The 115,343-nt window shown below is 36.5% G+C and carries 98 protein-coding genes (1 of these 98 running past the window's edge); 56 read left to right on the top strand and 42 right to left on the bottom strand.

All coding sequences use genetic code 11. From position 1 onward, the window contains the following. The 3 genes from ACT9TX_RS04915 to ACT9TX_RS04905 form a co-directional block, all read left to right on the top strand. Positions 1-303, top strand: the 3' portion of a protein-coding gene (locus tag ACT9TX_RS04915) for a YkgJ family cysteine cluster protein (RefSeq protein ID WP_481337109.1). Its footprint begins 177 nt before the window's first position; the window shows 303 of its 480 coding nt (coding positions 178-480); the start codon falls outside the window, past its left edge; the stop codon is at positions 301-303. Between the two features lie 133 nt (positions 304-436). Beyond that, positions 437-1,222: a hypothetical protein gene (locus tag ACT9TX_RS04910; RefSeq protein WP_481337108.1), complete on the top strand. Its 786-nt coding sequence runs from the start codon at positions 437-439 to the stop codon at positions 1,220-1,222. Next, a complete protein-coding gene (locus tag ACT9TX_RS04905; protein ID WP_481337107.1) occupies positions 1,212-1,691 on the top strand; it encodes a PIN domain-containing protein in 480 nt (159 codons plus the stop codon). The genes ACT9TX_RS04910 and ACT9TX_RS04905 overlap by 11 nt, the downstream gene beginning before the upstream one ends. A gap of 134 nt (positions 1,692-1,825) precedes the next feature. Here the strand turns inward: ACT9TX_RS04905 and ACT9TX_RS04900 are convergent, their stop codons facing one another. From ACT9TX_RS04900 to surE, 3 genes are all read right to left on the bottom strand, one after another. Then, entirely contained in the window at positions 1,826-2,725 is a 900-nt protein-coding gene (locus tag ACT9TX_RS04900; protein WP_481337106.1) for an MBL fold metallo-hydrolase, read from the bottom strand. Positions 2,726-2,901: 176 nt separating this feature from the next. Beyond that, the gene (locus ACT9TX_RS04895; RefSeq protein WP_481337105.1) at positions 2,902-3,198 is read right to left on the bottom strand and encodes a hypothetical protein; all 297 of its coding nucleotides are present in this window, start codon (positions 3,196-3,198) and stop codon (positions 2,902-2,904) included. 34 nt (positions 3,199-3,232) lie between these two features. After that, a complete protein-coding gene (gene surE / locus ACT9TX_RS04890; RefSeq protein WP_481337104.1) occupies positions 3,233-4,021 on the bottom strand; it encodes a 5'/3'-nucleotidase SurE in 789 nt (262 codons plus the stop codon). Between the two features lie 276 nt (positions 4,022-4,297). Here surE and ACT9TX_RS04885 point away from each other — a divergent pair, with 276 nt between their 5' ends. Both ACT9TX_RS04885 and ACT9TX_RS04880 read left to right on the top strand, forming a co-directional pair. After that, positions 4,298-5,290 (top strand): sugar phosphate nucleotidyltransferase, encoded by a 993-nt coding sequence (locus ACT9TX_RS04885; protein WP_481337103.1) that lies wholly within the window; start codon positions 4,298-4,300, stop codon positions 5,288-5,290. A gap of 59 nt (positions 5,291-5,349) precedes the next feature. Continuing rightward, positions 5,350-5,922 carry an ORF6N domain-containing protein gene (locus tag ACT9TX_RS04880; protein ID WP_481337102.1) on the top strand — a complete coding sequence of 191 codons (573 nt, stop codon included), beginning with the start codon at positions 5,350-5,352 and terminating at the stop codon, positions 5,920-5,922. Here ACT9TX_RS04880 and lipB read toward each other — a convergent pair whose 3' ends face one another. Further along, positions 5,923-6,633 carry a lipoyl(octanoyl) transferase LipB gene (lipB, locus tag ACT9TX_RS04875; RefSeq protein WP_481337101.1) on the bottom strand — a complete coding sequence of 237 codons (711 nt, stop codon included), beginning with the start codon at positions 6,631-6,633 and terminating at the stop codon, positions 5,923-5,925. Positions 6,634-6,724: 91 nt separating this feature from the next. Between lipB and ACT9TX_RS04870 the strand changes: the two genes are divergently transcribed. Further along, complete coding sequence (locus tag ACT9TX_RS04870; RefSeq protein WP_481337100.1) at positions 6,725-7,774, top strand: RluA family pseudouridine synthase; 1,050 nt, start codon at positions 6,725-6,727, stop codon at positions 7,772-7,774. On the opposite strand, the gene ACT9TX_RS04865 is transcribed toward ACT9TX_RS04870, so the two are convergent. Continuing rightward, complete coding sequence (locus ACT9TX_RS04865) at positions 7,752-8,045, bottom strand: hypothetical protein (protein ID WP_481337099.1); 294 nt, start codon at positions 8,043-8,045, stop codon at positions 7,752-7,754. The two genes, ACT9TX_RS04870 and ACT9TX_RS04865, sit on opposite strands and share 23 nt — an antisense overlap. A 132-nt stretch (positions 8,046-8,177) precedes the next feature. On the opposite strand from ACT9TX_RS04865, the gene ACT9TX_RS04860 reads away from it, so the two are divergent. From ACT9TX_RS04860 to ACT9TX_RS04835, 6 genes are all read left to right on the top strand, one after another. Next, on the top strand, positions 8,178-9,143 hold the full coding sequence (locus ACT9TX_RS04860) for an L-threonylcarbamoyladenylate synthase (RefSeq protein WP_481337098.1): 966 nt from the start codon (positions 8,178-8,180) through the stop codon (positions 9,141-9,143). Between the two features lie 456 nt (positions 9,144-9,599). Then, a complete protein-coding gene (locus ACT9TX_RS04855) occupies positions 9,600-10,832 on the top strand; it encodes a PKD domain-containing protein (RefSeq protein ID WP_481337097.1) in 1,233 nt (410 codons plus the stop codon). A gap of 89 nt (positions 10,833-10,921) precedes the next feature. Continuing rightward, entirely contained in the window at positions 10,922-12,154 is a 1,233-nt protein-coding gene (locus ACT9TX_RS04850; protein WP_481337096.1) for a PKD domain-containing protein, read from the top strand. A gap of 83 nt (positions 12,155-12,237) precedes the next feature. Further along, the gene (locus ACT9TX_RS04845) at positions 12,238-12,876 is read left to right on the top strand and encodes a class I SAM-dependent methyltransferase (RefSeq protein WP_481337095.1); all 639 of its coding nucleotides are present in this window, start codon (positions 12,238-12,240) and stop codon (positions 12,874-12,876) included. A gap of 92 nt (positions 12,877-12,968) precedes the next feature. Continuing rightward, positions 12,969-13,820 carry a ParA family protein gene (locus ACT9TX_RS04840; protein WP_481337094.1) on the top strand — a complete coding sequence of 284 codons (852 nt, stop codon included), beginning with the start codon at positions 12,969-12,971 and terminating at the stop codon, positions 13,818-13,820. 86 nt (positions 13,821-13,906) lie between these two features. Next, positions 13,907-15,796, top strand: coding sequence for a T9SS type B sorting domain-containing protein (locus ACT9TX_RS04835; RefSeq protein WP_481337093.1), 1,890 nt, complete (start codon positions 13,907-13,909; stop codon positions 15,794-15,796). Positions 15,797-15,874: 78 nt separating this feature from the next. On the opposite strand, the gene ACT9TX_RS04830 is transcribed toward ACT9TX_RS04835, so the two are convergent. From ACT9TX_RS04830 to ACT9TX_RS04795, 8 genes are all read right to left on the bottom strand, one after another. Continuing rightward, positions 15,875-16,597: a hypothetical protein gene (locus tag ACT9TX_RS04830; RefSeq protein ID WP_481337092.1), complete on the bottom strand. Its 723-nt coding sequence runs from the start codon at positions 16,595-16,597 to the stop codon at positions 15,875-15,877. A 380-nt stretch (positions 16,598-16,977) separates the two neighbouring features. Further along, a complete protein-coding gene (locus ACT9TX_RS04825; RefSeq protein WP_481337091.1) occupies positions 16,978-18,525 on the bottom strand; it encodes a phosphatase PAP2 family protein in 1,548 nt (515 codons plus the stop codon). A 1-nt stretch (position 18,526) separates the two neighbouring features. Then, positions 18,527-19,474: a hypothetical protein gene (locus ACT9TX_RS04820; protein ID WP_481337090.1), complete on the bottom strand. Its 948-nt coding sequence runs from the start codon at positions 19,472-19,474 to the stop codon at positions 18,527-18,529. 151 nt (positions 19,475-19,625) lie between these two features. Continuing rightward, positions 19,626-20,951, bottom strand: a complete 1,326-nt coding sequence (locus ACT9TX_RS04815; RefSeq protein WP_481337089.1) for a vanadium-dependent haloperoxidase — start codon at positions 20,949-20,951, stop codon at positions 19,626-19,628. Positions 20,952-21,043: 92 nt separating this feature from the next. Continuing rightward, positions 21,044-21,592, bottom strand: coding sequence for a hypothetical protein (locus ACT9TX_RS04810; RefSeq protein ID WP_481337088.1), 549 nt, complete (start codon positions 21,590-21,592; stop codon positions 21,044-21,046). Between the two features lie 88 nt (positions 21,593-21,680). Further along, positions 21,681-22,133 carry a DUF2721 domain-containing protein gene (locus ACT9TX_RS04805; protein ID WP_481337087.1) on the bottom strand — a complete coding sequence of 151 codons (453 nt, stop codon included), beginning with the start codon at positions 22,131-22,133 and terminating at the stop codon, positions 21,681-21,683. Between the two features lie 103 nt (positions 22,134-22,236). After that, a complete protein-coding gene (locus ACT9TX_RS04800) occupies positions 22,237-24,666 on the bottom strand; it encodes a TonB-dependent receptor (RefSeq protein WP_481337086.1) in 2,430 nt (809 codons plus the stop codon). A gap of 154 nt (positions 24,667-24,820) precedes the next feature. After that, a complete protein-coding gene (locus ACT9TX_RS04795) occupies positions 24,821-26,668 on the bottom strand; it encodes a 2-oxoacid:acceptor oxidoreductase subunit alpha (RefSeq protein ID WP_481337085.1) in 1,848 nt (615 codons plus the stop codon). A gap of 210 nt (positions 26,669-26,878) precedes the next feature. Between ACT9TX_RS04795 and ACT9TX_RS04790 the strand changes: the two genes are divergently transcribed. The 10 genes from ACT9TX_RS04790 (at position 26,879) to bioB (ending at position 38,371) form a co-directional block, all read left to right on the top strand. Then, on the top strand, positions 26,879-27,700 hold the full coding sequence (locus ACT9TX_RS04790; protein ID WP_481337084.1) for a polysaccharide deacetylase family protein: 822 nt from the start codon (positions 26,879-26,881) through the stop codon (positions 27,698-27,700). A gap of 79 nt (positions 27,701-27,779) precedes the next feature. Continuing rightward, on the top strand, positions 27,780-28,547 hold the full coding sequence (locus ACT9TX_RS04785) for a Bax inhibitor-1/YccA family protein (RefSeq protein ID WP_481337083.1): 768 nt from the start codon (positions 27,780-27,782) through the stop codon (positions 28,545-28,547). A 147-nt stretch (positions 28,548-28,694) separates the two neighbouring features. Next, on the top strand, positions 28,695-30,722 hold the full coding sequence (locus tag ACT9TX_RS04780) for an alpha-ketoacid dehydrogenase subunit alpha/beta (protein WP_481337082.1): 2,028 nt from the start codon (positions 28,695-28,697) through the stop codon (positions 30,720-30,722). 28 nt (positions 30,723-30,750) lie between these two features. Further along, positions 30,751-32,853, top strand: coding sequence for a S41 family peptidase (locus ACT9TX_RS04775; RefSeq protein ID WP_481337081.1), 2,103 nt, complete (start codon positions 30,751-30,753; stop codon positions 32,851-32,853). 60 nt (positions 32,854-32,913) lie between these two features. Then, the gene (locus ACT9TX_RS04770) at positions 32,914-33,696 is read left to right on the top strand and encodes an EI24 domain-containing protein (protein ID WP_481337080.1); all 783 of its coding nucleotides are present in this window, start codon (positions 32,914-32,916) and stop codon (positions 33,694-33,696) included. Positions 33,697-34,307: 611 nt separating this feature from the next. After that, on the top strand, positions 34,308-34,994 hold the full coding sequence (locus tag ACT9TX_RS04765) for a hypothetical protein (protein WP_481337079.1): 687 nt from the start codon (positions 34,308-34,310) through the stop codon (positions 34,992-34,994). A 90-nt stretch (positions 34,995-35,084) separates the two neighbouring features. After that, positions 35,085-35,759 (top strand): DKNYY domain-containing protein, encoded by a 675-nt coding sequence (locus ACT9TX_RS04760; RefSeq protein WP_481337078.1) that lies wholly within the window; start codon positions 35,085-35,087, stop codon positions 35,757-35,759. Positions 35,760-35,888: 129 nt separating this feature from the next. Further along, positions 35,889-36,293, top strand: coding sequence for a hypothetical protein (locus ACT9TX_RS04755; protein ID WP_481337077.1), 405 nt, complete (start codon positions 35,889-35,891; stop codon positions 36,291-36,293). 305 nt (positions 36,294-36,598) lie between these two features. Continuing rightward, complete coding sequence (locus tag ACT9TX_RS04750; RefSeq protein ID WP_481337076.1) at positions 36,599-37,300, top strand: SAM-dependent methyltransferase; 702 nt, start codon at positions 36,599-36,601, stop codon at positions 37,298-37,300. 75 nt (positions 37,301-37,375) lie between these two features. After that, a complete protein-coding gene (gene bioB / locus ACT9TX_RS04745) occupies positions 37,376-38,371 on the top strand; it encodes a biotin synthase BioB (protein ID WP_481337075.1) in 996 nt (331 codons plus the stop codon). A gap of 36 nt (positions 38,372-38,407) precedes the next feature. Here the strand turns inward: bioB and ACT9TX_RS04740 are convergent, their stop codons facing one another. The 5 genes from ACT9TX_RS04740 to ACT9TX_RS04720 all read right to left on the bottom strand — a co-directional run bounded on the left by ACT9TX_RS04740 (position 38,408) and on the right by ACT9TX_RS04720 (position 45,892). Next, positions 38,408-38,788, bottom strand: a complete 381-nt coding sequence (locus ACT9TX_RS04740) for a hypothetical protein (protein ID WP_481337074.1) — start codon at positions 38,786-38,788, stop codon at positions 38,408-38,410. 110 nt (positions 38,789-38,898) lie between these two features. Next, entirely contained in the window at positions 38,899-41,901 is a 3,003-nt protein-coding gene (locus tag ACT9TX_RS04735) for a M43 family zinc metalloprotease (protein ID WP_481337073.1), read from the bottom strand. A 199-nt stretch (positions 41,902-42,100) separates the two neighbouring features. Then, positions 42,101-42,814 (bottom strand): hypothetical protein, encoded by a 714-nt coding sequence (locus ACT9TX_RS04730; protein ID WP_481337072.1) that lies wholly within the window; start codon positions 42,812-42,814, stop codon positions 42,101-42,103. A gap of 493 nt (positions 42,815-43,307) precedes the next feature. Further along, positions 43,308-44,696 carry an NYN domain-containing protein gene (locus tag ACT9TX_RS04725; protein ID WP_481337071.1) on the bottom strand — a complete coding sequence of 463 codons (1,389 nt, stop codon included), beginning with the start codon at positions 44,694-44,696 and terminating at the stop codon, positions 43,308-43,310. Between the two features lie 23 nt (positions 44,697-44,719). Further along, entirely contained in the window at positions 44,720-45,892 is a 1,173-nt protein-coding gene (locus ACT9TX_RS04720) for a hypothetical protein (protein WP_481337070.1), read from the bottom strand. A gap of 288 nt (positions 45,893-46,180) precedes the next feature. Here ACT9TX_RS04720 and fusA point away from each other — a divergent pair, with 288 nt between their 5' ends. After that, complete coding sequence (fusA, locus tag ACT9TX_RS04715; protein ID WP_481337069.1) at positions 46,181-48,331, top strand: elongation factor G; 2,151 nt, start codon at positions 46,181-46,183, stop codon at positions 48,329-48,331. 358 nt (positions 48,332-48,689) lie between these two features. Here the strand turns inward: fusA and dnaJ are convergent, their stop codons facing one another. From dnaJ to ACT9TX_RS04690, 5 genes are all read right to left on the bottom strand, one after another. Further along, positions 48,690-49,856 (bottom strand): molecular chaperone DnaJ, encoded by a 1,167-nt coding sequence (gene dnaJ, locus ACT9TX_RS04710; RefSeq protein ID WP_481337068.1) that lies wholly within the window; start codon positions 49,854-49,856, stop codon positions 48,690-48,692. Positions 49,857-49,882: 26 nt separating this feature from the next. Continuing rightward, positions 49,883-50,539 carry a nucleotide exchange factor GrpE gene (locus tag ACT9TX_RS04705; RefSeq protein WP_481337067.1) on the bottom strand — a complete coding sequence of 219 codons (657 nt, stop codon included), beginning with the start codon at positions 50,537-50,539 and terminating at the stop codon, positions 49,883-49,885. 121 nt (positions 50,540-50,660) lie between these two features. After that, on the bottom strand, positions 50,661-51,128 hold the full coding sequence (rpsG, locus tag ACT9TX_RS04700; RefSeq protein ID WP_481337066.1) for a 30S ribosomal protein S7: 468 nt from the start codon (positions 51,126-51,128) through the stop codon (positions 50,661-50,663). A 27-nt stretch (positions 51,129-51,155) separates the two neighbouring features. Further along, a complete protein-coding gene (rpsL, locus tag ACT9TX_RS04695; protein ID WP_481337065.1) occupies positions 51,156-51,563 on the bottom strand; it encodes a 30S ribosomal protein S12 in 408 nt (135 codons plus the stop codon). 215 nt (positions 51,564-51,778) lie between these two features. Continuing rightward, entirely contained in the window at positions 51,779-52,843 is a 1,065-nt protein-coding gene (locus tag ACT9TX_RS04690; protein WP_481337064.1) for a branched-chain amino acid aminotransferase, read from the bottom strand. A 64-nt stretch (positions 52,844-52,907) separates the two neighbouring features. Here ACT9TX_RS04690 and ACT9TX_RS04685 point away from each other — a divergent pair, with 64 nt between their 5' ends. The 4 genes from ACT9TX_RS04685 to ACT9TX_RS04670 all read left to right on the top strand — a co-directional run bounded on the left by ACT9TX_RS04685 (position 52,908) and on the right by ACT9TX_RS04670 (position 55,421). Continuing rightward, positions 52,908-53,492: a hypothetical protein gene (locus ACT9TX_RS04685; protein WP_481337063.1), complete on the top strand. Its 585-nt coding sequence runs from the start codon at positions 52,908-52,910 to the stop codon at positions 53,490-53,492. A gap of 97 nt (positions 53,493-53,589) precedes the next feature. After that, positions 53,590-54,228: an RdgB/HAM1 family non-canonical purine NTP pyrophosphatase gene (gene rdgB, locus ACT9TX_RS04680; protein WP_481337062.1), complete on the top strand. Its 639-nt coding sequence runs from the start codon at positions 53,590-53,592 to the stop codon at positions 54,226-54,228. A gap of 124 nt (positions 54,229-54,352) precedes the next feature. Then, entirely contained in the window at positions 54,353-54,787 is a 435-nt protein-coding gene (locus ACT9TX_RS04675) for an acyl-CoA thioesterase (RefSeq protein ID WP_481337061.1), read from the top strand. Between the two features lies 1 nt (position 54,788). Continuing rightward, the gene (locus tag ACT9TX_RS04670; protein ID WP_481337060.1) at positions 54,789-55,421 is read left to right on the top strand and encodes a phosphatase PAP2 family protein; all 633 of its coding nucleotides are present in this window, start codon (positions 54,789-54,791) and stop codon (positions 55,419-55,421) included. A gap of 109 nt (positions 55,422-55,530) precedes the next feature. Here ACT9TX_RS04670 and bshA read toward each other — a convergent pair whose 3' ends face one another. Next, entirely contained in the window at positions 55,531-56,667 is a 1,137-nt protein-coding gene (gene bshA, locus ACT9TX_RS04665) for an N-acetyl-alpha-D-glucosaminyl L-malate synthase BshA (protein ID WP_481337059.1), read from the bottom strand. A 302-nt stretch (positions 56,668-56,969) separates the two neighbouring features. On the opposite strand from bshA, the gene ACT9TX_RS04660 reads away from it, so the two are divergent. Both ACT9TX_RS04660 and ACT9TX_RS04655 read left to right on the top strand, forming a co-directional pair. Further along, complete coding sequence (locus ACT9TX_RS04660; RefSeq protein WP_481337058.1) at positions 56,970-58,340, top strand: M20/M25/M40 family metallo-hydrolase; 1,371 nt, start codon at positions 56,970-56,972, stop codon at positions 58,338-58,340. Positions 58,341-58,455: 115 nt separating this feature from the next. After that, positions 58,456-58,848 carry a hypothetical protein gene (locus tag ACT9TX_RS04655; RefSeq protein WP_481337057.1) on the top strand — a complete coding sequence of 131 codons (393 nt, stop codon included), beginning with the start codon at positions 58,456-58,458 and terminating at the stop codon, positions 58,846-58,848. Between the two features lie 239 nt (positions 58,849-59,087). Here ACT9TX_RS04655 and ACT9TX_RS04650 read toward each other — a convergent pair whose 3' ends face one another. Together ACT9TX_RS04650 and ACT9TX_RS04645 are read right to left on the bottom strand one after the other, a co-directional pair. Then, positions 59,088-59,846, bottom strand: a complete 759-nt coding sequence (locus ACT9TX_RS04650; RefSeq protein WP_481337056.1) for a DUF6261 family protein — start codon at positions 59,844-59,846, stop codon at positions 59,088-59,090. 698 nt (positions 59,847-60,544) lie between these two features. Continuing rightward, a complete protein-coding gene (locus ACT9TX_RS04645) occupies positions 60,545-61,180 on the bottom strand; it encodes a MarR family winged helix-turn-helix transcriptional regulator (protein WP_481337055.1) in 636 nt (211 codons plus the stop codon). 113 nt (positions 61,181-61,293) lie between these two features. Here ACT9TX_RS04645 and ACT9TX_RS04640 point away from each other — a divergent pair, with 113 nt between their 5' ends. The 9 genes from ACT9TX_RS04640 (at position 61,294) to zwf (ending at position 70,791) form a co-directional block, all read left to right on the top strand. Next, complete coding sequence (locus ACT9TX_RS04640; RefSeq protein WP_481337054.1) at positions 61,294-61,929, top strand: NAD(P)-dependent oxidoreductase; 636 nt, start codon at positions 61,294-61,296, stop codon at positions 61,927-61,929. Between the two features lie 14 nt (positions 61,930-61,943). Next, positions 61,944-64,307 (top strand): TonB-dependent receptor, encoded by a 2,364-nt coding sequence (locus ACT9TX_RS04635; RefSeq protein ID WP_481337053.1) that lies wholly within the window; start codon positions 61,944-61,946, stop codon positions 64,305-64,307. Positions 64,308-64,585: 278 nt separating this feature from the next. Next, positions 64,586-65,155 carry a Crp/Fnr family transcriptional regulator gene (locus ACT9TX_RS04630; RefSeq protein WP_481337052.1) on the top strand — a complete coding sequence of 190 codons (570 nt, stop codon included), beginning with the start codon at positions 64,586-64,588 and terminating at the stop codon, positions 65,153-65,155. A 1-nt stretch (position 65,156) separates the two neighbouring features. Continuing rightward, complete coding sequence (locus ACT9TX_RS04625; protein WP_481337051.1) at positions 65,157-65,555, top strand: DUF5655 domain-containing protein; 399 nt, start codon at positions 65,157-65,159, stop codon at positions 65,553-65,555. A gap of 9 nt (positions 65,556-65,564) precedes the next feature. Continuing rightward, on the top strand, positions 65,565-66,284 hold the full coding sequence (locus tag ACT9TX_RS04620) for a class I SAM-dependent methyltransferase (RefSeq protein WP_481337050.1): 720 nt from the start codon (positions 65,565-65,567) through the stop codon (positions 66,282-66,284). Positions 66,285-66,362: 78 nt separating this feature from the next. After that, the gene (locus ACT9TX_RS04615) at positions 66,363-67,085 is read left to right on the top strand and encodes an SDR family oxidoreductase (RefSeq protein ID WP_481337049.1); all 723 of its coding nucleotides are present in this window, start codon (positions 66,363-66,365) and stop codon (positions 67,083-67,085) included. A gap of 77 nt (positions 67,086-67,162) precedes the next feature. Next, the gene (locus tag ACT9TX_RS04610; protein ID WP_481337048.1) at positions 67,163-67,549 is read left to right on the top strand and encodes a VOC family protein; all 387 of its coding nucleotides are present in this window, start codon (positions 67,163-67,165) and stop codon (positions 67,547-67,549) included. 204 nt (positions 67,550-67,753) lie between these two features. Continuing rightward, the gene (gndA, locus tag ACT9TX_RS04605; RefSeq protein WP_481337047.1) at positions 67,754-69,178 is read left to right on the top strand and encodes an NADP-dependent phosphogluconate dehydrogenase; all 1,425 of its coding nucleotides are present in this window, start codon (positions 67,754-67,756) and stop codon (positions 69,176-69,178) included. A gap of 89 nt (positions 69,179-69,267) precedes the next feature. Continuing rightward, positions 69,268-70,791 carry a glucose-6-phosphate dehydrogenase gene (gene zwf / locus ACT9TX_RS04600; RefSeq protein ID WP_481337046.1) on the top strand — a complete coding sequence of 508 codons (1,524 nt, stop codon included), beginning with the start codon at positions 69,268-69,270 and terminating at the stop codon, positions 70,789-70,791. A gap of 63 nt (positions 70,792-70,854) precedes the next feature. On the opposite strand, the gene ACT9TX_RS04595 is transcribed toward zwf, so the two are convergent. Then, on the bottom strand, positions 70,855-71,508 hold the full coding sequence (locus ACT9TX_RS04595) for a DUF1361 domain-containing protein (protein WP_481337045.1): 654 nt from the start codon (positions 71,506-71,508) through the stop codon (positions 70,855-70,857). After that, positions 71,505-71,873 carry a diacylglycerol kinase family protein gene (locus tag ACT9TX_RS04590; RefSeq protein ID WP_481337044.1) on the bottom strand — a complete coding sequence of 123 codons (369 nt, stop codon included), beginning with the start codon at positions 71,871-71,873 and terminating at the stop codon, positions 71,505-71,507. The genes ACT9TX_RS04595 and ACT9TX_RS04590 overlap by 4 nt, the downstream gene beginning before the upstream one ends. Positions 71,874-72,042: 169 nt before the next feature. On the opposite strand from ACT9TX_RS04590, the gene ACT9TX_RS04585 reads away from it, so the two are divergent. Next, positions 72,043-74,529, top strand: coding sequence for a DUF5686 family protein (locus tag ACT9TX_RS04585; protein ID WP_481337043.1), 2,487 nt, complete (start codon positions 72,043-72,045; stop codon positions 74,527-74,529). Between the two features lie 428 nt (positions 74,530-74,957). Next, positions 74,958-75,893 (top strand): hydrogen peroxide-inducible genes activator, encoded by a 936-nt coding sequence (locus ACT9TX_RS04580; protein WP_481337042.1) that lies wholly within the window; start codon positions 74,958-74,960, stop codon positions 75,891-75,893. 160 nt (positions 75,894-76,053) lie between these two features. On the opposite strand, the gene ACT9TX_RS04575 is transcribed toward ACT9TX_RS04580, so the two are convergent. The 5 genes from ACT9TX_RS04575 to ACT9TX_RS04555 form a co-directional block, all read right to left on the bottom strand. Beyond that, on the bottom strand, positions 76,054-76,329 hold the full coding sequence (locus ACT9TX_RS04575) for a DUF3634 family protein (RefSeq protein ID WP_481337041.1): 276 nt from the start codon (positions 76,327-76,329) through the stop codon (positions 76,054-76,056). Positions 76,330-76,350: 21 nt separating this feature from the next. After that, complete coding sequence (locus ACT9TX_RS04570) at positions 76,351-77,166, bottom strand: ABC transporter permease (RefSeq protein ID WP_481337040.1); 816 nt, start codon at positions 77,164-77,166, stop codon at positions 76,351-76,353. A gap of 73 nt (positions 77,167-77,239) precedes the next feature. Continuing rightward, positions 77,240-78,136 (bottom strand): ABC transporter ATP-binding protein, encoded by an 897-nt coding sequence (locus ACT9TX_RS04565; RefSeq protein ID WP_481337039.1) that lies wholly within the window; start codon positions 78,134-78,136, stop codon positions 77,240-77,242. Positions 78,137-78,309: 173 nt separating this feature from the next. After that, the gene (locus ACT9TX_RS04560; protein WP_481337037.1) at positions 78,310-79,272 is read right to left on the bottom strand and encodes a YitT family protein; all 963 of its coding nucleotides are present in this window, start codon (positions 79,270-79,272) and stop codon (positions 78,310-78,312) included. A gap of 40 nt (positions 79,273-79,312) precedes the next feature. Next, positions 79,313-80,428, bottom strand: a complete 1,116-nt coding sequence (locus ACT9TX_RS04555) for a glycoside hydrolase family 5 protein (protein ID WP_481337036.1) — start codon at positions 80,426-80,428, stop codon at positions 79,313-79,315. Between the two features lie 34 nt (positions 80,429-80,462). Between ACT9TX_RS04555 and ACT9TX_RS04550 the strand changes: the two genes are divergently transcribed. Genes ACT9TX_RS04550 through ACT9TX_RS04535 form a run of 4 tightly spaced genes read left to right on the top strand, consistent with a single transcriptional unit; the run spans position 80,463 to position 87,415 of the window. Continuing rightward, entirely contained in the window at positions 80,463-81,833 is a 1,371-nt protein-coding gene (locus tag ACT9TX_RS04550) for a sensor histidine kinase (RefSeq protein WP_481337035.1), read from the top strand. A gap of 12 nt (positions 81,834-81,845) precedes the next feature. Further along, the gene (locus ACT9TX_RS04545; protein ID WP_481337034.1) at positions 81,846-83,888 is read left to right on the top strand and encodes a cellulose biosynthesis cyclic di-GMP-binding regulatory protein BcsB; all 2,043 of its coding nucleotides are present in this window, start codon (positions 81,846-81,848) and stop codon (positions 83,886-83,888) included. A gap of 28 nt (positions 83,889-83,916) precedes the next feature. Next, positions 83,917-85,770: a glycosyltransferase family 2 protein gene (locus tag ACT9TX_RS04540; RefSeq protein ID WP_481337033.1), complete on the top strand. Its 1,854-nt coding sequence runs from the start codon at positions 83,917-83,919 to the stop codon at positions 85,768-85,770. Between the two features lie 7 nt (positions 85,771-85,777). Then, positions 85,778-87,415 carry a hypothetical protein gene (locus tag ACT9TX_RS04535; RefSeq protein ID WP_481337032.1) on the top strand — a complete coding sequence of 546 codons (1,638 nt, stop codon included), beginning with the start codon at positions 85,778-85,780 and terminating at the stop codon, positions 87,413-87,415. Between the two features lie 43 nt (positions 87,416-87,458). Here the strand turns inward: ACT9TX_RS04535 and ACT9TX_RS04530 are convergent, their stop codons facing one another. The 5 genes from ACT9TX_RS04530 to ACT9TX_RS04510 all read right to left on the bottom strand — a co-directional run bounded on the left by ACT9TX_RS04530 (position 87,459) and on the right by ACT9TX_RS04510 (position 96,205). Then, positions 87,459-88,571, bottom strand: a complete 1,113-nt coding sequence (locus tag ACT9TX_RS04530) for a redoxin family protein (protein WP_481337031.1) — start codon at positions 88,569-88,571, stop codon at positions 87,459-87,461. 459 nt (positions 88,572-89,030) lie between these two features. After that, the gene (locus ACT9TX_RS04525) at positions 89,031-91,415 is read right to left on the bottom strand and encodes a 3-hydroxyacyl-CoA dehydrogenase/enoyl-CoA hydratase family protein (protein WP_481337030.1); all 2,385 of its coding nucleotides are present in this window, start codon (positions 91,413-91,415) and stop codon (positions 89,031-89,033) included. A 123-nt stretch (positions 91,416-91,538) separates the two neighbouring features. Further along, positions 91,539-93,044, bottom strand: a complete 1,506-nt coding sequence (locus ACT9TX_RS04520) for a hypothetical protein (protein ID WP_481337029.1) — start codon at positions 93,042-93,044, stop codon at positions 91,539-91,541. Then, on the bottom strand, positions 93,022-95,688 hold the full coding sequence (metG, locus tag ACT9TX_RS04515; RefSeq protein WP_481337028.1) for a methionine--tRNA ligase subunit beta: 2,667 nt from the start codon (positions 95,686-95,688) through the stop codon (positions 93,022-93,024). The genes ACT9TX_RS04520 and metG overlap by 23 nt, the downstream gene beginning before the upstream one ends. Positions 95,689-95,821: 133 nt before the next feature. Then, positions 95,822-96,205, bottom strand: a complete 384-nt coding sequence (locus tag ACT9TX_RS04510) for a helix-turn-helix domain-containing protein (RefSeq protein WP_481337027.1) — start codon at positions 96,203-96,205, stop codon at positions 95,822-95,824. 417 nt (positions 96,206-96,622) lie between these two features. On the opposite strand from ACT9TX_RS04510, the gene ACT9TX_RS04505 reads away from it, so the two are divergent. The 12 genes from ACT9TX_RS04505 (at position 96,623) to ACT9TX_RS04450 (ending at position 109,526) form a co-directional block, all read left to right on the top strand. Beyond that, complete coding sequence (locus ACT9TX_RS04505) at positions 96,623-97,669, top strand: S66 peptidase family protein (protein ID WP_481337026.1); 1,047 nt, start codon at positions 96,623-96,625, stop codon at positions 97,667-97,669. Between the two features lie 119 nt (positions 97,670-97,788). Further along, a complete protein-coding gene (locus ACT9TX_RS04500; protein WP_481337025.1) occupies positions 97,789-98,001 on the top strand; it encodes a hypothetical protein in 213 nt (70 codons plus the stop codon). Further along, on the top strand, positions 97,968-98,447 hold the full coding sequence (locus ACT9TX_RS04495) for a PIN domain-containing protein (protein WP_481337023.1): 480 nt from the start codon (positions 97,968-97,970) through the stop codon (positions 98,445-98,447). Before ACT9TX_RS04500 ends, ACT9TX_RS04495 begins: the two co-directional genes overlap by 34 nt. Continuing rightward, positions 98,444-99,355 (top strand): S66 peptidase family protein, encoded by a 912-nt coding sequence (locus tag ACT9TX_RS04490; RefSeq protein ID WP_481337022.1) that lies wholly within the window; start codon positions 98,444-98,446, stop codon positions 99,353-99,355. The genes ACT9TX_RS04495 and ACT9TX_RS04490 overlap by 4 nt, the downstream gene beginning before the upstream one ends. A gap of 140 nt (positions 99,356-99,495) precedes the next feature. Next, positions 99,496-101,022 (top strand): hypothetical protein, encoded by a 1,527-nt coding sequence (locus tag ACT9TX_RS04485; protein WP_481337021.1) that lies wholly within the window; start codon positions 99,496-99,498, stop codon positions 101,020-101,022. Positions 101,023-101,047: 25 nt separating this feature from the next. Next, positions 101,048-102,031 carry a DUF6427 family protein gene (locus ACT9TX_RS04480; protein ID WP_481337020.1) on the top strand — a complete coding sequence of 328 codons (984 nt, stop codon included), beginning with the start codon at positions 101,048-101,050 and terminating at the stop codon, positions 102,029-102,031. A gap of 66 nt (positions 102,032-102,097) precedes the next feature. Next, the gene (gene purQ, locus ACT9TX_RS04475; protein WP_481337019.1) at positions 102,098-102,754 is read left to right on the top strand and encodes a phosphoribosylformylglycinamidine synthase subunit PurQ; all 657 of its coding nucleotides are present in this window, start codon (positions 102,098-102,100) and stop codon (positions 102,752-102,754) included. 19 nt (positions 102,755-102,773) lie between these two features. Then, the gene (locus ACT9TX_RS04470) at positions 102,774-103,223 is read left to right on the top strand and encodes a protein-disulfide reductase DsbD domain-containing protein (protein ID WP_481337018.1); all 450 of its coding nucleotides are present in this window, start codon (positions 102,774-102,776) and stop codon (positions 103,221-103,223) included. A 45-nt stretch (positions 103,224-103,268) separates the two neighbouring features. Next, on the top strand, positions 103,269-105,224 hold the full coding sequence (locus ACT9TX_RS04465; protein ID WP_481337017.1) for a protein-disulfide reductase DsbD family protein: 1,956 nt from the start codon (positions 103,269-103,271) through the stop codon (positions 105,222-105,224). Between the two features lie 20 nt (positions 105,225-105,244). Next, positions 105,245-106,783: an ArnT family glycosyltransferase gene (locus ACT9TX_RS04460; protein ID WP_481337016.1), complete on the top strand. Its 1,539-nt coding sequence runs from the start codon at positions 105,245-105,247 to the stop codon at positions 106,781-106,783. Positions 106,784-106,859: 76 nt separating this feature from the next. Then, complete coding sequence (locus ACT9TX_RS04455; RefSeq protein WP_481337015.1) at positions 106,860-107,288, top strand: hypothetical protein; 429 nt, start codon at positions 106,860-106,862, stop codon at positions 107,286-107,288. A gap of 264 nt (positions 107,289-107,552) precedes the next feature. Continuing rightward, the gene (locus tag ACT9TX_RS04450) at positions 107,553-109,526 is read left to right on the top strand and encodes a KUP/HAK/KT family potassium transporter (RefSeq protein WP_481337014.1); all 1,974 of its coding nucleotides are present in this window, start codon (positions 107,553-107,555) and stop codon (positions 109,524-109,526) included. 77 nt (positions 109,527-109,603) lie between these two features. On the opposite strand, the gene ACT9TX_RS04445 is transcribed toward ACT9TX_RS04450, so the two are convergent. From ACT9TX_RS04445 to ACT9TX_RS04430, 4 genes are all read right to left on the bottom strand, one after another. Next, the gene (locus ACT9TX_RS04445; RefSeq protein ID WP_481337013.1) at positions 109,604-111,331 is read right to left on the bottom strand and encodes a sodium:solute symporter family protein; all 1,728 of its coding nucleotides are present in this window, start codon (positions 111,329-111,331) and stop codon (positions 109,604-109,606) included. Positions 111,332-111,465: 134 nt separating this feature from the next. Further along, the gene (locus ACT9TX_RS04440; RefSeq protein ID WP_481337012.1) at positions 111,466-111,615 is read right to left on the bottom strand and encodes a hypothetical protein; all 150 of its coding nucleotides are present in this window, start codon (positions 111,613-111,615) and stop codon (positions 111,466-111,468) included. Between the two features lie 6 nt (positions 111,616-111,621). Then, the gene (locus ACT9TX_RS04435) at positions 111,622-114,099 is read right to left on the bottom strand and encodes a PIG-L family deacetylase (RefSeq protein ID WP_481337011.1); all 2,478 of its coding nucleotides are present in this window, start codon (positions 114,097-114,099) and stop codon (positions 111,622-111,624) included. A gap of 274 nt (positions 114,100-114,373) precedes the next feature. Next, positions 114,374-115,264: a trehalase family glycosidase gene (locus tag ACT9TX_RS04430; protein ID WP_481337009.1), complete on the bottom strand. Its 891-nt coding sequence runs from the start codon at positions 115,262-115,264 to the stop codon at positions 114,374-114,376. Between the last annotated feature and the right edge of the window lie 79 nt (positions 115,265-115,343).

Below are 115,343 nucleotides of genomic sequence, written 5' to 3'. Positions count from 1 at the left end.
TACAGCCCACGCTTTAAAACCACCGATATTAAACGCATTAGCAAGCATTTAAAACTGCGTGAAAGTGTATTTATAGATACTTACCTAAACCTTGATACCGATGGTGACTACGTGGTTAAATCTTCCCCTTGCCCCTTTTTAGGTAGCGATAACTATTGCAGCATTTATGAGCAAAGACCAAGCGACTGCCACCGTTTTCCTTACACTGATGAAGATGTATTGCTAAAAAGACCAGCCATTACACTTAAAAACGCCACCTTCTGCCCAGCCGTATATTTTGTGTTGGAAAAATTGATGCCTTAGCACTCAGCTTTAATAAACCCATTGCCTAGAATTTTTGTGACAAAATAAAATGTCACAGCAATAGTGCTTATTGAAATATCTACATTTCTAAATAATTAGTTTACTTTTTTCCCTTTTTGACTAAATTTGACAAGTGGATAAAATAGGACAAATAGAAATTAGGATTACTGGCTCAAAAGGTAATATCGAACTATCCCCTGATAATTATGATATCAGAGAGATTATCTCTATCTTAGAAAATGCAGAAAACCTTCTTTATTCAGGCGATAAAAAAGACAGACCGAACATTGCTTATAAAATTGAAACTGGTTCAGTTAAACATATTTTCAAAACTTCAATTCAATTCGTCATTGGTTTCAATGCCATAATTGGTCAAGTTCAGCAATCTCAAAACATCGATTTCTTAGAGTTGTCAACAGCTAAAGCATTTGAAAATATTCAAGAAATAGCAGCTAAGAAAAATTTCACGTTCACTATTAAAACTTCGCTTGATCATTCTAATGAAATAAAGATTGACAAGACAACTCAACTTTACAGAACAGAAGCTATTTGGGTTGACGCTGAGTTTTATTTTTACGGTAAAATAACTAACGCAGGCGGAAAAGACAAAACCAATATTCATATAAACACTGATGAGTTTGGTAGTGTAACCATTAATACGCCTATTTCATTTTTTGAAAACCTTGAGGAAAATATCATACATAAAAAACCTTACGGTATTAGGGCTATTGGAAAACAACATAGCGAAACTGGTGAGCTAGATAAATCCTCCCTAAAATTTGTTGAATTAGTTGATTTCGAACCATCTTACGACGAAAAGTACCTAAAATCATTGCGTGAGAGAGCAAAAAAATCTTGGCTTGGAAATATAGACTCTGAAACTTGGCTTAGAGAATTAAGAGGAGGTTATGATGCATAAAGCCGTTTTACTTGATACAAGTTTTTTCTTGCGTTTTTTAAATGACAATTCAGCATTATTTAAAAATGCAGATGGATATTTTCGTTATTTCCTTCAAAACGAGATTAAAATGTATATTTCTACTATCTCGATTGCAGAATATTGTGTGGGTGGCGATATTCATGAATTGCCTCTAAAGAATTTACAAATTATTCCATTTAATCTTGACCACTCAAAAAAGACTGGCGAATTTGCAAGACTAGTATTTCAAAATAAACACAAATTACAACTACGAGAGCGTAATATAATACCAAACGACACTAAATTATTTGCAACTGCTGATGTAGAAAAGAGTGTTGATTTCTATCTTTCGTCAGATACGGAGAGCCAGAAAATTTACAACTTGTTGAAACAAAATTTAACTCTAAAGTTTCAGTTTATTGACCTTAACATTCCATTTGGTCAAACTTTTGGTGTGTTGGATTTGTAGGCAAAACAAAACCAAAATGCGCTCCTTTGCTATTATAATGTTTAGCGAAGCGCTACTCATCTCGAAAGTTTGATAAGCAAGAGTAAGTGCGAAACGTTTTCTAATTCAAAATAGTACCTAAAGAAGCCTACAAATTATTTAGCCGTCAACTCTTCATAAGCTGCTTGCAGGTTTCTATCAATACCGTTGCCTTGCATTTCTGTAACGCCAGGTATGGCTTTGGCTTTTACAATCTCGTCTTTGGTTTTGCCTGCTTTTATTTCGCCATCTACAAAGGCAAGTAGTTTTTCTATGTAGTCTTTAAATACTTTAATATCCTCTTTATTGCCAGTTACTTTTTCGGGGTTAAAGGCGTGGCCAAACACAAACAAAGTCTCATTATCAAAAGTGGTTAAGGTTTTATCAAGTACCTGCGTCCAGCTTTTAAGGCTTGCACCAGCACTTCTATCTATTACAGGGTAACGTCTGTTAAACAACAAATCACCCATGTGTGCAACGTTAGCATGTTCAAAATGTATAATCGCATCGCCATTGGTATGGCCTGCACCAAAGTAGTGGGCTTTTATGCGTTCGCTGCCTACTTTTTGCTTCCAAGTATCGGTAAAGGTGATGTCTTGAAACAATTGCTTGTCTTCATTTTTTTGCGTAGCGGCTACACGTTTATAATTGGCTAGGCAATTGTCGTGGCCTACCACATGACCCACGATATCTTTAAAGCTAATGTTGCCGCCTGTATGGTCACCATGATGATGGGTATTTATAAGGTAGGTAAACGGCTGTTCGTGTTGCTTTTTTAGCTCCTCAATTAAATGCTTCGATTGGTCAGGAAATTGTGAGTCAACCACTACAATACCTTTTTTAGACACGTGAAAAGCAATAGTACCGCCACGTTCGGTAAAAATACCTACATCGTTACGCAACATGGTTATTTTAAAAGCAGGCTGTTGTAGCAAATTGGCTAGCAAATGTTTAGGCGCAAGCGCTAATAAGCCAGCAGATAAACCTGTAGTGCGTAAAAATGAACGACGTTGCATAGTGTATGATTTGAATGATTGTAATGATTAAAATGATTCCTTGTAAGAAATGAAACTAAACATGAAAGTACTAATCTAATTTAGATAATGCAATTTCTTAATTACCATTCGTAAAATCATTAAAAAAAGTCACTCATTTATTTCATTAGCATCATTATAATCAGTGATTATCTTATTTACACCCAAAACTTCACCACAATACACACAATGGCATATATACACGTAGCTGCAAAAATGCCTCTAGCGGTTTTATCTTTTCTTGAATTGATGTAAAGGGTGAATATGCCTGCATTTACAATTAGCGATACACTAATTACCGATGTAAACAAAGTTTTGTAAATGGCTAAAAAGTGTAAGAAATCTGTAAAACTCAGCGCACTAAACTTACCAAAATAAAAACCTAGCAAGCCTAAAAATGGCGCTAAAATACCCAACACAACACCTAGAATTAAATTATCTTTTGTAAGAAACATAGCTTGTATTTATCAATGATTGTGATGTGCGTAGTTATAATTTCCAAGACTTTTCCATCTTAGCTTTTAGCTCATAATTAGTAAGGTCAAACTGAACAGGCACAACACTTACATAATTATTTGCCAAAGCCCACACATCGGTGTCTTTACCCTTATCAAAATTGATAAACTCACCAGTAAGCCAATAATAGTTTTTGCCGTGTGGGTCTTTGCGTTCATCAAAATCTTCTTCGTATTTGGCATAAGCCTGACGGCAAATTTTAATGCCCTTAATCATGTCAGGTGTGGCTATTGGTATGTTTACGTTTAGTAGTAAATGCTTGTCTTTCGTTTTGGTTAAAAGCAGTTCAGCAATTTTTCTTACATAAATTTTTGCTGCCGTAAAATCTGCCTCCATAGAATAATCTAACAATGAAAAACCCGCAGAAGGAATGCCTTCAATAGAAGCTTCCATAGCTGCACTCATAGTACCGCTGTAAATAACATTAATGCTATGATTTGCCCCATGATTAACACCACTTAAACAAATATTTGGCCTACGGTGCAAGATTTTATCTACGGCCAGTTTTACGCAGTCTACAGGTGTACCGCTACAAGTATAGGCTTCTACACCTTCTATAAAATTTACTTTTTGCATGCGCAAAGGATGGCCAATGGTAATGGCATGCCCCATACCACTTTGCGGTTTATCTGGCGCTACTACTACAATGCGCCCTAAACCTATTACTGCTTCTGCCAAAGCCCTAATGCCTGGCGCACCAATACTATCATCGTTTGTAATAAGAATAACTGGTTCTTCTGTTTGTTTCTTCGCTTTTGCCATGCCTGCAATATAAAACTATTGGTTTTAAGATGGTAAATAGGTGTGCTATATTAATAGTATTTTATCATTTGCGCAGCAGATAAAGTGTCAAAACAACAATAGAAAAAGGCGAGTAACTAGCCAAAAAGAAGCGTTTATAAAGATTTTCCTATTTTGCACCCCGATGAGAAGTAAAGAGTTCGTGTTTTTAAAAGTTTATAACACCTAACTAACTACTTATTTACGCTTACTAATAACGTGCATTAAAGTGTTACTCGTCAAAAAAATACCCCAAAAATGAAGGCAATTATTCCAGTGGCAGGTGCAGGTGCAAAGCTTAGACCACACACATATACACAGCCAAAGGCATTAATACCAATAGCTGGCAAAACGATTTTGAGTTTTATTGTAGACCAATTAAACGAGGCAGGCATTACAGAATTTATTTTCATCGTGGGCTATTTAGGTGAAAAAATTCAAGAGTATGTTATGCAAACTTACCCAGAATTGACTACGCATTTTGTGTATCAAAATGAGCGCCAAGGCACAGGCCATGCCATAGAACTTACCAAAAATATTGTTGGTGACGATGAAGTGTTTGTAGTGCTTGGCGATACCATTTGCGATTACGATATTAAAGAAGTGATGGATAGCCCTTTTAGTATGCTAGGCATAAAAAAAGTAGATGACCCACGCAACTTTGGTGTAGCTAGTGTAAATGAAGAAGGTTTTATAGAACAATTAGTAGAAAAGCCAGCCATACCAAAAAGCAATATGGCTCTAGTAGGCTTGTATAAAATTAAAGAGAGCCATTTTTTATACGAATGCTTGCACCAATTATTTAGTCAAAACATAAAATCCTACGGTGAATATAACCTTACAGATGCTTTAGACTGTATGATAAAGCGTGGTGCTAAGTTTAAATCGTTTAAGGTTAAAAACTGGTTTGATTGCGGTAAAAAAGAAACCCTGCTAGAAAGTAATGCTATTTTACTGAAAAAATTTGGTGCCAATATTATCAGCGATCATTCTTTTAAAAATACTATCATCGTTCCGCCTGTAAGTATTGCGCCAGGTTGTAATATTGAAAATGCTATTATTGGCCCTAACGTAGCTATTGGTGCAAACACCACCATCAACCACTCAATTGTTAGAGATAGCATTATAGGCTCTTACACCAATTTGTTTGAAGTGGTTTTAGATAATTCATTAATTGGTAGCGATGCCTCAGTAAAAGGCTTAAGCCGTAGCTTAAATATTGGCGACAATACAGAGATAGACTTTGGATAACAGACTACAATTTTGATATATCATTATGCAAGCTTATTTTTAGTTTGTAAATAATGACTATGCAAATCATTCAATCTATTCAAAATAGAATACACACTATACGTGGAGAAAGAGTAATGCTAGATAGAGATTTAGCATCGCTATATGAGGTAGAAACAAAACGCCTTACTGAAGCTGTAAAACGTAATATCAAGCGCTTTCCTGAAGACTTCATGTTTCAACTTACGAAACAAGAATACGACTCTTTAAGGTCGCAATTTGCGACCTTAAACGAAAATGATTTGCATCCAACATCACAAATTGTGATGATAAATGCTGGTAGAGGTCAACATTCCAAATACTTACCTTACGCTTTTACTGAACAAGGTATTGCTATGCTTAGCGGTATTTTAAACAGCGACAAAGCCATCAACATGAACATCAATATCATGCGTGCCTTTGTGGCTATAAGAAAAATAGTGCTGCAACAACAAGATATAAAAGAACAGTTGCAGGCAATAAAAGAAAGACTCAGCGAACACGATGTTCAACTAAGCCAAATTTACGATGCAATGGAAAACATACTCGACGAAAAAGCATCGCAACGCAAATGGGAAGAAAGAGACAGAATAGGCTTTAAACCCAATAAATAACTATACCAAGTAAGCTTCAAACACAAACTCAAAATTGCGTTTTACACGTTGTTTTACATCGCTCATTGGCACAGTAGTACCAAGTTCTTTTTGCAGTGATGTTACTTGCTTATTAGCAATACCGCAAGGCACAATATTATTAAAGTAACTCAAATCGGTGTTAACATTAAATGCAAAGCCATGCATGGTTATCCATCGGCTACATTTAATACCCATAGCACAAATTTTACGCTCACTACCAGGCACATTTGGCTCAATCCACACACCAGTTTCACCAGTGCTTCGCTCACCTTTAAGGCCATATTCTGCCATGGTCATTATAATCACTTCTTCAAGGCTGCGCAAATACCAGCTTAAATCGGTTTTAAATTTATCTAGGTCTAATATTGGGTAACCAACCAACTGTTCAGGACCATGAAACGTAATATCGCCACCTCTATTGATGTGAAAAAATTCAATACCCTGCTTAGCTCTTTCTGCTTCACCAATCAGTACATTTTCTTGATGACCACTTTTACCTAATGTATATACAGGCGGATGTTCTACAAACAATAAATGATTGAAAGTAGCTACCGTACCAACCGCACTTGGTGGCAAATGATTTAATTGCGCTTTAGCATCAACATTCTGTTTTAACAGCACTTCTTGCAAATCCCACACTTCTTTGTACGAACGTTTGCCCAAATCTTTAAAAAATACTTCCTGCTTCATACTACAAATTTAGCCAACCTTTAGTGTTTTTGTGGGTGAGTTATAAACATGAAAATCACATTAGCAAAGCATCTGTCTATATTTGCGCTGTATGAATGTTGATGTTGAAATAATACAAGAAGACAATAGCGAAGAACTTTATGAGCGTAAATCGTTTACGGTAGATAAAGGTCAAGAAGCGACACGCATAGATAAATGGGTGCAAAGCCATGTTGAAGGCGTTACACGTAACAAGGTGCAAAATGCTATTGATGCTGGTTTTTTAACCGTTAATGGCAAAACAGTTAAGTGCAATTACCGCATAAGACCAGGCGATGATATTGTATTAATGAGTTTAATAAACCCAGAGTACACTACTGTTAAATCAGAAAATATTCCTTTAAATATTGTTTATGAGGATGAGGATGTAATGGTAATTAACAAGCCGCCAAATATGGTAGTACATCCTGGTGTGGGCAACTTTAGTGGCACGTTGTTAAATGGTGTGGTGTATCATTTGCAACAGCAAAACCCCAATATTGACGAAGAAAAGCTGCCACGCTTTGGCATGGTGCATCGCATTGATAAAAATACCACAGGCTTAATTGTTATTGCAAAAAATGGGGCTGCCGCTGCACATTTATCGAAGCAATTTTTTAACCATACTGTAAAACGTAAGTACGTTGCAGTAGTTTGGGGCAATGTAGAAGAAGATAATGGTACCATAGTAGCGCATATTGCTCGTCACCATCAAAATAGAAAAATGTTTGCCGCCTACCCTGATGGAGAGACTGGTAAACACGCCATTACGCACTATAATGTACTAGAGCGCTTTAACTATGTAACGATGGTGCAATGCGTGCTAGAAACTGGTCGCACACACCAAATTCGTGTACATATGAAACACATTGGCCACACATTATTTAACGATTGGGAATACGGTGGCGACAGAATACTAAAAGGCACTATTTATACCAAGTACAAGCAATTTGTAGACAATTGTTTTGAAGCTTGCCCACGCTGCGCCTTACATGCACAAACGCTTGGCTTTGTTCACCCACGCACCAATGAAGAAGTATTTTTTACTGCAGAATTACCAAACGATATGCAGCAAATGATTACCAAATGGCGCACTTATATCACTCACAGAAATATTGTCTAGTCCTAGAATAACGATACACGATTAACAATAATAAAGCCCTGCTGAAAAGCGGGGCTTTTGTTTTGGTTTTGCTACCATTACGTTTATTGCTACTTGTAGCACTACCGTGCTTTTCATAGCCTAAATGCGCATCTAGCTCACCTGCTAGCATCTCTTCAACACCGCGTTTAAACAACGCATCCATAAAACCAGTAAAATCTTCCCCTCTCTTAAATTGTTTGAAAAAATCTACTGGTAAACCTTTCAATAAATCGTTTTGATCTTTTTTCATGTGATTGTGCAAGTTTAATACTTACACACTTAATTGGATACTCCCTATTTTCACGCATACGTAGCAACAAATAAGCAACACGCACAATAAACCACCACAACCTAGTATTTTTGCGGCTTTAGCAAGGTATTTATGCAAACAACTATTGGCACAGATGTGCAGGCAGCAGCTAGTATTTTACAACAAGGGCAATTGGTAGCAATACCAACTGAAACTGTGTATGGCTTGGCTGCCAATGCACTTGATGAAAAAGCGGTGGTGCAGATATTTGAAGCTAAAAATAGACCGCGTTTTAATCCGCTGATTATACATGTGGGCAGTATTGTAGCCATAGCACAATATGCCATTATGAGCGACTTAGCCCTAACACTTGCTAATGCTTTAATGCCTGGCGCTTTTACATTGCTATTGCCCAAGCTACCAATAGTGCCAGATTTGGTAACAGCAGGTAGCCCTAAAGTGGCGGTTCGTATGCCTGACCATGCCTTAACGTTGCAACTATTGCAACAATTACCATTTCCTTTGGCGGCACCAAGTGCCAATGTATTTGGCTATGTAAGCCCTACCACAGCGCAGCATGTGTATGATGGCTTAAGTGGTAGAATTCCTTACATTTTAGATGGTGGTGCTTGTACGGTGGGTGTAGAATCTACCATTGTAGAAGTGATAGAGGATGAAGTGATATTACACCGTGTGGGTGGTGTAAGTATAGAAGCCATAGAAGCAGTGATAGGTAAAGCGGTGCAATTACCTTCTTCTACTACACATCAGCCGCTTACACCGGGGCAACTGAAAAGCCACTATGCTACTACCACACCTTTACTACGTGGTGATGTCAATACATTATTACCTGAGTTTGCAGATAAAAAGGTGGCCATTATTGGGTTGAACATTTATTACGAAGGCATAGCAACAAAAGACCAATACTTACTTTCTACAAATGGTAGTTTGGTAGAAGCTGCACAACATTTATTCAATGTAATGCGACAGCTAGATGGCAAAGGTTATGATGTAATTATTGCAGAAACTTTTCCTGATGAAGGGCTAGGAAAAGCCATTAACGATAGGCTAGAAAGGGCACAAGTGCTGCATAAGTAGTTGCAATTTCAGCATCATATTCTCTCTTTTGAATAAGAATTGGAGCTAACATGCTAGCTGATAACTATTGGCTAGAGGTTGTATTTCTATGCTGTATCTCTACTCATCCTTCGTTCATCTTACGTTATAGATGTGCGATAGGGCTACTAGAGGTATTAAGTAAAATGCCTTTTAATGCGACTTGAATTTGGTTGCGCTGTTTCGCAATGCTGCGCAGCGAACAGAACGTACATACCGATAGCTATCGGTAGAGTGACACAACGGAAGCATCATAGTAGTACTACTGCCGGTTACATGATTATTCAACTTTGTTAGTCGGTTTTATCCAATAATGTTCATACTTGTAGTATTGTGTAGTAAATTATCTACAAATGCATCAAAATGGGGCTGAAATGTATCATATAATAGTAGCTTACATTAATAGTTTAGTTACTTTGCATGAGATAACCCAATAGTATGAAAAGTATGCCTAGAATATTGTTTTTTTTACTGACTTTTTGCGGGTTGATGTTGGCCTGTAGTAAAGGGGTGGATACACCTGCAAACGGTGAAACTGGAACGCCTGCTGTGGGCGGTACAACATCGGCTTATAAAGACACGGTGTCTGTAACACTTGGTACAGTTACTATTAAGTACAGTAAAACGTCGGCTTGCTACCCAAGCAATGAGATTTTTGCCTTTACTGCAACGGCAACAGGCTTGCCTAGCGGCGCAACTTATAACTGGGATTTTGGTGATGGACAAACATCTACAGGTAGTACAGTAAAAAACATTTACGAAACAACGGGTGCTTACACGGTGATATGTACCATTAAAAATAGTGCTGGTTCTGTATTAAGTACTACTACTGTAAATGTGAAAGCTTGGGGGCAGCAAGTAACGCCTCATGCGGTTTTTAGCAGTCAGATTTATGATGTGAACTATGTAAATAATATGGCTTTTACAAGCCAATCATCTGTACAGCGTGGTACACTTACCAACTATTTTTGGGATTGGGGTGATGGTACAACTACAAGTACGGCTAACGCTTTTACGCCACACAATTTTCCGCAAGTGGCTAGTGATATTGTATATCCTGTAAAGCTGGTGGCTACGGCAAATTCTGGTTGTAAAGACACGGCTGTTGTATCGGTACCAGTGGCTGCCGTATTTGCACCAAGTGGCAGTTTTGATGCGGTGAGTTATGATGTATGTAGCAACGAATACTTTGTATTTACACCAACTGTTACTGGTATACCAAGTGGCTGTGTATTTACTTGGGATTTTGCTGATGCAAGTGGTACTGCCACTGGTAATCCTGTAAAACATTATTTTACTTATCAGAATAATTATGATGTAAAGATGACGGTGACTTACAAGGGCAATATCATTTACAAAACCAATAAATCTATACGAGCACAGGGCCAAAATGTAAGACCTGTGGCTTTGTTTATAAAGAATGTAAAATCTGAAGATGCAACAAGTGTTAGTTGGGCTTTTTATAGCCAGTCTAACATACCGCATGGTTATTTTACAGGGTATAGATGGGAGTTTTCTAACGGTACTGTTGACGATAATTTTAACACTTATATAGAACAGACCTACAAAAAGACAACCACTAGCCAAACACAAACTGTACGATTTATAGTTACAGGCAATAGTGGCTGTAAGGATACAGCTACAGGTACGTTTGTGATACCGGCTTTATAAAATGGATTAGCCACTGATAATGTTTGCCACAGAGGCACTGAAATACTGAGAAATAAAAGTGCTTGAGTAAATAAATGACTGAGTAATTAATGAAGAAACTGGTTGCATATTGTAGTGTAGTGTTGCTGGTAGCGGTAATGGTAGCATCGTGCAAAAAAACAGATGTAACACCTGATACCGCTACCGATGGTGATGGTATTATTGGTACAATAAAAACCTCTAATGATACTACTTATGTTTCTGTAGGTTCAGTAACCATATACTATACTAAAACAGCGCCTTGCTACCCAAGTACAGAGATATTTAAACTAACAGCTAGTACTACTAATTTACCTACCAATGTTACATTTAACTGGTACTTTGGTGATGGTAATATTGCTACTGGTAAAACGGTGCAACATGGTTACGATGCACCATCGCCTTATGTGATACGACTAGATGTAAAAAATGCTTCGCAGGAAGTAATTGCTACGGCTACTTTTCCCGTAAAAGCTTGGGGGCAGCAGTTAAAGCCTGTTGCTATTTTCTCTTTTAAAAACGATTTTAACGATAACCTAAATTACTTCACATTCAACAGTGCTTCGAGTGTAAACCGTGGTGCTATTGTGCAATACCGTTGGAATTGGAATGATGGTAGCAAAATAGATACGGTTGCTAATGGTTTAATAAGACATCAATTTCCTAGTGCTACTACTGATAAAGTATACCCTGTAAAGCTAACCATACAAACAGATGCAGGCTGTACCGCAGATACAACTGTGAATGTAACAGTATTGGCCAATTACCCTATAACTGGTGACTTTAACGCAGTAGCTTACGATGCTTGCACGAATGAATATTTTTTATTTACACCTACTGCTACCAATGTGCCATCGGGTGCTTATTATGTGTGGAATTTTTCTGACGGCAGAGGCGATACCACGGCACCTTACCCCATTAAGTACGTGTATAAATACATGAACGATTACGATGTGATAATGACCATTGTTTTAAACAACAGAGTGATTTATAAAACGCATAAACTGGTTAATGCAAAGGGTGAAAATCCAAAACCTAAAGCAAGCTTTTATACCACATTGGTAAATAATACAAGCACTACAACTAAGTATAGTTTTAACAGCCAATCTACCATTGCGCATGGCGGTATCAGTGCATTTTTGTGGGATTTTGGTAATGGTGCTACTGATAATAATTACAGCAGTTTTATAGAAAATACTTACACCAAAACCACTGCTGCTACTAACTACACCGTACGCTTAATAGTACAAGGTAATGGCTGTGCTGATACCACTTACAGAACCGTATCGGTAGGGGCTAAGTAACCGCTTATTATAACCGCTGATTAGTGATGATAGAGATGATTTACTTTGATTGTATTATTGATTGAAAGATTTGAATGATTGACATGAACTTTACGAAACATCTACAAACCTTTCAATTAAGCGGTAGTTCATTTGAATTATTTATACCCCTACAATCAGAGGTTCAGCAAGCTTATTTACAGCAAAAAGCGCTAGATGAAAATGTAGATTTTCCTTATTGGGCAAAGGTTTGGCCGAGTGCTATTGGCTTGAGTATATTTTTACAGCAGCAGCCTCAATTGTTACAAGATAAACGTGTATTAGAATTAGCTGCAGGTTTAGGTTTGCCATCGTTAGTAGCTGCAAAATATGCGCAAACTGTGTGTTGTAGCGATTATGTGCAAGCACCATTAGACTTTGTAAAAGCCTCAGCCGACCATCATCAGTTTACCAATATCGACTACCAGATTATTAACTGGTTTGCTGTGCCAAATACTATTACTACAGATGTTTTATTGCTAAGCGATATTAACTACGAGCCAGCTGCTTTTGCGGTGCTTTTTCAGATGATACAGGCATTTCTTGCCAAACAAACAACCATTGTTTTAAGCACACCACAGCGCTTATTGGCCAAGCCTTTTATTGCGCAGTTGCTACCATTTTGCACATTACAAAAAGAGATTAAAGTGCTAGAAAATGGCGAGCCTGTATGGGTGCAGGTGCTAATATTACAGCAGCAGTAAGGCTTTTGAAGTGGTGTAAATTTGTTGATGTTAATAGTATCATAAAATTATTGTTACCTTTAACAAAAGCATTTTCTCCCCATAACACCAACATGAAAATAATTGCTGTATACAACATTAAGGGTGGTGTAGGTAAAACTACCACAACCATTAACTTGGCGTGTTTGCTTGCAAAAATGAATTTAAGTGTGTTGGTTTGGGATTTAGACGCACAAGGCGGTACTAGTTTTTTCTTCAACAGGTCGCACCAGAATAACCAAAATTTTGGAAAGCTTTTTAGTAGCTACATTTCTATTTACGAAGTGATACAACCTGCAGATACTTACCATATTGATATTATAGCTAATGATGCTAATTTCTCTGACCAATTTATTAACCATGCCTCACAGCTTACGAAGCTTGATTTTTTAAGTAATCAGTTGGTAAAAAATATATTGGCTAAAGTTGCTGATGATTATGATGTAGTAATTATTGATTGCCCACCTGGAAAGTTTACACTGCACGACAATGTTTTTTGTGCAACTGACTTGCTTTTAGTACCTAACATTCCTGCACCATTGTCTATGTATTGCAATGATATGTTGCTAGCAGCGATGCAAAAACTACAGACATCAAAAGCCACAATTTTCAGCTTTTTTAATATGGTGCAAATACAAAAGAAACTGCACAAAACGTACTTGGCTGGCGAAGCTTCATTAATTAATCAGCTAGAAAATTATATCCCTTTTTATTCAGAGATAGAAACCATCAGCCAAAGTAAAACCTCAATCTTTCACCAACTGAAAGACACTAAATCTATTGTTTACTACGAGAATCTTTGGGATGAAATTTGTGTAAAAATGAGTTGGGATATTTTTAGAGTTTATAGAGGTAAAGTGGTTGAATTAAAGCCTGATATTGCTGCTACTTTTTCTGAAAATGTACAACTTTCTCAATCTTTGTAGCTAGTACTACCTACGTTCATCAAAAACCTACTGTAGCTTTGTAAACAAAAGCCCACATTTGTAGTTTGGTTGTCGAAATTGTGCGTATGCCCCCTAAAAAGTTATTGTATTTTATTGTGTTTTTGTTATTGTCTGTTGTGGGCAGCAAAACTTTATTGGCACAATGTAGTAGCAGTATTAATACCTATCCGTATACGCAAGATTTTGAAGCCTCAAATGGTGGCTGGTTTGTAGGTGGTACATCACCAAGTTGGGTGTGGGGCGAAGTAAGAAAACGTGTCATTAGCCAAGCCAATAGTGGTGTAAATTGTTGGGTTACCGGTGGGTTGACGCAAAGCCAATACAATAATGGTGAAAACTCATACATCCAAAGCCCTTGCTTTGATTTATCGTCATTGACCAATCCTTATTTAACGGTTAAAGTGTTTTGGGAAACAGAAAATCGCTATGATGGCGCTAGCTTACAGTATTCAATAGATAGTGGCAGGACGTTTCAACCATTAGGTACTTATGCTGACGGGCAAGCTTGCCCCTATGATAATTGGTTTAATACGCAAACGATTAACACACTAGGCAGTGCTGGCTGGACAGGCAATATTCAGCCCACAGCAGCTTGTAATGGTGGTTTGGGTGGTGGTTTAGGTAAATGGGTTTCTGCAAAACATGCTCTGAATTTTTTAGCTGGCCAAACGCATGTTATTTTCAGATTTACTTTTGGCGCAGGTAATAGGTGTAATGATTATGATGGCTTTGCCATGGATGATTTTACCATTGGCGAAGTGCCTGCTAATAATGCCAATTTTACTTACACCTGTAGCGTAAATAGGTATGTACAGTTTAATGGTAACGATGTTGTTTGCCCATCTACTTACACATGGGATTTTGGTGAACCTTCTACTGGTGTAAACAATATTGGTACTGGTCAGGCACCATCACACAGTTATAGTGCGCCGGGTGTTTACACGGTTAAGCTTACAGTCACACATCCTACATTAGGTACAGTTACTTCATCGCAATCGTTGAATGTGATAGATGTAAGTACTACGGTAATTAAAAATGTAAATTGTTATGACTCTGCAACTGGTAGTGCACAGGTGCAAATCATTGGCGCAGCCAATAATTATCAATACATATGGAATACTGTGCCTACGCAAAACACAGCGCTAATAAGCAATGTAAAAGCAGGTACTTATACCGTCACTATTATTGCACCAAATACCTGTACGGTTCAAGCTACAGCAACCATTACACAACCTACGGCAGCAACTGTACAAGCACTTAATTTGGTGAACCCAAAATGTACCACTAAGGGTAGTGTAGAGCTTACTATTACTGGTGCTACACCACCTTATACTTACCAATGGTTGCCTAATGTAGCTAGTACTAATAAAGCAACTAATTTATCAGCAGGTGACTATGGAATAAAGGTGTATGATGCGAATAATTGCTTTGTAAATATTACCAATGCTACATTGGTAGATTTGCCCAACACTTTAAAGGTTAACATTGGTAGAGATACCACCATTTGCCCTGGCCAAACTTATGTGCTAAATGCAGGTACGGGTTATGCAAGTTATAAGTGGCAAGATGCTTCTACAAAAGCCACTTTTTCGGTAGTTAATACGGGTAATTATTATGTAACAGTTACTGATAAAGATGGTTGTACTGCTACTGATAGTGCTTATGTAACAGTTAATTGCGATGATATTTTCTTCCCCAATGCCTTTACACCAAATGGTGATTACAGAAATGATACGTTTGGTCCTTGGGGCAATATTACAGCTGTTACAGATTATACGTTTAAAGTGTTCAATCGCTTTGGTGAAGTGATATTTGCTACCAATAATCCTGCTAAAAAATGGGATGGCCGTGTAAATGGAAACTTGCAGGCAGGTGTATTTGTATGGTATGCTAATTATAGCATTCGCTCTCGTACCAATATTACTCAGAAGGGTACGGTGATGATAGTGCGATGATGTATTAAATGATTACTGTTATAAAAACAAATGCCTCTTGTATTATTCAAGAGGCATTTGTGTGTAAGGCATTAAATGTTATTTCTTCTTTTTCTTGCTTGTATTTAGCAATGTATTTTGTAAATTATTGTAGATAACAGTTTTGTAGTTAATGGTATCTATTAAGGCACTGTTTTTTACTTTCAGTAAATGTATTTCGTTTAAAAGAGAATCTTTTGTGTAGTTCCATTGCGATTTATAGTAGCCTATCGAATCGAACTTAGGTACTGTAATTACTGGTGTGGTAACTACAGGTGCAATTGTTTCTTTTACAGGTGCTATGGTAGGCGTAACATCTGGTTTTACAACACCACCAGATACTGTTATTACGCGTATGTCGCCCAGCGATACATTACTAATGCGATTAACATACTTAGGTATTTTAGTATATCTTACACCAGCACATTCTGCTGCGCTTACCCAGCCACTTTGTCCATTTGCTTTTGCTACATCACCATTGCTACCAGAAGCTATTTCGCCTGGTGCTAATGAAAGTTTAAAGCGAGTAGAAACAATATTGCCACAAGTAGTACGTGCAGTTAAAATACCAGTAACTGTTACTGCTACTTTATTATCATTTCTAAAATACACTAAAAAACCTTGGCCGCTTGTAAGGCTATATTCATGTGAGCCTGGTGCTAATAGCACACCTGATACTGTTTGGCTAACATAGTTTTTCCACGGGCTATTTTCTTGAGCGTTAGTAGAACAAGTAATAAAGAGCAACATAATGCTACTGATTATTTGAGACAGATGCTTCATACATATTTTTTGTTGAGTGAATAATTCTAAAAACGCTTTTCACAGTAGGATGGCTAAACGTTGCCCAGCTTTCTTTACAAAGATCAGGCAACTAATACTGTGAAACGTAATTAATACAGTAATTATTATATCAACAGCTTTATAATTTATTTAATAGCAGTTATTGAAAGCTAGAAAAGGTTTTGAAATAATAAAACTCTTTCAAGAAGTATAAGTGTTATTAATAAAATTTATATAATTTCAATTTTGAAATTGTACCCAAAATTTTAATGTTAAAATAATTCTGCTCACCATAAAAAAATATAGGCATTGTAAAGACTTACAACGCCTTTACGAACCCTAAACCAAAATCTGTTTAGTAATTGTTTAAATAATTTCGTTTAATCAGCACCATCAGTTTTACCTCTTTGTACTGCATAATTGCCAATGTTTTTACCAACCACTAAACCTATTGAACAATCGCTTCTATAGTGAATACCACCATACATTCTAGAGTTTGAAGCTTCTTGCGCCATATTGCTGTAAGCTGTTGCCCTTTCTGGAATGATATAGCCTAAAATAGTTGCAGCAGCACCACTAAACGTTGAGTGGCCAGAGATGTATGCAGGGAAATTTGGTACGCCTGTGGTTGTTTTTATCTCAGGATTTAGCTGACTTGGTCTTGGATTGAAATAAAAGTATTTTGTATCCCAACAAACGATGGCTGCATCCATTAAACTCATGTTAAGCAAAGCCATATTTCTAGCCCATCTTACTTCGCTAAAGTTTTTACCAATAAAATCTTCACTTGCAATGGCGTTCCAATGGCCTGGTGGTGTGTAAGTACCGACACCATCTGCCCAAAAATGTACAATGCTTGTTTGCTCTTGTGTAGGATTTTTTACAAATTGATATACCTCTTCTAACTCAGTTTTCATTTGTTGGCTACCAGTAGAAGGTGGTGGTCCTGGGCGTAATGAAATAGCCGTTAATGAATCGAATAAGAAAGCTTTTACCTTGCCAAATAATGGTAACATTGGTGGACGCTTTGGCGTTTCTAAACTGTACCAAGGTATTTCGCCTTTGGCAATGGCATCGGTTTCTAGTTGTGTCCATTGTGCTTGTGTGCCTACAGCAGCACCAGCTCTATCGCCTCTAGCCCTTACCACAAATTTTTGTGCCACAGCATTACCTAAAGCTTCGCCTGCATCTATATCGCTTCTCACATTTGCGCCAGCAATTAAACGTGCTCTTTTGTGTTCGTCTGCTTTTTGATTGATGTAATCTTGGTCGCCAGGAAATAATAATCTAAGCATAGTAACAGTAGCACCTTCTATTACTGCATCTTCTGATGGATAAGATGGTAAATCTGACTTAGGAATAAGCGATGTAACGGTTGCATCTACTTTATAAGGTGCAGCACGATTATATAATTTTTTGTAATAGTAAGCCGATACCAAAGCATCGTATTGCGCAGCACTTACATAAGCGTAAGCCCTAGACGCATAAGGCGGATTTGAAAATGGAAATAATGGATAAGCCAATGGATTATTAGCACTAGGAAAAGGATAAGTACCATCTTCATTTTGGTAAGGTGGTAAGTTATGCTTTGCTACCAATGTGCGCAAAATTTCATTCCAGCGTAACACAGCACCAGCGCACCAATATTTCACTATCCTTTCATCATCGCTCGTTCTATTGGCTTGTAAAGCCTTAATCTCATTTATTTGAATGATATAATCTGGTGTACCTGTTGCAATTGGTGCTGCCACTGCAACATCGGTAGGTGCACTTAATAAAATCGGTTTCCAAGTGCCAGCATTTAAGTCTATGTTAGTAGGGGCTAAAGCTGGTGCATCAGCTGTTCTGTCTTCAACTTTTTTGTTGCATGACAAGTAAAGCAGTGCACCAATGGCAAGTGTTGATATGGTGAAAAATGACTGCTTCATATTATTTGGTTTCAGAATCGTTAGAAGATTTTTGTTTACGAGTAAAGTCGATAATGTAGAAAAGTGAGGCATTGTAAGTAGTAGCCTGGCCTACATTTCTGCCAGCAATTACAGTGCTTGTATTACCCACAAGCGATAAACCGTGTGACGGTAAAAAAGTATATTTAAAACCTGCACCAATGCTTGTTGCGTTCATCCTGTTACTAGGAAAAGGCATGTTGTTTCTGGTAATATCAAAGCCACCTAAAGTGGTCCAGTTATTGGCAAATGCTTCTGCAATTAACCAGCCACTTCTAAAACCTGTTCTAAAGTTAAAGTTGGCCGCATCAGGCATTTCAATTTCATTACTTGCAATTAACTCTGTGGTGTAATAAGACGTTCTATCAATTTTTACATTGCTTCTAGCCACATAAGTAGCAGAGGCAGTTGTAAAGAAATGGCCTACTTGATAATCTAGTATTACTCTGGCACTAGCTGTTTTACTTTTTAAGCCAATAGATAGAGGCAAATAATCTGCTGTATAATTACTTAATGGTGTAGAAATACCGCCCAATAAATACAATGAAAATACACCTTTGCCCAAGTCTTTTTCAATAGGCATCCATTTTACAAACAGGCTTACATCTTGAAAGCCCTTCATGCCTTTTAATGTACCTGCAGAGGCCTTGGTGGAAATGTATGGTACGTTAAATAAAATATTCAATTTGCCATTAACGCCATAAGCACCCATAACGCCAGCGGTACTTGTAGATACTGTGCCAAGATTAAGATTCTCTCTTTTTAGTGAGCCTTCCCAATAGTTTTTCCAGCTGCTGTAGCCATACATTGGGCCTACACACAGTTGATTTTTTGACATCATGATAGCATCAAAATCGGTTTGTGCAGTTACTTGTTTTAAAGCAACAAAGCACACCAATAATGCGATGATTATTTTTGAGTAAAGTTTCATTTTGGTTTGTGTAAATGATAAGAGAAATCATACTGTAAAATCTTTAGAACATGGCAATCCAAAACCTAAAAGGTATACAGTGATAGTTACTCAAAAGGATTTGACACTTTTAAGTAATTACAACAATAAAGTAGTTGCTAATAGTAGCTAACTACTTCTTCATCTTTAATTTTTGTACTACAAATTGCCCTACTTTTTTGCCTTGTTCTGTGCTTTCTATGCAAGAAGGGTGAAAGTGAATACCACCGTAAAATCTAGCCCAATTGTTTTCTAAGGCTGCGTCTCTAAAAGATTTGAAACTTCTACTTTTAATACCAAACTCAAGCTCAGTGCTATCTGTGTAGGCAAAGTTGTCGCCAAAAACATCTGTCAAGGCTTCAGCAGCAGCAGAGGAAATGGTAGAGTGCCCACAAGTATATTCAGGAAACGCTGGTGTTTGTAAAAAAGGGCGCCATTCTGGGTCAATATATTTGTTAATCACCGTTTCTGGGCGTACTGTGTTGTAGGTATATTTAGCGTTCCAGCATTGTATAAATGCATCAAATAATGCAATAGATGTTTTTGCGTAAGCAAATACTGTATTGGCATAATCTACCTTAGCTGTTTTTGATGCAATACCTATCACGCTCATCCAGTGACCAGAAGGTGAGAATTTTTTTGTGGCAAACATTAAATGGCCAGATACATTGAGTTTAAAAGGATTGTCGTCCCAGAATTCTGCTATATGCTTTTGCTCGTCAGTAAGGCTATCAACTGCATGTTTTAACGCTATCACCTGCTGATAATAAGCACTGTTTTTGTCAGTGATATTAAAAGGAATAGGTGCAGGGGCAATAAACTGCGATGCACTATCAAGCGCTAAAGTTCTTATCTCTTTCCAATGTGGTTCTGCAGCTTGTGCATACATAGGTGGTGTAGGTACCCAACGGCCAGGAATATCTTTTACAGTATACTTCTCGGCACTACGTGTTTGTGCGTAATTGTCTTTTTTACTCCAGCGAATAATGCTCATGCTCATGCTGTCAGCAAAAGTTTGAGACGCTTTTTCTACAGCTTTTGGCAAGCCTTTATCTCTTGCCAAAAGCAAAATGCTATCTCTGTACAGTTGCATGCTACCTTCAGGAAAAGTAACTGCTTCACCTACTTTTACATAGGCCAAAAAAGCAGCCAATTCATAATCAATCGGTTCTGTAGTATTTGGCTTTGCCACTACTTTTAAATCGTGAATTTGATTTACTAGCGATTGATATTTATCAGGATAGCCAGCCGCTACAATTTCGTAAGCTGCAATAGCTGCGTATGTGTAGTTACGAGCCGCAATCATTGGCGGAAAATTATTGCCCATTACCACACTGTTTAGCTCATGTACGGTATTTGAAAATAATTGTGGATCGTGTAAAAAAGTTTTATACTCGTTGTTGGGTTTACATGCGAATAATGATACTGCTACGCAAAAGCATATAATAAGACGTCTCATCTGTTAGATTGAATTTAAAGCCATAGAAAACATACCGCTACCGCAAAAGGGTACACGGCATTTTATTAAGGGTAATTTTTACGAATAAAAACTTACGCTTGCGGTGGCCTTATTAATTGCTGTAAATAGCTAGTAGTAGTAATGTTGTGAATGGTGGCATTGTAGGTTTTGCCATTGGCTAAAGCCAAAATTTGCCATTCAGTAATGTGGTTTACAAAATCTTCAACAGCAAATTTTGCTGTGCTATTATTTGTTTTTTTTGATGTATTGTGATTAGCAACATCTGTGGTTTTACCAAGTAAGTCGTTGGCTTTTTGTGCTATGGTATTACGTTCTGTATGACGAATACATTGCAAATACATGGTGTCTTTGTCAACTTTGCGTTGTACATATTTGTACGTTTCGCCAGCTACAGTTACTTCACCATCTACACGTTCGTAGCTAGACCAATTGGTTTGGTAAGGTAAGTTGATAGGAATTTTTACAAGAAATAAATCAGCCTCGCTGTAAGTTTTATTGTCTAATGCAGTTTCTAAGCGTTCATCTGCTTGTTGCAAGCGCATATTTACAACCAATCTGTATCCAATAGTATTGAACAGAAAAAGGCATAGCAATGATATGGTGGCAAATTGGCGAAGCATTCGAGAAACAAAGTAAACTCGTAAATGCTTAACAATTCATTATCATTTGCCCAAAAACAGAAGAAAATGTACACCGCAAATGTTTGCGCTAGTCTTTATCGCGGTCAAATTTCTTTTTAAGGTATTGCAATACGGTCGGATCTTCTAAGCCTTCCATGTCACTCAGCTCAAGTTCTAGCGCTTTGGTGCTTAATTGAATCTCTAATAATGATAGTGCTAATGAGCCTGCAAACAACAATAAACTAATGGCAAAAATCCATCTTGCAATTTCAAAATGCTCGGTATAAATAAAGTACATACACAGCAGGCAACCCAAAAAAGTGCTTACACCAAGGGCTTGCATGTTTTTAATCAACTTTAAACGATAGCGTAAGTTTTTTATTTGCCCATGAATAATATGCTTCTGTTCGTTATCGCTTGTGTATTTATCGTGAAGTTGTCTTATGCGGCTAGACAATGCTAAAAAACGGTTAGTATAAGCCAACATAATTAAGCTGATGGCAGGAAACAATAGGGCAGGCGTGTTAATTGTAATATCCATGAAGGCAAGATACTAAAAAAGTGAAACGTGAGAGGTGAATAGTGAAAAGAACATAACTGAATATGGGTTTCACGTTTCACCTCTCACGTTTCTCAAAGTCTTCTTACATTCTAAAATTCAAAGGCACATTTACTTTTACGCTGAAGTTTCTGCCCATATTAAACACACCTGTTCTGCCAGTTACTAGGTTTTCACCAGCATATTTTAAGCGACTTAAATGGTTTTGGTAAGCCACATCGGTAATATTATTTAAGCTAAGATTTACGCTAAATAATGTTTTGCCCTTACTTGTAAATTCTGTACCTGTACCAATATTAAACAAGGTATAGCCATCGGTTGGTGTTTCGGTATTGTACGCTGTAAATACTCTGTTTTGTGTGGCTACATTATCCATTTCTAGTTTTACATAAAAATTCTTTAAGGCTTTGCCAATGGTTTTAAAATCACCTCTTAATTCGCTTTGTAATCTTGGTGAAGGCACAAATGGCAACTTGTTAGAGCCTTCGTAGCTTTGATTAAATTGGCCAGCAACCAACGAAAAACTATTTTCAAAATGTAGCCAATCTAATGGATGTGGATGGATATCTAATTTTGCTTCAAAGCCATATAAACTTGCTTGCGATTGTCTAAATTTAAAAGCAGTAATCACATTGCCTGCACCATCATCTACCAATGAATCACCACCACCTGCACTTTCTAACTTGCTGTAAAAAATATAGTTACTGATATTGTTGTAAAAGGCACTTAAACCAAAGCTTACATGTGGTGTATTTACATCAATACCACCATCTATTTGAAAAGAAGTTTCTGTTTTTAAATTATTGTCACCATACTCATAGCGGTTAGTGCCTTCATGTGCACCATTGCTTGCTAATTCACTTACGCTAGGGCTTCTATAACCTCTTGCCACATTTAGTTTTACTGTTACTGCTTCTGATGCATTGTAGCTTGCGCCAATGCTACCACTAACATTGCCAAAGTTTCTATCAAAAGCGGCAAATTTTAAAGTACCATTACTACTGTAAGCCTTGCCTGTTACTTGTCTTGTATCGCCTCGTAAACCACCGCTAACTGTAAGTTTATCAAACGTTTTTTTAGTAGTAATGTATGCACCAAAATCAAACTGATTGTATTCTGGAATCAATACCTCATTGGCTTTGTTTTCATTTTGTTGATACATGCCATTTACACCAATAGCGGTACGCCAACTGTTTTTCTCAGCAAATAAATATTGTAAGCTGTAGTTAATGGTTTGTAAGTTAAAATACAAATCAGGTGTAGTAGGTGCGGTGTAATCACCAAATTCTCTACGTTGGTTTCTTTGATAGCCAAGGTTTACAGCCAATCTGCCTTTACCTAAAGCTATGTTATTGTCGGTAGCAATTTTAAAATGTTGTACGTGTTGGTAAGGTGTAAATAAGTCTCTGCTGTTAAGTTCTTCGTTAGTAGCTATATGCTCATCAGGTGTGCCAGCATTTACTAAAAACTTACCAGTAGTAGCATCTCTTTCACCTTCAACCATACCTATTTTTTGGTTAAAATTACTTACCAATAAATGGCTGTAGCCCCATGATTTATTAATACCAATATAGCCACCAAAATTGCGCTCATTAAAGCGGCTATTAAATACTTTACCATCGTATTTGTTTTGATAGTCTGCCGCAGATTTGTAAGAACCATACACGGTAAAGTTGATGCCGTTTTTAAAATGCGCAGCCACATTAGCATTAGTACCGTACAGGTTATTGTTATCAGTGTAGCTACCAAGAATATTGGCTTTTAAAGTGCCTTTTTCAACAGGTACATTGGTTATTAAATGCACCACACCAGCCATCGCATCGCTGCCATACATTAGTGATGCTGGGCCTTTCAGCACTTCTACACGTTGTACGCTATATTCATCTATTTCTATACCATGTTCATCACCCCATTGTTGGCCTTCTTGTCTAATGCCATCGTGTACAGTAACTACACGGTTGTAACCTAAACCTCTAATAACTGGTTTTGAAATAGCTTGCCCAGTAGATAAACCATTTACACCTGGTACTAACTTACTTAAGGCATCAATAATATTGCTAGAAGATGTTTGTAAAAGGTCTGACTTTTTAACCACACTTACAGGTTGTGGTGATTGCTTGGTTTTTGTTGCAGAAGCGACACCTGTAACAGTTACAGCTTCTTGTTCAACAGCCGATTCTTTAAGGCTAAAGTTTTTAATAGCATTGTCAGTAATCTCAACGGCTTCTATAATGGTTGCATAGCCTATATAGCTTACTTCTACCAAGTATTTACCAGCAGGAATATTATTAATCGCATAGTTACCATTTGCATCGCTTGCTACACTTATTTTAATATCGTGTAAAAAAATATAAGCACCAGCTAATGTCTTGCCAGTTTTGGCATCATTGATGCTGCCGTGCAAACTACCTTTTGCTACCTGTGTAACTACAGTTGTATTGTTTGTAAATGATTGTGCAAAAGCGGATAAAGTTGCTAAGGCGCACATAAACAATAAACTAATAAGCTTCTTCATACTGATAAATATTTGATACAATGTTGCAAATATAGAACGATTGAATTAATTGCAACAGTATTGCAAATATTTTTTCGATAGATTTTCATAGAAGGCAAAAAGGCATCACCAAACGGTAATGCCTTTTATTTGTGAGTTTAAATTCTAATGATAACTATATCATTTTCAATACTTCTTCTATTAATTCACCTTTGGTAATAGGTATACCCATTATTTTGTTATAGGCTTTTGCATCTACCATATATTGGTCACGAATTATTTTTACTAACTGACCATTATTAATTTCCGGTATTAACACGTGGCCGAAGCTTTTAATAATATCGCCTAGGTTTTTAGGAAAAGGACGCATGTAACGAATATGCGCATGGCTTACTGCATGCCCCATCGCATTTAAATCTAAAACAGCACTTTTAATAGCACCAAATGTGCTGCCCCAACCTAAAATCAATACTTTACCTTTTTCAGGGCCAACCTCAATTTTTTGTTCAGGTATATAATTGGCTATAGTATCTACTTTAGCCTGACGAATCTTCACCATGTGTTGGTGATTGTCTGCATCGTAGCTAATATTACCAGTAACATCTTGTTTTTCTAAACCACCTATGCGGTGTTCAAAACCAGCTGTACCAGGCACCGCCCACGGACGTACAAATTTTTCATCTCTTTTGTATGGTAAAAACTTGTCTTCGCCTTCGCTTAGTGAAGTTTTAAAACTTACTGCAATGTTTGGTAAATCAGCTGATTGAGGAAAACGCCAAGGCTCTGCACCATTAGCAATATAACCATCGCTTAGCAAAATCACAGGTGTCATGTGTTGCAATGCAATACGTACTGCTTCAAATGCTACATCAAAGCAATCGCTTGGTGTGGCTGAAGCAATAATAGGCATAGGACATTCACCGTTTCTACCATAGTAAGCCTGCATTAAATCGCTTTGCTCAGTTTTAGTAGGCAAGCCTGTAGAAGGCCCACCACGCTGAATATTTACTATTACCAAAGGAATTTCAAGCATTACTGCAAGACCCATCGCTTCGGTTTTTAATGCCATACCAGGGCCACTTGTTGTGGTTACACCAATGCTACCGCCATAGCTTGCGCCAATAGCTGCCGTAATACCTGCAATTTCATCTTCTGCTTGAAATGTGCGAATGCCAAAGCTTTTGTACTTACTCAGTTCATGCAGAATATCAGATGCAGGTGTAATAGGATAGGTACCTAAAAACATTGGTAAGCCACTTTTTTCTGTAGCAGCAATTAAACCGTAAGATAAAGCTTGGTTACCCATAATACTACGGTATAAACCCGGCTTCATTTTGGCTTTTTCTACTGTATATCTAGTAGTAAAAGCTTCTGTGGTATCGCCATAGTTGTAGCCAGCTTGCAATACCTTAATATTACTTTGTAAAATGGTTTCTTTTTTGCCAAATTTCTCCTCTAGAAAATCGATGGTATTATCTAATTTTCTGTTATACATCCAATAAATGAAACCAAGAACGAACATGTTTTTAGCACGGTCACGTTCTTTTGTACCCAAATCGGTAAACTCTTTTAGCGCTTCACGGGTTAATTTGGTAACATCTATTTTTATTAATTCATAGCTATCTAAGCTACCATCTTCAAGTGGATTAACGCCTTCAGGGTAATTTGCTAAGCGTAAATTTTTGTTATCAAAACCCTCGATATTGGCAATAATTTTACCGCCAGGCTTAATGCTTTTTAGGTTTACTTTTAATGCAGCAGCATTCATTATTACCAATACATCACAAATGTCGCCAGGTGTAAATACTTGATTACTAGAAAAATGTACCTGAAAACCACTTACACCAGGTACTGTACCTATTGGGGCACGTATTTCGGCAGGAAAGTCAGGAAAAGTGGCCAAATCAATACCTAATAAAGCGGTATTATTGGTAAATTGCTGACCCGTAAGCTGCATACCATCACCACTATCGCCTGCAAATTTTATTACAACGTCTTGTAAAACTTCTTCGTGTGTGTTCATCCTAAAAATATAAGGTTCATGTAACTAGCATGACCGATTATGAGAAAGTCTACTTTTTAAATAGGCTGCAAAGTTAATAGTTGCAGCAATGTTATAAAAGCAAATTTCTAGTTGCGACAAATTAAATGCTTGTTAAGATGCACAATCATTAAACAATTGCCACAAGAGGTAGTATATATTTGCAGGCTAAGTTTTTAAAAAATGGGTACTTTGAAATTGCGTGTTGTAGGTATTTTATTATTAGCCAGTTGGGTAATGAGTTGCCAAAACCCATCGTTTTCTGCGGTGGCAACAGAAGATAAAAAGCCTAAAAAAAGTGTAGCGCTAATAGATAAATTTGAGCGTAAACCTTTTGTACACGATAGTACTAAAAATTACATCTACCTTACTTTTGATGATGGCCCACAAAATGGTACGCAAACCTGTTATGATTTATGTAAGCAGCTTGGTATAAAAGCCACTTTTTTTATGGTAGGGCAACATGCTAATAGCGCAAAAACAAAAGCCGTAGTGGCTGAAATTAGAGAAGCTTATCCGCAATTTTTGCTCACTAATCACAGTACCACACATGCTAATGGTCATTACAAATATTTTTACCAACATCCAGAAATGGCTAAAGAAGATTTCTTTTTAGCCCAAAAAACACTGAACGTACCGTATAAAATCATTCGCTTACCTGGTAATAGTGCTTGGGTTTTAAAAGACACATTGAAAGCGTCGCATTTGGTAGATAGCACATGTATTTTATTAGATAGTGCCGGTTACAACGTAATTGGTTGGGATGTTGAATGGAACTTTAATCACAAGAGTGCTAACCCTGTACAAAAGCCACAGCGCATGGCAGATATTGTAGACAGTGCATTGGCAAAGCCCAAGCGATTATTCACTAAAAATCATGTGGTTATTTTAACGCATGACAGAATGTTTAGAAACCCCGGCTACACTGATAGCTTAGCAAGATTTATTACATTACTAAAACAAAATCCTAGAAACGTTTTTGAAACTATTGATCATTATCCTAAACTGAAATAATATTTTAACAATGAAAAATTGACAGCTAGGGTAAGAATGGTTGTAAATTTGTAATATTGATTTTATAAAACAGAACACTATGGAACTTTTTAAATCAGGTAATCCTACATTAACACAAAAAATTTTTGATAAAAGCTACGCACACGAAGCCGCTATGCATGGTACGATGAGCGTTCGTGGTACAATTAACAAGTTTGGGTTTTTACTTCTAATGATTATTGGTGGTGCTTCATACACTTGGCATTTAAACGAATCGCTAAGACAAAATGAGATGTACACCTTTACTATGGTTGGTGCATTTGGTGGTATGATTTGCGCTTTTGCAATTATTTTCAAGAAAAATTGGGCACAATACATTGCGCCTTTGTATGCTTTGCTAGAGGGTTTATTTATTGGTGGTATTTCTGCCATTTTTAATGAAGTCTTTTCTAAAAATTATCCTGGCTTAGTATTACAAGCTGTGGGCTTAACATTTGGTGTTGCTATCTCAATGTTTTTGATGTACAATTTTAGAATCATTAAAGCCACTGAGAAATTCAAGAGTGTTATTATCTCTGCAACTGTTGGTATTGCTATATTTTATGGCCTAACTATGTTGCTACGTTTATTCAATATCACTATCCCTTTTATGTACGATAGTAGCTTATTGGGTATTGGTATCAGCTTATTTGTTGTAGCTATTGCTGCATTGAATTTAATTTTAGATTTTGATATGATAGAACAAGGTGCAGAACAAGGCGCGCCTAAATACATGGAATGGTATGGTGCATTTGGTTTGATGGTTACCATCGTATGGTTGTACATCGAAATTTTGAAATTATTAAGTCGCTTCGCAAAAAGAGACTAGTTAGTTTTTAATACATTTTCCTTAAGCCAGATTAAATCCTTAGTCTGGCTTTTTTATGAAAAATAATTAAGAAATTTTAGTAGGCTGGTAAGCGTAATACAAAATTCTATTATCTTACCCTCAATAATTAAAAAGCATCCAAACGCTATGTACATCAACCGCCTTGGCTTTTACAACGATGAGCTTGTAAACTTATACAAACAGCTTGTATTACCTCGTATGATAGAGGAAAAAATGCTGGTACTTTTAAGGCAAGGTAAAATAAGCAAATGGTTTAGTGGTATAGGGCAAGAAGCCATAAGTGTAGGTGCTACATTGGCTATGCAAGATGATGAATGGATCATGCCTTTGCATAGAAACCTTGGTGTGTTTACCACAAGGCAAATGCCTTTACACCAATTGTTTAAGCAATGGCAAGGCCACCAAGATGGCTACAGCAAAGGGCGTGAACGTAGCTTTCATTTTGGTAGCAAAGCACATCATATTTGTGGTATGATTTCGCACCTTGGCCCACAAATGGCAGTGGCAGATGGTGTGGCACTCGCTTATCAATTAAAACAACAACAAAAAGTAGCTTTAGCATTTACAGGCGATGGTGGCACAAGCGAAGGTGATTTTCACGAAGCACTCAACTTAGCAGCAGTTTGGGATTTGCCCATCATTTTTATTATTGAAAACAATGGCTACGGCTTAAGCACGCCTACTAACGAGCAATACCGTTGCGAAAGACTAGTGGATAAAGCCAAAGGCTATGGCATCATGGGCGCCAATATTAATGGCAACAATATCGTACAAGTGTACGACACGGTTAAAGCCGCAAGAGACTACTGCATTCGCAAGCAAAAGCCTTACATAATTGAATGTGAAACCTTTAGAATGCGAGGCCACGAAGAAGCAAGCGGTATAAAATATGTGCCACAAGAACTGCTACAAGAATGGAGCAAAAAAGACCCGATTAAAAATTTTGAACAGTTTTTAATTGCTGAAGAAGCCATTACAGAAATGGAAATTGCAGACATTAAACACGCTGCAAAAGCCTATATAGATAGTGAATTAAAATTAGCCGAAAACATGGTGCCTACAGTGGTAAATACCAATGTAGAATTGAATGATGTGTATGCAGATAGAATAGCGACTTATAGCTGGTTAAAAACTGTAAAAAACTACCACAACTTACAAGATTTTACAACCAAAAATACACAAGCCATTACAACAGAACTACGCTTTGTAGACGCTATCAAACAAGGCTTATTTCAATCGCTAAAAAAACATAAGAACCTTGTATTAATGGGGCAAGATATTGCTGAATACGGTGGTGTGTTTAAAGTAACCGAAGGCTTTGTAGAAACATTTGGCAAGCAACGTATACGCAACACACCATTGTGTGAAAGCGCTGTAATTGGTGCTGCATTGGGTTTATGTTTAGAAGGTATTAAAAGTGTGGTTGAAATGCAGTTTGCCGATTTTGTGTCTGTAGGGTTTAACCAAATAGTCAACAACCTTGCTAAAATACATTACCGCTGGGGGCAACATGCCGATGTGGTAATTCGTATGCCTACAGGTGCAGGTGTAGGTGCTGGGCCTTTTCATAGCCAAAGTAACGAGGCTTGGTTTACACATGTACCGGGCTTAAAAGTGGTGTATCCATCTAATGCGTTTGATGCAAAAGGCTTGTTAATTGCTGCCATTAATGATCCTAATCCTGTATTATTTTTTGAGCATAAAGCATTGTATAGAAGTGTTACAGATCTTGTGCCTGAAGCTTATTACGAAGTGCCAATTGGTAAAGCTAATCTAGTAAAAGAAGGCGATGACATAACCGTGATAACCTACGGTGCAGGTGTCATTTGGGCTACAGAATTTCAACAACAACATCCTGCAATAAGCTTACATATACTAGACCTAAGAAGCTTGCTGCCATTAGATTACGACGCTATCAAGGCCGCTGTGGCGCAAACGGGTAAAGTATTATTACTGCACGAAGACACCTTATTTGGTGGTATTGCTGGCGAGATAAGCGCATGGATAAGTGAACATTGTTTTACTATGCTTGATGCACCAATAGTACGCTGTGCAAGTCTCGATACACCGATACCTTTTAGCACACCATTAGAACAGAACTTTTTAGCCAAAGCAAGACTAAAAGAAAGCATTGATAAGCTGCTTGCTTTTTAAATTTGTACATTATTACTACCTAATTTTTATGAGAATATTTCTAAGCCTTTTTCTAGTATGTATCGGTATCTATACGGTATCTGCACAAGTACAAACGCCTATACAAAAAGCAGTAAATAATGCTTTTATGGTTACTAGAATGGCAGAGAAATTTCATGTGCAGCCAAAGCCTTTAGACGATGCATTTTCTGCTAGCATGTTTGGTGTGTTGTTAGATAAATTAGACGATGAAAAAATCTATTTTACCCAACAAGATATTGCTGCTTTAAGCAAGTATCAGTTTCAGTTAGATGATTTGGTAAAAGCCAAACAAGCTACTTTTTTACAAATGCTTACAACGCTTTACAAGCAACGCATTCAGCAGGTAGATACTATGGTTGATAATATTTGCAAGCAACCATTTAATGTAACTATTAAAAAGCAATTAACTGTTGTAGAAGATACCACTTATGCTAGCAACACTGCGGCGCAACGATTAAAAATTTACAAGCTCATGAAGCTTGCTGTGGTTCAAAATATCGCTGCTTATTTGACCAATGCAAAGCCTACGTTTAACCAGAAAAAGTTTACCGATAGTATAGAGCCAATACTAAGGCGTAAGGTACAAGCGGCCGTAAAGCGCCCTATTAAAAAGTTACTGCTACACCCAAATGATATTGATGTAGAAATAGGCAATAGTTATTGTGAAGCCATTGCTGAATGTTACGATCCGCACTCAGCATATTTCTCGTTAGATGCAAAGGCAGATTTTGAAAGTGAATTAGGCAAAAAGCCTTCTCGTTTTGGGTTTGCATTAAATGAAGATGAAGATGGCAAGGCCATTATTTCAGACCTAGCACCTGGTAGTTCTGCTTATAAAAGTGGCTTGCTAAACAAAGGCGATAAGATTACAGGCGTACAATGGGAAGGTCAAGAAAAAGTAGATGTGTCTGATAAAGATGCAGCTATGGTGAATGATTTGTTTGACAATCATTCGCAAGATAAAATGACCTTAACCGTAAAAAAAGCTGACGGTAGTACAAGGCAAGTAACCCTGCAAAGGCAAGTGATAGATAACGGTGAAGAAGACGACAAAGTGAAGAGTTTTATTTTAAAAGGTGAGAAGTCTATCGGTTATATTTCGCTGCCTGCTTTTTATGAAGATTGGGAAGAAAAAGGCAATGGTGCTAAAGGCTGCGCCAATGATGTGGCTAAAGAAATTTTAAAATTGAAGAAAGAAAATATTCAAGGGTTAATAATAGATGTGCGCTACAATGGTGGCGGCTCGCTGCAAGAAGCCATAGACCTTGCAGGCATTTTTATAGATGCTGGCCCTGTGGGGCAAATAAAAGACAAAGCTGGCAAAGTGTACACGCTTAAAGATATGAACCGTGGTACCATTTTCGATGGGCCTTTAGTTGTAATGGTAAATGGTTACAGCGCTTCTGCTTCTGAAATGCTAGCAGGTACTTTACAAGATTATAACCGAGCAGTCATTGTTGGTGCGCCTACATTTGGCAAAGCTACTGCGCAGTCTGTGTTGCCTATGGATACAACCATTAGCCTTGAAGAAAGCAACAGAAACAAACGTGCTGATAGCTACATAAAACTTACAATGGATAGGCTGTACCGAGTAAATGGTACAACTGCACAAGCAATAGGTGTTATACCAGATATTATATTGCCAGATGTACTAAGTGCAAGAGCCAGAAGAGAAGCTGATGAAAAGCAAGCATTAATAGTGCAACCAATAGATGCTAATAAATATTACAAGCCCAATGCGCCCTTAAATATTGCTGCATTAAAAGCTGCCGCAGCTACTGAAGTGGCAAGCTCAAAAGCCTTCGCAGATATCATTAGCCGCAGGCAAAAAATTATTGCCAACAAACAACCAAAAGACCAATCACTATTACTTGCAGATGTCATTCAGCAGCGCAAAAACAACACTAGCGTTGATGATGACGATGAAGAAGACGACATGCCTACTAAAGACAGTGTAAAAGCGCCTTTCACTATTATTAATCATGCTTTTGAAACCAAGCGTTTAGATGCAGATAGCAGCCAAAAAGCTATCAATGATGGCTTGAAAACTTACTTGCTAGCAGACCCATATTTGCAAACAGTATATAAGCTACTATTGTTGATGAAGTAATACACAAGCCACTGTTTGCCGCTAATACAGTAACTTGCACTTGCTAAATACCCCCATCAAGTGCTCAAAGAAATTATCATTGCCATACAGGCCTATTTTAAGGCGCATCAATTTATACAAAAGCATAAGCTTTGGAAATGGATTTTAATTCCAGGCATTATTTATACCATTTTGTTCATGGTAAGCATGTACTATTTTGGTAAAACTAGCAATAATTTCATCGAATTTTTAAGCCTAAAAACAGGCCTTAAAGTATGGCTCGATAAAATTAACAGCGGCTTTCTTGGCTTTCTGTTTACACTAGGCAGCCTCATTTTATGGGTAGCCATGATGCTGTTTTATTTCTCATTGTTCAAGTATCTATTTCTTATTGTAGGCTCGCCAGTATTTGCTTTTTTAAGCGAAAAAACCGAAGCCATTTTAGAAGGCAAATCTTATCCATTTAGCTTTTTAGAACTCACCAAAGACATCATTCGTGGCATACGCATTGCCGGCCGAAACGCCTTATGGCAAACTGTTTACAGCTTTTCTATTTTAATCATCAGCATTATTCCCATAGCAGGCTGGTTAATGCCAGTAATGGCACTATTGGTAGAGTGTTATTACTACGGTTTCTCAATGCTAGATTATAGCATGGAGCGAAACAAAAAATCTGCCGCCGAAAGCATCGCCTACGTAGGCACACACAAAGGCCTAGCCATAGGCAATGGCTTGGTATTTTACATCATGCACTTTGTGCCATTTATTGGTTGGGTGTTGGCACCAGCCTATTCGGTTATAGCCGCTACGTTAAGCATTATTGCTGTAAAAGAAAAGCAAGTAGTATTTGTTAACCAGCAGTAGTAGTAATATTTGGCAGTTGTGTAGCTTGTGCTGAGTTTACGAAGCATCTACACTTGTACGTTCTGTTCGCTGTGGGGCTTTTATCTATGCGTATAAAATCCTTGAAGATTTTACAAAACCTTCAAGGATTAGTATCACACAAAGCAACAAAGAAGGCAAAGCGCACAAAGGTTGTCATGCTGCCGATGGTTTTATTGTCATCCTGAGGAACGAAGGATCTAACGAGATTTAGAAACTAATGCTTACCACCGTCAACAGTACTACAGTACTTTGTCACCGCACCTTAGTAGTTTGAAAGTATACTTTTATAGTTTAACACCTCACTTCAGTATTTTGACATCATACTAAAGTACTTTTTCTCTATACTTTAATACTTTGACGGTACACTTTTATAGTTTGTCACCCTACTTTAGTAGTTTGACACCTCACTTTAATACTTTGACACAACACTTTTATGCTTAATACCAATAGTCACCTTATTATCCATTCAACTACTGCTCTATCATGGCAAATAAAAGGTGCAGAAAAGAATAAATTGTAAAAAAACTACGCCTAAAATTTGACATTATAAAAAAACCGTTTTACCTTCATATGGTTAAAATAATACCAACATGAACAGAAAGCAAACCAACCACCAAAACATGCACTTGGCAGTGGTAAAATTATTAGATGATAATAAAACCATTATTGACACCGAACCACTTGTAGCAGATGAGTACAGCGTATTTAAAGCCATTGTTGCAAAAATTACCACCACTAACGAGCAAAAGCAAAGCACCGATACAGGTGGCTATACCAAAAATAAAAACAAGGCGCTTGATAATGCCTTTACTATTGCCGCTGCTATTAGCGTAAAAGCAAAGCCTTATGCAAGGAAAATAAAAGACGATGTATTGCTAAAAGCCATTGACCACAGCTTTACCGACTTACACGAGCTAGCAGATGACAAAGGCATCACCATTTGCAAAGCCATGATTACCGCCTTAGAACCACACCTTACAGCGCTACAGCCCTATAAAGTAACCCAAGCCACCCTTACCGAACTTAGCAATGCCATTACTACTGCCACACCAAAAGCCGCAGAAAGAGACATTATAGATGCCACCCACATAAACAGCAATACGCAATTGGTAGACTTATTTAAGCAAGCCAAAGCCAGCCTTGTAGAGCTTGACGACTTGATGGAAGGCCAACTAAGCGACACCCATAAAGACCTTGTAGACACCTACTTTATTGCTAGAAGAATTATAGATTTAAGAGGCGGTGGTACTAGTAAGGTTGAGGAAGTGAAGAAATAAACCAAACACTTGCGCCAATACATTTATATTTGGTGTATTGGCGTGAGGTTTTTTGAAAGTGGCGGCAATTCAAGAGTTCAAAATCATTTCATGAGAACAATTACTTTTATAATAATCATCTTGATATTTACTTCTTGTGCAGCAAATAATGACGAGAAGAATGAGCAATTATCTAAAAAGGAAAGTGAAACTTCAAACCATTTGACAAATGCTAATGAATTAGTTTATAGAGATACAAATTCCTTTATGCAGTTAAAATGTGGACTTTTTATTAATAATGTTGGCGACATAGCATTTAAAGCTACTGACAATTCTTACAAAATGGACACAACAGTAAACAGCAAACCATTTGATGTCTTCTTGACAACAGTTTGGAACGCCCGCCCCTATGACACACTAAATGAAAGCAGAGATGAACTCAAAAATGTAGTTGACACTGTGACGTTACAAATACTTAGTTGGGAACATTTTAAGGACAAAAAGCATGTTTATCATTTCACGCCAATGGTCGACGGGGGTTCTTTGAGTATAATGGATTATGCTGACCCAAAAACTTTCAAAATATTAGAAAGCTATTTATATGCTGTTGATAAAAAATATTGCTATTACCGAGGTGAGAGAATAGAAGGTGCAGACAGGAATACTTTCAAGGTCGTGGACACCTCTGTTGCTTTTCATCTTGCTAAGGACAGATTTCATTTTTATGATGGCGATTCAAGAATGTCAAAGGAAGATATTAAACAAAATGGGCTAGACAACCACTAGCTCACTAGCGCTGGCCTGTGGCCAGTGCTAAAGCGTTACTTAGATCTAAAATAAATAGTCAAGTAATTGAAACAAACAAGTTAGTGACCATTTGATTAATTTTTAATTTTTTAACTCTAATAATATTTTATGAAAAAAGTACTTTCACTAGCATTTTTTGCAATCTTAATGTTCATTTCATGTAGCAAAAACTCACCTTCAAATTCAGAAAAGCAAACCGCTTCAGTTGATACTTCAAAAATCTATGGCATTTGGCATCCTGATTCTGCATATAAACCAATTGGGTATTATAAAAATTTAACTTTTGGGACAGACAAAACAATAACTATAAATCCGTTTGATCATGGTGGTAATTGGCGTTGGATAAATGATTCTTTAATATCTGTATCATTTACTTGGGGAATGGTTAGCGAAAATTGGCTGTTGATAACAAAACTTTCTGCTGATTCTTTACAATTCAAGAGTGGGTATGGGAAGGCTGACACTACTAAAATATATCCAGGTCCAAAATATTACTATCGCCGAAAACTTTAAAAAATACCACTAGCGCTGGTCTCTGACCAGTGCTAAAAAGTTACTTAGTTCTTCTCTTCTGAAATTGAATAGTCAAGTAACTAAACGACCACTAGCGCTGGTCTCTGACCAGTGCTAAAACGTTACTTAGTTCTTATCTTCTGAAATTAAATAGTCAAGTAACTGCAACGAACAGGTCAAAGACCTGCTCGAGTTTGAGATTTCAAATCCGCTACCATAAAATTCTTCGTAATCATTGCCAAACATTCGTGTAATTCGTGCAATCATTTTATCCCGATAGCTATCGGGACGTGTAATCAAAATATATGTCAAAAGGAACTGTTTATTTAATACCTACTTTTTTGCACGAAGATGCTTTAGAAGTATTGCCTGCTTATTTGCTAGATGCTGTTAAAAACTGCTCTGTATTTTTTGTAGAAAACGAAAAATCTGCCCGTAGGTATTTAAAAAAGCTGTGGCGAGAAATGGTGATAGACGACCAACAATGGTTTGCCATACACAAGGCAGAAACAGAAGTGCAGCAAGCGTTTAAGCAATTATTGCTACAAGGTAAAAACATTGCTATCATTAGCGATGCAGGCTGCCCAGGTGTAGCCGATCCGGGACAAATATTGGTAAACGTAGCGCAGCAAAATGGTGCCGTGGTAAAGCCTTTGGTAGGCCCAAATTCTATTTTACTAGCCTTAATGGCTAGCGGTATGAATGGGCAACAATTTCAGTTTAACGGCTATTTACCCATAGATAATTTGGAGAGAAAAAATGCCATTAAAAACCTAGAAAACTATTCAGCTAAAAACAATTGCACGCAAATTTTTATAGAAACGCCATACCGTAACAATCAGTTAATTAAAGAATTATTGGCCGCTTGTAAAGACACCACACAGCTATGCATTGCTGTAGATATTACAGCGCCTTCAGAATTTATAAAAACTAAAACCATTGCCCAATGGAAAAAGGAAAGCGTTGATATTCATAAGCGTTTGGCCATTTTCTTGTTGATGGCGTAATCTAAATAATCATGTAAATCATTCCTATCATTTTAATCAGTGGTCTATATTTGCGGTTCAACATTTACATTGATAATGCAAGACTTACGCAATAATTGGACACTTCAGGAAATTCATGATATCTACAACACACCATTGCTTGAATTGGTGTTTAAAGCTGCTACTTTACATAGACAATACAACGATACAGCAGAGGTACAAGTGTGTACGTTGTTAAGTATTAAAACCGGTGGTTGTAGCGAAGATTGTTCATATTGCCCTCAGGCAGCCCGCTATAGCACAGGTGTAGATGTACAAGCGTTGATGAAAAAAGAGGATGTACTTGGCTATGCACAAAAAGCCAAAGATGCTGGTAGCACACGCTTTTGCATGGGTGCAGCTTGGCGTGAAGTACGTGACAATCGTGACTTTGACCGTGTGCTAGACATGGTAAAAGGTGTAAACGAATTAGGCATGGAAGTTTGTTGCACATTGGGTATGCTTACCGAAAGTCAGGCAGAAAGACTGGCAGAAGCTGGTTTGTATGCCTACAATCATAATTTAGATACAAGTAAAGAACATTATAGCGAAATTATTACCACACGTACGTACGATGACCGCTTACAAACATTAGACAATGTGCGTAAAGCTGGCGTTACCGTGTGTTGTGGTGGTATTATAGGCTTAGGCGAAACGCATGAAGACAGAATTAAAATGTTGCACACGCTTAGCAATATGCCTGAACATCCTGAAAGTGTGCCTATTAATGCATTGGTAGCTATAAAAGGTACGCCATTAGAAAACAACGAGAAAGTGGTGGTTTGGGATATGATTCGTATGATAGCTACTGCACGTATTTTAATGCCTAAAACAATGGTGCGTTTAAGTGCTGGTAGAACTGATATGAGTGTGAGCGAACAAGCTATGTGTTTTATGGCTGGCGCTAATTCAATTTTTGCAGGCGATAAACTATTAACTACACCAAATCCAAGCTTTGACGAAGACAATGCCATGTTTGAATTATTGGGTTTAAAGCCAAGAAAGGCATTTAAAGAAGAAAAGCAATATTTAAGTGAAATGGTAGAGGCATAAGGTCTCTATCATAAAGGAATAGCAATAAAATTTCAATTACCATTTTAGGTAACAAAGCAGCTTAGTGCCAATTCTTGCTCTTTTTGCAAGTAGGCTAGAAGGTTGTTGAATTACATTTAGTGAAATTAACCGCTCTGTGCTAGCTTCAATTAATATTGGAAGAGGTATTTTTACTACATCATCTTTTAGGTCATATCTGCCAATTTCTTGCCTTGTGGCAGTCATTAGAATAATTGTTTTTTTGCCAGCCAAATCTGAGCTGGTATTTTCATTTTTATAAGTAATACAAAAGGCTTCTTTCTGTTGCTTTTTGGTAATAGCAATGGTATCTACAACCGCATTAGCCCCAAGTTTATAGCACTGTTTTTTAAATGCAATTTGCCAGTAAGGTATGGCAGTTGTGTCTTGTGCTACCATTATTTTAGGCAAAATAAAAAGGCCTGTCAATAACATCGTGGCTATAAAAAATTGCTTCTTCAGCGCATCGATATTATTGCAGGCCCTTTTTCTCATGTTGCTTATTCTACTTAATCTTTAATCACTTTATAGCTTTGAACGCTGTTACCATCGTTCACTTGTACAAAGTAACCGCCTTTTGTCCAAGCCTCGGTATTTACTTGTATCGTACCAGAAGCTCTTGTGGTAAAGATTTTTCTTCCAAGAACGTCTGTAATAACAATGTCTACAACTGTTGTAGGTACATTGTATCTTATGGTTAATAGATTTTTAACTGGGTTTGGCGTAATTCTTACATTGCTGCTTTCGCCATTAAATACTACTGAAACAACATTGCTTAAACCAGTTTTGCCATCAGCATCTTTTTGTAACAAACGGTAGTAGTATTTAGTGTTGCTTACTACTGCACCATCGTTAAAGCTGTAAGTATTAGCACCTGTGCCTTTACTTGCTACAAAGCCAATAGTGGTAAATGCTGTACCATTAGTGCTACGTTGTACATCAAAGCCTACATTGTTTATTTCGTTTGATGTAGACCATGTTAATAGCACACTATTTTTCTCAGCAGTAGCATCAAAACTTAATAATGATACTGGTAAAACAGTTGTACCATCTACTAGAATATAGCTACCAAAACCAGTAGTGGTAATGGTGTAAGCGATAAAGCCATTTGCAGTTCTTTGGTCATCTACTGTAGGCTTAATTAATACACTATTGTTTGAGTTTAAGTTATCGCTAGGTGAAGTGCCATCTTTAATTTTAATTATTTTCAAAGTGGTAGCACTTGGCCATGCAGCAACTTCTGCAGTGGTAAAGTAAATAGTTGTTGTGTTTGCTGTAGTATTATCGGCACTTGTAGGTGCTAGCTTAATTACTTTTCTACTTCTTAAGAAGGTACTTGTACCACTTGTAATGTTCAATCTATCGATACCAGCCTCAGTAATAAATGCAACCAGATTACTTACGCTTGCAGAAAGGTTTTTTACTGTGGCAATAATATTATCGTTACTAGTGCTTTTAAAGTAGTTATTGATGCTTGTAGTATTATCTACGGCAAATGCATAGCTACTACTAGCAGTAGTTTCTACTTTTGTGTTATCGCCAGTAAGTACTACATCATCAATGTTTAATCCAGGATCGTTACCTGCTGAGTTGTCATTTTCCCATTTGAAGCCTAAGTAAAAACTTGAGTTTGATAAATTTGTAAGTGAGCTAGAAAGTATAGCAGTACCAGATGTAATACCTGCAAGACCTACGTATGGGCCACCAATTGCTGTAGGAGAACCAAATGTTGAAGTGGTAGAATGTAATACAGATCCAAAGTCATACACACCAGTGTTATCTGCCTCGCCATATACTAAATATTTAAAGCTTAAGCTTAAGTTTTTATACCCAGATGCGTTAATAAGTGGTGTTCGATAGATAGAAGAACCATCTACAGTGGCTGTGTAGGTGTTTGGTTTGCTTGAAGTATTATTAGTAATATGCAAACAGCTACCAGTACCGCCAGCACTACCGTTGCTGCTTATTGTAAATTTATTTGTAGCGCCAGTACTATTAATACTTCCCCAACCTGATGGTGTAGTTGCAAAATCTTGTGTTAATAAAGTAGTTGTATTTTGCCCTACTACTACATAATCATCATCTTTTATGGTAATTGTTAAGCTTTGCCCATTAGTACCAGCCGTAACGCCACTACCAGAAATGGTATAGCCCAATACAATGGTTCTATCGCCATCGTAGGCGGCATTATCAAATATTCTTACATAAAAGCCTTGAGTGGCATCATTATTTGCAAATGTTACGCCGTTAGCTGATAATTGATAGTCTTTACCACTTACAGCCGTACCGCTTTTTGTAAAAGTTATTGTGGCGCTTCCTGTGGCAATATTTTCTACATTTATTGATAGTGGGATGTCTCTATATCTTACAGTACTACCTGTAGTGCCTGCTTCACTAACAGCTAAACTACCACTACAAAGCGAGAAACTTATTTTATTACTACCTACTGGCATATAAGCGCCAACAGTAGATGTTGGTAAAGTGTTTCTTCTAGGGCTGTTTAATAATACGGTTTGCATTCTATCTACTTGGTCTGCTGTAAATGTATTTAGTATATTGTCGTCGCAATAATCCATGTAGTTTTCAAACATTTCATCGGCAGTGCCGCAAGTATTAGGTTTTGGATGGGTAGGCTTACCATAATTGGCTTCAAAATGTAATGGTGTATCGCCACAATAATCATCAGAACATGGTGCAGGGTCTTGGTCGCCCCAAATATGACGCAAGCCTAAAAAATGCCCCATTTCATGTGTCATGGTTTTGCCTAAAGTATAAGGGCTACTGATGCCACAATCACTTGCAGAAAAAATACTGCCTACTGTTGTTGGGTCAATGGCTAAACCTGCTTTAGTAGCGGTTTCAGTATTATCTAAGCCGTTTAATGTAGAAGAACCAGGAAATGTTGCAAAACCCAAAATACCTACACCAGACATATCTACTAGCCAAATGTTGATGTATTTTGTAGGATCCCAAATAGAGTTAGGTTTTATAGTAGCATCTATATAGGTATCTGTATAGGGTGGGGCGGTCCAGCTTTTGGTACTACGGCTAATACGCTCAATACCTGGTTCTGCTAATGTATTGCCATTTTTATCTTTTGTTGCAAGGGCAAATTGTATACCTGAATTGGCCGAAACAGCATAAGGACTACTTGACAGGTTGGCGTAATCTTTATTCAATTGTAAAATCTGCGCTTGAATACGAGCAGCTGAAATATTATTACCACTACCTACTGCTTCTCCATTGTATACTATGTGAAATATAACTGGCAATGTGTAGTTTAATACCGGCACTTTGTACTGGATACCAGTTTTTTTAACTTTGTGCTGTTTTACAAGTGGTTGTAACCATTGCTCAAATTGCTTATCAGTTTCTAAATTGGGCTGCAGGGCTCGTATGGCTTTAATATGCTCAACAGTGTAGCAGCGCTTTACCTTGGTATCAGTTTTTTGGTTTTGCGCAGCGCCTACTATTACATGCCCAATAAGCAGGAGGGTTAAAATTTGTTTCATGTCAGTTATTTGGTAGCTTTAAAAGTAGGGTTAATACCTAAAAAGTTAGTGAATAGTATATTAACATCGGTAAAAATGAAAAAAATACAATTATATAACTCCATTTGTGATAATTTGTTAATACTGCTAGGCTTATGGTAAGTAAAAAGCCCTTAAAAGGGCTTTTTTTAAATATTGTAATCATATAATAGTGTAGCACTTATCTCTTCCAGCCCCATTCTCTTTTTACACCTTTATATGTATCAGGATAATTGGCTTTTATTAAAAGCAATAGGGCTTTTAATGCTTTAGTTAAGTGTTTTTTAAGTTCGTTTTTAGTAGCTACTTTACCACTTACTGTACTATCTATGGCATTAGCAGCATCTAGTGAGGTTTTATAACTAGCAGCTATACTTGCCCAAAAGGTTTTGCCATATTCTTCATTATCAAAACCATCTTTTGTAATAGCTGCTTGCATAAGTGGTAGGGCTTGTAACCTACTATTAGCATCTTTTGGTAACCTATAAGTGTTGCTTTCTTTTACAATACCATACCTACTAAATTCTGGTATAGCATTGGCTTTTTTAAACTTCTTTTCTATATATACTTTTACTTCGGTTACGGCTGCATCTATTTCCTTATTTGCTTTTCTAATATTATTGGTTAATGAGGAGCGACCTTTACCAGTATCTTGCCGTTGGGTAAGTACGGTACGATAGGTTTGTACAGTGGTAGTAAATTCAGGTTGGGTTATCCATAGCAACGTAAAGTTGGGATTGCTAGCCCAAGAAGCTACCACAGCTTCTACTGTGTGTAAAAAATCAACATCTTTTTTAGGAATATTGGAGCTATTGCTAGATGAAGCGCCACTGGTACTTGCTCCGCCTGTGCCAGGTGTAGCATCTGGCTGTAAGTGTTTTTTAATAATAATCACGCGTTTATTTTTTAAATGTATACAAATGTACTAGTGTACAGGTTTCTATATTTTGGCAAAAAAATTTTATTAAATACTTGTGCAATAAACTCTTTTGCTTAAAAACACCTTAAATGCAATAATTGTTTTAAAAGAAGTAGCTAAAAATATCCACTTAAAGAGTATTTACTAGTTACATATGTCGGGTGGCTTCCACCTAAGGTATATTTGCTTGTTACATGTATCGGGTGGCTTTTATTAAAAGCATATTTGCTAGTTAGATATGTTTAGTGGCTTCCACCTAAGGCATGTTTACTGGTTACATATGTGGGGTGGCGTCCGTCTAAGGCATGTTTGCTAGTTACATACGTCGGGTGGGTTTCACCTAGGGCATGTTAGTTTTAGATATTTATAAGTTAATATTTATGTAAGGCATACGTGTATCACACAAGCTTATACAATGTAGTTTTAAAGCTATTTAGTATTAAATAATGCTTCAAGTAGCTTATTACGGCTATTTTAAATCGGGCATTAATACTTCGTTGTCTTTAATCATAAATGCGAGCCTGTAATAATCTATATTTTCTGCTACCCATGCGTCTTTTAATTTCCATTCTCTAAAGGTGTCGTTACTTATTAATAGGCAATGTTTAGATTTTACGTATTGTATTATAAACATATCGGCAGAGTTTTCTGGTGGGGCTACTAAGTATTCTGCCATTTCGGTCAGTATCTTTATTTTTTCTATGTCGTGTATTTTCTTTTTTAGCGAAGCGTCTACTATAATAGCAATTTCGGTAAAGCCCTGCTGTTTTAAAAACTGTACCATGGTAATTAAATTACTTATAGATGGAATGGCATTGGGCTGTCCATTACTATTGTGTGCCACATTGCTACCATCTAGCACTACCATACGGTCTTGCATTTTGTTTATTTGAAAAAACTCACCATCGTGGTCGTAGTCACCATATTTTTTTAGTTGCTTATTGGTACTTACAAATTGGTTAAATACTTCTTTATCGTTAAACTGTTGTGTAAACCATGCTGGTAGTTGGTTGGTATCGGTGTATTTGTATTCGCTAAGGCTACGTTGAAAAACATCGTACAATTTATTAAGCGATAAGCGCTTGCCTTGCTCTATTTTAGATAGAATAACCATCAGTAAGCGTTCATCAAAAGTATTGGTATCCTCGCCTACATGACGTAGCTCTATGTAGTTTGTAAGGTCAGCACTGTCTCTTATTTTGCATTGTAGCGCCAGTTCTAGTTCATCGTAAGTTCTAAAGCCGCATTGCAATGCTTGGTTGTAGGTAGCAAAATCTGGAAACATTAATTCTGTGGCCACATTAAGCATATGCAGGTTGGTAAATCCTTTTTCTAGTGCGGTTTTAAAAGCGTCGTATTTATCAAAGCCATTAGCAATGGCAAATTGGTACAGCTTGTAGGCATCTGTAAGTGCTTCAAATTCGGGCTTTACTATTTGGGGGTTTGCTTGTAGGTATTGTGTAAAATCGTCAAAACCCTTCATAAAGCCTGTTAGCTTTATTTTTTCTAAGGTTTCTTTTTCGGCAATACCAGCTTGCTGCACCAGTTGGTAATCCTCGTATTTTTTGTAACCTGCTTGTAGTGCTTGGTAGTAAGTATCAGCATCTGGAAAATGGTTGGTAGTGGCTATATGGTAATCTTCTAGTTTACTAAACCCTAGGCTTGGGTGATCTAGCAGTATTGTATTGTGCATTACAGCAAAACTGGTAGTAGCATCGTTTGTATTGGTAATGCAAAATATGCTACTTAGATTGTTGTGGGTAATGTAATTGGTAAATTCGGTTAAGGATGCAAAGCGCATTCTATTAGCCGCTTGCAACAGCTCAACTTGTGTGTAGTGTAGCGATAGATGTTTCATGGTTACTGCTTGTTTTTGTTGTATTAATCTATGTTAAAAGATTTTTTTACTGCTAAAGGTGCATCTACTGGTAATGTTTCTATCTTATTACTTATAAGCTGCTCTACATCTTTGGGTATAAATGTACCAGTACATATAATAGGTATGCGTTGCTGTGCCAATGATGGATTATTGGTTATGGTGTCGGTTATTTTTTGCCAGCTTTCATCGTTTATTATTTGCATGTAGCGGTAATAATCTAAAAAATGCTGCCTAGAGGTTTCTCCCATTAGTACATGAATTGGCAATTGGTTTACCTCTTTTCGTTTTGCTATAAACTGTAAAATATCATTTTTTTCTATTTCTGATTGCAAGGCTGCAGCTGCTGGTTGTACTTTTTCAGTAAAAAATGCAATACGCTTAGCATAATCTTGACTTTGTTGGCAAAAGGCAGTCCATTCATCTACCAATTGTCTAAAACTACTACCAACTTGCTTAAAAAAAGCTTGCAATAGTTTCAGCTCATTTAGGGTACAAACCCCAATAGCAGGTATTTCTAGTAGTAATGTTAAATACCCATGATCTGCAGTTATTGCCTCTGGTTCGTGTGGGTCATAATAATTTAAGTTGGCACCAAACTCTCTGCCAGAATAATGTAAGCTCACAACAGGAATTGTATAGGGTGTATTTGTATTTTCAAAGGGAAAAAGCATTGCCTCTGTCATAGTAATGCGCCTAACATCTTTACTAGGTTTTAAATCAACACTTGAAGTAATGGACATAGTGCTTACTTGCGGTTCTGCCGCCAAATCTTTAAATACATCCATTCCATTTACTTTGGTTGCTTCAACTATGTCATTAATGTATATTTTAAATATGTCATTAACATTGGCTTCTATTTTTCTAAAAGCGCCTATTTGATGTGCGGTTTTATTTTTGGTAGCATTATAATTTTTGTACAGGATGCTTATTTTTTGCAATGCGTCTACCATTTCCTTGTTTTTTTCGTCACTATCATTTTTTGTAAAATAGTCTACAAGCATTCCTATTTTTACTTTAAACCCAGCGCTTTTAAAAATTTGGTCCGAAAAAATATAAAATTCGGTATCACCTACAATAGCTATTTCATCGCTTAATAAATAAGCGGTACGTAACAAGGTTGATAAATCATTCAGGTTTAATAAACCTGTTATCATATTAATGTTAGAAACCTTCATACTTCACTAGTTTTTGATTGCGTAAATTAATGACAACACATTATTAAACAAGCACGACATGCTAATTTTATTATTTTTAAATAGGGCTTATACATCTAGGTAAATATTCATTAAGTGGCTAGTCTTTTCAATTAGTCATTCCCCTACCTTTGCGGCTCAAAAAAAGGGATGTTCTTTGCTGCATTAAATTGTTGTTGTACAAGTGTACGACGCAATAGGCTTACAACAAAGGGCTAAAAGCTGGTTTCAAGAAAACAAAAAATCACACAAACAAAATAACAAAGCGTTATGGCTGACTTAAAATTTCAGAGAAACTTTGGTATTGCCGCTCACATTGATGCGGGTAAAACCACAACTACCGAGCGTATTTTACGCTATACCGGTATGATTCACAAAATTGGTGAGGTACACGATGGTGCTGCTACCACTGACTGGATGGAGCAAGAAAAAGAGCGTGGTATTACTATTACATCTGCAGCTGTTAGCTGTCAGTGGAAGTTTCCTACCAATAAAGGTGTTGCTGATGCAAACACAAAGAGCTACTATTTTAATATTATTGATACTCCAGGTCACGTGGATTTTACTATTGAAGTAGAACGTAGTATGCGTGTTTTGGATGGTTTGATTGCTTTATTTAGTGCGGTTGATGGTGTTGAACCACAATCTGAAACTGTATGGCGCCAAGCTAACCGTTATAAAGTACCACGTATTGGTTTTGTAAACAAAATGGATAGAAGTGGTGCTGACTTCTTAATGGTAGTAAACCAAGTTAAAGAAATGTTGGGCGCTAATGCTGTGCCTTTACAATTACCAATTGGTGCTGAGGATGATTTTACAGGTGTGGTGGATTTGATTAAAATGAAAGGTATTATCTGGCATATGGAAACAGAAGGTATGACCTTTGACGAAATTCCTGTACCTGCTGATATGGTGGATGAAGCGAACGAATGGAGAGCTAAATTGGTTGAAAGCGTTGCTGAATACGATGACAATTTAATGGAGAAATTCTTCGACGATCCTAATAGCATTACAGAAGATGAAATGCACGAAGCAATCCGTAAGGCTTGTATCGACTTAAGCATTGTTCCAATGATGTGTGGTTCTTCTTTCAAAAATAAGGGTGTACAAACTGCACTAGATGCTGTTTGTCGTTACCTACCTAGCCCAGTAGATGTTGATGATATCTCTGGTACTAACCCTGATAATGGTGAAATTGTAACTAGAAAACCAGATGCAAAAGAACCTTTTGCAGCTTTGGCTTTTAAAATTATGACCGATCCTTTCGTTGGTCGTTTGGCTTTCTTCCGTTGCTATTCTGGTCATTTAGATGCTGGTAGTTATGTTTTAAACGTAAGAAGCGGTAAAAAAGAACGCATTAGCCGTATTATGAAGATGTTTGCTAATAAGCAAAATCCTGTAGACTTTATTGAAGCTGGTGATATTGCCGCTGCTGTAGGGTTTAAAGAAATTAAAACTGGTGATACGTTGTGCGATGAGAAATTTCCTATCGCTTTAGAAAATATGTTCATTCCTGAACCGGTAATTGCAATTGCTGTTGAGCCTAAAACTCAGGCAGACGTTGATAAAATGGGTATGGCTATTGCTAAATTGGTTGAGGAAGATCCTACATTACGTGTAAACACTGATGAAGATTCTGGTCAAACTATTTTACGTGGTATGGGCGAATTGCACCTTGAAATTATCATTGACCGTTTACGTCGTGAGTTTAAAGTAGAAGTAAACCAAGGTGCGCCTCAGGTTGCTTACAAAGAAGCATTTGGTATTACCGTTACACACCGTGAAATTTTGAAAAAACAATCTGGTGGTCGTGGTAAATTTGCTGATATTCAATTTGAGTTTGGTCCTGCTGATGAAGATTGGATGAAAGAAAATGAAGGAAAATCATTCCAATTTGTAAATGATATTCATGGCGGTTCTGTTCCTAAAGAGTTTCATGCAGCTATTCAAAAAGGCTTCGAAATGTCAATGGGTACAGGTATTTTAGCTGGTTACCCAGTTAATAATATGAAAGTAAGAATATTTGATGGTAGCTACCATGATGTGGATAGTGATGCGATGAGCTTTGAACTATGTGCAAGAAGTGCATTTAGAGAGGCTGGTCGTAAAGCAAAACCAACCTTACTTGAACCTATTATGAGGGTAGAAGTATTAACGCCAGATTTATACATGGGTGATGTTACAGGTGATTTAAATCGTCGTCGTGGCATGTTAGAAGGTATGGATAGCAGAGCTAACCTACAAGTTATTAAAGCTAAAGTACCATTGAGCGAAATGTTTGGTTATGTAACACAATTACGTTCGTTATCCTCTGGCCGTGCATCTTCTACAATGGAATTTTCTCATTATAATAACGCACCTAACAATATTGCTGAAGAAATAATGGCAAAAAATAAAGGCAAACTAAAAACTGAAGATTAATTCAATTTCAATGAAGTTAAAAGCCCTGTTCGTTACTGAACAGGGCTTTTTTGTATATCAAATTTACCCAAAATATTTCTGCAAACAAAAATTAGGGAAATCCCTGTACTTTTTTAGGAAAATCCCCGTGAATTTTTAGGGAAATCTCTGTTGATTTTAGGGAAATCCCTAAAATTTGATATTTAAAATCAGTTTATGTTTGCACCATCAAGAACTCGTAGAGCCAATCTCTCTGTTCTGTAAATAATACTGGGGGGTATTTTTTAGGGGAGTGAGTTCATCACTCCCCATCTTTTAAAGCGGTTTTGGTTTATATAGTTACAAAAAAAATCCCCGATTATTTCGGGGATTTTCTATTTTAATTAAAAGCTTCTTTTACTCTTTCAAAAAAGCTTTTATTATTTTTATCAGGCTTCGGTTTAAAGTTGTTACTATTATTTAGCTTCTCTAAGATTGCTTTTTCCTCGCTAGATAAGTCTTGAGGCGTCCAAACATTTACATATACCAATTGGTCGCCTTTGGCATAGCCTTGGACTTCTGGAAATCCTTTGCCTTTTAAACGGAAAATTTTACCACTTTGCGTACCAGCTGGAATTTTAATTTTAGCTCTACCATCAATGGTTGGTACTTCTGAGGTTGTACCAAAAGCTGCATCTGGGAATGATATATGTAGGTCGTAAGCAACATTTAATCCGTCACGTACTAATTCTGTATGTGCTTCTTCTTCAATTTGAATAATCAAATCACCAGGTGCACCACCTCTTTCACCAGCATTACCTTTACCACTCATGCTTAATTGCATACCTTCTTGCACACCAGCAGGTATGTCTATGCTAATTGTTTCCTCCCCAAATACTCTGCCTTCTCCTTTACAGCTACCACATTTGGCCGTAACAGTTTGTCCCTCACCGTTACAAGTAGGGCAGGTAGTTACTGTCTGCATTTGGCCTAAAAAGGTGTTAGTTACACGTTTCACCTGACCATTACCACCACATGTTTGACATGTTTGTACACTATTCTTATCCTTTGCACCACTACCAGCGCAAGTATTACAAACAACATTCTTTTTAACCTTCACATTTTTAGTAACGCCTTTCGCAATTTCCTCAAAAGTTAGCTTCATTTTTATACGAAGATTGCTGCCACGTTGGCCTCTTTGTCTACTGCCACCGCCTCTGCTACGTCCGCCGCCACCACCAAAAAAGCTACCAAATCCTTCATCACCAAAAATATCGCCAAACTGACTAAAAATATCCTCCATATTAGAGGCACCGCCTCTGCCTCCTCCGCCAGTGCCTGGACCAAATGCTTGGTGCCCAAAGCGATCATACTTAGCTTTTTTATCAGCATCACTCAGTACCTCGTAGGCTTCTGCTGCTTCTTTAAATTTATCCTCAGCTGCTTTATCACCAGGGTTTCTATCTGGATGGTATTGCATGGCTGTTTTGCGGTATGCTTTTTTAATTTCATCCGCAGAAGCGCCTTTGCTTACGCCTAATATTTCATAAAAATCTCTTTTCGACATAGTGTGATAATCTGCTAATTAATAATTTACTTCCCTACAACTACTTTGGCAAAACGAACAATCTTATCATTCAAATAATAGCCTTTCATTACTTCATCTAAAACTTTTCCCTTTAGTTTTTCTGTTGGTGCAGGAATTTCAGTGATGGCTTCGTGTTTCTCTACATCAAAATCTGTATTAATACTTTCCATTACTTTAACACCTTTTGATTGTAGCGTGCTGCGTATTTTGTTAAATACTAATTGTATACCTTCTTTTTGCAACTCAATATTATCGCTAGTTTGTAATTGTTTTTCAGCACGGTCACAATCGTCTAATACATCTAGTAAGCTTACCACCACATCTTTACCTGCAGTTTGTATTAGGTCTAGTCTTTCCTTGGCAGTTCTGCGGCGAAAGTTGTCAAATTCGGCCATTAAACGCAAATACTTATCCTTTTGCTCACTAATCTCGTCCTGTAGTTTTTGCAATTGGTTTTCTTCTTCTACTGGTTCGTTCAAATGTGTAGAGCCTGCTGCATTTTCGTCAGCATTTATATTCAAAGTGTCGTTAATTGTGTCGTTTTGCGTGTTTAAATCTTTTTCTTCCATAATTTTCGATTGTTGCTTGTATTGTTCAATTTTTTTGCCACGTGTAAAAAGGGGAAAATTTGGCAGTCCTTTTTTGAATAATTTTAATTTCATAATAGTATACCAATTATTTACAACTGTAAATTAAACAGTATTTACACGGTAATTCTGCTTAAGCTAATAACAAAAAAACCTCGAAATATTTCGAGGTTTTTGTATAGTAGAGTTAAAGTAATTAAACTTTAAAGTGAGAGAAAGCTTTGTTAGCTTCTGCCATACGGTGAATATCTTCTTTCTTTTTGAAAGCTGCACCTTCACCTTTGCTAGCTGCGATAATTTCGTTTGCTAATTTATCGGCCATTGTACGACCATTTCTTTCACGGCTGTAACGAATTAACCATTTTATGCTTAAAGAAGTTTTTCTATCAGCACGTACTTCTGAAGGAATTTGGAAGGTTGAACCACCAATTCTACGGCTTCTAACTTCTACGGCAGGAGTAACATTTGATAATGCTTTTTTCCAAACTTCGTATCCATCTTCGTTGGTAATTTTAGAAACTTTATCTACAGCATCGTAAAAAATAGTGATAGCTGTACTTTTTTTACCTTGCCACATTAAGTTATTAATGAAACGGGTAACCAATTTATCGTTAAAACGACCATCTGGTGCTAAAGGTAATTTCTTGGCTTGTGCTTTACGCATGGCTTAAATTATTGTAAACTTTTTAAATTATTTCTTTTTTCCTGTTGGTGCTGGTGCAGCGCCTTTTTTAGCACGCTTAGTACCATATTTACTACGGCTCTGCTTACGATCTTTAACACCTGCAGTATCTAAACTACCACGTACAATGTGGTAACGTACACCCGGTAAATCCTTTACACGACCACCACGTATCAAAACGATTGAGTGCTCTTGTAAGTTATGACCTTCACCTGGTATGTAGGCAATCACCTCAATTTTGTTTGTCAAACGCACTTTGGCTACTTTACGTAACGCAGAGTTTGGTTTTTTAGGTGTTGTTGTATAAACCCTGGTGCAAACACCACGGCGCTGTGGGCACGCGTCTAAAGCTCTTGATTTACTCTTTGCTCTGATAATTTCGCGACCTTTTCTTACTAATTGTTGTATTGTAGGCATTCTAACCTTTATTTTTTTTCGGACGGCAAAAGTAACAGAGTCTACATTATCTTCCAAATAATTTAAAGCTCTATTTTTAAAATTTAATTTTTGCAGCCCATTTTATGACTAAAAGTAATTAAAAATCAATAGTTTGTATTTGTTATCTTAAAATAAAAACACCCTGTTTTGATGTAAATATCATCAAAAATAACAGTACTTAACCTTTGTGAAACTTATATTTTGAACAACCAACCATGTCTGTCAGCCACCTCGCTGTAGCGAATTGCATCTAATTGGCGCTTAATTTCTTTAGCCACAACTGCATTTTCTACATTTAGCGCCATTTTAATATTACTACTGCCAAATTCTTTAATAGGTGCTACTGTTGCAGCAGTGCCTACACCAAATGCTTCTTTTAGCGCACCAGATTGATAAGCCAAAATCAATTCATCTATATTAATTCTTCTTTCTTCTACTTTCAAGCCCATCTCTTTTAAAATGGTTAATGCACTGCTACGTGTAACACCTTCTAAGATAGTACCTTCCTCTAGTGATGGCGTAACAGCTGTATTGTTAATTACAAAAATTACGTTCATCATACCTACCTCTTGCAGCCACTTGTGTTCAAACGCATCGGTCCACAATACTTGATCGTAACCAAGTGCTTTCGCTTCTAAAGCTGCTTTCATACTACCACCATAATTACCTGCATTTTTAGAAAAACCAACACCGCCAGGTGCAGCACGTGTGTAAGTATCCTCAATATAAATTTTCATTGGCTCAGCATAATAAGGGCCTGTAGGACTTAATATAATCATGAACTTATACATCTCACATGGTTTTACACCCAAAACGGCATCAATACCAATCATAAATGGACGGATATACAATGAATGCTCTTTTTTAGCAGGTATCCAATTGCTATCTATCTCTATCAATTTGCGCATGCCTTCTATAAAAATATCTTCAGGCACCGAAGGCATACACATTCTTGCAGCAGATTTGTTGAAGCGTTTGTAATTATCGTAAGGGCGAAAAATTGAGGCTTCACCAGCCGCATTTTTGTACGCTTTAATACCTTCAAAAATAGCTTGACCATAGTGGAAAACCGCTGTTGAAGGATCGCAAACCAAAGGTTGATAAGGCTTAATTTCTACACTTGACCATTCGCCATTTTCAAAAGTGGCTTCTAACATGTGGTCGGTAAAATATTTACCAAAAGGAATATTCTCTAAATTCAAGTCGTTCAACTTACTGCTTTCAGCTTTTGTAATTAGTATGTCCAATGCTGCCGTCATAACGTTATATATTTGGTGCAAATAAACAGAAAAATAAAAAACTAACAATCGTTAATATTCGTTGATGGACAATCAGTTTGGAAATATTCAATTGCCCGACTTTATGTTGGTTGACTTTTTTAGAGATAATTTGGTAATTGTAAATGATGTAGCCGAATTGCCCAAAATACAAGCGACAAAAGAACCTCAGCCATTGCCTGCTGAACCAATCATTGAACCAACTATAAAAAAAGCGCCTTTGCCATTACCTAAAAAATGGTTTTTAGGTGATAACCAAAAGCATATTGTGATATTGGTAAATGATATAGAAGCGGTGTATTTACGAGACGAGTGGCTACAATTTTTGAGTAATATTTTGGGAGCTTGCAAATTAAATTTAGGTGATGTCGCCATTGTTAATCATGCTAATAATCCAATGTTGTTTGCAGATTATCAACAGCAGCTAGTGCCACAACATTTTATATTGTTTGATGTGCCAACACAAAATATTCAACTGCCATTTACAGTGCCACATTATCAATTGCAGCAGTTTGGTAGTACGCAGTTTTTACTTGCGCCTTCACTAGCTTTAATGCTCGGTAATACAGATGCAGTGAAAATGGAAAAAAGCAAGCTGTGGTTGAGTTTGAAGAAGATGTTTAATATTTAGTAACCGCTGATTAATGATGATTCTAATGATGTAGCTATGATGCTATCGCAGCGAATAATCATTACTATCATTAAAATCATTCATCATAATTATAATCATGGAAAATCTTAACAATCAATTCAATCAGCGGTTAATATTAATATTCGCCACTAACAACCAACATAAAGTGGATGAAATAAAAGTGGTGATAGGTGAGCAGTTTAACGTGGTAACCTTGAAGGATGCAGGTATTGATATTGATATACACGAGCCACACGATACATTAGAAGCCAATGCAACCGAAAAATCTACCACTATTCATCGCTTAACAGGTGACAATGTATTTAGTGAAGATACAGGCTTAGAGGCTGCTGCATTAAATGGTGAGCCTGGTGTAAAAAGCGCTAGATATGCAGGCGAAGGCAGAGATTTTCAAGCAAATATTGATAAGTTACTGGTAAATCTTGAAGGCATTAGCAATAGGAAAGCCCAGTTTAGAACAGTCATTTCGTTGATATTGAACAACCAAGAATATTTGTTTGAAGGCATTTGCGAAGGCGAAATTATTGCACAGCAAAAAGGCTTAAAAGGCTTTGGCTACGATCCTGTTTTTGTGCCTAATGGTAGCAATAAAACTTTTGCCGAAATGACCATTGAAGAGAAGAATCAATTTAGTCACCGTAAAAAAGCTACAGATAAGTTGATAGCGTTTTTAGCTCTCGCTGATGTCGCAGATACCGCAGATAAAGCAATTTAATTTCTGCTATTAAGGCACATCAAAGTCGGCAAAATAAGAACAATTTCTTTCAGCGAAATCTGCGCTATCTGCGAGAAAAACAATCATAATCAATCATTCAAATCACCCATAATTAGCCGTAAAAATGGAACGAATAAAAATAAACTTACCAGAGAGTTTTTCTTTTTCTACCAAGATTCAAATTCGTATTACAGATGTAAACTATGGTGGCCATGTTGGTAACGATTCTTTCTTATCACTTATACATGAAGCAAGGCTACGGTTCTTGGCTAGCAAGGGTTTTAGCGAAATGGATGTAATGGGTGTAGGTTTAATTATGGCCGATGCTGCAATAGAATTTAAGAAAGAAATGGCTTATGGCGATACGGTAAAAATATCTGTTGCAGCTACTGGTTTTGATAGAATTGGCTTCGATTTATTTTACTTATTAGAAGTAGAAAAAGATGGTGTTACTGCTGTTGCTGGTAAAGCAAAAACAGGCATGATGTGCTTTGATTATACCAATAAAAAGAAAGCAGCGATACCTACTGCTGCTATAGAAATATTACAGTCTATTTAGTATGATAAAATACAAACTGAGTTATCAAAACTTTGTGGTGGCAAGTATCATCAGCATTGTAAGTGCTATTGTATTATTTGCAAGCAACAGTGTACTTGGTACTATACCTTTTTTCTTATTAGTCAATCATGACTTTGGTGCAACAGCCGATACAGTGCTTACTTTTATTACGCACATTGCAGAAGAAGCACAGTGGATTATTGCTGCTATCATTGTACTACTTTTTCGTAGACATTTTTTTCCTTTGTTACTGGCTGCTTTTGCTATTTCTACACTATTAGCTCAGGGCATTAAAAATGTGTTGCCAGAGCAAGCAAGGCCCTCAAAAGCCATTACAGATGCTAGCTTGTATCATTCAGTAAAAGGTATGGTATTGCACACGGTTAATAGTTTTCCATCAGGCCATACAACAGCAGCTTTTACATTGTTTCTAATAGCCTGTTTATTCATTCATAAAAAATGGATTATCCCTGTTGGCTTTGCCTATTCTTTAGCTGTTGGCTATTCAAGGGTTTACTTGGCGCAGCATTTTCCTAAAGATATTGCCGGCGGTATGTTGGTAGCAGTAATATCTGTTTGTTTTGCTGTGGTAATTCAGCAGTTAATCGTTAATAAATTTTATAAAACTAAATAAGCTATGCGAAGTCTCTGACTTCGCATTCTATATGTTCTTGCGAGTTTATAAACTCGGTTTAACATAGTAAGTAAGAGGTAAAAGACTTCGTACAGCAACAAGCAAATAATTAACAAAGCCCAGTTCTACAATAGCGCTTATATAATGCTTCGTACACTGGTACTATGTTGCTGATGTCAAACGAGCAAGCATGCTTGTAAGCAGCTTCTTTCATGGCTTGCAATGCTTCATCGTTTTGTAAAATGCTTACTGCAAATTCACTCATGGCTGCTACATCACCTACATTGGCCATAAAGCCTGTAACACCGTGAATATTAATTTCTGGCAAACCGCCCGCATTAGTGCTTATCACCACAGCTCTTGCTGCCATAGCTTCTAGTGCCGATAAACCAAAACTTTCATAATCACTAGGTAGTAAAAACAAATCGCTTACAGCCATAATTTCTTCCATTTGCTCTTGCTTGCCCACAAAGCGTACATCTTCTGCCACGCCTAGTTCACGGCTCAGTTCTTCTGCCGAGTGACGCTCAGGACCATCACCTACCATCAATAGTTTGGCAGGCATTTGTGCACGTACAGCTGCAAACACTTTTATCACATCATCTATGCGTTTTACCTTTCTAAAATTACTTGCGTGCAGTAAAATCTTCTCGCCATTTGGGGCTATTACTTTCTTAAAAGCATCAAATGGTTTTTTATCAAAACGGCTCACATCTACAAAGTTGTAAATCACTTCTATGTCCTTGGTAATGGGGAAGTTTTTGTAAGTCTCATCTTTCAAATTCTGCGATACAGCCGTAATCGCATCACTCTCATTTAACGAAAACGTAACCACAGGTTCGTAGGTTTTATCTCTACCAACTAGCGTAATATCTGTACCATGCAACGTAGTAATTACAGGTACATTTCTATCAATTTTTTGCTTGATGATTTGCTTAGCCATATACGCTGCCGATGCATGTGGTATGGCATAATGCACATGCAGCAAATCCAAATCGTAGTTCATAATTACATCTACCATGGTACTTGCAAGTGCAATCTCATAAGGTGGATAATCGAACAAAGGATAGGTGGGTACACGTACCTCGTGGTAAAAAATATTGGTATTATAAACATTCAGTCTTACAGGCTGCTGATACGTAATAAAATGTACTTGATGCCCTTTATCTGCCAACGCTTTTCCTAATTCTGTAGCCAATACACCACTACCACCAAACGTAGGGTAGCAAACAATTCCTATGCGCATATAATATTTTTTGTGGTACTAACTTTTGTTTTTCAATTAAGCTGCCGTTGCGTCGCACACTTGTACGTTCTTATCGCTATGCAGCTTTCATCGAAGCGACGTTGTAGCACATCTACAATAAACCCGCCATTTTCATTTCCACTAATTATCTGACGTACTGACACAAATCTCTACGAAGTAACAACTATTTATCCGAGCAGTTTATCCGACCATCATTTTATAAACATTTCATAACCCACCAAACCATTATCTTAGTGGCTATCATACTAACTGTATCAGTGCGATACACAATTATTTATTACATGAGAAAATACTTTCTACTGCTACTAGCCATACCTTTTATGGCGGCAGCACAAAACAACCAAGACTCGGTATTTATTAAAAAACTCAGCGACGAAATAATGCGCAACGGTAAGGCTTACGATTGGTTAAGAGAATTAACCAATCGTATTGGCGGTCGTTTGGCTGGCTCGCCACAATTTGCCAAAGCTGTACAGTGGGGCAAAAAAACAATGGAAACAACCAAGGGTGACAATGTGTTTTTACAAGAATGCATGGTACCACATTGGGTGCGTGGCGGTAAAGACAAAGTAGTTGTCACTTCAGTAAATAACAAAGCGGTAAGCAAAGCATTAGATGCTTTAGCGCTTGGTAATTCTATTGGTACAGGCTTAAAAGGCTTAACCGCAGAAGTAATTGCTTTGAATAACTTCGACGAACTAGAAAAACGTAAAGACGAGATTAAGGGCAAGATTGTGTTGTTCAACTATCCATTTAATCCTACTTATATTATCCCTAGTAAGTCTTATGGTGAGGCAGGGGCTTACAGACGTGGTGGCCCAAGTAAAGCAGCTAAATATGGTGCTGCTGCGGTTTTAACCCGCTCTTTAACAGAAGCTACTGATAACAATCCGCACACAGGTTCTACTAGTTATGATACTACTTTGCCTAAAATACCTTGCGCTGCTTTAGGTACGCAAGACGCTGACTATTTGTACAAACTAGCCACTGCCTCTAAAGTAAAAGTATCTATTACTACCAACGGTCATTTTTTACCAGATACTATTGGTCACAATGTTATTGGCGAAATAAAAGGCTCTGAGTTTCCTAATCAGTACATCACTTTTGGTGGTCACTTAGATAGTTGGGATGTAAACGAAGGTGCACATGATGATGGTACAGGTGTGGTGCAAGCGATAGAAGTAATGCGTGCCTTAGTATCTGTTGGCTACAAGCCAAAACATACCTTACGCTTTGTACTATTTGCCAATGAAGAAAATGGCTTACGTGGTGGTAACAAATATGCTGAAGCGGCTAAAGCCAATAAAGAAGAACACATATTTGCTATAGAAAGTGATGAAGGCGGTTTTACACCAAGAGGCTTTAGTGTTACAGGCACTACAGCACAATGGCAAAAAGTAAATAGCTGGTTACCATTGCTTAAACCTTATGGTACTGAAACTATAGATACAGGTGGTGGCGGTGCTGATATTGGGCCACTATACAAAACATTTAAAACTGTATTGGCAGGTTTTGTACCAGATAATCAGCGTTATTTCGATTTACACCATGCACGTACCGATGTGTTTGAAAATGTAAACAAACGTGAGTTGCTATTGGGTGCAGTAAATATTGCAGGGTTAATTTACTTAGCAGATAAATACGGTTTGTAGTTTTAAACACATAGCCACATAGATATTTAAGCGCACATAGAAATGACTATGTGCGTTTTTTGTTTGCTATTGTACCTATGTGTTTAATAGCTTACTTTGCGTGAAACGCTACACCATGAACACGAAAAAAATCATTTACACGATTGCTGGTATTTTGGTGTTAAGCTTATCTGTATTTATTTACTATCGCTTCTATTTTGTATTTGCCGAAGGCACAAAAGCAGGTCAACTTAATACCTTTCAGCGCAAGGGCTACTTGTTTAAAACTTACGAAGGTATACTGATACAAAGTGGCTTTAAAGCCAATGTACAAAGCAACGAGTTTGAGTTTAGTGTAAAAAATGAAGCCATTGCTAAAACCTTACTTGAAAATGCAGGCAAGGATATGGAATTACATTACCAACGCTACTTTGGCATACTTCCTTGGCGTGGCAATAATGTGTACGTGGTAGATAGCATTTACAATATACAAGGCGCTAGCGGCCAAAGTGTAATTAAGCCGAAATAGAGGAAAGGCAAGGAGGCAGAAAGGTAAAAAGGCAAAGAGGCAAAGAGGGTAGTGAGGCAGTGCACAGGTAAAAATAGCCAATCAATTGCAGTCACATTTATGTGACTAATACTTATAAAAAAATAATGGCTTTAGCCACAAGCATATGTTTTAAAACAAAAAATGCCAACCTATTGCGGGTTGGCATTTTTGTTTTCGCAAACCTATAAGATTTTTAAAAATCTTATAGGTTTGGATGTTTATGCACCAGGTGGTGTTTGTGTTGTAGCCGCAGCCGCTTTAGCAGAAGTGCCTTCTCTTTTTGCCAGAATATCGGCAAAATATTGTCTGCCATTATTAAGTACCGCTAAAATATTGGTGTAATAATCGGTGTTCTTTTTGGTTTTAGCCATTACCAATACATACTCTGCCAGGTTTTTATACGCCTCTAGTAATTTGGCACGTAACGCTTTGGTATCGTACACCACTGTGCTTACCGTATCGGTAGAGCGCTTATTAAACGTAGTGGTAAAATTGTTGTTAGCGGTTTCTAGGTTAATAATGTGCTTATCTAAGCCAAACAATTGTACAAAAGGCGCATTTGTAGTGCTGCGCAATTCTTTCAGTAAGTTCACTATGCCTAGGGTTTCTGCCTCAAAGTTTAGTTTCTCAAGGCCATCAAAATTGTTCAGTACAATCTTCAAGTTTTTGTAAGCTATTTGTTCTGCTTCAATGTCAGAATATTCGAACACCGATACCACCCTACGAATAGTGGTAATTTTTTTATCACGGTTGTCATCTTGGTTTAGCAGCATGGACGATTCTGCCTTTGCCTTTATTTGTACCAACGCATCGTTGTACACAGGCGATTGCGTAGTTATAGCTTGGCAGAGGGCATCAAATTCTGCATCGGTAGTGGTAATAATGCCTGCATTTTTTAAATCAGTTAAATAGCGAACAATAAACTGACCAGTTTCTACATAATGTAGTTGAGAAAGAGAGATGGGATACAATTTCATGATTTACTTTTTTTGAGTGTTTAAATTTGTTTACATAATCTAAAATAAATCTATTTCTCTAAAAACAAACCATACGAATACCGTATTTGTAAATTTTAAACACATTTTAAGGTTTTTGCTTTTGACAAATAGGTTTTCCGCCCTCATCGTACAAATCGTCACCTCGTTAAACCCCTTCAACAGGCTGTCGCAAGTTGCAGGAAGCAATTCAACCCCTTGAACAGGCTGTCGCAAGTTGCAGGAAGCAATTCAACCCCTTGAACAGGCTGCCGAGAGTTGCAGGAAACAATTCAACCCCTTGAACGGGCTGCCGCAAGTTGCAGGAAACAATTCAACCCCTTGAACGGGCTGCCGCAAGTTGCAGGAAGCCATTCAACCCTTTGAACAGGCTGCCGCAAGTTGCAGGAAGCAATTCAACTCCTTGAACAGGCTGCCGAGAGTTGCAGGAAGCTATTCAACCACTTGAACAGGCTGCTGAAATTTAAGAATAGGGGATTTTTGAAGGAATAGGGTGTGTTGTACATAACCAACAATACAAAATGTACAATTAGGGCATTGACGCTATAACAATACAAAAAGTATAACGCTAAAACCATGGTAATCAATGGTGAAATTTTAGTTGATATTGTGTGGAGTAGTGTCTATTTTCAAGTTAGCCGTCATTGTACAGCGACACCCTGCAAAACATTGAAAAGCACTTAGTTTGTTTGAATAATTTCATTGTAGATTTCCTCAAAATCCTTGCCCTTATGCTTTTGCCATAGTGTAGAAAATTTTATTTCTATGTTTTTTAAAAGTTGAATACATAAGGCTTTATCATCTTCGGACAAATCACTCATAAGCAATTTTGCATTTTTAAATATTTTTAAGTTGGTGGCTTCAATAGCTTTTTCACCTTTAGTGGTTAGTTCAATTCGTTTACTTCGTTTGTCTTCTTTATCGTCGCTTTCTTTTATCAAGCCTCTGTTTTTAAGCCGTGTGAGCATATCTGTACCACTACTCAATTCTAATAGGTTGGCATATATCAAGTCTGTTTTTCGTGGATTGGTTTCTAATTTTATGGTTTGTAAAATACCGTATTCTTCAATTTGATTTAGTTCAGAGCCTTTTAAGGCAAGGTTTGCATAATTTGTATTGAGTTTTTGTATTCTGCCAATAATTTTTAGCAACAAGCCATCATTGAAAGAGGGCACAACGCCACCTACCATTTTACCTTTTATTTTTTGTTGCTCTTGCTTGGCTAAATAGTGTCTGCAAAAATCTTCAATACTTCCTTTTGGGTGCTTTTCTTCAAACGCACCCCAGCTATTTACGAGTTCTATTGTCTTGTTCATTAATACTTTATTACGTTTTCGTTGCAAATATAAAAATAATAGAACGAAAACTTGTTTATTGTTTCGTAAACGTTTTATATTTGCATTTTAAATAACGATAACGAAATAAAAAAATGAAAAAAATAATTGTGTTTGGTGCCACAGGTGGCACAGGAAAATTGGTAACAAAGCAAGCCTTACAATTGGGGCATAAGGTTACAGTGATAGTTAGAAATCCTATTGCTTTTGATGTGAAACATCAAAATTTAAACATCATCAAAGGCGATGTATTTGAATTGGCAACTTTTGAAAATGCTCTAAAAGATAAAGATGTAGTAGTGTCTTGCTTGGGTATTCAAAAAAGAGAGCCTACTACTGTTTATTCAGATGGTGTTTCTAATATCATTACAGCGATGGAAAGCCACAATGTAAATCGTATTATCTGCCTTTCGGCAGGTGCAGTAATTGTGCCACCAAAGGGCAGTTTTATAACAAAGTTTTTCATTAAAAATATTTTGCAAAAAATATTCAAATACTTGTATGCTGATATGTTGGTGATGGAAAAAATATTGAAAACAACAACTTTGAATTATACCATAGTAAGACCACCTTGGTTGAGAGATACCAAACATACGGGTATTTATAGAGTGGCTATAAATGAGCATTTGAAGAGCCCTACAAAAATTTCAAGGGCAGACCTTGCCGATTATATTGTGGGACATTTAGCCGATGAAAACACTTTTCAATCAACCGTTGAACTTTCTTACTAAAATTAAAAACTCAAATGAAAAATATATTTATTGCGATTTTATTTATCGCTATTCATACAAAATCTTTTAGCCAAAATGTTGGGTCTATAAAAGGCAAAATAATTGAACAAATCACTAAACAGCCAATCGTTGGTGCAAATGTAGTTATTCAAAGTATTAACAAAGGAACTGTTACTGATACTTTGGGCAACTTTTCTATCAATAATATTGCCGAAGGTAATTATACTTTAATGATTACTAATGTTGGCTTTCAGCAAAAAATGATTAATGATGTAATTGTAGTAAGAGAAAAGGTTTACTATGCTGAAATTGAATTAGCTGATGCCGTTTCAGCTTTGGGTGCAGTTACTGTAAAGGCTTTTAAAAATGAAAATTTAAAATCAATGCCTGTCTCTACTTACTCATTTTCGAGAGAAGAAATAAGCAGAAATCCAGGTGCCCAAGGCGATATTTTTAGAGCCATTGGCATATTGCCAGGTGTGAGCAGTAGTGGTGGACAGTTTAGTGCCATTGCTGTTAGAGGGCAAGGCATACGAGACAATGTGTACATGGTTGATGATATTCCAATGTTTGAAGTATCTCATTTAGAAGGTTCGTCAAGTGGCTTTAATGACCCAAACGGTGGACGTTTCAGCATTTTTGCCCCAAGAGTGGTGGACAATGCGGTGTTTCAAGGTGGTGGATTTTCATCTCAATTTGGTAGAAAAAGTTCATCATATTTGGGCTTAGGCATTAAAGAAGGGAATAAAAAAGCTTCAACAATTAGTGGGCAGTTTGACTTATTGGGTGCTACACTTATTTACGATGGACCAATGACAAAAACAACCAGTGTATTTGCCACAGCAAGGTATCAAAATTTTACTTTGCTTAAAAAAGTAGTAGGCTTAAAAAATATTGGCTTGCCCATTTATGGTGATTATATGATAAAAACAAGCACTCAAATAAATGCAAAAAATAAAATTACTTTTATTGCAATCTATAACCCTGAAACCTATGATAAAACAATAAGTGATGTTATAGAAAGCGACAAAGTAGAAGACATCAGTATAGTAAAAACCATTAACAATAAGGCTTTGATAGGTTTTAATTTGAGAACATTGCTATCTAAAAATAGTGTTGTAAAACACATATTGTATTACCGAAACCTTACCAGCAATAATGCAATTGGTTCATCATCGCCAAATGCAAATGCCGATGGAACATTTGTCAATAAAAATAATATTGGTTTTGAAAGCGAGTTAAAAACGATAAAAAATAACCAAACTGAAATTGGCTATCGTTCAATTTTTACCCAACGTTTTAAAAATTCTACCTTAATTGCAGGTATTGATTTTGCCAATGTAAGTATAGATTATGCAAGAGATTTAAAACATACCGATACGCTGTATAACTTTACTGCACAAGATTTTAGACCCACCTCAACACAGTATTATGTGGTGTTGCAACCTCAATATTTCAATGCAACTTTTAAAGACAATGCCTACAATGCTTCTGCTTATTTGGATTATTCTTTTACCGCATTTAAAAAACTTACATTCAATGCAGGGCTACGTTATGACTATACAGGCTTTGCCAAACAACATACCATTTCGCCGAGATTAAGTGGCAGTTTGCCGATAACAAACCAAAGCACTATCAATTTTGCAACAGGCATATTTTACCAAGACCCATTATTAACAGACATTGCAGATCAAAGTAACAAAAACACCTTAAAAAATGAACGAACAACCCAATACATTTTAGGCTACAAAAATTACTTTGCCAGCGATTTAAAAATAGTTGTTGAAACCTATTACAAACAGTTTGATAATCTTGTTACAAGACCATTCAGTGGACAAAGCATTTTAAATAATGAAGGAACAGGTAAAGCATATGGTATTGACATAAATCTCACAAAAAGATTATCAGAAAAATATTATGGGCAAGTTGGGTATTCTTATTCTCAATCAAAAAGAAATGATAATAACAGACAAGGTGAATACAATTACACATACAGCCAGCCACAAATTTTTAGTTTATTAGCCAGTTATAAGCCAAATGATAAATGGGTTTTTTCTACAAAATTTCGTTATGCCACAGGCAGACCCACAGACAGCTATATCATACATAACAACGTTTTCAACGACATTAATTATAACCGATTTTCACAAGAATATATTGGCAAAAATGCAGACAGATTAAATGATTTTATCAGTTTTGATGTACGAGCAGATTATAGAATACAAATTAAGAAAAATTCTATAACAGCCTTTATAGACATTGTAGATTTATTTAACCGTTTCAATCAAAGTTCAGAAGCGTTTCAACCCATTACAGGTAAAACTTACTTTGACGGCTTGGCAATTTTTCCAAGTTTTGGGGTTAGGTTAGAAAGATAGCGATGATAGTTAATGAGAAAAATAACGAAGGGCTAACAGCGGTTTTGTAAAAAAGCGAGACTTTTATTCGCTTTTGTAAGCATATCTAGCAAGCACTTTTACTCTGCCAATGTTAGTATGTAGAGTTGGTAATGTGCTGCAAGCATACCACCAACATTCTTTCCGCCTTTGTTGGTATGTCGGGTAGGCTACTTTAGTAAAACATCCTATAAATAATCCTACAAAACATTAAACAACTACCTACTACTGCGTGTTAAGCGACTAAAAGTTGCCTGCACATGTACGACAAATTAGGACAGTATTTTAAGCGCCGAACTATAATTGACGAGCCGACATTGGAACTCATTTTTTCGCACTTTAGTGTTTTAAAAACAAAGCGTAACCAAATTTTACTACGAGAAGGGGATATTTGCAGAGACTATTATTTTGTAAATAAGGGCTGCCTTAGGCTGTTTACCTACAACAACGAAGGCATAGAAGCCACTAGATATTTTGCATTTGAAGGTGCTTTCGGTACGGCTTTACCAAGCCTGATAGAACAAACACCTGCCTTTGAATTTGTACAGACGATTGAGCCATCAGAATTACTCAAAATTTCAAGAGACAGTTTTTTTTATTTGGTAGATACAGTACCACCATTTGCAAAAGTTTACAGATTAATTTTAGAAATGGGATTCATTACCGCACAAAAACGGATTTATGGCTTTCAGGGTTTTGATGCTATGGAAAAAGTAAAATGGGTAATGAACTACCAGCCTGACTTCTTGGTTAGGGTTTCTAACAAAATGGCTGCCTCGTACTTAGGTATTACACCCGCCACTTTAAGCAGATTAAAATCGAAATTATAGTATGTACACCTGCCCAAAATGTGAACGAGAACTGCGCAATCCTAACCAATGGCATAACTGCGTAAAGGTTAGTATTGACAGCCTGTTTGAAGGTAAAGCCGAAGAATTGGTGTTTGTATTTGACAAGCTACTTGCAGAAATTGTGGATTGGGAAAAAGTTGCCGTGAGCGCTACTAAAAACTGTATTGTATTTGTACACAACCAAACGTTTCTCATTATCAGACCAATGAAAAAAGCATTGGACTTAAAGTTTTATTCAGCCATACAGCAAGAAGAAGAACCCATTGTAAAGAGTATTTTGTATTCGGGTAAATACGAAAATCATATACGCGTTGCTACTTTGGAAGACGTAACACCAGTAGTTTATAATTACATCAAGCAATCATATTTACTACTATAAAATTAAAACATGAACAACATAAATTACGGTTTTGACGCGCCAGGTATTATGCGTAATCTGATAGGTTTTGGTGCATTGGTATTGGTTATTGGGCTGGCATTGCCATTATATTCTACCAATACCATTCTGCAATACTTCTGCTATTTTGTAAGTGTATTTGGGTCAGTTTTTTTTCTGCTTGGTATAGCCATGTTTGCCTATGGTCTTAAAGGCAAATACAGAACGAGAGATTTGATGCTCTCAAAAATTAAGTGGCAGGGCAACGAAATGGTGTTAGATATTGGTACAGGACAAGGGCTTTTAATGAATGGCGCAGCAAAGTATTTAACCACAGGAAAAGCAATAGGTATAGATATTTGGAGCAGCAAAGACCTATCAGATAATAGCATCAATAAAACATTAGCAAATGCTGAACTTGAAGGCGTAAAAGATAAAATAGATATTAGAAATGAAGATGCAAGAAGCTTAACATTTGCTGACAACTCATTTGATGTAGTGCTTTCGTTGCTATGTATTCATAATATTGAACCAAAGGCAGATCAAGAAAAAGCCTGTTTCGAAATTGCAAGAGTTTTAAAACCGAATGGCACTGCTTTAATAGGCGATTATGTGCCAACAACAGATTATGTCAAAGCATTTACCAAAGCAGGCTTAATAGTAAAAAGTTCAAAGCCCTATTTTACCACCGCCTACGCTTTAATGTGGATTGTGGAAGTAACAAAATCCTGATTGAGAGAAAACATTGACTTATAACAACGTTTAACAAATCTTCGCCCAGCAACTTTGCTGAAATTTAAAAAAATAAAAATGAAATTAGCACACAACAAAATTCTTATTACAGGCGGTGCAAGTGGCATTGGCTTAGGCCTTACAGAAGGGTTTTTACAGGAAAACAATACAGTTATTATTTGTGGAAGAAGAGAAGATGTACTAAAAGAAGTTACGGACAAATTTCCTTCGGTAATTGCCAAACAATGTGATTTATCTGTGGAAGAAGATCGTATAGCGTTGTATCAATGGATTGCTGAACATCATAGCGACTTGAATGTTTTGGTAAACAATGCGGGTATTCAAAATTGGATGAATATTGCTGATGATGAATTTTACAATAAAGCAGTGAATGAAATTACCACAAACGTTATTGCACCTATTCATTTGGTTAATCTTTTTATTAATCTACCATCGCTAAACACTATTATCAACGTAACCTCAGGTTTGTCGTTTCTACCACTTGCAAAAGTGCCAGTTTATTCTGCAACAAAAGCATTTTTCCATTCCTTTACGCTTTCACTACGATACCTTTTGCAATCGAAGAACATTGAGGTAATAGAGATGATACCGCCAGCATTAAATACAGATTTAGGAGGCAAAGGTTTACATGATGGGCAGCCACCAGTAATCGCATTTGTAGATGCAGTGTTTAACCAAATAAAAGAAGGTAAAACAGAAGTAACTTTTGGTTTTAGTGAAATAGTAGCAAATGCAAATCCAGAAGCTATTCGTGAAGTGTTTAATAAAATGAATCCATAGTTTGGTTTTGAAAAACGTTGATTTAGAACAACGTTTAGATTTTTCGGCTCTTGCAATTTTGCTGAAAATAAAAAATTATGCCATCACTACACACCATTAGTATTACAGTAAAAGACTTAGCTAAGTCGCTTGCTTTCTATCGCACTTTAGGGCTTGCTATTCCTGAAGGGCAAGAGAACGAACACCACGTTGAGTACACTTCTGAAAATGGTTATAGCATTGGTTTTATTCCAGAAACTACCATGCTATACACAAACCCAAACTGGAAAGCGCCAACAGGCGACAATAGAATTGGGCTACAATTTGCTTGTAGTTCACCAGCGGAAGTAAATGATACTTACGCCAAATTGATGGCCGCAGGTTACACGTCTTTTAAAGAACCTTGGGATGCATTTTGGGGTCAGCGCTTTGCACAAGTAATAGACCCAGATGGTAACAACGTTGGGTTGTTTGCAGAACTTTAAAACGAAAGCCACGAATTAAACTCGTGGCTTTTAGTTTTTCGACATTGTTGTTATGTAGTGAAGGCCACTTAGGTAAAAGACACTATGAAGGCGGCAAAATTGCCATAGTTTGCATTAAATAATTGGTTTTTAACAGCCGATGTAATGGTTTAATACCGTTACAATGCCTAATTTGCAGCCTCAACGTTCAAAAAAATTCAGATTATGTCTCAAAAATTTGATTTCGCAATGATTGGCCTTGGCGTGATGGGCCGTAATTTATTATACAACATGGCCGACAACGGATTTGCCGTTGTGGGTTTTAATAAAAGTGCCGAAAAGTTAAAAGCTTTAGAAGACGGCGCAACACCCGGTACAAAAGTTAAAGGTGTTACGTCTATGCAAGAAATGGTTGACTTGCTAGCAGTGCCTCGTAAAATAGTGTTGCTAGTGCCAGCAGGTGCACCAGTAGATGAAGTTTTGGCTTTGCTACAACCATTGTTGCAAAAAGACGATGTAATTATAGATGCAGGTAACTCGCATTACACAGATACAATGCGTAGAATGAAAGAACAAGCAGAATTAGGCTTTCACTTTATGGGCATGGGTGTTTCTGGTGGTGAAGAAGGTGCAAGACGTGGCCCAAGCATTATGCCAGGTGGCGATAGAAGTGCTTACGATAATGTTGCCCCAGTACTAAAAGCCATTGCTGCAAAAGCTGATGGCGAACCATGTGTAGATTATATGGGTAAAGGTGCTGCTGGTCACTATGTAAAAATGGTACACAACGGTATTGAGTATGCCATTATGCAAATATTAGCTGAGGTTTACGATGTATTAAAACGTGGTAAACAATTTACAAATGCTGAATTGCACGAGATATTTAACAAATGGAATCAAGGCGATTTGCAGTCTTTCTTAATGGAAATTACTGCAGATGTTTTCTTGCAAAAAGATGATAAAGGCGAAGGCGATTTAGTAGATAAAATACTAGATGTAGCTGGTAGCAAGGGTACTGGTAAATGGACGTCTCAAAGCGCTATGGATATGGGGGTTGCAATACCTGTAATTGATGCGGCAGTAAGTATGCGTAATATTTCTAGCTTAAAAGAAGAACGTGTTGCTGCTTCTAAATTATACGAAGCTTTAGATCATACTATTCCTACAGATAAAGAAGTATTAATACAACAAGTACATGACGCTTTATACAGTTCAATCATCATTTGCTATGCACAAGGTTTAGCGATGTTGCAAAAAGCATCTGTAGAATTAGATATGGAGATTCCATTACAAGATGCAGTGAAAGTATGGCGTGCTGGTTGCATTATTCGTTCATCTATGTTAGGTGTGTTTTACAATGTATGTAACAACAACCCTGGCATTAGCAATATTTTATTAGCACCAGAAATTGTAGAATTAGTTAAAACTAAAATAACAGGCTTAAGAAGCACTGTATTATCTGCAACTATTGCTGGTATACCTTCAATGGGCTTAGGCAATGCATTAGGTTATTTTGATGCATTTATTACCGAAAGATTACCATTGAACTTAACACAATCTCAAAGAGACTTTTTTGGTGCACATACTTACAAACGTATTGACGTAGATGGTGTTTTCCATACGCAATGGTTTTCATCAACAGCACAATAAATTCAGTTGTCATGCTGAGGAACGAAGCATCTGCTTAATTAGGTTAGCTTCTTCGTACCTCAGAATGACATTACACAAAACAAACGATTATGGCTTCATTAATTAAAAGACCATCAGCGTCCATCATTTTTATTTTTGGTGGTAGTGGTGATTTGAACTTACGTAAACTTACACCTGCTTTATACAATTTATTTATAGACCAATACATGCCTGAAAAGTTCACTGTGGTAGGTATTGGGCGTAGTGAATATTCTGACGAGAAATATAGAGAACGATTATTAGAAGGTATAAAAAGCTTCTCAAGACGTAACAATATTGATACCAATTGGGATACTTTTTCGGCTAACTTACACTACCTACAAATGGATGGTGAGGATGAAGTGGGTTATCAAAAAATTGCACAAATTGTAGAAGCTAAAGAACAAGAGTGGGGTGAACATCCAAACGTAGTTTTTTACATGAGTGTGGCACCGCAATTGGTACCTGATATTGCTACCAATTTGCATAAGTTAAACCTTTGTAGCGAAACAGCTTCGGTGCGTATTGTGGTTGAAAAGCCATTTGGCCATGATTTAGCTAGTGCTAAAGAATTGAATGCTTTGTTAACTAGCATGTTTGCTGAAGAGCAGATTTATCGTATAGATCATTACCTTGGTAAAGAAACTGTACAAAACATACTAGCCTTACGTTTTGCCAATGTATTATTTGAACCAATTTGGAACAGAAATTACATTGAGCATGTACAAATTACAATGGCTGAAACCGTTGGTGTAGAAGGGCGTGGTGGTTATTACGATCAGTCAGGTGCTTTAAGAGATATGTTGCAAAACCACGTATTGCAGTTGCTATGTATGGTGGCAATGGAAGTACCTGTAAGCTTTGAAGCGAATGAAATTCGTAACAAGAAAGTAGATGTATTAAACGCTATTAGACGCATTACACCAGAAGAAGTACATGCTGTTGCGGTGCGTGGTCAGTATAGTGAAGGTTGGATGAAGGGTAAAGAAGTTGTAGGGTATAGACAAGAGAAGAATGTAAACCCAAAATCGAATACCGAAACCTTTGCTGCTGCTAAGTTTTACATAGATAATTGGCGCTGGCAAAATGTACCGTTTTATGTACGTACTGGTAAGTATTTGCATCAAAAAAGTACAGTTATTACCATTCAGTTTAAAGATGCACCCAACTATGCATTTCCACCAGAATCTACTGAAACATGGCGTAACAATCGCTTAACTATTAGCATACAGCCTGAGATGGATATTCGTTTGCGTTTTCAAGCTAAAAAGCCAGGTCAGGCAATGGAGTTAAATCCTGTTGACATGATTTTTAGCTACAACGATGCTTACGATAATGACCACGAACCAGAAGCATACGAAACCTTGTTGCTAGATGTAATGGAAGGAAACCCTGCATTGTTTATGCGTAACGACCAAGTAGAACGAGCATGGGAAATAATAACACCAATTTTAGAAACATGGGCAACACGGCCTGCAGTAGATTTTCCAAACTATGGGCCAGATAGTTGGGGGCCAGAAGATGCAGAAGCATTGATAGCAAGAGATGGTTTTAATTGGGTAAACTTGCCAAGTAAAAAACGTAAAGAGGCTTAATCAATCATCTTAAAAATACATGAAGCGATAGGAAGAATCCTATCGCTTTTTTTGTAACCAACCCTAAACCAACTTGCTATTATTGCTCGTTTTTAATTGCTGTAATGTGAAGTAAACAACGGCAAGCATAATGCCGAACAAACCAGTAAAAGCCCACACATGATAGTTTTGAAATGGATGCCTTATTTGATGCAGAGAATCTAGTAAAATATGCTGTGGTTTGGTTACAATATCCCAACTGTTGTAACGTGAATATCTACCAATATACACACCATAGCCACATAACATTAAACTGGTAAACACAAAGCCTTGTACCCATATTTTGCCCAAAAAATTTTGTAAAAATTTTTCCACTTGCATCAGCGATACAATACCTAGTAGCAGGCCGTTCCATGCGCCCGTGGTTACAATCAATAAATCGTACCACATAGGTATTGGTTCTCTTAGTTCGTAGTGAAAAATATCAGTAATTACATAAGGTGCATTTGGTAAAAACAAAAGCCATAAAGCGAGTAATAAAATGGTTGAAAAGCCAATGCTTGCATGCTTTTGAAGGCGACTGCTACAAAGCCAAGGAATAATTGCTAGAAATAAATTCCAGCCGTAAAAAATGTACGACAAGTCATTGGTATAAACGATTCTAATAACTACCAATAGCATTGTAAATGCGATAGAAAGTATCAGCATTTTACTAATGCCAGATAATGATTGTTTCATAGTAATAACATAATTTTAGGTAAGAAAATAATAACACCAATAACAACGCTAATAATTGCTGCAAACACTACTGCTGCTGCGCTTATATCTTTAATCACTTTAATGGTTAGATGATAATTTGGCTCAACCAAATCGCACAGTTTTTCTAATGCACTATTTAGCATTTCTAAGCCTATAACTAAAGCAATGCATAGCAAAACAATCATCCATTCTATTGTAGAAACCTGCAAGGCAGTGCTTGCTGCAAGTACTGCAATGGTAATCGCTAAATGTATTTTACCGTTTCTATCATTTGCAAAAAAATAAGCCATACCTGCAAAAGCGTTTGCAAAAGATTTAAGTAAGCTTTGCGGTGAAGGTTTCATGGTGAATTTTTACTTTTTTAAAAATGTTATATTCTACTTGTGTATTTGAGATAAGTGCATTCTACAAGATTTTAGTTACTCATTCATTACACACAAAATAATTTTAAAAAACCTTAAAACTTCTACTTGCGTAACTTTCGTACAAGGTAATCGTTACTTTTGAAAAGATATGAACAAGTGGCTTTTTTTCAGGCTTTTATGGGCTTTTATTTTCATTTTTTCTATAGCAAATTTGTATGGGCAAAAATTGCTATTTACTGGTGTGGTAAAAGATAAGCAGAGCGATGAACCTATCCCTTTTGCTTCGGCGGTTTTTAAATTATCTGGCAAAGGCTCACTTACCGATTCTTCAGGTAAATTTACCATTGCGGTAGACCAAATTGTTTCCAATGATACCTTACGCATTAGTGGTGTTGGTTACAATACAGTTACAATTCCTTACAGCGCATTAAAACCCAATATTCTTTTTGAAGTAAAGCTTGAAGTAGCTCATGCTGCTACTGAGGCCGTTGTTAAATCTAAGTACAACCGTGCTTTATGGTTTTGGCGCCAAATAATTAAGCGTAAGCCTTACCATGATAGAACGGTTTATAACAACTATGGCTACGAAATTTACAACAAGCTAGAAGTAGATATTCAAAATTTTAAGAAGGAAAGCTTCGAGAAAAACAAGCTATTAAAGCCACTTAATTTTATTCTCGACTTTGTAGATTCTACCTCAGAAGATAAGCCTTTTTTACCAGCTTACATTACCGAAACCTTATCTGATTACTACTACCAAAGAAATCCGCATAAGGCTCGTGAAGTAATAAAAGCTACTCGTACCAACGGCATAGAAAACGAAAGCTTGGTGAAAGAATTGGGTGGTATGTACCAAAATGTAAACGTTTACAGCAATACTATTCCTATTTTTAACAGACAGTTTATTAGCCCTTTCAACGATAATGGCGATAACTATTACAACTTTAAATTGCTAGATACACAGTACCTCAGCAGCAAGCGTTTAATCCACTTGCGCTTTACACCAAAACACAAAGGCGAAGACACGTTTGAAGGCGATTGTTGGATACACGATGCCACTTATTCTATACAAAAAGTAACCCTGCGCCCTCAAGAAGATGCGAGCCTTAATTTTGTAACAGGCATGTCTTTAATACAAGAGTTTAAGTTGATAAACGATACCGCTTGGTTTTTGTACAAGGATAAATTTGTGGCCGATATTGCACCTATTGGTAAAAACAAATTGGGCTTAAAAGGCCGTAAAACCACTACTTACAAAAATGTATTGGTAAACGATACTTCTGTGGTTACAGAACTCAATAAAACCAAAGCCATTGAAAAAGTAGAATTGGTAAAAAACCACCAACAACCTTCTGATAGTTTTTGGGTAAATAACCGTCACGAAGAGCTCTCTAAGTCAGAGCAAAGCGTATATAAACTGCTAGATACCTTAACCCATAATCCAACTTATGTTGGCTATAGAAATACCATAGGTTTTATAGCCAAAGGCACTAAAGATTATGGTAATATTCGCATTGGGCCTTGGTTTTATTGGTTTAGTGGCAATCAGTACGAAGGGCAACGTGTTCGGTTCGATTTGGCTACTAATAAGAAATTTAGTCCGCATTGGAACTTGCACGGTTACTTAGCTTATGGCTTTAGAGACGAAAAGTTTAAAGGCAAAGCCGAAGTAAAATACCAGTTCAAAAGCCAGCCATGGGGCTACATCAATGTCTCGTACCGCAACGATATGGATAATGGCCAAACACGTTACGACCAACTTGCCAATGATAATTTATTTGCTGCCGCTTTAAGGCGCAACCACATTGTACAAAAGTTTCAGCGTGCCGAGGAAAAGAAGATAGAATACTACCAAGAAACCAATAAAGGTTTAGGCTTTGGCTTGTCTGTAACACAAAAACAATTAGAGCCTTTGGCCAATTTGCCTGACGATAAATTTTTCACACAGCCCAATGCTTTCAATACGTTTGAAACCAGTGTACGCCTACGTTATGCTTATGCTGAACGTACACTTGAAAACAATTTTAACCGCATTAGTTTGGGTAGCGATTTTCCTATTGTTGACTTTACCTACACCCATGCTTTTGATGGCGTGCTTGGTAGCGGTAACCAATACGATAAGGTAAATCTATCGGTGCGAGATTTTTTAAAAGTAGCGCCTTACGGCAAAATTTATTACAACCTCTTTGCCGGCAAAACCTTTGGTACAGCCGCTTACAGCTTTTTAGATATTTTGCCAGGCAACGAGGCACACTACTTTAACAGGCAAGCCTTTAACTTGATGAACCGCTTTGAATACATAGCCGATAGCTATGCAGGCTTTAATCTTGAGCACAATGTAGGTACAGGTTTGTTTAGGTTTACGCCGCTTACACGCAAGTTAAAATGGCGCCAATTGTGGACGGCTCGTGGCGTTATTGGCAATCTGTCTCAAGCCAACCAACAACTGAATTTTGTGGGCAGTTTTCCATTTAAAAACTTAGATAATAAAACGTATCTAGAGCTTGGAACAGGCATCGATAATATCCTGCAATTTTTTAGAGTAGATTTTGTGTGGCGTGTTTTGTCACCATCACCAACCAAAGAAACTGTAGACCGTTTTGGTGTTTTCGGCAGCTTTCATTTCTCTTTTTAAAATAGTTGTGTTACTTGCGTTAGTGCTACTATTAAGCGTCTGTTGCGTCGCACACTTGTACGTTCTGTTCGCTATGCGGCTTTATAGTAGCGTAGTCTTGCCTGCATTTGGCTTGGTGTGATTTGCAGGATTTGAAATCCTATTTATCTAGCGTTCGAGATGCGTGTCGCTAACATTTTATACAGCTAGAAATAACCTTATGATTTTCAATCACTAAAAACGAGATTATTGCTCTATTACCTTATAGCTGTTCTAAGGTTTATAAAAAGGTTGGCTCTTATTGAGGGAAACTCAAGCAGCGATTACTGAACATACCGAAGTTTTAGTGGATAGTCATTATTATCTATCTAAGGCGATTAAATAATCAAACACTTCTCTAGCTATTCATTTTTATCTTTGATAGCTTTAAGCTATTATCGTAGTAAATTATGACACTTGTACAGCTAGAATATATTATTGCCGTAGATACCTACAGGCATTTTGCCACAGCAGCATCGCATTGTTTTGTTACGCAACCATCGCTTAGTATGCAAATACAAAAGCTAGAAGAAGAGCTTGGCGTAAAAATATTTGACCGAAGCAAACAACCTGTAATACCTACAGAAGCTGGTTATGAAATATTAGAACAAGCTAGAAAAATAATGAGTGCTTGCAAGCAAATGACCGAAATTGTAGACACGCAAAAGAACATTGTGCATGGCGAATTGCGCATTGGCATTATTCCTACGCTAGCGCCTTATTTGCTGCCATTGTTTATACCTGCATTTACCCAAAAATACAGTCATGTAAAGTTGTTGGTAAATGAACTAACTACCGATTTATTAATCCATCGTTTACGTGAGGGTAGAATAGATGTCGGTTTATTGGTAACACCGCTTAACGAGAAAGGCATTAAAGAAGAGCCTTTATTTTACGAAGAAATGATAGCTTACGTGAGCCATAAAAATTCGGCCTACAAAAAAACATACATGCTACCTACTGATATAGACCCTAATAAATTATGGTTGCTTGAAGAAGGACATTGCTTTAGAAGTCAGATTGTGAACCTGTGCGAGCTACGCAAAAGTGGTACTGATTTTGGGCAGTTTGAATACGAAGCAGGCAGCTTAGAAACCTTGCGTAAAATGGTAGAACTAAATGATGGTATCACCATTTTACCAGAATTGGCTACCATGGATTTATCTGTGAAGCAACAAAAAAGTATTCGCCATTTTAAGCACCCAGCACCAGTACGTGAGGTAAGCATTATTACACATCGAGATTTTGTAAAACGTAGATTGGTAGAGGCTTTGAAGGAAAGCATCTTAGCGTCAATACCAGAAAAAATAATGCAGAATAACAAACGAATGGTGGTACCAATATGAGGTGAGAAGTGAGAAGTGAGAAGTGAGAAGTGAGAAGTGAGAAGTGAGAAGTGAGAAGTGAGAAGTGAGAAGTGAGAAGTGAGGAATTTGCTCCATGAAGATAAATAAAATGGCTGCTAAATTTTAGCAGCCATTTTATTGGTAAATGTTTTATAGAGTTCTAAAAACCGTAGGCGTTTCGTAGTTGCTGCAATACATCTTTAGGTACATTAAGTGATGCTTTTACAACTGGCTTGTTAAAAGCACCTGTTGTAGCAAATACAAAGCCTTGGTGTATCTCATTGCGGTTAGCGATTTCTAAACAGTCTGCTAGAAAACCCGGCTTTACTTGGCCACATATTTTGGTAGCAACACCATTGTCTATTTTTATTAAAAACAGTGGGTTTACAGCATATTGACACAGTAATAATCTGATACTAAATAGTAGCTTTTGCATAGCTAATAAATAGGTTAAAAATTATAAATCTCTTTTCTTGTAAATGTAGTAGCACAAAGCCCAAATAGCTACTGTGAGTACAATGGTGTACACAATGTGCTCATTAATTTGCGATAAGGCAAGTTTGTAACCTTCTTCATCAAAACGGCCAAAGAACTTAGGTCCAGGAATTAGTTTGTCTGAAATTTCGAGTGGGAAAAATCTACTTCCAGGTATTTTTTTGAACTTAAAAAGACCGATAATGATGTTTTCTACAATAGCAAAGTAGAAAACAAAAATGCCCAAGGCGATAAACGCTTTTTTTATTAAAAAGCCAAGTAGAAAAGCAATGGTTAGCTGTGCAAAAGTTTGCAACACAAACAATGGTATGTATTTAATTTCTTCACTCCAAGGTGCGGTATTATTTTCTTTAACAGTAAGGCCATAACCTGTAGCTGTAGCCGCATACATAATAGAAGCAACAATAGTAATAATGGCAACATCTAATATTTTGCTAGTAATAAATTGGTTGCGGCTCCAGCCATCAATTACATTTTGGCGGTGTGTTTTGTATTGATATTCGTTAGTAATCATCATAATTACTAAAATAGCTGGTACAATTACAAAGCAAGAAGAGAAGAATGCTACCGAATGCCAAGTTTCTGGAAAGGCAAATGGATTGCCAAATAATTGCTTAGCAATAGTACTTGTAAAGTCTTTTTTAGTAGTTAGTTGTTGGTAACCATTGTAAAATAACAAGTTTACACCTGGATAAGTAAGCGCTACAATACCAAGCATCCACCAAAAGGCAGGATATTTTTTTATTTTAAGCCATTCTATTTTTATAAGAGATAACATGAGATGTATGATTTGAGATTTATGATTTGAGATTCAAGAGACAGGGCTCAAGCTGCAAGATTTTAATTCGTGCTTAGTCGTTAGTTAACTCAAAGAATTTGGTTTCTAAGCTTTTCTTTTTAAGCAGCAAATGATTTAATACAATGCCATTGTTAAAGCAGTGTTGGTTAATGGCTTCTAAATTGGCCGTGCCAAATGTGAAGAACAATTGTAAGTGACTACCATTGCTTTTTGTTTGCGTAACACCAGGATAATTGGTAAACAAACGTTGTAAACCCTCATCGTTATTGCCATTTATTTCTACAATGTCTTCATTTGCCAAAACTTCATCTACAGCACCTGCGGTAAGCAACTTACCACGTTTCATAATAGCAACATGCGTACACACTTTTTCCACTTCATCTAACAAGTGGCTAGCCATAATGATGGTTTTACCTTGGCTAGCAAGTTCTTTTATCAGCTCTCTTATTTCTAAAATACCTACAGGATCTAAACCGTTGGTTGGCTCGTCAAACACAATTACTTCAGGGTCGCCTAAAAGTGCCGCACCTATTGCCAAGCGCTGTTTCATACCAAGGCTGTAAGCGCTGAATTTGCTGTCTTTACGTTCGGTTAGTTTTACAGTTTCGAGGGCTTTGTGAATATCGGCTTCATTGCCACGATGGCTAATGGCTTGTGTAATTTTTAAATTATCAACCGCAGATAAGTAGTGGTAGAAATTGGGTGTTTCTAATAATGAACCAATACGCTGCCTTGTAGCAGGGCTACCTGGTTGGCCAAACCATGTGAAACTACCGCTATCGCTTTGCAATGCATTTAATACAATACCAAGCATGGTGGTTTTGCCACTACCATTTGGGCCAAGAATACCAAAAACACTACCTTTTGGTACTTGGTATGATACGTTTTGTAAGGCTTGTATTTTACCGTAGCTTTTGGTAATGCCTGAAAGTTCTAATATTGATTCCATCTGCGAGTTTTAGTTATTTAAGATAAATATAGGGTAAAGTTGATACTGATGAATAATTATTCAAATTCAAAATTTGATAAGTGAAGTAAATAGTATTTGGATGCAGAAAACTGACAGCATTGGCGCTGTAAACACTTGTAACACTTGAGTAGAAAAGTGTTACAAGCTAATTTCTAATGGCTATAAGAACGCTTTTTAATCATGCCGCCTTTGGTATCTTTTACGCTTTGCATTACCACAAAAGCATAAGGATCTATTTTTTCAATCTCACCATTTAGTTTACTTATTTCTAAACGTGTAATTACAGTATAAATGATATCTACATCACCAGTACTTCCTTTTTTACCAAAACCTCGTTTGCCTTTGTATATGGTAAAACCACGACCGAGCTTGTTTTCAATCATGTTGCTTATCTCACCGCTATGTGATGAAACGATAGTAATGCCTGTGTATTCTTCAATACCCTCTATAAAAAAGTCAAGTGTTTTTGAGGCAGATAAATAGGTAATCATTGAATACAAGGCTGTTTCTATTGATAATAGTTTAGCAGCCGAAGCGAAAATTATGATATTGATGCACATGATAATGTCACCAATGGTAAGGCTCGATTTTTTGGTAATTGCTATAGCCAATACTTCTGTACCGTCAAGTACGCCACCACCTCGTACAGTAAGCCCAATACCTGCACCTAAAAAGAAGCCACCAAAAACTGCTACTAAAAGTTTATCGTGTGTAACATCAGGAAAATGAACTGTAGCAGTAACAATGGCCAAGCCTGTAATGGCAAAAATGGCTTTTACAGCAAACTCTTTACCCAATATTTTATAACCTAGAAATACAAACGGAAGATTTACCAAAATTAATGCAAGCGATAAAGAGGAAGCATTGAGTTCTGAAATAAGCAAGGCAATACCTGTAGCACCGCCATCAATAAATTTGCTTGGTAGTAAAAAACTTTCTAACCCAAAAGCTGCCAAAAAAATACCAGCTATTATTAGTATACCTTCTTTTACCCAGCGCCTAAGTGTTAAGCGTAGTTCTCTAAAATTTTTGGCTACCTGAAACCTACTTAATGGTTGTTGATCATTAGCACTGGCTTCTATATTTTTCTTAATTATATTTTGAATTGGCTTCATACACTTTCAGTAAAAAAAGACCAGGTGTACAATTATTATGCTAATTATTTGTTTTGAGCCAGCTTTTAATGCCTTTAATTGCTTTACCATTTTTACTAATGGCAAAATTTCTATCGTAATCCCAAAGCATTACAGGAATATTGAGTGATTGCATAATATCTGTAACGTCAGCCAAATATTGGTTACGAGATTTCTCATCTGCTAAATCAATTACACCTAGTTCGGTGCAAATGAGTTGCATGTCTCTTTTCTTACACTCATCTACAATGCGGCGCAAGCGCAGTGCAATAAATTCTTTCGTGCCTTCGGCTGGGTATTTAAAATAATCTTGTTCTACAGTTGTGCCCTTTGCTTGGTCTGCAATGGCAGGCATCTTTTTTTTGTTGTAAGGGTATGGTACTTTGGTAATATAGGTTTTATCTTTTGCCCATTCAGCGCCTTGGTGGGTAAATAGAAATGGTTCGTAAAAATGAATATTGTATAATATTTTATCATCATTCAATTTGCCCAAATCGAGCAATTCATCTGCATTATTATAATTAGTGCCACCAATAATATAGATGCGCTCTTTGTCTTCCCAGCGTAAACCATTTACTAAAAAAGTTACATCATCTTTCCATGCACTACGGTCTTCGGTTGGCTCGTTGTACAACTCAAAAAACAAATCGTTGTAGCCCATGCCTCTAAATTTATTTTGAATCTGTTTCCACATCCACAAAATTCTATCACGTTCAGAAAAACGATTAGTGCTACCATAATATACTTTTCCGTAATGATATGTAATAACTAAATTTAAACCAAGTGCTTTACATTTATTGTAAGTGTCACCCAGTTTATCAATTAATTGTATTTGAAAATTGGATGAGTTAGGCTGTAAAAACATATCAAAAGCAACTGGCAAGCGTACTGTTTTAAAGCCAATATTTTTAATTTGTTTTAATTTGATTTCTATATTAGTATTTAGTAAATCGGCTGCATTTTCCCAGGTATGCTCAAGTAATGAGAGGTTTACGCCACCCCCTAGGTTTAGGGGTATTTGTTGATATTGATTATTCGTTGTTTTGCACTTATCCACAGTGTTAGCAAAAAGTGAAGATGAAAAAATTAAAATGGCAAATAGTAATGTAAGTTTGATGTATTTAAAATCTATTTTCACGCAAATTTGAATTTAGTACTGTAGAGTATATTATATGGTAAACGACTATAAACTTTCTAATGTAAATATAGACCAATCTGAGTTAAACTCAGAACTGATGGTTAAAGGAAAATACTTTGCCAATGTAGTACATTGGTCATTAATATTTTCATTGCCTATTTTTTGGCTATTAGATTACATTTTTTTGCCCCACGACTGGGTAAATCTATTATTTATTAGATTAATTGTAGCCATATTTACATATGTGGTCTATCTGTTTGGTAGTAAAAGTAAGTGGCCATATTATAAAACTGCTACAGTGTTTGGCGGTATCAATATGATATTAAACGGCGGTATTTGTGCTATTGTATCACCTACACACATGTTGCCTTATTTTTTGCTATTTGGTATTGTGGTTTTATTATTCAATATTACTATTTTTTGGAAGCCAGTCTATTCTATTCTACAGCTAGCTTTAGGTATTGTTGCCTTGATTATTTGTTTTGAAATATTTAATAAAACTGATGGATACGATACAATGGTAATTAATGGTGGTGGCGCTTTTTTTGTACTCGCTTTTTTCTCTTGCTTAATTACTTATAACCGTTATTTGTTAATTACTAGAGAAGTTGAGAAAAGTATAGTAATTGAAAATGCTAATAATCAGTTGATTGAACAATCTGAAAAAATTGTAGATCAAAAAAGAGAAATTGAAGGCATTAATAAAAAGCTACAGAAGTTAAGTGATTATCGCTATAATACTTTAAATATGATGATGCACGACTTTGGAAACTTTACAGGTTCTATCCAAATGTCCCTTGATATGCTTAAAAACTCTGGTAGCAACCTTACAGGTGAGCAAAAAGAAATTTTAAGCTATATCGGTGTGGGAAATGATAAGTTAAAATACTTATCTGATAAGTTGGCAAATTCAGCTGAAACAGATAGCACTAAAGTAGCTTACGAAACTGAAGAGGTAAACTTAGGTGCAACTGTCGAAGGTGCAGTATCCAGTCTTAATAATGCTGCACAAATGAAGCAGATAAAATTATTACTGAATATTGATGCCTCACCATTGTTGTTAAAAGTAGATAAAGCATTCTTAGAACAAATAATTGATAAACTTTTTGCTAACGTAATACGATATGCACAAAGTAATTCGTTAATAGCTATTTATACGCACAAGCGTGATAACAAAGCCGTACTTGAAATTACCAATAAGGGTAAATTAATAGGTATGGAAAAGCTTAATCAACTATTTAATAACTTAGAAAACATTAATCAGTCTCAACAAACTGCTACACAATCTGCCTTAGGCTTTTCTGTAGTAAAAAAATTAACCGAGCAAATGGGTGGTAAAATCACCTATAACAGTGAAGAAAGCATCGGAAACTTTTACCGTTTGGAATTTAATCTTATCCCGTAAACAGAACACAATATGAAAGCGAAATTTTTGCTATCGGCTTTATTCTTCTTATTTATTAGTGCAATTAATGCACAGTCAGTCCGAACATTCGAATCCATGGGGTACGATGATGTATCTATTCAAGGTATTACGGGCTCTGTAAGTTACTTTATTAAAATAAAGCCAGATGACAACGTTAACCAAAGTAAATTAGTACTACACATATCTGCATCTCAGGTATTAAACCCAAACAACTCGTTTATAATTGTAAGTTTAAAAGATGCGCCTGTAGAAACAAGACGTATTCAGGCGTCACCTGTTGATAGCATCATTACAATTGTAGTGCCTTTAGATTCTCAATATTTACAACCTGATGGTCGTTTTATCAAGCTTAAAGTAGCTGCTAAAATGAGTATTGGTGACGAATATTGTAAAGATATTGACAATGCTGCCGTTTGGTTAAACATCAAAAACTCATCGTACGTAAGTGCTGTTGGTCAAAGCGGTTCTGCTTATCAAAGAAGCTTGAAAGAGTGGATTCAGGAGTTTTCTTCTGTGTATTCACCTGCTACTGCTGATTTGGATGACTTATCTGCTGGTGGTATCATTTATACTATTTTAAAACAAACTACTAGTAATAAAAAAGTCTACACAGGTGTTTATAGCCCACAAGATTCATTACCACAAGGTATTTTAACTGGTCTTGTAGACAAATTGCCATACACTGTAAGACAAGCAATACCATCTATTGGTGCTAAACAAGGTTTAATTGCTTTAGCTAGAGTAAATACAGGTCTTGGCACAAGAACCGTATTAGTAGTAACTGGTGCTGATGCAGAAGGTTATAGAAAAGCGATTAATACATTAGCCAGTAATAGACGTTTAAGTAGTTCTTTCTCTGAAAAAGTACTTATTGACGAGGCTGTACCAAGCTATGCTGCTGTAGATAACCAATCACCTTTAATTACTTCACTAGAAAGTCTTGGTGGTACACCAGGTTTGTTAGAAGGTATTGGTTCTCTAAAATCAAAATATGTATTCTCTTTAACTGAGTTTAATGCTATACCTAGTAAATTAACCTTCCACTTAGAAAGTTACTTCTCTGTATTAAAACCAGACGATAGAGGCTTCTTAAACATCTATTTAAATCAAAACTTAGTGTACAATGCTAACTTGATGAATAGAAGCAATTTTATTGAAGATATTGACCTTAAGCCTTACATGCTTAGCAAATTCAATACTTTAGAAGTTGAATACCGTTTTCACCCTGGTACTAACATTTGTAAAGATGGTTTCAGCAATTTCTTTGCTTTTGTAAATACTAAAACATCTATTTTAACATTCTCTGGCGAAAAAGAAAATAGATTCTATAGTTTCTTCAATTTCCCTGCTGAATTTAGAAAAGTACCTACAAAAATTGTTGTATCACCAGCCTTATATAATTCAAACTTATCATCATCAATTGGTGAATTGTTCTATCAATTAAATGCACCTTTTAATCCTAATTACAACAGATTAATTGTACCACCATTAGTATCTTCTGATAAAACAAACTTGGATGATTTAAAAGGCTACAACGTAATTGCCTTGGTAAATAGAGAAGATAATTTTGTAAAGAAGTTTACACAACTACCATTACAATTTAATAAAGACTTCCAGTTGTATAAAGATAAAGATGGTAAATCAAACGAATATTCTATTAATGATTACTCTAATAGCGGTATAGCACAAATATTTAGAGAAAAAGGAAGCACCATTTTATTAATTACTGCTACAGGTGGTGATAGTGCCAATAAAGTTGCTTTTGAGAGTGTGATTAAAAACTTTAGCACACAGCTTACAGAAATTGAAAGTAATGTATGTATTGCACAAGGTAGTGGTAAAAGCAATTATTTCTTTAAATTACCCGAAGGCAATGATGTAGTAAGCTATAAAGGCGATAAAAATACATTCGCTATCTTCTGGGAGAAATTCAGATGGTTTATTCTTATAGGCTTATTAGTATTAGTATTATTAGCATTTTTCTTTGTAAGAAATAAGGTAAAAGAATCTCAAGAAACATTTAGAGAATTATAGTTTCAACCCATACTAAGCTGCCGATATAATGAATCGTTGTGTATTACATAAAATGAATGAGGCTGCAGTATTTGCTGAAGACAAGCTGATAGCGGTAGGTGACATAGCTGATACATACAGCTATGCACCTATTAAAGCTGCCTTGAATTTTGGTTTTTTGCAACGTAAAGAATATGTAGCCTTTCTTGCACAAGAAGGATACGAAATTATAGATGTACGTAATGAAGAAATGGATAAATCTTACATTGAAGAATGTGAGGTGTCACACATGAACTCTTTTCTGTATCTGCCCTTAAGAAAATTACCTACTGGCGAACTTTTGATTGCCGTAGCAGACCCTTTTGACGAAAAACTAGCCGTAAGTTTAACTGTAAAGTTTAGATGTCCATTAAAGTTTGTAGCAACATCAGATCTTGATATCACCTGGATGGCCCACACAATACGTGGTGGGTTTTTTGTAAAAGAAGCTGTATTTAGTTTAATGAAAAAAGATCCAGACAGTTCTGGGTTAATTACATTTACTGATAGCCAATTGTATTTCATTTTTGGGTTGATTGGTATTACTCTAGCGCTACTTATCGCTTTTTTTAAGCCTACTTTCATAGCTATCAACCTTTTTTCAAGCGTTTTCTTCTTGTTTTCTATCTTGTTTAAATTGTATTTGGCGCTTACAGGTTCTAAGTCAGAGTTACATGAGGTAGTTTCTAAAGAAGAAATTAAAAATGTAAACGAAGCTACATTACCTGTTTACACTATTTTACTGCCAGTATTTAAAGAAGATAAACTTATACGTAAATTAATTTGGAATTTGCGTAGTTTAGATTACCCACAAGCGAAGCTTGACGTAAAATTATTGATTGAAGAGGTAGATGATAAAACGTTGAATGCGGTGCGAAATCTGGATTTCCCTGCCAACTTTGAAGTAATTGTATGTCCTGCGCACCAACCACAAACTAAGCCTAAAGCTTGTAACTATGGCTTGCACTTTTCTCGTGGTGAGTACTTGGCTATCTATGATGCTGAGGATGTTCCTGATTCTGACCAATTGAAAAAAGTGGTGTGCCAGTTTAGGAAATTACCAGAAGAGTTTGTGGTATTGCAAGGTGCTTTAAACTATTTCAATAAGAATGAGAACTTACTAACGAGAATGTTCACACTTGAATATTCTTATTGGTTTGATTATATGTTGACAGGTTTGGAAACAATGGATATTCCAATTCCTTTAGGTGGTACGTCAAATCACTTTAAGCTAAAAAAGTTAATAGAACTTGGTGCTTGGGATCCTTTTAACGTAACAGAAGATGCCGATTTGGGATTACGTGTGTACGATAAAGGCTTGAAAGTAGGGGTGGTAAATAGTACAACGCTTGAAGAAGCAAATAATGAATTTTTTAATTGGATTCGTCAGCGTAGCCGTTGGATTAAAGGTTATATGCAAACTTACCTTGTGCACATGCGCAACCCTGCCAAGCTAGTAAGAAGGGTAGGTTGGAAAGGTTTCTTTGGCTTTAACTTCTTTATTGGTGGTACCTCATTTACGTTCTTGTTGTACCCAATATTGTTGGCTTTTTTTGCGATGTACCTCATATTCAGATGGACATTTGTAAATAAATTATTTCCAGATTGGGTATTGTATATTTCTATCTTCAATTTCATTGCTGGTAACGTATTGATGATTTATGTAAATATGTTGGCCGTGTTTAAGAGAAGATATTATGAGTTGATTCTTTTCTCTGCATTAAATCCTATTTACTGGTTAATGCACTCTAGAGCGGCTTACAAAGGTTTGTGGCAGTTAATTACAAAACCTTTCTATTGGGAAAAAACCAACCATGGTTTAAGTAAATTATCTTCTACCAGTCAGGTAGTAACACACGATTAAAAATTGAATGAAGAAAATAGCTGAAAAATATATTAATGGCGTACTTGCATTGGCTTTACTAATGTACTACCTCATTATGTCGTGGATATTGCACCGCACTGGCTACGAACATTCTGAAAACTTGTTTATTGCTGAGAAGCTAAAGGTATTGTTTGAGAGTGATGAAGGCAATCTATTAACACTTGGTACTACTTTTCCTAGTTTAGTATTTTTGTCATCATTGGTATTTACACCGTTTGGTTACCTATTTGCGCCTATTTTGGCATCAATAGCTATTACAACAGCTTTGTTCTATATCATAATAAACGACTTTAAGTATTCGTCAAAAATTCCTGCTATCGTTTATGTACCTGTTGTAACCTTGTTATTCTTTCTACATCCAGGCCTCATTTATGCAGCCATTTCTGGTAGAGGTGTAGCTGCTATTTTAATATGCTTTTATTTAGTATTTAGAAGTTTGTTTCGTTACTATCAAACACAAACAACTTTCTATTTATCAATGGCAAGTATTTACTTATCCTGCTTAATATTTTGTGATTACAATTTCTTGTGGTTATTATTAGCTTTTTTCCCTTTTATCGTTTTAGTGTCTTTAGAAGGTTTAAAAATTAATAAAGAACAACCTGCTATTTTACAATATTTTCAATCTGTTAATAATGTCTCTCAGAGAAGAAAACTAGCCAATAGAACGGTAGCTATTTATATCATCATCTTCTTGTTACCTTTTGGTGCCATCTTTTTGTTCCAAGTGTTAAACCAAACACACGCTGGTAACTCTACTTATTTTCTTACAAGTCAGTATGCAAACTGGCACGTGATAGGTAATGTACCGATTGGTGAGGTAATTAGTAACGGTAATGCTAAAAACGTAACAAGGCAGTCGCAATTATTATTTCAGGCGTATGTGTTATTGCTTAACCCTTTACTTATTCTAGCGTTTTTCTATTATAAGGGTAAATTGTACGAGCTATTAACCTTACTAGCACCGTTTATTTTAATTTCTATTCTTGTAATAAACTTACAGTACAATTTTACTATCGAGTATTACATGATCTTTTTGGTACTTGGTTTATTAGGTTTAACAGTTTATGGCGGTAAAAAGTATAGTAAAAAAGTAACTTGGTTTTTAGTGTTTTCGGTGGCTTTGTTAAATGTATTTACAGGTATTTACTACTTTAAAAATACAGATGATGCAGAAGAAAGCACTTTCTACATGTCAATAAAGGACTATAAAAACTGGCTTGGTACAAAAACGATAAATGAAGAGTTTGAGATAGCCGCTTACATATCCTCAATAGCTACCAAAGAGAATAAAGTGTTAATTGATGATGCGGCAGCATTTAAAGTAATAGCTCACTTAAAAGACTTGAATGGTGTGATATTACCTTTAAACAAAAACTTTATTACACTTGTAGAAAACCCAATTGCTGGTACTAGGTTTATATTAATTGCTAAAAACAATAACATACTTAAAACCTTTAGCGTACTGAATGCTTACAATTTTAAGCAGATGTTAATTCAACAGAAATTCTCACCAGAAATTATGTTTGAAACAGAACATTGGGCGGTTTACCGAATATTTAATTACAACAAAGAGATGCAGGTAGATGCTTTAAATGATGAACGATTAAAGCAAAGTAAATAACCATATTAAAAAAGGGAAGCAACAATTGCTTCCCTTTTTTATACTACTTAATAATGCTACTGAGTGTACTTATTAAATCTTCGCCTCGTAAGTTTTTTGCTATTATTTTACCGTCTTTATCTAGCAGAAAATTAGCAGGAATTGCTTCTATATTATAAGGTGCAACCACGCTACTTTGCCAGCCTTTTAAGTCGCTTACATGCGTCCAAGTCAATTTATCTTTTGCTATAGCAGCTTGCCATGCAGCTTTATCTTCATCTAAACTAACGCCTAAAATGGTGAAGTTTTTGTCTTTAAATTGATTGTAGGCTTTTACAACATTTGGGTTTTCTTTTCTGCAAGGGCCACACCAACTAGCCCAAAAATCTACCAATACGTATTTCCCTTTCAGTGATGATAAACTTACCGATTTATTATCGGGTGTTTGTAGGGTAAAATCAGGTGCAGGCTTGCCAATAACATCGGCTGCTTTAATGCGGTCGCTAATTTCTTTAAGTTTTGTGCCAAAATAACTGCTCTGAACTGTTTTGTCTAGCTTGCTATACACACCATCAATAGCTACTGCATTATTAGAATTATTGAAAAATAAAAAGGCGTAAAACGCAGCAACATGGCTTTTGGTGTTTGTTTGAATAAAACGCATCACATCGTTGTTTTGCCCTTGTTCTAGTTGCATGTATCTAGCTTCTAGTGTCTGTATATTGGTGGTGTCTTTATTAGCCATTTTGGCTTGTAAAGAATCCCCCAAAGGTTTTATTTGCTGGTAATAGCTTTTAAGAATGTTTTGTATGGTGTTGTTTTCTTGATTGCTAGTACCACCAGTTACTGTAAGGCCGTTTGTGCCTTCTGTAGAGCCTTCAATAGTTATAGAACCTTTTTCTAAAAATAAAATAGTAGGCGATTGAACACCCTGCTTTGTGTTTAGTAATACCAACGATGCAGGTGTAGGTTCTGCCACACTACCTGTAAATGTAAACTTGCCATCTTTATCTACAATTGCAGTATCGCTTTTATCTTCTTTAGCCCATTTTTGAAGAATCACTGCATCACCTGATTTTAAATTGGTAAGCTTACCCGTAATGGTATAACTGTTTTTGCCTTTGTTGCAAGCTGTAAAAGCCGCCACTATAGCAATTGATAGAAAAAATTGTTTCATTAAAAATAAATTTTTGCGAAGGTAGGGCTAATGCGATGATACTAATTTGATGATTCTATGATGTGATAATGTGATAATAAAATACTGTTTTAGGAACGTCTTTTTATTATAAACTAGTGCAAAATACTTGTGCAAAGCATTATTTTATAGTGTATTTGGGCTTTGCATGTGTGTAAAGCGTTTTTTCAAAGTGAAGTAGGGCAAAACACTTGTGCAAAGTATTATTTCATGGTGTATTTGGGCTTTGCAGGTGTGTATTGATAAAATATTAGAAAGTGATTTACATAATACCACTCAATGCGATAAAAGCTCAAGAAAGTTATATAGACGCAGTGTGCGACGCCTATGGTGCTGAATAGTATTACCACTGCTGATAAACCAATAATAAAACACCTTCTGCCACAGGCAGAAGGTGTTTTAGCTATTCGTGAAATTCGCTCTAATTGGTGTGATGAACTTTTAATTACGAACAGGCTTGCCGCTTTTAAGTACGCTTTGTATACGTTCAAGGGTTTTGCGCTCGCCACAAAGCGATAAGAAAGTTTCACGTTCAAGGTCTAGCAAATATTGCTCGCTTACCAAAGTCATTTCGCTTAAATCGCCGCCACACATGACGTACGCAAGCTTGCGGGCAATTAAGGCATCGTGTTCTGTGGCGTAACCACCACGTTGCATACCATTAATACCAGCCAACATAGCACCCAAACCTAAGCGGCCAAGCACTTTAATATCGGTACGTTGTGTAGGGGTTACGTAGCCAGCATCGTATATTTCTATCACAGACTTTTTGGCTTCGGCAATTCTGCGGTTGCTGTTCATTACCAGTTCATCGTGGCCTTTGCGCAAAATACCCATATCGAAAGCTTCGTGTGCAGAAGTAGCCACTTTAGCCGTGGCAATATCGAAGAAGCGTTTTTTAAGTGTGTTGGTATCAGGCTCGTCTTCATGCAATTCATCAGAGGCACGTAATACAAACTCTTTAGTACCGCCACCACCAGGAATTAAGCCCACACCCAATTCTACCAAGCCAATATAGGTTTCTGCGGCAGCACACACTTTATCAGCATGTAAGTTCATTTCGCAGCCACCACCAAGTGCAAGGCCATGCGGTGCTGTAACCACAGGCACAGATGAATAACGCACACGCATCATGGTGTTTTGAAACTGACGAATAGCAAAATCAAGCTCGTCGTATTCTTGCTCAATGGCATACATGAAAATCATGCCCACATTAGCACCAGCACTAAAATTAGGTCCGTCATTAGCAATTACTAAGCCCTTGTATTTATCTTCTGCAATGGCAATGGCTTTTTGTACACCTTCTAAAACTTCGCCGCCAATGCTGTTCATTTTGGTGCTCCATTCAAGGCCAAGTACATCGTTACCAATATCGTACAATTTGCAAGCACTGCTTTTCCAAACAAGCTTATCGCTGTTGTTTTTCAACACCAAAAATGCATCGCCGCCAGGTATTGCTAAGTAAGTTTTGCTAGTTACATCGTAATACAAGCGCTTACCATTTTCTACTTTGTAAAAAGAAGTAGCGTCGCTAGCCAACATCTCATCTACCCAAGCAGCAACCTTAACACCATTGGCTTTCATCGCTTCAACGGTTTTGGCTACGCCTAAAACATCCCATGATTCGAATGCACCTATTTCCCAACCAAAGCCAGCCATCATGGCATCATCTATGCGATACAATTCGTCGCTAATTTCTGGTATGCGGTGAGAAATGTATGAGAATAATGCGTAGTGAAATTGACGGTAAAATTCGCCAGCTTTATCTGTACCAGAAGCGGCTATTTTTAAGCGTTGCTGCAAATTTTCTACAGGTTTTGCTGCTTCAAGTGTGGCAAATTTTGACTTTGTACGAGGTTGATATTCCAGTGTTTTTAAGTTCAAAACATGAATATCTTTTTTCCCCCCTTCAGGGGTTGGGGGCATTTTCTTGAAAAAGCCTTGACCAGTTTTATCGCCAAGCCAGTTGTTAGCCAAAACACTTTCAAGCCAAGATGGAATTGCAAAAATGGCTTTTGCTTCATCATTAGGGCAATTATCAGCTACGCCTTTTGCCACTTTTACCAAAGTATCAATACCTACAACATCGGCTGTGCGAAACGTTGCAGACTTAGGACGGCCAATGATAGGGCCAGTTAATGCATCAATATCATCTATAGAAAGCCCCAAGCTATCCATAATGTGAAAAATACTCATGATGCTAAATACGCCAATACGATTGGCAATAAAAGCAGGTGTGTCTTTACAAAGCACGGTTGTTTTACCCAAATACAAATCGCCATAGTGCATTAGAAAATCAACCACAGAAGGGTCGGTGTCAGGTGTAGGAATAACTTCTAATAGCTTTAAATAGCGTGGTGGATTGAAAAAGTGTGAGCCACAAAAGTTCTTTTTAAAATCGTCGCTTCTGCCTTGGCTTAGTAAATGAATAGGAATGCCAGACGTATTAGAAGTAACTAAAGTGCCGGGCTTGCGGAATTTTTCTACTTTCTCGTAAATGAGGTGTTTAATATCTAAACGTTCTACCACTACCTCAATAATCCAATCAACGGTAGCAATTTCTTTAAGGTTATCATCGAAGTTGCCAGTGGTAATTTTTTTAACCACATCTTTAGTAAATACTGGGCTAGGGTTACTTTTAATAGCTGCTGCTAAAGCATCGTTTACAAGTTTGTTTCTTTCGGCAGGTTTAGTACTTTCTTCTGCACCTTTAGCTACTATATCAAGCAATAATACATGTACACCAATGCCTGCAAAATGGCAAGCAATACGGCTACCCATTACACCACTACCAAGAACAGCTACTTTTTTAATAGAACGTTTCATATAGCAAGAGATTATTTTAATTTAGAAGTTTCAAAGCTAAAATAAAAAATAGTTAGCTATGCAACTATTTTTAGAAAAAATAAAACTTAACATTTTTGAAATGTACTTGAATGTGAGTTGATATTACAATTGAATATGTGTGGCTGATTGAATTTGCCAGTTATTTAAGGTAATGAAGCAAGCTTTTTTAAAGCCATATTTAGCCATGTAGGTTTTACAACTCGTTTCATTTTCAAAAGAGAGGTAATTGCGTTTTGTGTAGTACATAATTTGTGGCATCATTACCAAATCTTTAATTACCAATATTTCATCGTTAGCAACTGTTTGGCTAATATTTTTTCCTAAAGTTTGTAAGTAGCTGTATTGGTCACCATTTTGGGCAACTTGACCTGGTCTATTGATGTAATAATAGGTAGCTATTGCGCTAATGAGTACACAACTAACAATTACCCATCTTATTGTTTGCTTAAACTGAATAATGATTAAGCTTGAAAAAATGCTCAATGGTAAAGCCAATTTAAGCACCGAATAATCGTGTATATAGCTAAACTGTAAAAACATTAGTTGATGCATAAAACCAATGCAGAAGCTGATAATCAAAAAGAATGACAGACTTTTGTTTTTCAAAAAATTGGTTATTGATACTCTTATTTTTTTACTGCAAATGCCAATGAGTATTAATAGTAGCCCTGCATAGTTCATGAGATAATTAAGACCTAATGATTTAGCTATTTCAATCGCTGAAACACTTGTTGTTAGTCCTCTTTCTTGCCATCTATTGACTGATACATTTACCAGTTCTTGCCAACCCATTTGTAATGAATAGCAATATAAAATGGTAGCAATTGCGGCTATAAAGGCAACACTACAAGCGAATACTATTGCTAGCCAAGTCGCTTTTTTTGTCTTAACAAAAAGATAGATGGCATACAAACTTGTAACTGCGCAAAGCGGTGCAAATAACCAATCGTTTAAAGTACCAAGAAACACCAACGTACTTAATGCTAAAAGTTTGGTTATAGTAATTGATGGCTGCGAAAAAATGTTATAAAGCAGTAGCAATGCACAAAAGTAAAATGGTAAAACTGCCACTTCATGTACATAGCCATTGGTGCAAAACCAACTTACTACAGGGCTTGTGGCATAAAGCAATGGTATTAATAATTGTAAAACAGGTTGTTGTGCACTACTACTAATAATCTGACTTATTCTATTTACCAAAAGCAATGAAATAAGCAGCAGTAATAGGTTGTAAAGCTGTAAAGAAGCAGCCGTAGACTTAAGATGAAACAATTGATGAAAATAGTAAGGGGCTAAATACCACAAGTTGCCAAATGAAACATTTACAAATTGGTTGTGCTTATCAGTTGAAAAACCGGGTAATTTATCGGTGCTATTTTGATAGTTAATGAGTGGTGTAAAGTGTGTGTGCTGTGGGCCGCCAATAGCTTGCCAATTCTCGATACAAATTAATACTAGCGAAGGATTGAACTCGTGGTGCTTAGATAATGGTCTATTAAAATTGGGTGAGGTAATGGCTATTACACTCACCCAAAGTAATAATACATACAGCAAAGGCTGCTGTATGAAGAAAGTTGTTATTTTTTTAGCTAACACCTGCACCTGCATTTATTTCACTCTCAGGGTTTACAAAATGCAATTTGCCATGGTTGTCTTCAGCCATTAAAATCATACCGTTACTTTCAATGCCACGCATTTTTCTTGGTGCAAGATTTACTACCACAGTCACTTGTTTACCCACCACTTCTTCTGGTTTAAAGTGCAAGGCAATACCAGAAACAATGGTTCTAGTTTCAAAACCTAAATCAACTGAGAGCTTTAACAACTTGTCAGCTTTTTCAACCTTGTCAGCGCTTACAATTGTGCCTACACGTAGGTCTATTTTAGCAAAATCATCAAATACTATAGCCCCCTTGACCCCCAAAGGGGGATTCTGGCTAGCTGTTTCATTGTCAATCATTGTTTTAGATTTTGAGATTTCTTCAATCCCCCCTTTTTGGGGTAGGGGGGCTGTTTTATTTTTTAATTTTTCTAATTGTGCTTCTATCTCTTCGTTCTCTATTTTTCTAAACAATAGCTGTGGTTCACGTAGGCTGTAACCAACTTTTAGTAAGTTAATATTGCCTGCATTTTCCCATTCAAGCATTCTATCTACTACCTTCATCATGTGGCACAATTTCTTAGCCGTAAATGGTAAGAACGGATGTATTAAAATAGCTAAGTTGGCTGTTAATTGCAAGCACAAATGCATGCAATTATCAATCTGCTGTTGGTCAGGAATTAATGGTAAGCTGCCATCTTTTGGCACTTTTTTCCAAGGCTCTTTTTCTTGTAAATATTTGTTCCCTTTTCTCGCCAAATCAATCACTTCAAACAACGCATCTCTAAATTTATAACCTTCTAATAAAGCTTCAATTTTTGCGGTAACAGTTTTAATATCTACAATCAGTTGCTTGTCTTTATCGTCTATAATATCATTATGAAACGCAGGTACTTTGCCTTTGCACAGCTTGTGCATCAGCACAAAAGTTCTATTTACAAAGTTGCCAAAAATGCTTACAAGCTCGCTGTTATTCGCATCTTGAAAACCTTTCCAGGTAAACTCACTATCCTTACTTTCTGGGGCAATTTGGGTTAAGTAATAGCGCAATACATCAGCCATACTTTCACCACCATTTTCTGGCTTAATCCAATCGTTAATGTAGTCATCCATTTCAATGCTCCAACCACGGCTCGTACTCATCTTGTCGCCTTCTAAGTTCATAAACTCATTGGCTGGTACGTTAGTTGGTAAAATATTGCCGTGCAGTTTCAGCATTACCGGAAAAATAATGCAATGGAAAACGATATTGTCTTTACCAATAAAATGTACCAGTTTGGTGTCTTTATCATTCCAGTAAGGATGCCAATCTTTGTCATTATCTTTTGCCCATTGTTTGGTAGCGCTGATGTAGCCAATTGGCGCATCAAACCACACATATAGCACTTTGCCAGCCCCCCCGCCCCCCAAAGGGGGGATTTGTGCAGCACCCTCACTGAAGGCATTTTCCTTGAGCTTTTCAGAGATGAATGCAAGCACTTTTTCCGTTTCGAACAAGACTTCGTTGTTGCTAAACCTAATGACCTCGAAACCAAGTTTGTTCAGTTCTTTGGTTCGTTCTTTATCGCTAATTATATTCTCTGGCAATTGGTGTATGTTGCCATCTACTTCAATAATTAATTTATGTGACAAGCAAACAAAATCTGCTATAAAACTTCCAATGATGTACTGTCTTCTAAACTTATAATCTTCCAGTTTTTTACCTCTTAACATTTCCCACAAAACTTTTTCAGCTTCTGTTGGGTTACTACGATGCTCATTTACAAACTGCTTAAGCAAGGAATAAATCATAGGATCCGCAGTCATATATCCATAATCATTCTCGCCATCTTGGCCTTCTGAAATCCCACCTTTGGGGGGTGGGGGGGCTACAGGTACTTTTATACCCCAATCTAAATCTCTCGTTACGGCTCTTGCTTGCAAACCACCATCAATCCAGCTTTTACATTGGCCCACCACACTAGCTCGCCAATCATTTTTATGTTCTTCTAAAATCCATTCACGTAAAAAATCTTCGTGACGGTCTAGCGGTAAATACCAGTGTTTCGTTGCTTTTTTTACAGGCTGATTACCGCTAAGGGTACTTACAGGATTTATCAATTGATCAGGACTCAACGATGTGCCACATTTCTCGCATTGGTCACCAAAAGCATTAGGATTAGCACATACAGGGCAAGTACCTTTTATATATCTATCGGCTAAGAAAGTGTTGGTTGCTTCGTCATAATACTGTTCACTTTCCTTTATTTCAAGGTCGTTATTATCATTTAAAACCTTAAAAAACTCTTGCGCCGTTTCGTGGTGTAAAGGGGCAGAAGTGCGGTGATAGATATCAAATTGAATACCCAAATCTTTAAAATTCTGCTCAATAATTGGGTGATATTTATCTATAATAGCCTGTGCAGTGGTGCCTTCTTTCATGGCCTGAATAGGAATAGCCGTGCCATGTTCGTCGCTACCGCACACAAAAACCACATCACGTTTTCGCGCTTTTAAGTAGCGTACATAAATATCCGCAGGTAAATAAGCGCCTGCCAAATGACCAATATGTTTTAAACCATTAGCATAAGGCAAAGCCGCTGTAATCAAGTATCTTTTTGGTGTATTGCCCCCAACCCCTAAAGGGGTGTTATTGTCAATTGTATTATCCATTTTAGTATTGCCTCTTTTAGTTCTTAATATTAAACTTCGTTCCGCCTCAGGCTGACAACTTGTACGTTCTGTTCGCTATGCAGCCAAACGAAGAGCGCAAAAGTATGTAATTGCCTGCAGCTAATCTTACATCTCAAGTACTCTTCAAAAACGCTTGTAAAGCAGCTAATTTTTCTGTACTTAAATGTTGCAATTGTTCTTGTATGTTTTGTACGGTTTCTTCCCTTTGTAGTTTTAGCAATTCGTGCCCTTCGGGCAAATTGTTGTGCTTGTTTACAAATCTAAACAAATCGTTAGGGGTACAGTTAAGGGCTGTACAGAGGGTTTCAAAATGCTCCCATTTAAGGCTGCCAATACGTGCATGTACAATATTGCTAGCGGTATTGGTTTGAAAGCCCAATTTTACCGCCCATGCCGTTGGGTGAATAATACCTCTTGCTGCCCACATGCGTTGTGGGTAAAATTGCAATTGCTCGTTGGCTACATTTCTTAGTTTTCTTGGTTCACGGCGCGGCATATGTGTATTTTTTAGGCTAAAGTACTAGTAAATGCCTATAAGTTTCTTAAAATGTAATATTTTTTGTTTCAAATTATACAAACTATATTTTAAACTACACAAACTATATTTTAAACTATATAAACTTTCTTTTAAACTATACAAAATATTGTTACTACTACATTTTTTATTGTTACTACTAAATAAAATTTTGCTATTATTAAACAAATAATTGTTTACATAGTTATGGCATTGTACTGCTGTTAATAGCAAGCCTACATTGTGCTATAAAAGCCTTCAACGGGTATATGTTACCGTTTTTGGGTTGGTTGGAAGTAGCAGCTTGCTTTCTGTTATCAATTGATGCCATCAATTTGCGTCAATAAATTAATTCGTGTAATTCGTGTAATTTAATTTAATTCGTGAAATACCTTTTACATGAATCGCAAGCATTTTCTCTCTACCATTTTACCCGCAACAATTGCAGCCAATGCAATGGCGCAAACTGGTGCTAAACATAATACATCTCATGCCGATAAGTATCGAGATTCAAATCCCAAATTAATAATACCGCCTTACTTAAAACCTGGCGATACCATTGGCATTACAAGCCCTGCTGGCTACATTACTTTAAAAGATATTGAACCAGCAGTTGCACAAATAACTAGTTGGGGCTTTCAAGTAAAAATTGGTAGTACTATTGGCAAAAGAGATTTTACCTACGGTGGTACAGATGCAGAGCGTTTGCAAGACTTTCAGGCCATGATAGATGACCATTCTGTAAAAGCTATTATGTGCGCAAGAGGCGGTTATGGTGCTGTAAGAATTATCGATAAAATTGATTTTACAAACTTTCGTAAGCACCCTAAATGGGTAATTGGTTTCAGCGATATTACGGTGTTGCATTCGCATATACATAAGCAATACCAAGTAGCCACTATTCACTCAAAAATGTGTAATAGTTTTCCTGATGATTGGTCGCTAGCAGATGCTGACCAAAAAGCAACTATTCTTTCTATTAAAGATGCTTTACTAGGCACGCCAATGGTGTACAATGCCATACCAACAGCAGAAAATGTATTGGGCAAAGCAAAAGGTGTATTGGTAGGTGGTAATTTAAAAACGCTTGAAAGCCTTGCTGCCAGTGCATCTGATATTGATACGGCTGGTAAAATATTATTTGTAGAAGATACAGGTGAATATTTGTACAGCATCGATAGAATGTTTTGGAATTTGCAGCGCAGCGGCAAGCTAAAGCATTTGGCAGGCTTAATTATTGGCGGTTTTAAGGTAAAAGAAGATGTTGGTGGCGAGCCATTTGGTAAAGCTGTTTACGAAATAATAAAAGAAAAATTACAAGGCTATCATTATCCTGTCTGCTTCAATTTTCCAGTGGGCCATCAGCGTAATAATTATGCGTTAAAATGTGGTGTGGTGCATGAGTTGAATGTTACACAAGAAGGCTGTATTTTACAGTCTTTTTAATGGGTATCTTTTCTTCAATGGTAATACTTGGAAGGTTTAACAAGCATTAATAGTTAGTGATGACGATTTTTAAATAAAAGTGACTTACTTTTATCTAGTTATATGTTAAAACAATGGTTATGACAATTGAGGCAAAACAAGCAAATAAGATTACGATTTCCTTTTCTGCAAATGTTGGTGCTAAAGGCATTAAGCAGATAAAAAGCTACATTGAATTTTTAGAGTTAAACGCTACTACTGCTGCTCAGGTATCGCAGAAAAATATTAATGTTTTGGCTAAAGACGTTACAGCATCTGCTTGGCAAAAGTTGAAACAGAAAAGGAAGCTCTAAAAATGACGGTAGTTGTAGATGCCAATATTTTGATAAGTGCCATTATTAATCCTAATGGTGCCATTCCTTTTTTACTATTTAATGATAACGACGCAATTGATTTTGTTGCTCCAGAATTTATTGTACAAGAAATAGAATTACATCAATCTAGAATTATTGCTGCAGCTAAAATTTCAACACCTACTTTCACTGCATTGTTTCAAGCACTAAGGCAGCAATTGTTAATATTTTCTGACGACATAATAGAAGTAGCGCATTTAGAAAAGGCTTGTTTATTAACAAAAGATATTGATGAGAAAGATACGATTTATATTGCCTTTAGTCTAGCATTAGAGGCTTTATTTTGGACAGGGGATAATAAACTAAAACGCGCATTGGCTAAAAAAGGGTTCAACAATGCTATTTCAACTAAACAATTACAGCTCATCATTAACGGTCTTATATGATTACCATTCCTCCATACTTAAAAAAAGGTGACACCATTGGCATTGTGTGCCCTAGCGGTTATATGCCTGCGGTAAATGCTGAAACTTGCATTAAAACGTTAGAAAGTTGGGGTTATCGAGTGAAAGTTGGTAGCACTTTGGGTAACCAATTCAATTATTTTAGTGGTACAGACAAGCAACGTACACAAGACTTGCAACAAATGCTGAACGATAGCAGCGTAAAAGCCATTTTGTGTGCAAGAGGCGGTTATGGATTGAGTAGAATTATTGACGATTTAGACTTTCAGAAATTTAAGAAAAACCCTAAATGGATTATTGGCTTTAGCGATATTACAGTGCTGCATGCACATATTTACCAGCATTATCAAATAGCAACAATGCATGCACCTATGGCTGTTGCTTTTAATGATGGCGGTTTTGAAAATGAATACATCGCTTCTTTAAAAAATGCATTGGCTGGTGAAACTTCTGATTATAATAGCAGCAGTCATCCTTTGAATAAAATAGGGAAAGGTGAAGGCGATTTAATAGGCGGTAATTTAACTATTATAGCGCATTTAATTGGCAGCCACAGCAGCTATAAAACAAGGCATAAAATTTTGTTTTTAGAAGATGTAGGTGAGTATTTGTATAATATTGATAGAATGTTGATTCAGCTAGAACGTGCTGAATTATTTAAACATTTGAATGGTTTAATTATTGGTGGCTTTACCGATTTAAAAGATACCGCAATACCTTTTGGTACAGATGTTTATAACCTCATTAACCAACATGTAAAAGATTATAAGTTTCCTGTTTGTTACGATTTTCCTGTGAGTCATAGTGTAGAAAATGTAGCATTGAAAGTAGGGGTGAACCACGAATTAAAAGTGACGAAAACTGGTGTAACCTTAAAAGAAATTTGGTAAGATAATTGCTACTCTTTACTTCAAAATGGCAGCAAATGTATTTTAACGCTTTGCTGCTATTTATTTCATTTTACATCCCTTATTTTTAACCTATTGATGCACATATTGTATACTTAGATGCATCGTTAAAACACTAAGCCATGAAAAAAATTGTTGCAGTACTTTTTGCCATAGGATTAATAATAAGTTTCAAAGCTCATGCACAGTTAATAGCTTATTCTGAGCCTGACCGTGATGATGCACGTGATATGAATTTTGAAGTAATGGGTAAAATGAGCGGTACTTTTCACGTGTATAAAAACTACCGTGACCAGAACTTCATTTGCTTGTTTGATAACGACATGAAGCAAATGGAAAAAGTAAAACTTGACTTTTTGCCAGAGCGCATTTTTAACGCCGACTTTTTACAATATCCAGGATTTTACTACATGTTTTACCAATACCAAAAGCGCAATATTGTGTATTGCATGGCAGTAAAACTAGATGCTAAAGCACAGAAAATAGGTGAGCCAATTCAGTTAGATACTACGGAGGTAAACTATAGTGCTTCTAATAAAATATATACTGTACTTAATAGCGATGATAAGCAAAAGTTGATGGTGCTTAAAGTAAATAGCAAAAATGAAAAAGTACATTACCTCACAACTTCTTTGTTTACCAAAGACTTAGCATTGATTAAAAAAGCAACAAACGCTATTGCAATGCCAGAGCGCAATGATGTAGTAGGCGAATTTCAACTAGATAATGATGGTGATTTGGTATTTATGAAAACATCTGGCACAGCTCAAAACGACAATATTAATAAAGTTACTTTACTACAAAAAACAGCCACAAGCGACTCTATACAGCAAACAGATTTACGTATAAAAGGCTTGTATTTAGACGATATAAGAGTAAAAGTAGACAATGTAAATAAGCACTATTTGGTAACATCTTTCGGTAGTAAACAAAGACGCGGCAATATTGATGGTTTGTATTGCTTTTTGTACGATAAAATTGCTCGTAAAGAATTACTAAACACAAGCATCACTTTTAGCGATGAACTAAGAGGTGAAGCAAAAAGTGATGGGGGCGTAAAAATGGCATTTAACGACTATTTTTTGCATAATATCATCATGAGAAAAGATGGCGGTTTTATCATCGCTGCTGAAAGCGTTTATACTTCTTCAAGAGGTGGTACTAATAACCGTTGGGATTATTTTGGCTCACCATTTAACAGTGGATTTAACAACTATTATTACTACAATACCACACCTTTTGGCTTTTATAATTACCCTTGGAATCGCTACAATTCTTTAAATAATGTGGTGCGCTATTATGCCGATAATATTGCTGTGTTGTCTGTAGACCCAACTGGTAAAATGGATTGGTCGAATGTGATTAGAAAATCGCAGTACGATGATAATTCAGATAACTTCATCGGCTATGGCATTATGAATACAGGTGGCGAAATACATTTTCTATTTAACTCACAAGAAAAAAGACAAATGCTTTTGACCGACCAAAGTATTAACCCAGAAGGGCAAGTTACAAGAGCACCTACTCTAAAAAATCTTGATAGAGGTTACGATTTTATGCCAAAACAAGCAAAACAAACAGGTAGCAAACAGATTATTATTCCATGCCAATATAGAAACTACATTTGCTTTGCTAAAATAGATATGTAACCCATTTTTAAAACAGTAGGTAATAGTGGTTTTTTTATTTAAAGACAAGTCGTTTGTAAGTGTATTTTGCTTGATATTATTGTGTTTTGCAGTACACAGTCATTTGTTTATTGGTGCGCCCACAGTGCCTGCAATGCAAGATAGCGGCGTTATTTCTTTTGTACTTATAAAATACATTAAGCAATTACAGCCTACTATTATCAGCCTATTGTACATTGCCATTGTACTACTTCAGGCTATTCGTTTAAATATTTTGCTAAACGAATACCGGATGTTTTCGCAAACAGGCTTTACAACAGCCATGAGTTATGTGTTGCTGACGGGTATTTTTCCAGAATGGGCTAGTATTACACCTGCCTTAATTGCCAATAGTTTTGTTATTTGGATCTTTATACAATTAACCAAGCTGTACAACAATCCTTCACCAAAAAGTTTATTATTTAATACGGGATTGATAGTTGGTGCGGCTGTTTTATGTTATCATTCTACCGCCTTATTGCTTATTATCGTATTATTTGCTTTAATTATCGTACGTCCATTTGTATTAAGCGAATGGCTTGTATTACTGCTTGGTGTGCTAATGCCATTTTATATTATTGGTGCATTGTTATTTTTAAACGATAAAATAGCCTTGTGGCAAAGCTTTGTGCCTCGCATTCATTTTACCAAAGTAGTGTTCACTAAAAATATTTGGTTTTGGATAAATGTTGGTATTATCTCAGTAATGCTTTTATCTGGTTTTATTATGCTTAATGGCAATACTAACAGGATGGTGATACAAATTAGAAAAAACTGGGGCGTTATTATTGTAATGGCATTAATAATGATTCCTCTGCCATTTATTTTTAAAGATGCAGGTATGTTTGCAACGGCCTTAAGCATAGTGCCATTTGCAGCTATAATATCTAATGCGTTTGTATATCCTAAAAAAATGTGGTGGCCCAATATTTTGTTCTTTCTTGCAATTGCAGCCGTTATTCACAATAATTGGGTAATTATTAAAAATTAGAATAGCCTTAACTGGTATCTAATTACTTTTACAGCGTCTATTACCGTACACAATAATATTTAGTATATGAAATTTGGCGTAGTCGTTTTTCCTGGTTCTAACTGCGATAGAGATATGCAAGATGCATTAGAACAAGACCTTGGTAAAGAAGTTGTAATGCTTTGGCACAAAGACAACGACTTGAGTATGTTTACAACCGATGATTGTATTGTACTACCAGGTGGTTTTAGTTATGGTGATTATTTGCGCTGCGGTGCTATTGCACGTTTTAGCCCTATGATGCAAGCTGTGGTTGAATTTGCCAATAAAGGTGGTAAAGTGTTAGGTGTGTGTAATGGCTTTCAAATTTTGTGCGAAAGCGGTTTGCTGCCAGGTGTGTTATTGCAAAATGCTAACCAACAATTTATTTGTAAAAATGTGTTTTTACAACACACAACTGACGCTTTAAAAGTACCTATAGCACATGGTGAAGGCAGATATTTTGCAGATGATGCAACTATTGAAGAACTTGAAGCTAATGGTCAAGTGTTATTTAGATATTGTACTGAAGGTGGTGAAATAAATTCAGAAGCAAACCCTAATGGTGCTGTAAGGAATATTGCTGGCATACGTAATAAAGCAGGTAATGTGTTTGGTATGATGCCACATCCTGAAAGAGCAACTAACCGTACATTAGGTAATATAGATGGCCTAAGAGTGTTTGAAATTCTTGGTTTAAATTAATTGAGATAAAAATTAGTACATGAAAAAGTTATTATTTACAGCATTATTATTAGTTGGTTTCTCGGCTTTACAGGCACAAGTTCAGAACCCTGTTTCGTGGAAATTTGAAGCTAAAAAGAAAGGCGCTGATTATGAAATTATTTTAACAGCAACGGTTGACAAACCTTGGCATATTTACTCTCAAAATACGGGTAAAAATGGGCCTGTACCTACCAATATCACTTTCAAAAAAAATCCATTGGTAACTATCAGCGGTAAGGTTGTAGAAACTGGTAAGCTTGAAAAAGTGTACGATAAAAACTTCTCTACTGACGTGTTATTTTACAGCGGCAAAGTGGTATTTACACAATTGGTAAAAGTAAAAGCTGGCTTAAAAACCAATGTAAGTGGTACTGTAGAATATATGGTGTGTGATGATGAACAATGTTTACCACCAACCAAAAAAACATTTGACATCAAATTGTTGTAATGATTGTATAATAAGCACGTCATCACAAAAAATGAATAACAATTTATGAAAAGACATATTGTATTATTACTAGCAATAGCAATGATTGTATGTAAAATAAGCACTGCACAGGACGCAAAACCTGTGCAGTTTAATTTTACTGCCAAAGCTATTAACGACTCAACCGTTCAGCTAACCGTAGCAGCAAAAATTAGTAAAGGTTCTCAGCTATTTTCTACCAAGAAAGCAAATGCTGACGATGCTTTTGTATCTGCCTTAACGCTTGATACAACTGCTAAACCATTGGCTATTGTAAAAGATTCTGTAACTGAAAATGGTACACTACAACTGGTAAAATCAGCTGATAGCACAGTTTACAAGTTATACAGCGATAGTGTATCATTTACTTATTTGGTACATGTGAAAGTTGATAGTGCATTTACATTAAAAGGTGCATTTGCAGCCCTACTTAAAAAAGGCGAAGAATTTCCTAGTGAAGAAGAGAAATTTTCTGTGCAAATAGAAGCAGCATCTGTTAAGGCTGATGTTACGCAAAAAGATGAAACATTGCTGAGTGTGTTTTTATTATGCTTTGCCACGGGTTTATTTGCCATTATTACGCCTTGCGTATTTCCGTTAATTCCTGTTACTGTTAGTTTCTTTTTAAAGCGTAGCGGCTCTCGTCAGGCAGGTGTAAGAAATGCGGTTATCTATTCGTTGTCTATTGTCGCTATTTATACTATACCAACTATTTTAATTACTTTAGTGTTTGGCGATAAAGCATTGTATGTTATTTCTACATCAGCTATTTCTAACTTATTATTCTTTGCAATTTTCATCGTGTTTGCAGCATCATTCTTTGGTGCTTTCGAGTTAACGTTACCAAATAGTTGGGCAAATAAAGCGGATCAACAAGCTGGCAAGGGCGGCATTTTAGGCATCTTTTTTATGGCCTTAACATTGGTAATTGTGTCATTCTCTTGTACGGGCCCTTTGGTAGGTACATTACTTGGACAAACAAGTACAAAAGGAGTAAGCATTGCACCAATCATTGGTATGTTTGGTTTTGGTTTAGGCTTGGCATTGCCATTCTCTTTGTTTGCATTTTTTCCATCCATGCTACAATCGCTACCAAAAAGTGGTGGTTGGTTAAATTCAGTTAAAGTAACATTTGGCTTTATAGAATTGGCTTTAGCAATGAAATTCTTATCTAATGTAGACTTAATATACCATTGGCATTTGCTAAATAGAGATGTGTTTTTGGTTATTTGGATTGTTGTGTTTGTGTTAATGGGCTTGTATTTATTGGGTAAATTAAAGTTTTCTCATGATAGCGATCTAAAATTCATCAGTGTACCACGTTTATTCTTTGCAATTGCTGCTTTCAGCTTTGCATTATACATGGTACCTGGTTTGTGGGGCGCACCTTTAAAACCATTATCTGGTTTTATACCACCTGCAACTACACAAGATTTTAATTTAGATAATTTAAAATATACCGTTGGTAGTTCTACAAGTGCACCAACGGCTACAAACGTAGGTGTAAACCCACCTAAAAAGTACACTGATAAATTACATGTACCATTTGGCCTTACTGCTTACTTTGACTTAGAAGAAGGTATGGCAGCAGCAAAAATTTTACGTAAACCTTTAATGCTAGATTTTACAGGTCACTCTTGTGCTAATTGTAGAAAAATGGAGGAAGAGGTTTGGAGTAATCCAGAAGTATTAAAGCGCTTCAAAGAGAATTTTGTGTTAGTGAGTTTATATGTAGATGAAAGTACAGAATTGCCTACGGCTGAACAATACATAAATAAGCAAGGTGAAAAAGTACTAACTGTTGGCAACAAAAATTTAGATTACGAAGTGACGAAGTTTAATTTAAATGCGCAGCCACTTTATATGTTTTTGGACTTAAAAGGCAATGCATTAAGCGATAAGAAATATGGTTACGATTCTGATGTACAAAAGTTTATCAATCATTTAGATGCTGTAAAAGCAGCTTTTGATAAGCAACCTTAGGCAGCTTACCTTTGCGCTGTATGCAGGCAATTAACTACAAAAGACAACTTTATATTTTACTACTGGCTACTATCATCATTAAAGTGATAGTAGCCTTTTTTGTTGAGCTTGGTAACGATGAAGTGTATTATTGGACTTACGCTTTGCAGCCAGATTGTAACCATTTCGATCATCCACCAATGGTTGGTTTTTTGATTCGCTTAACTTCTTTAAATCTGTATTGGGCAAATGATGTTTCCTTAAGGCTTGGTGCTATTTTTGGTTGTGCTATTTCATCTTGGTTTATGTTTTTAATAGGCAAAACTATTAGCACAGAACGTACTGGTTGGTATGCTGCACTTATTTACAATTGCTCTGTTTACGCAGGTATTATTGCTGGGCTATTTATTTTACCAGATAGCCCTCAAATGCCTTTGTACACAGCAGCTTTGTACGTTATGAGCCTAATTATTTTTCAGCAAAAAGAATCGCAAACAAAACTGTGGTTATGGCTTGGGTTACTTATTGGCTTGGCTTGTTTGTGTAAAGTACACGGCTTGTATCTATGGGCTGGTTTTGGTTTATTTATACTCATCAAACGTATTAAATGGTTGCTAAATTGGCGCTTGTATGTTGCCGTTGTTATTACCTTATTTTGCTTATTGCCAATAGTTTATTGGAATATTCTTAACGACTTTATCACCTATAAATTTCACTCAGAAAGGGTAACGCACACTAGCCTGCAATGGGATATGTTCCTACAAGAAATTGTGGGAGAATTTGCCTACCAAAACCCAGCCATTTTTATTCTCATTATTACTTCTGTAATTGTAGGTATTAAGCGCAAAACCTTATTTACAGCCACTACTAATGCATGGTTGGTTTGCATGAGTGTACCTATGATTGCACTGTTTTGGGGCATTGCATTGTTCAACCCTACATTACCGCATTGGAGCGCCCCAGGTTATTTACCACTTTACTTTTTTGCTGCTATTTATTTAGAAACTATCACACAGAAACTATATCCTTTAGCTATAAAAATTGCTGGCGGTTTGGTTGCATTTGTTTTGCTAGTAGGTGTGTTAGCGGTACAAATTGCACCAAGAAATTTTGGTAGTCAAGATGCTGAGAATTACGGTGAATTTTGCCCCACATTGGATATTAGTGGCTGGAAAGATTTTAGCAAGAACTTTAATGACTTAGTACAAAAAGATATTGCTACTAAACAAATGCCTGTAAATGCGCCTATTGTTGTGGGTAAATGGTTTCCTGCGGGGCATTTAGAATTTTATACGAGCAAAATAACTGGGTTAAGGATTTTAGGTATTGGCGGTTTACAAGATGTACACAAATTTGCTTGGTTGAATAAAGAACGACAGCCACTTGCTATTGGTGATGCGGCTTATTGTATTGTACCATCAAACTTACCGTTTAATGTAAATGAAGCTTACGGTCAATATTTTACCACCATTGAATCGCCAGTTGTTATTAACCAAATGCGCAGTGGCAAAGCTGTGCGGTATTTTTATGTGTATAGATTAAAAGGCTGTAAGCAAGTGCCAGCAGCTATTCTTAAGTAGTAATTGGTTTAATATTTTAATAAAGATGAGGTTTGTTTTAAGTAGCACTGTATATTAGCAATATAATACAATTGAAATGAAGCAACCCAAACAACTTACAAAAGCCGATGAGGAATTTTGCGCTGTGGCAGGCGTAGCAGGTGTGGTTTTAGCTATTGCTTGTTTATTTCAAAATCTATATATCTCGCCAGGCCATTGGATTACTTTGGTAGTTACGGCCATTTTTTTGTTTAGTATCACGGCTTTTATATTGTTAGTACGAAAATCTACAGCTGCTTTTTTATGCGTTTGTATTAGCGCTTTGTTACTATTTGGCTATATGATTTTGCTGATTGTAGCCATTTTTGTGCTGCAGTTGCTAATCTTTTCTTGGATATTTTTAATTTTATTAGTGTATAATATCACTATCACTATTGTAATTTTTGCAAAAGATATTCCTTCAAAGCTTGTTTTGCGTAAGCAAACTTTATTGGCAGAAGAAGCATACTGGAATGAAAAATTGTAAAGAAATCGGATAAACTCTTATTGGTTTTCTAAAAATTTGAGCGATTTATTTGAAAGTTTAACTTGGATGTTGCCTTTTTGGTATAGATAGGGGTTAAACAAATATGTTTTATCCGTGTTTTGATCGCTTTAATCTCATAATAATATTAAAAAAGTATAAAAAAAATAGCGTTTTACACGTTGAATGAGTCTCTCTAAGCAACTTTTAATTTGGTGGATTGAATTTAACAATACTTTTGACTTTTTATAAGGCAAATCTTTTACTGTGAGCAAGCACATTAACAAAGTTTCTGCCGCCGGTTTGGTAATAGCACTCGGTATTATCTATGGCGACATTGGTACTTCACCCCTCTACGTTTTAAACTCAATTATCAACGGTAGGCGTATTTCGGAAGACTTGATATTAGGTTCGTTATCTTGTATCATTTGGACGCTAACACTACAAACAACTGTAAAGTACGTAATACTGACCTTGAAAGCGGATAACCGTGGCGAAGGCGGTATTTTTAGTTTATACGCCTTAGTAAGGCGAAGAAAAAAATGGTTGGTAATACCAGCCATGATTGGTGGTGCGGCACTATTGGCCGATGGTATTATTACGCCGCCTATTTCTGTAACATCAGCTGTTGAAGGTTTACGCCAGTTGCCAGCTTTGCATGAGATTACTACACAATCAATCATTTTTATTGTATTGGGCATTATTAGCTTTTTGTTCTTTTTACAACAATTTGGTACTGCGTCAATTGGTAAAATGTTTGGTCCAATAATGATTGTGTGGTTTGGTATGCTAGCGGTACTTGGTTGTAGTCATTTGTTTGATGACTTGGGTATTTTCAAAGCATTAAGCCCACACTATGCTATAGAATTATTAACTGTATATCCTAAAGGTTTCTGGATTTTAGGCGCTGTGTTTTTATGTACAACTGGTGCTGAAGCGCTTTACAGCGATTTAGGGCATTGTGGTAAAGGCAACATTCGTATTTCCTGGATGTTTGTAAAAACCTGCTTGATATTGAATTATCTTGGTCAAGGTGCTTGGTTATTAGCTACCTATCATGACCAAATTATTCCTGCTGCGCTTTTAGAAAATGGCTTTAATCCATTTTATGGTATTATGCCTCAGTGGTTTAAGTTGGTAGGCATTATTATTGCCACAGTGGCTGCCATTATTGCTAGTCAGGCTTTAATTTCTGGTTCTTTTACGCTTATTTCAGAAGCCATGCGTTTAAACCTTTGGCCTAAAATGAAAATCTCTTATCCAACTGATGAGAAAGGTCAAGTGTACATACCTGGTATTAACTTGTTGTTGTTTATTGGTTGCGTAGGTGTGGTTTTATTTTTCCAAAAATCATCTAACATGGAGGCAGCTTATGGCTTGGCTATTACCATGTGTATGATTAGCACGTCTATTTTATTTGCTAATTTCTTGGTAAGCCACCGTGTGTTACCAATTTGGATATACGTTTACCTCGCTACTTATTTCACCATTGAAGTATCTTTCTTGATAGCCAATTTAGAGAAGTTTCCTCATGGTGGTTATGTAACGCTAATAGTTGGCGGTGCATTGTTCGCTGTAATGTATGTTTGGTTTAGAAGTAGAAAAATTAAAAATCGCTACGTTGAGTTTGTACGCTTGCAGCATTATATACCAATGTTGAAAGAACTAAGCGAGGATACAAGTATTCCTACTTATGCCACACACTTGGTGTACATGACAAGTGCTAACAATCCTAAAGAGATTGAGCATAAAATCATCTATTCAATTTTAAATAGAAAGCCTAAACGTGCTAATGTGTATTGGTTTGTACACGTTGATGTATTGGATGACCCTTATACTTGCGAATACAGTGTAGACCACATTGTAAAAGATGAAGTGATTCGTATTGAATTTAGACTAGGTTTTAGGGTAGAGCAAAAAATCACGCTAATGTTGAAACAAGTCGTTCAAAACTTGGTATCTAATAAAGAAGTAAATATTACAAGCCGTTATACTAGCCTAGAAAGAAATAATGTCGTAGGCGATTTCCAAATTATTGTACTCGAAAAATTCTTAAGCCAAGATAATGAGTTGCCATTCTTTGAGCGTATTATTATGAAATTGTACTTCTGGCTAAAAGAAATTAGCTTAAGCGAAGAACGTGGCTTTGGTTTAGACCCAAGTAATGTTACAGTAGAAAAATTCCCATTGATTGTGTCAAACATACCAAGCTTTAAGCTTACAAGAATTGACCATCATTAATGAGATACATTAATGGAAAATAAAAAGCGAAGTAACTTAAGTTGCTTTGCTTTTTTTATACGGTTATACTATTGGTTTTATTGGTTTGGTATTCGTTTCTGTAAAAAAGGCTGTAACAAAAGGCTCAATGCCACCACAGCTAATGCGCCTGCTACATTTAGCCATAAAAAGCCAAGGCCTATCACATCGTATTTGTCTAAAATAAAAAGGGCAATTACAATTAGCTCCCCTAAAATGGCTGCATAAAACACTGCATTACTTTGTACTTTTTTTAGGTAAAAAGCTACCAGAAAAATACCTAGAATAACACCATAAAATAATGAACCCAACACATTTACAGCTTCAATTAAACTGCCAATACCTGTAGATAGTTCTGCTGTAATAATGCAGAAAATACCCCAACCAAGTGTATAGTATTTAGAGGTTTTATAATCGCTTTCGCACTGCGCCACATCATTAGCATCGTAGGTATTTTGTTTTCTAAAACGCAAGTGAAAGTCAATAACTGTGCAGCTTGCAAGTGCATTTAAAGCTGCTGCAATTGACCCCCAAGAAGCAATAAAAATGATAGCTATTAACAAACCTACCAAGCCTTTGGGTAAATAATCAACTACAAAACGCAGAAACACATAGTTGGTATCATTCGTGTCAGATGTTGGTAGCGCTTTTTTTAATGCCGTTTTGTATTGCTTTTGTAAACTGTTAAGTTGCTTGCCTGCTTGTTGCAAACTATCTTTTACAGTTATGCCATTACTAGCTACATACCTTGCTGTAAGTGCTTGCTGCTGCTGTTGTGCTTTGGTAAATTGTTGTTCAATGGTTGCTAACTCTGCTTTGTAGCTAGTTTGCTTTGCTTTTTCATCAACTGATTTGTTGAAAAAGATGGGTGCGGTATTAAACTGATAGAATGTAAATAAAAGTGCACCAATCAATAAAATAAAAAACTGCATAGGCACTTTTACAAGACCATTCATCAGTAAGCCAAGTTTACTTTCGGTATTATCTTTTGCCGTTAAATATCTACCCACTTGGCTTTGATCGGTACCAAAATAAGATAGGGCTAAAAAGAAGCCACCAATTACGCCACTAATAATATTGTATCGGTCTTTAAAGTCAAAGCCTTTTGCCGAAATGCCCGTGGTTATTACATTTAGCTTACCATTGGCACTACTTACTTTTAAGGCTTCTTTAAAGCCAATACCATTTGGTAAATAATGTACAATGTAATAGCCTGCTGCAAACATGCCTATAAATATAATGGCCATTTGCAATTGCTGCGTATAAGCAACAGCCCTTGCACCACCGCTTACAGTGTAGATAATCAATAAGCCACCCATTACAATATTGGTCCAAAAAATATCCCAACCAAGTAACGAAGAAATGATAATTGATGGTGCGTAAATGCTAATACCAGTAGATAAACCACGAGAAATTAAAAATAGCGATGAGGTGAATACTCTTGTTTTAATATCGAAGCGCTGCTCTAAATATTCGTATGCAGTAAATACTTTTAGTTTGCTAAATAATGGTACAAAAGTGATGCATAAAATAACCATGGCTATTGGTAAGCCAAAGTAATATTGTACAAAGCGCATACCATCGGTAAATGCTTGGCCCGGTGCAGATAAAAATGTAATGGCACTTGCTTGTGTACCCATAATGCTAAGTAGCACCAAATACCAAGGCATACTTCTGTTGCTTAAAAAATAGCCTTCTAAGTTTTTAGATGTACGACTTTTGTACAAGCCATAACCTATAATGCTTGCAAGTGTAACAGTTAGAACTATCCAATCTAATTGACTCATGCAAAATAGTTTGTAAACCAAATAAAGAAACCAATAATTGCTACTAGCACTACAATAGTAAATACATACCATTGCTGCCAAGATTTAAATAGTGGTATGTGAGACATGTACAGTTTAAGATTTTTAGTTGATGTTTATTTCCTTCTACTACCAAGTAATCCACTCATTAGTAGCCCAAGCGATAAGCCTATAATCAATCCAATTTTTACATTTTTTATAAAAATACCAATAACTACTGCTATTAGTATTAGCATAAACGCACTAATGCCTTTTCGCTGTTGCATAAGTTTTTATTTTTCTTGTGCAATTAAATTAGCCATTAAGCGGTAAGCACCAGGTACACCAGCAGGTAATTGCCTAAACAAGACTAAGCTTACGTAAGTAAAATTGCCTTTGCCAAACTTGGTAGTAATTAAGCTGCCATTACCTTGTTTCTCGCCTGTATCATTCATACCAATTAAGGCTTCGTAGTGGCTATCTACTTGTTCTGCTTGGTAAGTACTTCTTTCTTGAATCCAGCCATCAAAGTCTGAATCTATAATCTTATTTGGATAGTTAAGTAATGCATGATTTGGTAACAAGTAGTTCACTTTTGCGTCTTCTTCAGTTACTCTAGAACCAGCATTTACAATAAAAGGATAAGGCCCCATTTTAATAGTTTTGTTGCCTACTGTATTACTCTTTGCATATTGAACAATCAAGTTGCCACCATTTTTCATATAGGTCATTAACACATCGTATTTATTGGTTAAATACTCGTACAAGTTATAAGCCCTTACACCTGTTACAATAGCATCGTATTGTTTTAGATTAGCGTCAGTTAAGTCATTCTCGTTTAAGAAATTGACCTCGTAACCCATTTGTACCAATGCTTCTGCTACTTTATCGCCTGCACCTATAATGTAGCCTATTTTTTTGCCAATAATTTTTATATCTACATTAACCAAATTGGTTTTGGCTTTTGGAAAATAAGTAATGGTAGGTATATGGTCGTAACTAATCGTTTTGGTATAGCCATCGTATGTACCATCATTAGTGCTTAGATTAGCTACTTCGGTTGTATTGCTAGTTTTTATGTTCGGGGTAAATGTGCCTGCCCAATAGTTTTCAACGTTATTAAAAGTGCCGTAGGTAATGGTAGAAGCGCTGTATTTCCAGTTGGTTGAGTAATTCTGCTGAATGCGATATAACGTGCTGTCTTTTACGTTGCTTTTAAAATGTATTTGCGTAGCTACAGGCTTACCATTAAGCGATACAAAATTTTCTTTCACATAATTTAATTCCATTTTTGGCAATATCACTACAGGTTGATATAACTCACCTTTGGCAGGGTCTACAACCTTGAACATCACAGGTCGTTTAATAGTAAATAGTACACCTTCTATTATTACTTTAAAGGCTACCTCAAAAGCCGCGTCGTTTTCAGCTTTACCTATTTGCGTTTGATCTCTTACATCAAAACTGCCTTGTAGTTGCGGATATTCTAACCAATATGGTTGCGATATTTTTTGATTAGCAGGTACAGTAATGCTACTGTTTAATTGCACATTTACATTTACGCCTACAGTTAAGTTTAAGCTTGTGTCTATACCTTTTGTACTTATTTTTTGAAGTACAACATTGGCATTGTTTCGCTTATTTAAAAAACTAGTAAGTTTTAGTACATCACCTTGTGCAACACTGTTTTGCGTGGTGGTTGCTTCTACGTACAAACCGCTGCAAGCTTCTATAATGTCTTGTACTTCTTGCAGTTTTTTATTACGCCAATTATTCTCAGGTAATAATTTAATCGCTTGATATACTTGCACCAATGGCTTTACACTTAATTCGGGCTTTTCTATGTTATAAGTAGCAATAATGTCTTGAATTTTTGCTGATATTGCATCGCCACCAGCAATTCTGTGCCAGCTAATATCTATATCATCCATTAAATCGGCTTTGGGTGCAGTACCGCCAGTGGTTGTGAAGTATTCAAATATTTGTCCGCGTCTTCTTGGTCTACCTTCACCTTGGCTTTTATGCATACTTCTTGCTTCGCCACCTAGTTCTCCATAACTTTTGCCTAATAAATTATTATAGCCACCAACATCAATTTTTAATTGTTCTTCACTTGTAGTATTGGTACTGCCAAAGTTAAAAGTGTTCCAAAGTATGCGTTTTGCTTGCCAAGGTGTTACACCATATTTAAATTGCTCAGGAAATTTCGTTGGGTCAGCCGCTGCTTTAAATGCTTCATCTGCTAGTAATGCCGAGGCAGAATGATGCCCATGACCAGCCCTTGCATCACCAGGAAAACGTTTAATAATCACATCTGGTTGGTATTTACGAATCACCCAAACCACATCACTAAGTATTTTGTCCTTGTTCCAAATGCGCAATGCTTCCTGCGGGTTTTTACTAAAGCCAAATTCATAAGCTGTACTAAAATATTGCTCTGCACCATCAATTCGCCTTGCAGCAATCAATTCCTGTGTTCTAATCATCCCAAGTTCTACACCTTGTTCACTACCTATCAAGTTTTGGCCGCCATCGCCACGTGTCAGGCTTAAGTAAGCAGTTCTGTACAATTTCTCTTTGGCAAAAAATGGTAGTAAGCCATTATTCTCATCGTCAGGATGGGCTGCTATATATAATACACTACCAAGTACTTGCAATTTCTTTAGCTGCATCAATATATTAGCACTATTATAGGTAGGTGGTGTTTGTGCTAGTACACAGTTAATAGTAGCCGATAATAAAAATAAACTGCAAATTATTTTCTTCATCATTATAGTAATAAAATAGGTGCTAACGAAGATAGTGTTACAAAACCAAACAACATTTGTTATACACGGAAAAGCCAATATCCATACTTTATAGCCATTGTTTCTCGCACTTTCATTTTACAATCTAGTTTGCTAGTGAAATATTTTCAACAGTGCTTTTTTCTTTTTTATATCATCATCTTTAGTAGTTCTATTAAGTTATTCAATAAACAGACAAACGGCTGAAGCATTGCTTCAGCCGTTTGAGTTAGATGCTTCGTACCTCAGCATGACAAGTTTACTTTAGGTTGTAAACAGTCATCATTTTAAGTAGTACACCGTTGGTCCAGCCGAAGCCATCTTGGCCAGCATATTCACCACCGCCTGCGGGTAAATTAATGTTCACCACGTTGTATTTTTCCATCAGCTTGCCAGTTTCTTTATACACTTTTATGTTAAGGGCTACCCAACGCTGTGCAAGGTCTTTGGCAAGTGCTGTTTGCTGATAATTTTTTAAGCCTTTTACCGCTATCCATTGCAAAGGTGCCCAACCATTTGGCGCATCCCATTGCTGACCAGATGTGGTTAACGTAGTAACCATACCACCGGGTTTTAAAAAGTTGGCTTTTAAAGTATTTGCTATGCCTTGTGCTGCTGCTTTATCTGCCAAATTAAAAAACAAAGGACTAATGCCTGCTGCAGTCATGATAGTGCTTTGTTGCTTGGTGGCAATGTTATAGTCAAAATACCAATTGCGCTGTGCATTGTAGCAATATTTGTTAATGGCTTGCTTGCGTTTGGCAGCTACTCGTTCAAAGGTTTTTGCTTGGGCAGCATTGCCAGCTAATTGGTAGCATTTAGCCAGTGTTAATTCTAACTGGTACAACAAGCCGTTTAAGTCAACAGGAATTAAATTAGTGGTTTGTATGGTGTTGATGTTTTTGCCATCTGCAAACCATCGTGTACTAAAATCCCAACCACTTTCGGCACCACTGCGTAGGTCTTTACTTTTTTGTGCAAATACTTTTTTTACGGTAGCTACAGATGCTTTTTCTGCTTCAATATTCGCTAGAGTATAATCTTCTTTGTAGCTCTCTTGTCTTGGTGCGTTGTCAGCATCGTAATAGCGGTTTAAAACGCTGCTATTAGGCATAGTTACGGCATGTTTGGTATTGGCGGTTTTGTCCATCCAATAATTAACTCAAGTTGCTAGTTAATTTTCTTTAGCTGTAAAGCAAACAGGAATAATGCTATTTTCAGGGGGAAGC

This window comes from Parasediminibacterium sp. HNIBRBA5674 (genome assembly GCF_056745525.1).
The sequence above is the reverse complement of the archived record's forward strand: the minus strand, read 5'-3'. Positions and strand labels throughout refer to the sequence as shown.

Excerpts from the sequence above, each read along its gene's own strand:
- ACT9TX_RS04685 (WP_481337063.1), top strand. The coding sequence starts at position 52,908 with ATGGACAATCAGTTTGGAAATATTCAATTGCCCGACTTTATGTTGGTT.
- rpsG (WP_481337066.1), bottom strand. The coding sequence starts at position 51,128 with ATGCGTAAAGCACAAGCCAAGAAATTACCTTTAGCACCAGATGGTCGT.
- ACT9TX_RS04595 (WP_481337045.1), bottom strand. The coding sequence starts at position 71,508 with ATGAAACAATCATTATCTGGCATTAGTAAAATGCTGATACTTTCTATC.
- ACT9TX_RS04670 (WP_481337060.1), top strand. The coding sequence starts at position 54,789 with ATGATAAAATACAAACTGAGTTATCAAAACTTTGTGGTGGCAAGTATC.
- ACT9TX_RS04550 (WP_481337035.1), top strand. The coding sequence starts at position 80,463 with ATGGTAAACGACTATAAACTTTCTAATGTAAATATAGACCAATCTGAG.
- lipB (WP_481337101.1), bottom strand. The coding sequence starts at position 6,633 with ATGAAGCAGGAAGTATTTTTTAAAGATTTGGGCAAACGTTCGTACAAA.
- ACT9TX_RS04535 (WP_481337032.1), top strand. The coding sequence starts at position 85,778 with ATGAAGAAAATAGCTGAAAAATATATTAATGGCGTACTTGCATTGGCT.
- ACT9TX_RS04830 (WP_481337092.1), bottom strand. The coding sequence starts at position 16,597 with ATGAAGCATCTGTCTCAAATAATCAGTAGCATTATGTTGCTCTTTATT.
- ACT9TX_RS04530 (WP_481337031.1), bottom strand. The coding sequence starts at position 88,571 with ATGAAACAATTTTTTCTATCAATTGCTATAGTGGCGGCTTTTACAGCT.
- ACT9TX_RS04650 (WP_481337056.1), bottom strand. The coding sequence starts at position 59,846 with ATGAAATTGTATCCCATCTCTCTTTCTCAACTACATTATGTAGAAACT.
- ACT9TX_RS04795 (WP_481337085.1), bottom strand. The coding sequence starts at position 26,668 with ATGAACACACACGAAGAAGTTTTACAAGACGTTGTAATAAAATTTGCA.
- ACT9TX_RS04520 (WP_481337029.1), bottom strand. The coding sequence starts at position 93,044 with ATGCAGGTGCAGGTGTTAGCTAAAAAAATAACAACTTTCTTCATACAG.
- ACT9TX_RS04445 (WP_481337013.1), bottom strand. The coding sequence starts at position 111,331 with ATGAGTCAATTAGATTGGATAGTTCTAACTGTTACACTTGCAAGCATT.
- ACT9TX_RS04610 (WP_481337048.1), top strand. The coding sequence starts at position 67,163 with ATGCCATCACTACACACCATTAGTATTACAGTAAAAGACTTAGCTAAG.
- ACT9TX_RS04505 (WP_481337026.1), top strand. The coding sequence starts at position 96,623 with ATGAATCGCAAGCATTTTCTCTCTACCATTTTACCCGCAACAATTGCA.
- fusA (WP_481337069.1), top strand. The coding sequence starts at position 46,181 with ATGGCTGACTTAAAATTTCAGAGAAACTTTGGTATTGCCGCTCACATT.
- ACT9TX_RS04750 (WP_481337076.1), top strand. The coding sequence starts at position 36,599 with ATGTCAAAAGGAACTGTTTATTTAATACCTACTTTTTTGCACGAAGAT.
- ACT9TX_RS04840 (WP_481337094.1), top strand. The coding sequence starts at position 12,969 with ATGAAAATAATTGCTGTATACAACATTAAGGGTGGTGTAGGTAAAACT.
- ACT9TX_RS04635 (WP_481337053.1), top strand. The coding sequence starts at position 61,944 with ATGAAAAATATATTTATTGCGATTTTATTTATCGCTATTCATACAAAA.
- ACT9TX_RS04660 (WP_481337058.1), top strand. The coding sequence starts at position 56,970 with ATGAGAAAATACTTTCTACTGCTACTAGCCATACCTTTTATGGCGGCA.
- ACT9TX_RS04740 (WP_481337074.1), bottom strand. The coding sequence starts at position 38,788 with ATGGTAGCACAAGACACAACTGCCATACCTTACTGGCAAATTGCATTT.
- ACT9TX_RS04810 (WP_481337088.1), bottom strand. The coding sequence starts at position 21,592 with ATGCTTCGCCAATTTGCCACCATATCATTGCTATGCCTTTTTCTGTTC.
- ACT9TX_RS04545 (WP_481337034.1), top strand. The coding sequence starts at position 81,846 with ATGAAAGCGAAATTTTTGCTATCGGCTTTATTCTTCTTATTTATTAGT.
- ACT9TX_RS04590 (WP_481337044.1), bottom strand. The coding sequence starts at position 71,873 with ATGAAACCTTCACCGCAAAGCTTACTTAAATCTTTTGCAAACGCTTTT.
- ACT9TX_RS04850 (WP_481337096.1), top strand. The coding sequence starts at position 10,922 with ATGAAGAAACTGGTTGCATATTGTAGTGTAGTGTTGCTGGTAGCGGTA.
- ACT9TX_RS04860 (WP_481337098.1), top strand. The coding sequence starts at position 8,178 with ATGCAAACAACTATTGGCACAGATGTGCAGGCAGCAGCTAGTATTTTA.
- ACT9TX_RS04565 (WP_481337039.1), bottom strand. The coding sequence starts at position 78,136 with ATGGAATCAATATTAGAACTTTCAGGCATTACCAAAAGCTACGGTAAA.
- ACT9TX_RS04460 (WP_481337016.1), top strand. The coding sequence starts at position 105,245 with ATGCAGGCAATTAACTACAAAAGACAACTTTATATTTTACTACTGGCT.
- ACT9TX_RS04880 (WP_481337102.1), top strand. The coding sequence starts at position 5,350 with ATGCAAATCATTCAATCTATTCAAAATAGAATACACACTATACGTGGA.
- ACT9TX_RS04485 (WP_481337021.1), top strand. The coding sequence starts at position 99,496 with ATGAAAAAAATTGTTGCAGTACTTTTTGCCATAGGATTAATAATAAGT.
- ACT9TX_RS04500 (WP_481337025.1), top strand. The coding sequence starts at position 97,789 with ATGACAATTGAGGCAAAACAAGCAAATAAGATTACGATTTCCTTTTCT.
- ACT9TX_RS04630 (WP_481337052.1), top strand. The coding sequence starts at position 64,586 with ATGTACGACAAATTAGGACAGTATTTTAAGCGCCGAACTATAATTGAC.
- ACT9TX_RS04785 (WP_481337083.1), top strand. The coding sequence starts at position 27,780 with ATGGAACTTTTTAAATCAGGTAATCCTACATTAACACAAAAAATTTTT.
- ACT9TX_RS04570 (WP_481337040.1), bottom strand. The coding sequence starts at position 77,166 with ATGTTATCTCTTATAAAAATAGAATGGCTTAAAATAAAAAAATATCCT.
- bioB (WP_481337075.1), top strand. The coding sequence starts at position 37,376 with ATGCAAGACTTACGCAATAATTGGACACTTCAGGAAATTCATGATATC.
- ACT9TX_RS04900 (WP_481337106.1), bottom strand. The coding sequence starts at position 2,725 with ATGCAACGTCGTTCATTTTTACGCACTACAGGTTTATCTGCTGGCTTA.
- ACT9TX_RS04640 (WP_481337054.1), top strand. The coding sequence starts at position 61,294 with ATGAAAAAAATAATTGTGTTTGGTGCCACAGGTGGCACAGGAAAATTG.
- ACT9TX_RS04825 (WP_481337091.1), bottom strand. The coding sequence starts at position 18,525 with ATGAAGCAGTCATTTTTCACCATATCAACACTTGCCATTGGTGCACTG.
- ACT9TX_RS04585 (WP_481337043.1), top strand. The coding sequence starts at position 72,043 with ATGAACAAGTGGCTTTTTTTCAGGCTTTTATGGGCTTTTATTTTCATT.
- ACT9TX_RS04755 (WP_481337077.1), top strand. The coding sequence starts at position 35,889 with ATGAAAAAAGTACTTTCACTAGCATTTTTTGCAATCTTAATGTTCATT.
- ACT9TX_RS04865 (WP_481337099.1), bottom strand. The coding sequence starts at position 8,045 with ATGAAAAAAGATCAAAACGATTTATTGAAAGGTTTACCAGTAGATTTT.
- ACT9TX_RS04525 (WP_481337030.1), bottom strand. The coding sequence starts at position 91,415 with ATGAAACGTTCTATTAAAAAAGTAGCTGTTCTTGGTAGTGGTGTAATG.
- rpsL (WP_481337065.1), bottom strand. The coding sequence starts at position 51,563 with ATGCCTACAATACAACAATTAGTAAGAAAAGGTCGCGAAATTATCAGA.
- ACT9TX_RS04470 (WP_481337018.1), top strand. The coding sequence starts at position 102,774 with ATGAAAAAGTTATTATTTACAGCATTATTATTAGTTGGTTTCTCGGCT.
- ACT9TX_RS04580 (WP_481337042.1), top strand. The coding sequence starts at position 74,958 with ATGACACTTGTACAGCTAGAATATATTATTGCCGTAGATACCTACAGG.
- ACT9TX_RS04465 (WP_481337017.1), top strand. The coding sequence starts at position 103,269 with ATGAAAAGACATATTGTATTATTACTAGCAATAGCAATGATTGTATGT.
- dnaJ (WP_481337068.1), bottom strand. The coding sequence starts at position 49,856 with ATGTCGAAAAGAGATTTTTATGAAATATTAGGCGTAAGCAAAGGCGCT.
- gndA (WP_481337047.1), top strand. The coding sequence starts at position 67,754 with ATGTCTCAAAAATTTGATTTCGCAATGATTGGCCTTGGCGTGATGGGC.
- ACT9TX_RS04845 (WP_481337095.1), top strand. The coding sequence starts at position 12,238 with ATGAACTTTACGAAACATCTACAAACCTTTCAATTAAGCGGTAGTTCA.
- ACT9TX_RS04655 (WP_481337057.1), top strand. The coding sequence starts at position 58,456 with ATGAACACGAAAAAAATCATTTACACGATTGCTGGTATTTTGGTGTTA.
- ACT9TX_RS04780 (WP_481337082.1), top strand. The coding sequence starts at position 28,695 with ATGTACATCAACCGCCTTGGCTTTTACAACGATGAGCTTGTAAACTTA.
- ACT9TX_RS04440 (WP_481337012.1), bottom strand. The coding sequence starts at position 111,615 with ATGCAACAGCGAAAAGGCATTAGTGCGTTTATGCTAATACTAATAGCA.
- ACT9TX_RS04675 (WP_481337061.1), top strand. The coding sequence starts at position 54,353 with ATGGAACGAATAAAAATAAACTTACCAGAGAGTTTTTCTTTTTCTACC.
- ACT9TX_RS04905 (WP_481337107.1), top strand. The coding sequence starts at position 1,212 with ATGATGCATAAAGCCGTTTTACTTGATACAAGTTTTTTCTTGCGTTTT.
- ACT9TX_RS04870 (WP_481337100.1), top strand. The coding sequence starts at position 6,725 with ATGAATGTTGATGTTGAAATAATACAAGAAGACAATAGCGAAGAACTT.
- ACT9TX_RS04735 (WP_481337073.1), bottom strand. The coding sequence starts at position 41,901 with ATGAAACAAATTTTAACCCTCCTGCTTATTGGGCATGTAATAGTAGGC.
- ACT9TX_RS04620 (WP_481337050.1), top strand. The coding sequence starts at position 65,565 with ATGAACAACATAAATTACGGTTTTGACGCGCCAGGTATTATGCGTAAT.
- ACT9TX_RS04815 (WP_481337089.1), bottom strand. The coding sequence starts at position 20,951 with ATGAGACGTCTTATTATATGCTTTTGCGTAGCAGTATCATTATTCGCA.
- ACT9TX_RS04725 (WP_481337071.1), bottom strand. The coding sequence starts at position 44,696 with ATGAAACATCTATCGCTACACTACACACAAGTTGAGCTGTTGCAAGCG.
- ACT9TX_RS04690 (WP_481337064.1), bottom strand. The coding sequence starts at position 52,843 with ATGACGGCAGCATTGGACATACTAATTACAAAAGCTGAAAGCAGTAAG.
- ACT9TX_RS04835 (WP_481337093.1), top strand. The coding sequence starts at position 13,907 with ATGCCCCCTAAAAAGTTATTGTATTTTATTGTGTTTTTGTTATTGTCT.
- ACT9TX_RS04430 (WP_481337009.1), bottom strand. The coding sequence starts at position 115,264 with ATGGACAAAACCGCCAATACCAAACATGCCGTAACTATGCCTAATAGC.
- surE (WP_481337104.1), bottom strand. The coding sequence starts at position 4,021 with ATGGCAAAAGCGAAGAAACAAACAGAAGAACCAGTTATTCTTATTACA.
- zwf (WP_481337046.1), top strand. The coding sequence starts at position 69,268 with ATGGCTTCATTAATTAAAAGACCATCAGCGTCCATCATTTTTATTTTT.
- ACT9TX_RS04765 (WP_481337079.1), top strand. The coding sequence starts at position 34,308 with ATGAACAGAAAGCAAACCAACCACCAAAACATGCACTTGGCAGTGGTA.
- ACT9TX_RS04575 (WP_481337041.1), bottom strand. The coding sequence starts at position 76,329 with ATGCAAAAGCTACTATTTAGTATCAGATTATTACTGTGTCAATATGCT.
- ACT9TX_RS04720 (WP_481337070.1), bottom strand. The coding sequence starts at position 45,892 with ATGAAGGTTTCTAACATTAATATGATAACAGGTTTATTAAACCTGAAT.
- ACT9TX_RS04760 (WP_481337078.1), top strand. The coding sequence starts at position 35,085 with ATGAGAACAATTACTTTTATAATAATCATCTTGATATTTACTTCTTGT.
- purQ (WP_481337019.1), top strand. The coding sequence starts at position 102,098 with ATGAAATTTGGCGTAGTCGTTTTTCCTGGTTCTAACTGCGATAGAGAT.
- metG (WP_481337028.1), bottom strand. The coding sequence starts at position 95,688 with ATGGATAATACAATTGACAATAACACCCCTTTAGGGGTTGGGGGCAAT.
- ACT9TX_RS04625 (WP_481337051.1), top strand. The coding sequence starts at position 65,157 with ATGTACACCTGCCCAAAATGTGAACGAGAACTGCGCAATCCTAACCAA.
- ACT9TX_RS04455 (WP_481337015.1), top strand. The coding sequence starts at position 106,860 with ATGAAGCAACCCAAACAACTTACAAAAGCCGATGAGGAATTTTGCGCT.
- ACT9TX_RS04895 (WP_481337105.1), bottom strand. The coding sequence starts at position 3,198 with ATGTTTCTTACAAAAGATAATTTAATTCTAGGTGTTGTGTTGGGTATT.
- ACT9TX_RS04800 (WP_481337086.1), bottom strand. The coding sequence starts at position 24,666 with ATGAAGAAGCTTATTAGTTTATTGTTTATGTGCGCCTTAGCAACTTTA.
- rdgB (WP_481337062.1), top strand. The coding sequence starts at position 53,590 with ATGGAAAATCTTAACAATCAATTCAATCAGCGGTTAATATTAATATTC.
- ACT9TX_RS04510 (WP_481337027.1), bottom strand. The coding sequence starts at position 96,205 with ATGCCGCGCCGTGAACCAAGAAAACTAAGAAATGTAGCCAACGAGCAA.
- ACT9TX_RS04540 (WP_481337033.1), top strand. The coding sequence starts at position 83,917 with ATGAATCGTTGTGTATTACATAAAATGAATGAGGCTGCAGTATTTGCT.
- ACT9TX_RS04775 (WP_481337081.1), top strand. The coding sequence starts at position 30,751 with ATGAGAATATTTCTAAGCCTTTTTCTAGTATGTATCGGTATCTATACG.
- ACT9TX_RS04435 (WP_481337011.1), bottom strand. The coding sequence starts at position 114,099 with ATGATGAAGAAAATAATTTGCAGTTTATTTTTATTATCGGCTACTATT.
- ACT9TX_RS04490 (WP_481337022.1), top strand. The coding sequence starts at position 98,444 with ATGATTACCATTCCTCCATACTTAAAAAAAGGTGACACCATTGGCATT.
- ACT9TX_RS04615 (WP_481337049.1), top strand. The coding sequence starts at position 66,363 with ATGAAATTAGCACACAACAAAATTCTTATTACAGGCGGTGCAAGTGGC.
- ACT9TX_RS04705 (WP_481337067.1), bottom strand. The coding sequence starts at position 50,539 with ATGAAATTAAAATTATTCAAAAAAGGACTGCCAAATTTTCCCCTTTTT.
- ACT9TX_RS04805 (WP_481337087.1), bottom strand. The coding sequence starts at position 22,133 with ATGGATATTACAATTAACACGCCTGCCCTATTGTTTCCTGCCATCAGC.
- ACT9TX_RS04855 (WP_481337097.1), top strand. The coding sequence starts at position 9,600 with ATGAAAAGTATGCCTAGAATATTGTTTTTTTTACTGACTTTTTGCGGG.
- ACT9TX_RS04560 (WP_481337037.1), bottom strand. The coding sequence starts at position 79,272 with ATGAAGCCAATTCAAAATATAATTAAGAAAAATATAGAAGCCAGTGCT.
- ACT9TX_RS04820 (WP_481337090.1), bottom strand. The coding sequence starts at position 19,474 with ATGAAACTTTACTCAAAAATAATCATCGCATTATTGGTGTGCTTTGTT.
- ACT9TX_RS04885 (WP_481337103.1), top strand. The coding sequence starts at position 4,298 with ATGAAGGCAATTATTCCAGTGGCAGGTGCAGGTGCAAAGCTTAGACCA.
- ACT9TX_RS04645 (WP_481337055.1), bottom strand. The coding sequence starts at position 61,180 with ATGAACAAGACAATAGAACTCGTAAATAGCTGGGGTGCGTTTGAAGAA.
- bshA (WP_481337059.1), bottom strand. The coding sequence starts at position 56,667 with ATGCGCATAGGAATTGTTTGCTACCCTACGTTTGGTGGTAGTGGTGTA.